General features: G+C 52.2%; 92 protein-coding genes and 1 riboswitch (1 of these 93 cut by a window edge). Of the genes, 20 read left to right on the plus strand and 72 right to left on the minus strand.

The window, feature by feature from the left end:
• Nucleotides 1-57: 57 nt before the first annotated feature.
• The 6 genes from BLR64_RS03885 to BLR64_RS03910 all read right to left on the minus strand — a co-directional run bounded on the left by BLR64_RS03885 (nucleotide 58) and on the right by BLR64_RS03910 (nucleotide 5508).
• The gene (locus tag BLR64_RS03885; RefSeq protein WP_244157603.1) at nucleotides 58-621 is read right to left on the minus strand and encodes a DNA-3-methyladenine glycosylase I; all 564 of its coding nucleotides are present in this window, start codon (nucleotides 619-621) and stop codon (nucleotides 58-60) included.
• Between the two features lie 90 nt (nucleotides 622-711).
• Nucleotides 712-3165, minus strand: coding sequence for an EAL domain-containing protein (locus BLR64_RS03890; RefSeq protein ID WP_090712366.1), 2454 nt, complete (start codon nucleotides 3163-3165; stop codon nucleotides 712-714).
• Nucleotides 3166-3384: 219 nt separating this feature from the next.
• Nucleotides 3385-4296: a methyl-accepting chemotaxis protein gene (locus BLR64_RS03895; protein ID WP_244157604.1), complete on the minus strand. Its 912-nt coding sequence runs from the start codon at nucleotides 4294-4296 to the stop codon at nucleotides 3385-3387.
• A gap of 142 nt (nucleotides 4297-4438) precedes the next feature.
• A complete protein-coding gene (locus BLR64_RS03900) occupies nucleotides 4439-4813 on the minus strand; it encodes a hypothetical protein (protein ID WP_090712370.1) in 375 nt (124 codons plus the stop codon).
• Between the two features lie 106 nt (nucleotides 4814-4919).
• On the minus strand, nucleotides 4920-5099 hold the full coding sequence (locus BLR64_RS03905; protein ID WP_090712372.1) for a YfhD family protein: 180 nt from the start codon (nucleotides 5097-5099) through the stop codon (nucleotides 4920-4922).
• A gap of 49 nt (nucleotides 5100-5148) precedes the next feature.
• Nucleotides 5149-5508, minus strand: a complete 360-nt coding sequence (locus tag BLR64_RS03910; protein ID WP_090712375.1) for a hypothetical protein — start codon at nucleotides 5506-5508, stop codon at nucleotides 5149-5151.
• Between the two features lie 593 nt (nucleotides 5509-6101).
• On the opposite strand from BLR64_RS03910, the gene BLR64_RS03915 reads away from it, so the two are divergent.
• The gene (locus BLR64_RS03915) at nucleotides 6102-10211 is read left to right on the plus strand and encodes a S8 family serine peptidase (protein WP_244157605.1); all 4110 of its coding nucleotides are present in this window, start codon (nucleotides 6102-6104) and stop codon (nucleotides 10209-10211) included.
• A gap of 173 nt (nucleotides 10212-10384) precedes the next feature.
• On the opposite strand, the gene dnaJ is transcribed toward BLR64_RS03915, so the two are convergent.
• The 4 genes from dnaJ to hrcA form a co-directional block, all read right to left on the minus strand.
• On the minus strand, nucleotides 10385-11509 hold the full coding sequence (gene dnaJ, locus BLR64_RS03920; protein WP_090712379.1) for a molecular chaperone DnaJ: 1125 nt from the start codon (nucleotides 11507-11509) through the stop codon (nucleotides 10385-10387).
• 218 nt (nucleotides 11510-11727) lie between these two features.
• Nucleotides 11728-13563 carry a molecular chaperone DnaK gene (gene dnaK, locus BLR64_RS03925; protein WP_090712381.1) on the minus strand — a complete coding sequence of 612 codons (1836 nt, stop codon included), beginning with the start codon at nucleotides 13561-13563 and terminating at the stop codon, nucleotides 11728-11730.
• A gap of 167 nt (nucleotides 13564-13730) precedes the next feature.
• A complete protein-coding gene (grpE, locus tag BLR64_RS03930; RefSeq protein ID WP_090712383.1) occupies nucleotides 13731-14306 on the minus strand; it encodes a nucleotide exchange factor GrpE in 576 nt (191 codons plus the stop codon).
• A 49-nt stretch (nucleotides 14307-14355) separates the two neighbouring features.
• On the minus strand, nucleotides 14356-15387 hold the full coding sequence (gene hrcA / locus BLR64_RS03935) for a heat-inducible transcriptional repressor HrcA (RefSeq protein ID WP_068724831.1): 1032 nt from the start codon (nucleotides 15385-15387) through the stop codon (nucleotides 14356-14358).
• Between the two features lie 228 nt (nucleotides 15388-15615).
• Between hrcA and BLR64_RS03940 the strand changes: the two genes are divergently transcribed.
• Nucleotides 15616-16341 carry a hypothetical protein gene (locus BLR64_RS03940; protein WP_090712385.1) on the plus strand — a complete coding sequence of 242 codons (726 nt, stop codon included), beginning with the start codon at nucleotides 15616-15618 and terminating at the stop codon, nucleotides 16339-16341.
• Between the two features lie 87 nt (nucleotides 16342-16428).
• On the opposite strand, the gene BLR64_RS03945 is transcribed toward BLR64_RS03940, so the two are convergent.
• The 6 genes from BLR64_RS03945 to gpr all read right to left on the minus strand — a co-directional run bounded on the left by BLR64_RS03945 (nucleotide 16429) and on the right by gpr (nucleotide 23353).
• Nucleotides 16429-16920: an N-acetyltransferase gene (locus BLR64_RS03945; protein WP_090712666.1), complete on the minus strand. Its 492-nt coding sequence runs from the start codon at nucleotides 16918-16920 to the stop codon at nucleotides 16429-16431.
• A 92-nt stretch (nucleotides 16921-17012) separates the two neighbouring features.
• Complete coding sequence (gene hemW / locus BLR64_RS03950; protein ID WP_090712387.1) at nucleotides 17013-18185, minus strand: radical SAM family heme chaperone HemW; 1173 nt, start codon at nucleotides 18183-18185, stop codon at nucleotides 17013-17015.
• Nucleotides 18186-18316: 131 nt separating this feature from the next.
• The gene (lepA, locus tag BLR64_RS03955; protein ID WP_090712390.1) at nucleotides 18317-20131 is read right to left on the minus strand and encodes a translation elongation factor 4; all 1815 of its coding nucleotides are present in this window, start codon (nucleotides 20129-20131) and stop codon (nucleotides 18317-18319) included.
• Between the two features lie 203 nt (nucleotides 20132-20334).
• Nucleotides 20335-20808: a hypothetical protein gene (locus BLR64_RS03960; RefSeq protein ID WP_090712392.1), complete on the minus strand. Its 474-nt coding sequence runs from the start codon at nucleotides 20806-20808 to the stop codon at nucleotides 20335-20337.
• Between the two features lie 17 nt (nucleotides 20809-20825).
• Entirely contained in the window at nucleotides 20826-22160 is a 1335-nt protein-coding gene (locus BLR64_RS03965; RefSeq protein ID WP_090712394.1) for a stage II sporulation protein P, read from the minus strand.
• A 182-nt stretch (nucleotides 22161-22342) separates the two neighbouring features.
• Nucleotides 22343-23353: a GPR endopeptidase gene (gene gpr, locus BLR64_RS03970; RefSeq protein WP_090712395.1), complete on the minus strand. Its 1011-nt coding sequence runs from the start codon at nucleotides 23351-23353 to the stop codon at nucleotides 22343-22345.
• A gap of 462 nt (nucleotides 23354-23815) precedes the next feature.
• Here gpr and rpsT point away from each other — a divergent pair, with 462 nt between their 5' ends.
• Nucleotides 23816-24088, plus strand: a complete 273-nt coding sequence (gene rpsT, locus BLR64_RS03975) for a 30S ribosomal protein S20 (RefSeq protein ID WP_068724824.1) — start codon at nucleotides 23816-23818, stop codon at nucleotides 24086-24088.
• A 158-nt stretch (nucleotides 24089-24246) separates the two neighbouring features.
• Here the strand turns inward: rpsT and holA are convergent, their stop codons facing one another.
• The 5 genes from holA to BLR64_RS04000 all read right to left on the minus strand — a co-directional run bounded on the left by holA (nucleotide 24247) and on the right by BLR64_RS04000 (nucleotide 28918).
• A complete protein-coding gene (gene holA / locus BLR64_RS03980; protein ID WP_090712397.1) occupies nucleotides 24247-25266 on the minus strand; it encodes a DNA polymerase III subunit delta in 1020 nt (339 codons plus the stop codon).
• A gap of 496 nt (nucleotides 25267-25762) precedes the next feature.
• Nucleotides 25763-27010, minus strand: coding sequence for an anti-sigma factor (locus BLR64_RS03985; protein WP_090712398.1), 1248 nt, complete (start codon nucleotides 27008-27010; stop codon nucleotides 25763-25765).
• Nucleotides 27007-27558 (minus strand): RNA polymerase sigma factor, encoded by a 552-nt coding sequence (locus BLR64_RS03990; protein ID WP_068724820.1) that lies wholly within the window; start codon nucleotides 27556-27558, stop codon nucleotides 27007-27009. The genes BLR64_RS03985 and BLR64_RS03990 overlap by 4 nt, the downstream gene beginning before the upstream one ends.
• A gap of 274 nt (nucleotides 27559-27832) precedes the next feature.
• Complete coding sequence (locus BLR64_RS03995) at nucleotides 27833-28072, minus strand: hypothetical protein (protein WP_090712400.1); 240 nt, start codon at nucleotides 28070-28072, stop codon at nucleotides 27833-27835.
• A gap of 204 nt (nucleotides 28073-28276) precedes the next feature.
• Nucleotides 28277-28918 (minus strand): bifunctional 2-keto-4-hydroxyglutarate aldolase/2-keto-3-deoxy-6-phosphogluconate aldolase, encoded by a 642-nt coding sequence (locus BLR64_RS04000; RefSeq protein WP_090712402.1) that lies wholly within the window; start codon nucleotides 28916-28918, stop codon nucleotides 28277-28279.
• 359 nt (nucleotides 28919-29277) lie between these two features.
• Here BLR64_RS04000 and BLR64_RS04005 point away from each other — a divergent pair, with 359 nt between their 5' ends.
• On the plus strand, nucleotides 29278-30231 hold the full coding sequence (locus tag BLR64_RS04005; protein WP_090712405.1) for a sugar kinase: 954 nt from the start codon (nucleotides 29278-29280) through the stop codon (nucleotides 30229-30231).
• A gap of 465 nt (nucleotides 30232-30696) precedes the next feature.
• Here BLR64_RS04005 and BLR64_RS04010 read toward each other — a convergent pair whose 3' ends face one another.
• The 3 genes from BLR64_RS04010 to BLR64_RS04020 all read right to left on the minus strand — a co-directional run bounded on the left by BLR64_RS04010 (nucleotide 30697) and on the right by BLR64_RS04020 (nucleotide 33516).
• Nucleotides 30697-31713 carry a LacI family DNA-binding transcriptional regulator gene (locus tag BLR64_RS04010; protein ID WP_090712407.1) on the minus strand — a complete coding sequence of 339 codons (1017 nt, stop codon included), beginning with the start codon at nucleotides 31711-31713 and terminating at the stop codon, nucleotides 30697-30699.
• Between the two features lie 118 nt (nucleotides 31714-31831).
• Nucleotides 31832-32983 (minus strand): hypothetical protein, encoded by a 1152-nt coding sequence (locus BLR64_RS04015; RefSeq protein ID WP_090712409.1) that lies wholly within the window; start codon nucleotides 32981-32983, stop codon nucleotides 31832-31834.
• Nucleotides 32980-33516 carry an RNA polymerase sigma factor gene (locus tag BLR64_RS04020; RefSeq protein WP_090712412.1) on the minus strand — a complete coding sequence of 179 codons (537 nt, stop codon included), beginning with the start codon at nucleotides 33514-33516 and terminating at the stop codon, nucleotides 32980-32982. The genes BLR64_RS04015 and BLR64_RS04020 overlap by 4 nt, the downstream gene beginning before the upstream one ends.
• Nucleotides 33517-33753: 237 nt before the next feature.
• On the opposite strand from BLR64_RS04020, the gene BLR64_RS04025 reads away from it, so the two are divergent.
• The 4 genes from BLR64_RS04025 (at nucleotide 33754) to dpsA (ending at nucleotide 39325) form a co-directional block, all read left to right on the plus strand.
• A complete protein-coding gene (locus BLR64_RS04025) occupies nucleotides 33754-34743 on the plus strand; it encodes a LacI family DNA-binding transcriptional regulator (protein WP_090712414.1) in 990 nt (329 codons plus the stop codon).
• 35 nt (nucleotides 34744-34778) lie between these two features.
• On the plus strand, nucleotides 34779-36509 hold the full coding sequence (locus tag BLR64_RS04030; protein ID WP_090712416.1) for an ABC transporter ATP-binding protein: 1731 nt from the start codon (nucleotides 34779-34781) through the stop codon (nucleotides 36507-36509).
• Entirely contained in the window at nucleotides 36472-38274 is a 1803-nt protein-coding gene (locus tag BLR64_RS04035; protein WP_208607127.1) for an ABC transporter ATP-binding protein, read from the plus strand. The genes BLR64_RS04030 and BLR64_RS04035 overlap by 38 nt, the downstream gene beginning before the upstream one ends.
• Nucleotides 38275-38437: 163 nt before the next feature.
• Nucleotides 38438-39325, plus strand: coding sequence for a dipicolinate synthase subunit DpsA (gene dpsA, locus BLR64_RS04040; protein WP_090712420.1), 888 nt, complete (start codon nucleotides 38438-38440; stop codon nucleotides 39323-39325).
• An 80-nt stretch (nucleotides 39326-39405) separates the two neighbouring features.
• Here the strand turns inward: dpsA and BLR64_RS04045 are convergent, their stop codons facing one another.
• The 6 genes from BLR64_RS04045 to BLR64_RS04070 form a co-directional block, all read right to left on the minus strand.
• The gene (locus BLR64_RS04045; RefSeq protein WP_090712422.1) at nucleotides 39406-42132 is read right to left on the minus strand and encodes a ComEC/Rec2 family competence protein; all 2727 of its coding nucleotides are present in this window, start codon (nucleotides 42130-42132) and stop codon (nucleotides 39406-39408) included.
• Between the two features lie 119 nt (nucleotides 42133-42251).
• Nucleotides 42252-42770, minus strand: coding sequence for a deoxycytidylate deaminase (locus tag BLR64_RS04050; protein ID WP_090712424.1), 519 nt, complete (start codon nucleotides 42768-42770; stop codon nucleotides 42252-42254).
• Between the two features lie 68 nt (nucleotides 42771-42838).
• Nucleotides 42839-43510 (minus strand): flavodoxin family protein, encoded by a 672-nt coding sequence (locus BLR64_RS04055; RefSeq protein WP_090712427.1) that lies wholly within the window; start codon nucleotides 43508-43510, stop codon nucleotides 42839-42841.
• Nucleotides 43510-44013 carry a flavoprotein gene (locus tag BLR64_RS04060; protein WP_090712429.1) on the minus strand — a complete coding sequence of 168 codons (504 nt, stop codon included), beginning with the start codon at nucleotides 44011-44013 and terminating at the stop codon, nucleotides 43510-43512. Before BLR64_RS04060 ends, BLR64_RS04055 begins: the two co-directional genes overlap by 1 nt.
• Nucleotides 43994-44599, minus strand: coding sequence for a TetR/AcrR family transcriptional regulator (locus tag BLR64_RS04065; protein ID WP_090712431.1), 606 nt, complete (start codon nucleotides 44597-44599; stop codon nucleotides 43994-43996). The genes BLR64_RS04060 and BLR64_RS04065 overlap by 20 nt, the downstream gene beginning before the upstream one ends.
• An 86-nt stretch (nucleotides 44600-44685) precedes the next feature.
• Nucleotides 44686-45222 (minus strand): ComEA family DNA-binding protein, encoded by a 537-nt coding sequence (locus BLR64_RS04070; protein ID WP_139171904.1) that lies wholly within the window; start codon nucleotides 45220-45222, stop codon nucleotides 44686-44688.
• Nucleotides 45223-45369: 147 nt separating this feature from the next.
• On the opposite strand from BLR64_RS04070, the gene comER reads away from it, so the two are divergent.
• On the plus strand, nucleotides 45370-46221 hold the full coding sequence (comER, locus tag BLR64_RS04075) for a late competence protein ComER (protein WP_090712433.1): 852 nt from the start codon (nucleotides 45370-45372) through the stop codon (nucleotides 46219-46221).
• A gap of 173 nt (nucleotides 46222-46394) precedes the next feature.
• Here comER and leuS read toward each other — a convergent pair whose 3' ends face one another.
• Entirely contained in the window at nucleotides 46395-48845 is a 2451-nt protein-coding gene (gene leuS / locus BLR64_RS04080; protein WP_090712435.1) for a leucine--tRNA ligase, read from the minus strand.
• Nucleotides 48846-49249: 404 nt separating this feature from the next.
• On the minus strand, nucleotides 49250-50317 hold the full coding sequence (locus tag BLR64_RS04085; protein WP_090712437.1) for an AI-2E family transporter: 1068 nt from the start codon (nucleotides 50315-50317) through the stop codon (nucleotides 49250-49252).
• A gap of 195 nt (nucleotides 50318-50512) precedes the next feature.
• Between BLR64_RS04085 and bglS (BLR64_RS04090) the strand changes: the two genes are divergently transcribed.
• Both bglS (BLR64_RS04090) and bglS (BLR64_RS04095) read left to right on the plus strand, forming a co-directional pair.
• Nucleotides 50513-51235 (plus strand): beta-glucanase, encoded by a 723-nt coding sequence (gene bglS / locus BLR64_RS04090; protein ID WP_090712439.1) that lies wholly within the window; start codon nucleotides 50513-50515, stop codon nucleotides 51233-51235.
• Between the two features lie 185 nt (nucleotides 51236-51420).
• A complete protein-coding gene (gene bglS / locus BLR64_RS04095; RefSeq protein ID WP_090712671.1) occupies nucleotides 51421-52158 on the plus strand; it encodes a beta-glucanase in 738 nt (245 codons plus the stop codon).
• A gap of 66 nt (nucleotides 52159-52224) precedes the next feature.
• On the opposite strand, the gene BLR64_RS04100 is transcribed toward bglS (BLR64_RS04095), so the two are convergent.
• On the minus strand, nucleotides 52225-53808 hold the full coding sequence (locus BLR64_RS04100) for an extracellular solute-binding protein (protein ID WP_090712442.1): 1584 nt from the start codon (nucleotides 53806-53808) through the stop codon (nucleotides 52225-52227).
• Nucleotides 53809-53927: 119 nt separating this feature from the next.
• On the opposite strand from BLR64_RS04100, the gene BLR64_RS04105 reads away from it, so the two are divergent.
• Both BLR64_RS04105 and BLR64_RS04110 read left to right on the plus strand, forming a co-directional pair.
• Nucleotides 53928-55673, plus strand: coding sequence for a sensor histidine kinase (locus tag BLR64_RS04105; protein ID WP_090712443.1), 1746 nt, complete (start codon nucleotides 53928-53930; stop codon nucleotides 55671-55673).
• A complete protein-coding gene (locus BLR64_RS04110) occupies nucleotides 55651-57258 on the plus strand; it encodes a response regulator (protein ID WP_090712445.1) in 1608 nt (535 codons plus the stop codon). The genes BLR64_RS04105 and BLR64_RS04110 overlap by 23 nt, the downstream gene beginning before the upstream one ends.
• Before the next feature lie 5 nt (nucleotides 57259-57263).
• Here BLR64_RS04110 and BLR64_RS04115 read toward each other — a convergent pair whose 3' ends face one another.
• The 8 genes from BLR64_RS04115 to BLR64_RS04150 form a co-directional block, all read right to left on the minus strand.
• Entirely contained in the window at nucleotides 57264-60236 is a 2973-nt protein-coding gene (locus BLR64_RS04115; RefSeq protein ID WP_090712446.1) for a GH36-type glycosyl hydrolase domain-containing protein, read from the minus strand.
• Nucleotides 60237-60267: 31 nt separating this feature from the next.
• On the minus strand, nucleotides 60268-61125 hold the full coding sequence (locus BLR64_RS04120; protein WP_090712448.1) for a carbohydrate ABC transporter permease: 858 nt from the start codon (nucleotides 61123-61125) through the stop codon (nucleotides 60268-60270).
• Entirely contained in the window at nucleotides 61122-62102 is a 981-nt protein-coding gene (locus BLR64_RS04125) for a carbohydrate ABC transporter permease (RefSeq protein ID WP_090712450.1), read from the minus strand. Before BLR64_RS04125 ends, BLR64_RS04120 begins: the two co-directional genes overlap by 4 nt.
• Nucleotides 62103-62177: 75 nt before the next feature.
• Complete coding sequence (locus tag BLR64_RS04130) at nucleotides 62178-63575, minus strand: sugar ABC transporter substrate-binding protein (RefSeq protein ID WP_244157607.1); 1398 nt, start codon at nucleotides 63573-63575, stop codon at nucleotides 62178-62180.
• 134 nt (nucleotides 63576-63709) lie between these two features.
• The gene (locus BLR64_RS04135) at nucleotides 63710-68224 is read right to left on the minus strand and encodes a carbohydrate binding domain-containing protein (RefSeq protein ID WP_090712452.1); all 4515 of its coding nucleotides are present in this window, start codon (nucleotides 68222-68224) and stop codon (nucleotides 63710-63712) included.
• A 235-nt stretch (nucleotides 68225-68459) separates the two neighbouring features.
• The gene (locus BLR64_RS04140) at nucleotides 68460-68669 is read right to left on the minus strand and encodes a hypothetical protein (protein ID WP_042179559.1); all 210 of its coding nucleotides are present in this window, start codon (nucleotides 68667-68669) and stop codon (nucleotides 68460-68462) included.
• A gap of 14 nt (nucleotides 68670-68683) precedes the next feature.
• A complete protein-coding gene (locus tag BLR64_RS04145; protein ID WP_090712454.1) occupies nucleotides 68684-69205 on the minus strand; it encodes a PRC-barrel domain-containing protein in 522 nt (173 codons plus the stop codon).
• 56 nt (nucleotides 69206-69261) lie between these two features.
• Nucleotides 69262-70407, minus strand: coding sequence for a cysteine desulfurase family protein (locus BLR64_RS04150; RefSeq protein ID WP_090712456.1), 1146 nt, complete (start codon nucleotides 70405-70407; stop codon nucleotides 69262-69264).
• A 328-nt stretch (nucleotides 70408-70735) separates the two neighbouring features.
• On the opposite strand from BLR64_RS04150, the gene BLR64_RS04155 reads away from it, so the two are divergent.
• Nucleotides 70736-71404 carry an SOS response-associated peptidase gene (locus BLR64_RS04155; RefSeq protein ID WP_090712458.1) on the plus strand — a complete coding sequence of 223 codons (669 nt, stop codon included), beginning with the start codon at nucleotides 70736-70738 and terminating at the stop codon, nucleotides 71402-71404.
• Between the two features lie 240 nt (nucleotides 71405-71644).
• Nucleotides 71645-71830: a hypothetical protein gene (locus tag BLR64_RS04160; RefSeq protein ID WP_090712460.1), complete on the plus strand. Its 186-nt coding sequence runs from the start codon at nucleotides 71645-71647 to the stop codon at nucleotides 71828-71830.
• 369 nt (nucleotides 71831-72199) lie between these two features.
• On the opposite strand, the gene BLR64_RS04165 is transcribed toward BLR64_RS04160, so the two are convergent.
• Nucleotides 72200-73525, minus strand: coding sequence for a voltage-gated chloride channel family protein (locus BLR64_RS04165; RefSeq protein ID WP_090712462.1), 1326 nt, complete (start codon nucleotides 73523-73525; stop codon nucleotides 72200-72202).
• A 62-nt stretch (nucleotides 73526-73587) separates the two neighbouring features.
• A riboswitch (Fluoride riboswitch) is annotated at nucleotides 73588-73648 on the minus strand.
• Between the two features lie 72 nt (nucleotides 73649-73720).
• Nucleotides 73721-74140, minus strand: coding sequence for a cysteine metabolism transcriptional regulator CymR (gene cymR, locus BLR64_RS04170; protein WP_068728759.1), 420 nt, complete (start codon nucleotides 74138-74140; stop codon nucleotides 73721-73723).
• 322 nt (nucleotides 74141-74462) lie between these two features.
• On the opposite strand from cymR, the gene mnmA reads away from it, so the two are divergent.
• Nucleotides 74463-75590, plus strand: a complete 1128-nt coding sequence (gene mnmA, locus BLR64_RS04175; protein WP_208607129.1) for a tRNA 2-thiouridine(34) synthase MnmA — start codon at nucleotides 74463-74465, stop codon at nucleotides 75588-75590.
• A 165-nt stretch (nucleotides 75591-75755) separates the two neighbouring features.
• On the opposite strand, the gene BLR64_RS04180 is transcribed toward mnmA, so the two are convergent.
• From BLR64_RS04180 to BLR64_RS04260, 17 genes are all read right to left on the minus strand, one after another.
• On the minus strand, nucleotides 75756-77603 hold the full coding sequence (locus BLR64_RS04180) for an oligopeptide ABC transporter substrate-binding protein (protein ID WP_090712467.1): 1848 nt from the start codon (nucleotides 77601-77603) through the stop codon (nucleotides 75756-75758).
• A 20-nt stretch (nucleotides 77604-77623) separates the two neighbouring features.
• Nucleotides 77624-78529, minus strand: coding sequence for an ABC transporter permease (locus BLR64_RS04185; protein ID WP_090712469.1), 906 nt, complete (start codon nucleotides 78527-78529; stop codon nucleotides 77624-77626).
• A gap of 28 nt (nucleotides 78530-78557) precedes the next feature.
• Entirely contained in the window at nucleotides 78558-79520 is a 963-nt protein-coding gene (gene opp4B, locus BLR64_RS04190; RefSeq protein WP_090712471.1) for an oligopeptide ABC transporter permease, read from the minus strand.
• 5 nt (nucleotides 79521-79525) lie between these two features.
• Nucleotides 79526-80461 (minus strand): ABC transporter ATP-binding protein, encoded by a 936-nt coding sequence (locus tag BLR64_RS04195; protein ID WP_090712473.1) that lies wholly within the window; start codon nucleotides 80459-80461, stop codon nucleotides 79526-79528.
• Nucleotides 80448-81464, minus strand: a complete 1017-nt coding sequence (locus tag BLR64_RS04200) for an ABC transporter ATP-binding protein (protein ID WP_090712675.1) — start codon at nucleotides 81462-81464, stop codon at nucleotides 80448-80450. The genes BLR64_RS04195 and BLR64_RS04200 overlap by 14 nt, the downstream gene beginning before the upstream one ends.
• A gap of 367 nt (nucleotides 81465-81831) precedes the next feature.
• Nucleotides 81832-83136 (minus strand): replication-associated recombination protein A, encoded by a 1305-nt coding sequence (locus BLR64_RS04205; RefSeq protein WP_090712474.1) that lies wholly within the window; start codon nucleotides 83134-83136, stop codon nucleotides 81832-81834.
• 132 nt (nucleotides 83137-83268) lie between these two features.
• Nucleotides 83269-83550 carry a CD3324 family protein gene (locus BLR64_RS04210; protein ID WP_039876272.1) on the minus strand — a complete coding sequence of 94 codons (282 nt, stop codon included), beginning with the start codon at nucleotides 83548-83550 and terminating at the stop codon, nucleotides 83269-83271.
• Between the two features lie 429 nt (nucleotides 83551-83979).
• Nucleotides 83980-86181 carry a HelD family protein gene (locus BLR64_RS04215; RefSeq protein ID WP_090712476.1) on the minus strand — a complete coding sequence of 734 codons (2202 nt, stop codon included), beginning with the start codon at nucleotides 86179-86181 and terminating at the stop codon, nucleotides 83980-83982.
• A 155-nt stretch (nucleotides 86182-86336) separates the two neighbouring features.
• Nucleotides 86337-87638: an NCS2 family permease gene (locus BLR64_RS04220; RefSeq protein ID WP_090712478.1), complete on the minus strand. Its 1302-nt coding sequence runs from the start codon at nucleotides 87636-87638 to the stop codon at nucleotides 86337-86339.
• A gap of 152 nt (nucleotides 87639-87790) precedes the next feature.
• Entirely contained in the window at nucleotides 87791-88546 is a 756-nt protein-coding gene (locus BLR64_RS04225) for a tRNA threonylcarbamoyladenosine dehydratase (RefSeq protein WP_090712480.1), read from the minus strand.
• A gap of 73 nt (nucleotides 88547-88619) precedes the next feature.
• The gene (aspS, locus tag BLR64_RS04230; RefSeq protein WP_090712481.1) at nucleotides 88620-90398 is read right to left on the minus strand and encodes an aspartate--tRNA ligase; all 1779 of its coding nucleotides are present in this window, start codon (nucleotides 90396-90398) and stop codon (nucleotides 88620-88622) included.
• 43 nt (nucleotides 90399-90441) lie between these two features.
• Nucleotides 90442-91695, minus strand: a complete 1254-nt coding sequence (gene hisS / locus BLR64_RS04235; protein WP_090712484.1) for a histidine--tRNA ligase — start codon at nucleotides 91693-91695, stop codon at nucleotides 90442-90444.
• Nucleotides 91696-92627: 932 nt separating this feature from the next.
• The gene (locus BLR64_RS04240; RefSeq protein WP_090712486.1) at nucleotides 92628-93077 is read right to left on the minus strand and encodes a hypothetical protein; all 450 of its coding nucleotides are present in this window, start codon (nucleotides 93075-93077) and stop codon (nucleotides 92628-92630) included.
• A 28-nt stretch (nucleotides 93078-93105) separates the two neighbouring features.
• The gene (locus BLR64_RS04245; protein WP_090712488.1) at nucleotides 93106-93612 is read right to left on the minus strand and encodes a type 1 glutamine amidotransferase domain-containing protein; all 507 of its coding nucleotides are present in this window, start codon (nucleotides 93610-93612) and stop codon (nucleotides 93106-93108) included.
• 134 nt (nucleotides 93613-93746) lie between these two features.
• On the minus strand, nucleotides 93747-93926 hold the full coding sequence (locus BLR64_RS04250) for a hypothetical protein (protein ID WP_090712491.1): 180 nt from the start codon (nucleotides 93924-93926) through the stop codon (nucleotides 93747-93749).
• Nucleotides 93927-94113: 187 nt separating this feature from the next.
• Nucleotides 94114-94557 carry a D-aminoacyl-tRNA deacylase gene (gene dtd / locus BLR64_RS04255; protein ID WP_090712492.1) on the minus strand — a complete coding sequence of 148 codons (444 nt, stop codon included), beginning with the start codon at nucleotides 94555-94557 and terminating at the stop codon, nucleotides 94114-94116.
• 22 nt (nucleotides 94558-94579) lie between these two features.
• A complete protein-coding gene (locus tag BLR64_RS04260) occupies nucleotides 94580-96760 on the minus strand; it encodes a RelA/SpoT family protein (protein WP_090712494.1) in 2181 nt (726 codons plus the stop codon).
• Between the two features lie 402 nt (nucleotides 96761-97162).
• Here BLR64_RS04260 and uraA point away from each other — a divergent pair, with 402 nt between their 5' ends.
• Complete coding sequence (gene uraA, locus BLR64_RS04265) at nucleotides 97163-98473, plus strand: uracil permease (protein WP_090712497.1); 1311 nt, start codon at nucleotides 97163-97165, stop codon at nucleotides 98471-98473.
• Nucleotides 98474-98823: 350 nt separating this feature from the next.
• On the opposite strand, the gene BLR64_RS04270 is transcribed toward uraA, so the two are convergent.
• From BLR64_RS04270 to BLR64_RS04295, 6 genes are all read right to left on the minus strand, one after another.
• A complete protein-coding gene (locus BLR64_RS04270) occupies nucleotides 98824-99342 on the minus strand; it encodes an adenine phosphoribosyltransferase (RefSeq protein ID WP_039876305.1) in 519 nt (172 codons plus the stop codon).
• A gap of 176 nt (nucleotides 99343-99518) precedes the next feature.
• Nucleotides 99519-101918, minus strand: a complete 2400-nt coding sequence (gene recJ / locus BLR64_RS04275; protein ID WP_090712499.1) for a single-stranded-DNA-specific exonuclease RecJ — start codon at nucleotides 101916-101918, stop codon at nucleotides 99519-99521.
• 29 nt (nucleotides 101919-101947) lie between these two features.
• Nucleotides 101948-102910, minus strand: coding sequence for a cation diffusion facilitator family transporter (locus tag BLR64_RS04280; RefSeq protein WP_090712501.1), 963 nt, complete (start codon nucleotides 102908-102910; stop codon nucleotides 101948-101950).
• 124 nt (nucleotides 102911-103034) lie between these two features.
• On the minus strand, nucleotides 103035-103931 hold the full coding sequence (secF, locus tag BLR64_RS04285; RefSeq protein WP_090712503.1) for a protein translocase subunit SecF: 897 nt from the start codon (nucleotides 103929-103931) through the stop codon (nucleotides 103035-103037).
• On the minus strand, nucleotides 103921-105174 hold the full coding sequence (secD, locus tag BLR64_RS04290; protein ID WP_090712504.1) for a protein translocase subunit SecD: 1254 nt from the start codon (nucleotides 105172-105174) through the stop codon (nucleotides 103921-103923). Before secD ends, secF begins: the two co-directional genes overlap by 11 nt.
• A gap of 219 nt (nucleotides 105175-105393) precedes the next feature.
• Nucleotides 105394-105645 (minus strand): post-transcriptional regulator, encoded by a 252-nt coding sequence (locus tag BLR64_RS04295; protein WP_090712506.1) that lies wholly within the window; start codon nucleotides 105643-105645, stop codon nucleotides 105394-105396.
• A gap of 216 nt (nucleotides 105646-105861) precedes the next feature.
• Between BLR64_RS04295 and spoVB the strand changes: the two genes are divergently transcribed.
• Entirely contained in the window at nucleotides 105862-107448 is a 1587-nt protein-coding gene (gene spoVB, locus BLR64_RS04300) for a stage V sporulation protein B (protein WP_279615454.1), read from the plus strand.
• Nucleotides 107449-107451: 3 nt separating this feature from the next.
• Here the strand turns inward: spoVB and BLR64_RS04305 are convergent, their stop codons facing one another.
• The gene (locus BLR64_RS04305; RefSeq protein ID WP_090712508.1) at nucleotides 107452-108246 is read right to left on the minus strand and encodes a YetF domain-containing protein; all 795 of its coding nucleotides are present in this window, start codon (nucleotides 108244-108246) and stop codon (nucleotides 107452-107454) included.
• A 273-nt stretch (nucleotides 108247-108519) separates the two neighbouring features.
• Here BLR64_RS04305 and BLR64_RS04310 point away from each other — a divergent pair, with 273 nt between their 5' ends.
• Entirely contained in the window at nucleotides 108520-108912 is a 393-nt protein-coding gene (locus tag BLR64_RS04310) for a TIGR04086 family membrane protein (protein WP_090712510.1), read from the plus strand.
• A 210-nt stretch (nucleotides 108913-109122) separates the two neighbouring features.
• On the plus strand, nucleotides 109123-109842 hold the full coding sequence (locus BLR64_RS04315) for a phosphatase PAP2 family protein (RefSeq protein ID WP_244157609.1): 720 nt from the start codon (nucleotides 109123-109125) through the stop codon (nucleotides 109840-109842).
• Between the two features lie 76 nt (nucleotides 109843-109918).
• Here the strand turns inward: BLR64_RS04315 and yajC are convergent, their stop codons facing one another.
• From yajC to ruvB, 5 genes are all read right to left on the minus strand, one after another.
• Nucleotides 109919-110227 carry a preprotein translocase subunit YajC gene (gene yajC, locus BLR64_RS04320; RefSeq protein WP_090712514.1) on the minus strand — a complete coding sequence of 103 codons (309 nt, stop codon included), beginning with the start codon at nucleotides 110225-110227 and terminating at the stop codon, nucleotides 109919-109921.
• A 120-nt stretch (nucleotides 110228-110347) separates the two neighbouring features.
• A complete protein-coding gene (gene tgt, locus BLR64_RS04325; protein WP_068726619.1) occupies nucleotides 110348-111484 on the minus strand; it encodes a tRNA guanosine(34) transglycosylase Tgt in 1137 nt (378 codons plus the stop codon).
• A 21-nt stretch (nucleotides 111485-111505) separates the two neighbouring features.
• A complete protein-coding gene (queA, locus tag BLR64_RS04330) occupies nucleotides 111506-112534 on the minus strand; it encodes a tRNA preQ1(34) S-adenosylmethionine ribosyltransferase-isomerase QueA (protein WP_090712516.1) in 1029 nt (342 codons plus the stop codon).
• 9 nt (nucleotides 112535-112543) lie between these two features.
• A complete protein-coding gene (locus BLR64_RS04335; protein WP_090712517.1) occupies nucleotides 112544-114622 on the minus strand; it encodes a SpoIID/LytB domain-containing protein in 2079 nt (692 codons plus the stop codon).
• 53 nt (nucleotides 114623-114675) lie between these two features.
• Nucleotides 114676-115343 carry the 3' portion of a Holliday junction branch migration DNA helicase RuvB gene (gene ruvB / locus BLR64_RS04340; RefSeq protein ID WP_068726625.1) on the minus strand. It continues 340 nt past the right edge of the window, so only the last 668 of its 1008 coding nucleotides appear in the window; the start codon falls outside the window, past its right edge; it ends in the stop codon at nucleotides 114676-114678.

A 115343-nucleotide genomic window follows, 5' to 3' on the forward strand; every position in this document is an offset into this window, starting at 1 on the left:
TACCATTTCTACCACAGGTAGCGCCAAACCTACGCCTGCAGTACAGATCACGGTTCATCATTTCCGGCAAAAACAGTCCATCGTATGATCATTCACCATACCGGAAGCCTGCATAAAAGCGTAACAGATCGTCGAGCCGACGAATGTCATGCCCTTCTTTTTCAGCGCCTTGCTCATAGAATCTGACTGCGCCGTCGTCGCCGGAACCTCAGCCCGCGTCTTCCACCCGTTAATGACTGGCCCGCCGCCGGCAAAGCTCCACACATAATCCGAAAAGCTGCCCTCCTCCCGGCAAATGTCCAGATAAACCTTCGCATTTTTCACAATGGCATTAATTTTTAGGCGGTTGCGGATGATTCCCGTGTCCTGCATCAGAGCTTCTATTTTGTTATCGTCATAATGCACAATGATGTGCGGATCAAATCCGTCGAATACCTTACGGTAATGCTCCCGCTTCTTCAGTACCGTGTACCAGCTGAGCCCGGCCTGCATGCCCTCCAGCATCAGCAGCTCAAACAGCTTGAGGTCATCGTACAGGGGATTTCCCCATTCTCTATCATGATAGTCAATATACAAAGGATCTTCGTTGACCCAGGCACAGCGTGTTATTTCCCTATTCAAATGATTCTCTCCTTTTGCCTGCCATAGACTCCCGGCTTTAATCCTTGCCTTCAAAATAAAAGCGCGGCCTCTTCGGACCGCGCTGCATGCTCAGACTATTTTGCCGACAGCCTCTGCTGGCCATAGATATTTCCGTTCCAGCTCCTCAGCAGCCAGCGGCTTGCTGTAATAATACCCTTGAATATCCCGACAGCCGCTTTCCACCAGGATGTCCAGCTGCTCCTTCGTTTCGATGCCTTCGGCAATCACCTGCATGCCGAGATGCTCTGCCATGGTCAGGATGGTCGCCACAATGGCCCGGTCATGGCTGCTGCCGGAAATGCCGCTGATGAACGAACGGTCGATCTTCACCTTGTGTATAGGATACAGCTTCAGATACCCCAGCGAGCTGTAGCCGGTCCCGAAGTCATCCAGGCTGATCCGGACCCCGCTTTTGACCAGATCATTCAGAATGGCACTGGCTCTGGAAGCATCCATCATCGTGCTCTCGGTAATCTCCAGCTCAAGATACTCCGGCGCCAGCCCCGTTTCCCGGAGAATATCCCGGATATCCTCCAGCAGATTATACTGAAGAAACTGCTGTGAGGATAGATTGACGGCAACCGGAATGCGCGGACCGCCTGCATCATGCCACTGCCGCATCTGCCGGCAGGCTTCGCGCAGCACAAAATTACCAAGCTCTACGATCCGCCCGGTCACTTCTGCCGCGGGAATGAACAGACCTGGACCGAGCAGTCCTTTTACCGGATGATTCCAGCGCACCAGCGCCTCTACCCCGATAATCCGCTCATTGTCCGCTGTCCGGATCTGCGGCTGATAATGCACCGTGAACTCGCCGCGTGCCAGCCCTTTGCGCAGATCCGATTCCAGCTCCAGCTGCTCCATAATCTGGCCGTTCAGATCGTCCGAGAAAAACTGGTAATCGTTTCTGCCGTTTTTCTTCACTTCATACATGGCCGTTCCGGCATTTTTGAGCAGCTCTTCCGGAGTCTGGCCGTGGGAAGGATAAAAGGAAATTCCGATGCTGGCCGTAACGTAGAGATCCCGCCCGTTGAGGTGAACCGGCTGCTTGATCGCAGCAAGCATCTGTTCCACAATATCCGTCACGTTCATTTTTTCCCTGGAGAACCGGCAGAGCAGTGCGAATTCATCGCCCTCCAGCCGTGCCAGCGCCATCTGCTCGTTAACCACGCTGTCTGTTATCCTGCTGCTCATCTCCTGCAGAAAGCGATCGCCGTGCAATTGTCCGAGTGTATCATTAATAAGCTTGAACCGGTCAACATTCATAACGAGGACGGCAAAAGGTTCCTGAGCATCATGATGTGCTTCAATGGTCCGGGAGAGCAGCTGACTGAACATCCGGCGGTTGGGAAGTCCGGTCAGCTCATCGTGAAAGGCCAGATAGCGGGTCTGCTCCTTGGCCTGCTTCTCCTCCGTGATATCCCGGGCAATGACATAAATGCCGGCCACCAGGCCATCGACCATAACCGGAGCGATGTTGATGCTGACATCCAGCTTTTTCCCGTTTTCGTGCATGATCGCCGTTTCATAGCAGACCTGCTCTCCGGCAAGGGACCTGATGAACATCTCCCGGATCAGCTCCTGATCCTCCGCTGTAATAATACCCAGGAGGGAGTCCAGGGATTGCTCTTTGAACTCCTTGCTGCTGATGCCGCTAATCGCCGTGGCTGCAGGATTGGAGCCGATAATACGTAAATTAAGATCAATGGAGATGATGGCATCCTGATTATTTTCATAGAGCGATCTGTACCATTTTTCACTGATTAGAAGCTCCGTATCCTTTCTGGAAAAACGGCTCGAAATATAAACTCCGGTAACAGACAGGCCCAGCGTGAACAGCGTCCCCCCGGCAATGACATAGGCCAGCCATTTCTGATCCAGCACCACTCCGGTATTCAGCCAGGAACGGCTCTCGGGCTCAAAGCTTGCCGCAAGCATTCCGGTATAATGCATGCCTACAACGGCGATGCCCATGACCAGTCCGCTAATCAGCTTCTTTCCCGGGCCCACTGCCGTGCGGTTCATGAGAAGCTGGGAAGACAGTCCCAGCGCAACAACGGATGCAGCCAGGGCAACAACAAACGACAGGACGACATAGTCTGCTCTATACGAAATTCCAATCTGCATCGCGGACATGCCTATGTAATGCATACCGAAAATACCAGAGGCAAGCAGCAGACCGCCCACCAGAAGCGAAACGGTTCCACGCCTGAAGTTGCTGATGACAATCAGGGCAACCAGCGAAGCAATGACTGCGACTGTCATAGACAGCAGTACAACCATCAGGTTATAAGCGACCGGTACAGGCAGCTTCAAGGCGAGCATGCCGACAAAATGCATAGACCATACGCCCATCCCCATGATGACAGCGCCGAATATAAGCCACAGCGTCCGCCGTCTGCCCTTGGATATCCCCAATATGCCTGCCAGCTCCAAGACCGTACAGGAAGCTGCAACAGCTATCAAATACGAAAAAAATACGAGCAGCTTGTCATGACTGCCATGCATATGCATGTGCTCCATGACCTCATCCCCCTTTAACCCACTCCAAACACGACTGGCAAAATTCTAAATTTTATCTAATTTAATATTATATCGGCTAATTCAACCGAAAATCTAATAACTTACCTGCAATTTAGCAATATGTAAAAACGGCTGCACCCCCCGCAAGACAGAAATATCCGATAAAAAACAGTATGGCCTCCAAGCTTCAGGAGCACCATACTGCCATATTGGATACAATCAGATAATATTCATAACCGCCCTGGCCTGGATATCCAGCTCACTGGCCGAGACCGCAATGCCTGTAAACTCCTCAAGGGCTACTTCAATCTGCTTTTGGCTCTCTTTGACGCTAGCCTGAACATGCTCGAGACCAGTCGACATGCTGCCGATTTCCTCCGTAATCGCCTTGACACTGTTCCTTACCTCGCCAATGGATTCCTGCACCATACCCGAGAGCTTCCGGACCTCCTTGGCCACCACATCGAACCCCCGCCCGTACTCCCCGGCATGCGCCGCTTCAATTGCAGCATTCAGGGCCAGCAGATGTGTCTGCGAAGCAATATCACGGATTGTCTGTACTACCCCTTGAATATCCACAGCCTTGTTTTGCAGATTCTTTATGATAAGTGAGTTCTCGTCCGATACACTGGCGATATTATTGATGCTGAGCAGCATTTCCCGGCTTCGTTCGATCCCCTGCTCTGCCCGACGGTTCAGGCTGTCAGCCATTCTCTGCATCTGCTCCACCACATGGTTTACCTCGGTCTGCCGGTGCGTAATATTGGTCGCTATCTTGCTTACGCCGATTACATGGCGGCCTGTTTCGTCAAAAATAGGCATATAGGTTGCTTCGAGCCACACCGTGTTCCCCTCTGAATCCATTCGTTCAATCTTATCCTGAAAGCTGGTTCCGGAAAGCAGATTTTGCCAGAAGTTTTCGTAGTCCGGACTGTTAACAAACGCAGGAAAGCATAACTCCCGGTGATGCATTCCGTACATATCCTCTGATTTATATTTCATTGAACCGGCAAACATTTCATTGACATAGGCCACTCTTCGGTCAAGATCAAAGCGAATCAGGGCAAGATTCTTTTCCATAGCTTTAACTACCAGCGCCTCTGTGACTGCTGGAACTGATCCATTCTCCATCATACTGTCTCCCTGTGCTGCTCAATTGAGGTTCTGCGGCTTTCATATAATCATAAGGTATATATTCTATATTAACGGCAGAAAAGCTACTATGGATTATAACAATTTAAAAGACTTGTTTCCATCGCCCTGCTTTTCGCGCTCACTTCTTGGACCCGTAGTCACCGAACTTCATGCCCCACACTGAATCCTTCCGGTGCCCTGCCGCCTCCTGCAAACCGGAAAGACGCGGATCATGCGGGTAATACTGCTCCAGATACAGAACGAATACCCCGCGCAATCCGATTTCAGAGTCCAGCTTGTTAAATTCATTCGGATGCTTATCCATCTCTTCCAGAGCGGTTTCCCATCTCTTCAGATCGGCAGGAGAAGCGCGCCCGTCCCGGACAGCTTCCGCAAGCCCTCGCAGTTCACGGTAGGCCCGTTTCACTTTGGACGAATAAATCTGCTTCTGATTCAAAAAAGTAAGCAAAGCGATCAGCAGCACCAGTCCGCCCCACATAATAAACGTATTCATCAACATCCCCCTTGCCATTGTCCATTTCCCTATTATACACGCCGGCACGCAAAAAACCCCACTTTCAGTGGGGCAAATGTCCTTAATTTTCAGTACTATAGGCCGGCTATTTCTTTTTCATAATCTCATTCAGCTGGCGCTTGTCAGCTTCCTGCACGCGGTCCAGCGCTTCCAGATCATCCTGGTCAGCTTCCGCAGCCGTAAATTGCACATCCTCCAGTTTAGCTTCGTAAAGCATCTTTTGCTTTTCCGTTTTGGAGAAAATGTCCGAGTTCTCTCTATCCATAACAGCTACCACCTTTCAGATTCCTGGTAAAAAAAACAAGTACATGCAGCTAGATCATACCGCCGGCTTCCTCAATGATGGACAAGGCCTGCTGGTAAGATTCCGGCTGTACAATTACGGTCAGCAGAATATTTCTGCCGGTAGGCCCTCCGTCACCGCCATGGCTCATCCCGCTTGAGCTGGTATGCGCAGCTGACAAAATACCTGAATGCGCGCTCACGGCGGTCATGGAATCCATACGGGCCAGACTGCCGGTCACCGGATTCACAGCATTTTGCAGGCCACCTCCGCTGAACCGGGTGAATCGGTCGATGGACAGCTCGGTTACGCGCAGAGCCTGAAGCTTCCGGGAGACGCCTTCAGCTTCTTCGGGAGATTTGAAATAGGCGAGGATGCTTTTTTCTGACAAGGATAATCCCTGCTTTCTGCCTGATATGCCAAACACAAACTGACCATTTTATTTTGTATTGATGCCGCATGGTTTATACGCAATTTTTATGTTTAATCTTTAACAACAGGAAAAACTTTCCTGGCACAAATCTGTCCATTTTTCCCGACTTCCTCTCTTGGGATAATATCTATATTTAGTTAACAATTCCATTAGATAACATGAAAATATATATTATTTCCATTACATAAATCAGTGTTTTTAATACTTTCGACTCATAAATACAGGATTTTTTGATTTATTGTGTTATATTACCTCACTCAAGCAATATTCATATTAACTTTTTCCTCGTAAAATAGTACTTTATGTCCATTTCATTCTTACTCTAACGCATATTTATGTTATCTTTCACTTCATTCACGATAACTCCCTGAAAAACAACATTACTTTTAACTGGATTTTACATTTTACCAATGGTAGAATCTTCTTAATATTTTTCCTACTAGCCGGGACGGAAATAAAAAGAGATTACTAGAAAGGAGAATCGGACTACTGTCTATAGCAGGAAAAATTCAGCTGTATCAGTACACATACTCATCTGGAGGGGATTACATTTGGAGTGGAATAAACTACCTCGCAAGCTGTCTGTCATCACCCTGTCACTTGGAGTGACAGCAGGCATGATTCCTGGAGCGGCTTTTGCCGCGGGCAGCCCGCAGACGCTATCATCGACTAAATCTTTAACCTCAATTACCCAGACATCCAATCAGACGTACATTTCACCACAGATTGATACCAAATCTTCAAAAGATGTCCGCGTCATTGTGCAATTGAGCGGCCAGCCTGCAGCAGTAGGCAAATATGCAGCCAAGCAAGGAATCTCCGCGCTCTCCACGACAGCTACGGAAGCTGCCGTCAAGAGCCAGCAGTCCGAGGTACTTGATAAAGCCGATGATCTCGGCATTGATCTGACCGTCAACTACCAGTATGACACGGTACTGAACGGCTTTGAAGTGTCCGTCCCGGCCAATGAAATTCCGAAGCTGGCCAAAATCTCCGGTGTTACCTCCATCTATCCGAACAGCACCTGGTACGCCCTTCCCGATGTAACTGTAACGGAGGCTACTTACAGAAATGATAATGCTCCGCTGGAACAGATTCATGCGGATTGGGCTGCGGATCAGGGCATTACAGGCGCGGGGCTCAAGGTCGGTGTTATTGATACCGGTGTGGATTACCTGCATCCGGACATTGCCCCTGTCTACAAGGGCGGTTACGACTCCTTCTATCAGGATGAAGATCCTTATGAAGAAAAACCTTTGACCAAGGAAGAAGATCCATACAAGACAGGCTATAACGGAACTTCCCACGGAACGCATGTCTCGGGTACGATTATCGGACAATATGCCGCAAAAGGTGATGTTGCCCAAAAAGGCGTAGCACCAGGTGCAGAGCTTTATGCATATAAGGTTCTGGGGCGAAATCTTGATGACCCGAGCACCTCTTCCGGTTCATCCGCCCAGGTTATTGACGGGATTGAGCATGCCGTTAAAGACGGCATGGATGTCATCAATCTGTCGCTCGGCTCTGACTCCGAAAAAGACGTGAATTCCCCTGACTCCATCGCCATCAATAACGCCGTGCTCTCAGGAGTTACAGCGGTTATTGCCAACGGTAACAACGGGGAAGCGGGCTATTTCTCCCTTGGCTCTCCTGCGGCTGCGCAGCTGGCCATTTCGGTTGGCGCTGTAACAAGCCCGATCAAAGCCTTCTCGGGTAATTTCAAAGCAGAAATCGCCGATTCTGTAACCACTGTCACTTATTCCGAGTACTTCGATTTTCATGTAATGGCATACAAGCTCGGACAGTATAACTTCTCAGATATTATCGGCACCGATCCGGTTGAAGTCGTATACGCCGACCTTGGTGCAGAAGAAGACTACCCGGATCGCGACATCGAAGGCTCGATTGTCCTGCTCTCCCGCGGGGATCTGGCATTTGTCGATAAAATTGCCATTGCCAAAGAACACGGGGCCAAAGCTGTCGTTATCTTTAACGGAAATGCCGCTAACTCCCAGGCTATTCTTACGGAGAGCATTAACGGACGCGACGGGTTCATCGGCAGCAATCTCGGGGACGGATATGACTACATTCCAACCTTCGACATTGAAGGCTCCAAAGGACGTGCACTGGCCAGAGCCATTCTTGCGAACGATGGTAAGCCAGTCTACTTCACCTTCGGAAATGAGTACAAGCAGACGATGACTGCAGGCGATGAAATAACTTATTTCTCCTCCATGGGTCCTAACGTGGACGGAAACCTCAGCATCAAGCCTGACATTGTCGCTCCTGGTGACGGGGTATTGTCCACGTATCCGGCATATGGCGGAGATTATACCGAAGCATACCACCGCAGCAGCGGTACTAGCATGGCTACTCCGCACGTGGCGGGCTTGTCACTCCTGATCAAACAGGCCCATCCGGAATACACCCCGTTTGATATCCGTGCCGCTCTTGCCAATACTGCAGATCAGCTCCTCTATAAGGGTGAGCCTGAAGATCTGTATATTCAAGGTCCTGGCCGGGCAAACGTAGAGAATGCCATTAAGACACCGGCGCTGCTACAGGCGATCGAACCGATTACTATACTTGACAAAAACTTTGCGGCACAGAACGTAATCAATTACAATCCATCTACCAGCTTCGGAACTCTTCTTCCGGGAGCTGTGGCTTCCAAAGAATTGCAGCTCAAAAATGTCAGCAGCAAAGAGCTGACTTATACCGCCTCAGTGGAATGGAACTATGGTGATCTGGAGAATGTAACAGCAACGCTGGATAAGACAACAGTAACAACCTCTGCTTATGGTACTTTTAACTTCAACTTGAACGTTAATGTGTCTGCACAAACCGAACCGCAGATGCTGCAAGGTAATGTCGTTCTTGAAGCCCCGGGACAGCCTACCCTGCATTTGCCGTTCGCAATTAACGTCGATGAATCCGTGGATCAGCCTGACTGGGGCACTGGTATCCAGGAAGCAGAGATCACAACACCAATTGTGTACAACAACTCAGGAGCTGTCCTTAACTACAAGCTGAAAGCAGATGACATCAATTATTATGAAGTAGATCTCGTAGGCCTGGACGATAAAACCAAGGGTTATTTCCAGGTTGCCGCTACAGATTCTCCGGATAAATATTTTGAGCCGGGAGATTACTCTACTGTAATCAGCGCCACTTATCATCCATATGACAGTGAAGGGGATCCGATTCTTGATGCAAACGGCAATCCCGCTGTTGCTTATCTGACAGACGGGGTTTATAAACTTCAGGTGCTAGGCATCAATGCTGAGGATAATTCCAAACTCCCTATCAAGATCGACCAATACGAAGATGAATTCTATACTACCTATACCTCATTCCGCTTCATTAATCAGCCGGCGCCAAACACAGGTACCGACGGCGGTTCAAATGGCGGAGGCGGCGGTGCAGTAACACCTGCGACTCCGGCAGTGCCTGCTGCTGCAGCCTCACTGATTGAGGAAGGAACGACCCGGGCCACCCTGACTCCGGCTACTGTGTCCAAGGATAAAGTGACTACCGTTACTGTAACCGACGACAACCTGAAGACTGCGCTGGCAAACGCTTCAGCTGCCAAGACCGCTGTCGTAATAGCGCTGCCTGCAACAACCGACACAGCAGTTGAACTGAACCTGACAGCAGCCCAGGTAACCCAGCTGGCAGGCATCCATGCCGACAGCAGTGTTGTTGTTACAGTCAATGGTTCTGCCGTCGCTCTGCCAGTGTCCTTGCTGAAATCTGCACCTGCAGGACAGAACTTCAAATTTGACATCAAGCAGGCGCCTGAAGCCGCGGGAAGATTGACTTCCAGCGTTGCCGGGTCCACGGTAATCGGAACTCCGGTTACATTTGAGGCTTCCTGGACTACCGCTACCGGCAGCACCTACTTGAACACACCGACTAACCTCTTTATTAAGAGATCCTTTACTGTACCAGGCGCTATCCAGCCGAATACAGCCGGTGTTCTCTTCGAGGATGACGGCGTTGTTACTCCGGTTGCATCTGTATTCAAACCGCAGGCAGACGGTTCAACCCTTGTTACCGTAAGCCGCCCGGGCTTCTCAACTTATGCTGCAGTAAGCAAGCCTGCCGCAGCATTCACAGATATCGCTGCCTCAGCTTCAGCTGAAGCCATACAGGCTCTGGCTAACAAGCTGATTATCCAAGGCACATCGGCTACGACCTTCTCACCGAAGAGCAGCCTGACCCGTGCAGAATTTACTGCGCTCCTGACCCGCGCACTCGGGCTTCGTACTGATGCCAGTGTTACCTTCACTGATGTCAGCTCTACTGCCTGGTATGCCCAGGATGTGGCCGCTGCTTCCAAGGCAGGACTGATTCTGGGTATCGGCAACGGCAAATTTGCACCAACCCAGAATGTAACCCGCCAGGAGCTGGCAGTGATTCTGGACAGAGCGCTCAAATTAACCGGAACTGAACTGAAGAGCACAAATCCTTCCTTTACAACGTATACGGACAGCGCGAAAGTGGCTCCTTACGCGAAGGATAGCCTGCAGACCCTGTCTGCAGCCGGCATCATCGGCAGCGATACAGGTTCCAGCTTCAATCCGGTTGCTCCGGCAACCCGTGAAGCAGCTGCTGCTGCTCTATACCAGCTGCTGAACAAAATCGGCTTGATCGAGTAGGGTTTAGTTAATACGCCTGCTGTTAACCTCAGCAGGCGGAAGAGCAAAAGGATCGTGCAACGGCCACCCGGCCCTGCACGATCCTTTTTTTATAACAACCGCCAACATCAAAAACCCCCCGCTTCGTGTTGTGACACGAAGCCGGGGGTTTAATTTAAGCCCATTTCCAAAACTTAATCACCGCGAAAGGCGCGCTTCACACGGTCAAAGAACGATTGCTCCTGCTCATGCGTGTTCTCGCCGTTGTAGGAAGCGAACTGGCGGAGCAAATCCTTCTGCTCTTCGCTCAGCTTGCTTGGCGTTACAACGACTACCCGCACATGCTGGTCGCCTGTGCCGCTGCCGCGCAGATGCGGAACCCCTTTGCCTCTGAGGCGGAAGAAGGTGCCGGTCTGGGTTCCGGCAGGAATCTTGAGCTTCACCTTTTCGGTCAGGGTAGGGATTTCAATCTCGTCACCCAGCGCCGCCTGAGCAAATGTCAGCGGAACCTCGCACATGATATCATCGTTCTCACGCACAAAGAACTCATGGTTCTTCACGCGGATGACAATGTACAGGTCACCCGCCGGGCCGCCGCGTGTACCGCCTTCGCCTTCACCGGTCATACGCAGCTGTGCGCCGTCATCTACGCCGGCTGGAATGCGTACATGGATCTTGCGCTGCTTCTTAACCTTGCCCTGGCCTGCGCAGGTCGGGCATTTCTCTTTGATGATTTTGCCTGTGCCGCTGCAATGGGAGCAGGGACGGCGGTTACGCATCTGTCCTAGCGGGGTATTCTGCACGAATTCCTGCTGCCCGCTGCCGTGGCAGACGGAACAGGTCTCCGGCTTCGTACCCGGTTTAGCTCCGGAGCCAAAGCAGGTATCGCAGGACTCTGTACGCGGAATCGTAATATCGGTCTCTTTGCCGAATACCGCTTCCTTGAACTCAATGGTCATTGTGTACTGCAAATCGCCGCCGCGCTGCGGGGCATTCGGATCACGGCGCCCGCCGCCTCCGCCGAAGAACATATCAAAGATATCGCCGAGTCCGCCGAAATCTCCGCCGCCGCCAAAGCCGCCGCCCATACCCTGATTAGGATCGATATGGCCGTACTGGTCATAACGGGCACGCTGCTGGCCGTCACTCAGCACGTCGTAAGCTTCCTTCACTTCCTTGAACTTGGCTTCGGCGTCGCTGGCTTTATTGACGTCCGGGTGATACTGGCGTGCCAGCTTACGGTAAGCCTTCTTTATTTCGTCGTCAGATGCATCTCTTCCGAGACCCAGCACCTCATAATAATCGCGTTTATCTGCCACTGCTTTCACCTCCGTACATCAATACTCAATTAGCCTGTAACATGTCAAGTAGAAACGACTTTACCGTCCTAAACAGGACGGTATCCATTTCTGCCAGAAATATAAGGATTATTTATAGTTTAAAACATATAAATTCTTATATTTTAAAAGGAAAGCCAAAACACGGGATGCCCCGGTCTTGACCTTCCCTTCGTACGAAATAGACTTATCGTTTAAGGTTACCCTTGATTCTTCTCGTCGTCAACAACCTCGTAGTCAGCGTCAACAACATTATCCTTCTTAGCACCCTCTGGAGCACCTTCAGCACCTTGCTGCTCTTGTGCAGCCTGCTCATACAGCTTCACGGACAGCTGCTGTACAATCTCGGTCAGCGCTTCTGTAGCTGCATTGATTTCTTCCAGGTTGTCAGTTTCCAGTGCTGCTTTTACTTTGTCCTTAGCCGCATTTGCTTTCTCGATCTCGGAAGCATCCGCTTTATCGCCAAGGTCCTTGATTACTTTATCTGTGGAATACACGAGCTGGTCAGCATTGTTCTTTGCTTCAACCAGTTCTTTACGCTTGCGGTCTTCCTCAGCGTGCAGCTCGGCATCCTTCATCATTTGTTCTACTTCAGCATCGCTCAGGCCGCTGGAAGAAGTGATCGTGATCTTCTGGCTCTTGTTCGTGCCTTTGTCCGTTGCCGATACATTAACGATACCGTTGGCGTCGATGTCAAAAGTAACCTCGATCTGCGGTACGCCGCGCGGTGCCGGCGGGATCTCGTTCAGCATGAAGCGTCCCAGCGTCTTGTTGCCGTTCGCCATTTGGCGTTCACCCTGCAGCACGTGGATTTCCACGCTTGGCTGGTTGTCGGCAAAGGTCGAGAAGACCTGCGATTTGCTTGTAGGAATTGTAGTGTTACGCTCAATCATCTTCGTGAACACGCCGCCTGCAGTTTCGATACCGAGGGACAGCGGAGTTACGTCGAGCAATACCACGTCTTTAACATCACCGGTCAGCACGCCTGCCTGGACAGCAGCACCAAGGGCTACCACTTCATCCGGGTTAACACCTTTGTGCGGCTCTTTGCCGGTAAGCTTCTTGATCGCTTCCTGTACGGCAGGAATACGGGTGGAACCGCCGACAAGCACGATTCTGTTCAGGTCAGCAGGAGTCATGCCGGCATCGCTAAGCGCCTGGCGTGTAGGTCCCAGTGTGCGTTCTACCAGACCTGCAGTCAGCTCATCGAATTTGGCGCGGGTCAGGTTAACTTCCAAGTGCTGAGGCACGCCGTCAACAACCGTGATGAACGGAAGGGATACGGTGGTGGTCAGTACGCCGGACAGTTCCTTTTTCGCTTTTTCGGCAGCATCCTTGAGACGTTGTACAGCGGCCTTGTCCTTGCTCAGGTCAATGCCCTGTTCCTTTTTGAATTCAGCTACGAGGAAGTCCATAACCACCTGGTCAAAATCGTCGCCGCCGAGACGGTTGTCACCGCTGGTAGCTTTAACTTCGAAGAAACCGTCGCCCAGCTCAAGGATCGATACGTCGAATGTACCGCCGCCGAGGTCATAGACGAGAATGGTCTGGTCTTCAGCCTTCTCAAGACCGTAAGCCAGTGCAGCTGCAGTAGGCTCGTTCACGATACGCAGCACTTCAAGGCCGGCAATTTTACCTGCATCCTTGGTTGCTTGACGCTGGCTGTCATTAAAGTAAGCCGGAACTGTAATAACGGCCTGGGTAACCGGCTGTCCAAGATAGGCTTCAGCATCGGATTTCAGCTTCTGAAGGATCATTGCGGAAATTTCCTGCGGAGAAAAATCTTTTCCATCAATGCTTTCTTTGTGGTTCGTACCCATATGACGCTTAATCGAAGCGATTGTGCGGTCAGGGTTGGTAATGGCCTGGCGTTTGGCTGTTTCGCCGACGATCCGTTCGCCGTCTTTCTTGAAGCCTACAACCGAAGGGGTTGTGCGCGCGCCTTCCGGATTCGGAATAACGACAGCTTCGCCGCCTTCCATAACGGCAACGCAAGAGTTGGTGGTTCCAAGGTCAATCCCGATAACTTTACTCACTGTAATGTGCCTCCTCAGAAATATTATGGAGCCCCGGCTCCTGTAATTGATAGTTAATTAAATAACGCTGATAATGATAGGGTTCTGCACATAACAATACGGCCGGAAGCTTCCGGCATAGTATCTTCTGTGACAGTCATTGGTGTTACCCAAGGTATATAGACAGACTACATGCTGACTTTGACCATGGCCGGACGAAGAACCTTATCCTTCAGGAGATAGCCCTTCTGGACCTCTTCCGTCACGATGCCTTCCTCGTGCTCCTCGCTCTCCACCTGCATAATCGCCTGATGATATTCAGGGTTAAATGGCTGTCCTACTGTTTCCATGGCCGCAAGGCCTTCAGACTTCAATACCCCTTCCAGCTGACGAAAAATCATGTTGATGCCTTTGGTAAAGGCCTCAGATTCAGCGTTGCCCGGAGCAGTTACCAGTGCACGCTCAAAATTGTCGAGTACCGGAAGCAATTCCGTAACGAGCTTTGATGTGGCATATTGCGCCAGCTCTTCCTTCTCCTTCTGGGTGCGGCGGCGGAAGTTATCAAAATCCGCCTGTACACGCAACGTACGGGCCTGAGCCTCCTCTGCAAGCTCCTGGAGGCGCTTGGCAGCTTCACCGCCGTCTGAAGCCTCCTCGATGTCCGCCGTGCTCTCTGCCGCGGCTTCAGCCTCATCGGCTGCCAGGGTTTCATTTACTGCTTCATCTTTCAATTCATTCGGATCCTGAACCTGTTCCTCTTTCAAGTTGTCTTCACCTCCTTCAATTCATTCACGCAAATCAATTACACTCTGTTCACTTATACCAGTGTGCCAGCATCGCTGTCAAATCCCGGGATAAAATTCCGAGGATGCCCATTACACGGGCGTATTCCATCCGGGTCGGACCCAGAATGCCGATACTGCCCAGTGCCTTGCCGTCCAGTGAATATGTTGCTGTAATCAGACTGCAGTTGGCAAAGGCCTCATGCTTATTCTCCGTCCCGATGCGGACCTGTATTCCGGTTCCGCCGGATGCGGGGGACAGCATCTTCAGCAAAGTCGGCGTCTCTTCCAGCAGATCAAGGATCGTCTTGACCTTGTCAACGTCTTTGAACTCCGGCTGGGTCAGCATATTGGCTGCCCCGCTCAGATAGATGCGCTGGTCATGATCGCTTTCGAGAGCCTGGTCAAGCACCTGCATCAATTCTTCGTAATGGGAGATGTGACGCTGCATTTCCTCGCCCAGCTCGGAATAGAGCTGGCTCTTCAGCTTATATAGCGGAACGTTTACCAGCTTGCTGTTAAGCAGATTTACGACCTTTTCCATTTCGGAAAGGGAAATTTCGGGCGGAATCTGAACCGTACGGTTCTCTACCTGCCCGGTGCTGGTAACAATAATCGCCACGGCATTATTGCCGTCAAGCGGAAGAAGCTGAAAATGGCGCAGTGAAGTATGAAAAACCTCCGGTCCCAAGAGGATGGAAGTGTAATTCGTCATATTGGAGAGAATCATTGCCGCATGCTGGATAACCTGCTCGGTAGCATTCAGCTTCTCGGCAAAAAAGGCGCGGATCGTGCCCATTTCTGCTGTTCCTGCGGAATTCCACGGCACCAGATGATCCACATAATAACGGTAGCCTTTATGTGAAGGAATTCTTCCAGCCGAAGTGTGCGGCTGTTCAAGATAACCTAATTCCTCCAGATCAGCCATTTCGTTGCGGATGGTTGCCGGGCTATAGCCCACATCACCCCGTTTGGAGATGCTGCGCGAGCCTACGGGCTCTGCGGAAGAAATATAATCATCCACGATAGCATTAAGGATCATTCTCTGGCGTTCAGTTAACATGTTATTCCCTCCTATCGGCTGTGGCTCCGATTCGTTAGCACTCTACTCAGATGAGTGCTAACCACTAATACAAAAATACCAAACTGACCTTGAGATTGTCAAGTCGGATTCAGTCCGGATTTGGATAACAGCTTTATCAATTTTTAATCCAGATACCGGAAATCCTCCGCAACCTCTGACCCGGGCTTTCGTCTGAATATAAAATATAGTAGAAATGGGGGAAGCTGCATGAAAAGCAAAAAATACCGGTGGATCATCCTGGCCGTCGGGCTGTTTCTGGCCGCTGCTGTTTTGTTGTATGTGAGAGAGACCGGCAGGCGGGACAGCTGCTTTTACGGTGATGTTGATTATGTCTCAGTGTTACAGTGGGATGGTGTTGTCTACCAGGAGGATAATCATAGTCCGCCCGGGGAGCTTAACAAAAAAGGCAAACTTCTAGGCGAGATCTCCTACCGCAAAGCAGACCACCAGTGTCCGCGAACTGAGATGCGTGATGGCGATTCCACACTGCTTGAAGTTGGCACAGAGCTGTATGAAGTGAGCGGATACAAGACATCTGCCCGGTTATGGGCGGGGGACAGGCTGTTCGTGGCCGATAGCAATCCTGATGCCAGGACGCTAAATGATCTGCTTGATATCTCAGGCAAAATAACAGCGGTCCGCTTTATCAGCGGAATGGACGGCACAACGCACCTTATGGACTTCACACCGGAGGCCGCTGAACTTTTTATTAAAGAGTTCCCCATGCTGAAATATATTCCGTTTGAACAGCTATATAAGGAAACCAAAGGCTGGGTAGGCGATCATTACTCACTCGAAATCGAGCTGCAGGACGGGACTGCCATGCCCATCGTATATAATACGCTGTCTCCCTCCTTTAATCCCCCTGCCTATGCTACTCCTGAGCTTGCACAGCTTATCGAGCAGCAGCGCAAGCTAATCTATGCCAAGTAACCTAAAAAAGGCCGCTGCTCCCGGGACTGGCTCCCTGGCGGACAGCGGCTTTTGTATGTTGTAACGCGGCAGCATGCGGCTGCCCGCTTAATCTAATCTCTTCATTACGGCAATTTCGTCACAGGCATGCTGCTTCTTGCAGTTTACGCAATCTGTCCATACCTTCTCGGGAAAAATCTCCTTCTCCACTACGGTGAACCCGTTTCTGAGGAAGAAATCGACTGCATACGTCAGTGCCATAATCTTCGGAATGCCCTGACGTCTTGCTTCCTCTGTCAGCTTCTCCAGAATCATGGAGCCGACACCCTTGCCCTTGCCTTCATCGCGCAGCCCAATGGACCGGACTTCAACGAGGTCATTCCCGAGTCTGAACAGCGAACCGCAGCCCACGAACATGCCGTCAATCTCAGCAATGACGAACTGGTCGATCTGGCGGGTCAGTGCCTGCCTGGAACGGGGGAGCATAATTCCGCGCTGGGCGTACTCCTCTATCATTAAGTACAGCGGCTCCACATCCTCCACCGTAGCATTTCTGCATATCACTTTAGATTCTCCCGCAGGAGCCGACTGGCGGATCATTTCCGTCTTGACAAGCACTTTAACTCACCCCTCGTTGTTAATATGAATAAATATACAACAGGGTGAATTACAATTCAAGGGGTATTTCAAAATTAAACCTCTGTCAAAAGTCCGACAAATTCCCCGAAAACATCATTGCCGAACAGGATTCCCTGTTTGCTAAGCCGGTAGGTGCCACCGTCCTGCTCCAGCAGCCCGGCATGCAGCAGTTTATGCAGCGGCGCGCCAAAAATTTCCTCCAGCGTCTTGCCGAACTGGGCCTGGAACGCACTGCCTGATACCCCGGCACGCATACGCAGGCCGACCATCATAAAGTCCTCCATTGCCTCCTGCTCCGAAATCTCAAAGGAATCCAGACGCGGCAGGCCGCTGCGCGAAGCTTCATTATAGGGATTAACGCCTTTGATATTGATATGCCGCTGACGTTTGACGTAGCCATGCGCCCCTGCACCAAGGCCATAATAATCTTCATTCCGCCAGTACGTTATATTATGACGGCTCTCCATGCCCGGCTTGGCAAAATTGCTGATCTCATATTGGATATAACCTGCCTTCTCCATTTCAGACATGAGCAGCAGATACATTTCCAGCTCATCCTCTTCACTCGGCAGCGGCAGCTTGTTCTTGTTGAACAAGGTGTGGAACAGCGTATTCTCCTCCACCTTCAGGCTGTAGATTGAATAATGCGGCAGATCCAGCTCAAGCGCCTTACGGACACTCTCTCTCAGCATATCCACCGTCTGGTTCGGCAGGCCGAACATCAGGTCGACCGACAGGTTATTCAGTCCCACACTGCGCGCATTCTCCAGGCTGCGGTAGACGTCATCGACGTTATGAATCCGGCCGATTCCGCTCAGCAGCTCATTCTGGAAGGCCTGAACGCCAAAGCTGACGCGGTTAACCCCGCCTTCCTTCATGACTTTCAGCTTCTCTATATCTGTGGTGCCGGGGTTGGCTTCCATAGAGAATTCGATATTGTCATCCCACTGCGGGAAATGCCGGCGGACCGAAGCCAGGAAATAAGCCATTTCATCCGGCTTCAGCACCGTCGGTGTTCCGCCGCCGACAAAGATGGTCTTGATCACACCCGGCGGAGTCTGCTGCACGGTCAGCTCCATCTCCCGGTCAAGCGCATGCAGATAATCCATTACCGGCTGATCCTTCAGCACATAGGAGTTGAAATCACAGTAAAAACATTTATTCGTGCAAAACGGAATATGAATATATACGGCCTCAGGGGGACGGCCATTGTTATGAGCGGTCATAGCTGTCTCCTTTAAATTTTATTTAGTAGTGCCAATCTATATAGCCAGAAAAGGGAAGCCGTCAGGCTTCCCTTCAGTGTCTCATTACTTAATTAAACGGCGCACTCCCCTGCAGGGAGTCCATTACCTCTTTACTCGTCGATCTTCAGAACCGCCATGAACGCTTCCTGCGGCACCTCTACGCTGCCGACCTGCTTCATGCGCTTCTTCCCTTCCTTCTGCTTCTCGAGCAGCTTCCGCTTACGCGAAATGTCACCGCCGTAGCATTTGGCCAGGACGTTCTTGCGCATCGCCTTAACGGTCTCACGGGCCACAACCTTGGTTCCGACCGATGCCTGGATCGGCACCTCGAACATCTGCCGCGGAATAATGCCGCGCAGCTTCTCACAGATAATGCGGCCTCGGTTGTAGGCACGGTCACGGTGGACGATGAACGACAGGGCGTCAACCTGCTCGCCGTTCAGGAGAATATCCATCTTCACCAGGTTGGACTGGCGGTAGCCGGAAATCTCATAGTCGAAGGAAGCATAGCCCTTCGTGCCTGATTTCAGCTGGTCAAAGAAATCATATACGATTTCCGAAAGCGGAATCTGATAAGTGATGGTTACCCGGTTGGAGTCGAGATACTCCATGTTCACGAATTCCCCGCGCTTGTTCTGGCACAGCTCCATTACTGTTCCCACGAAATCGTTCGGAACGATAACTGCAGCTTTGACATAAGGCTCTTCCACATAATCAATGGTTCCGATTTCCGGGTAGTTCGACGGATTGTCAATCTGCATCATTTCGCCGTTAGTCAGCATAATCCGGTAGATAACGCTTGGAGCAGTTGTAATCAGCGGCAGGTTGAACTCACGCTCAATCCGCTCCTGGATAATCTCCATATGCAGCAGTCCAAGGAAGCCGCAGCGGAAGCCGAAGCCGAGCGCGCTGGAGCTCTCCGGCTCAAAGCTGAGCGAGGCATCATTCAGCTGCAGCTTCTCAAGCGCTTCACGCAGATCGTTGTAATCCGAGGTTTCGATCGGATACAGACCGCAGTACACCATCGGGTTGATCTTGCGGTAGCCCGGCAGCGGCTCCGGTGTCGGATTCTTGGCATCCGTTACCGTATCCCCGACACGGGTATCGCCGACATGCTTGATACCGGCAACGATAAAGCCTACATCCCCGATGTTAAGCTCGTCTACAATAGTCATACGCGGCATAAAGGCGCCGACTTCAATAACCTCAAACGTCTTGTCGGTTGCCATCATCCTGATCTTTGAGCCGGCACGGATCTTGCCGTCCATTACGCGGACATAAACGATAACGCCTTTGTACGGATCGTAGTGGGAGTCAAAAATCAGTGCCTTCAGCGGATCTTCTGCATTACCGGTAGGAGCCGGAACCTGCTTAACCACCTGCTCCAGAATCTCTTTGATCCCGATACCCGCTTTGGCCGAAGCAAGCACAGCCTCACTGGCGTCGAGCCCGATGACATCCTCAATCTCCTGCTTCACCCGTTCAGGATCGGCGCTCGGCAGATCAATCTTGTTAATAACCGGCAAAATTTCGAGGTTGTTATCCAGTGCAAGGTATACGTTGGCAAGCGTCTGCGCTTCAATCCCCTGGGCTGCGTCCACTACCAGCAGTGCTCCTTCACAGGCAGCAAGACTGCGTGAGACCTCATAAGTGAAGTCGACATGCCCCGGAGTGTCAATCAGATTCAGCAGATACTCCTCACCGTCATCAGCCTTGTAAGTAAGGCGAACGGCCTGCAGCTTGATGGTGATTCCGCGTTCACGCTCCAAGTCCATCTGATCCAGCACCTGCTCCTGCATTTCACGCGAGCTGAGTGCGCCCGTATATTCAAGAATACGGTCGGCCAGAGTCGATTTACCATGGTCTATATGTGCAATAATCGAGAAATTGCGGATTTGTTGTTGTCTTTTCTGAACGTCAGTCATTCCTTACCCCCACAGACAGCCTTATGTTAATCCACTTATTATAACAGTACGCGCTTCCCCCATCAATCCCGTCAGCCGGGAAAGTAAAGAAAGCGGCGTGCAGAGCCTTTGAACAACTGAGGCGAGACAGGCAAAGATATAAAAAGGCCTCCGGGGAGGCCTTTTCTCGTCATAATGCAATTACGCCGTGCGCATACGGACGTTTATTCCGCCGAATCGAACAGGGAGACGATCCAGCGGATGCTTTTCTGGGAGGCCTGCTGGAGCAGGCCTGCCGTTTTGTCAGCCAGCACATCAATGCCAGGCTGCTGTTCTTCAGGGATCAGAATCTGCTCAGGCGTCAACGTGCTGTAGTCCTGCACCTCCTGCTGCGGCAGACTGCCGCTGCCGGCAGGAGTCTGGACTGCTGCCGGCGGCTGGGCTGCAGGAAGTGCCGTATACGCGCCGGTCACAGGATCAACGACAACCGGCACATATACATAGGCAGGGCTGCTCTGCACAGTACCGGTTGCAGCAGCAGCGGCTTGCCCCGTCTGCTGCATTACAGCTGCTCCGTTCCAGCCGGGAGCGACCGGTGCTGTCCTCGCTGCGCCGCTGCCGCCAAACTGCATGCCAACCAATATGCCGATACCGGCCCATAGGCCGATCACAACCAGTTTTTTGCCGAAACGGGACATCCCGGTTCACTCCTTTATCAGTTCTCAGATTCTGTACTTTTTTCCGGAGCAGCCGCCTTTTCCGCATCATGGCTGTCCCAGTATACATCGGCAATCGCATCAGCCAGCACATCCGCTGTCCGCTTAAGCTCCTCGGCACTGTTGTCGATTCCGCCTACTTCTATTAATACACTGTTGGGAGAAAGAGACTGATTATACTCCCCGTTATTCCCGTTCCCGGAGGATTTACCCCAGATGCCGCGAGAGAGTCCGGGATAATTTTTTTCCAGCAGCTGATGAATGGAATTGGCAAAGGCTTCGTTCTTCTTCCAGTCCTTGTTGGCGTGGCCAAGAATGAAGTACACCTGCGCATAGCTTTTTCCGTTAATGACGGCTGTCGTTTTGCCATGCCGCTGCGAATCACGGTGGATATCAATCAGCTCGGTCATTTCCTGGTTGGCGGCCAGAGCCGCCTTGATGGTGATCCGTGAATATTTATAGGAAAAGTTCCAGTTGTAATCAGGCACTTCTGTTGCATAATCATCCTTGGCATGAACCGTACCGATTCCGCGCTGCTCCAGTCTGTCGGTAATGTAGGAGCCTACCAGCAGCACGTTTTTGGAGGGGGATGCAGAGCTCGGATTGTCACTTTCTGCTCCCAGCAGCGGATTATACGCTTCGCGGGGATGAGAGTGGTAGACCAGTACTCTTTTAATAGAGGTATCTCCTGCTGCACCGTTATCCCGGCCAGCTCCGCTGGTGCCTCCCTGCTCTGCGGAGTTCCCCTTATCCGGCTCTGCAGTCGGCTGAGGCTGCACTTCAGGATCATCCTCAGGCTTATCCGTATCCGGATTAACCGCTGCTCCAGGGTCCGGCTCTGCAGCTCCCGGATCCGGCTGATCCTCCGCGCCGGCCAGCTCGTCCGTCCCCGGATGATAGTCTGCAGGTGCGCCGCCTGTACCGCCCGAGCCTTCACGCAGTAGGAAGGGATCATCGGCTGCAAGTCCGGGCACTTCACGGGACAGAAGGCTCTTGGGGTTGCCGGGGTCTACACTGGTCAGCATGCGGAACACGAATGACGTAACTTTTGGCGTAGAGAAAGCCGACGGCTCTTCGCCTTTCGGCAGATGCGGCACCTCCATGCCCAGCAGCTCCATAAAGAACCCGCTGGACAGGGATGCCGCCAGACCTTTCATGGAAGGAACAGGTGAAGAGTTCAGCTTCGTTCCGGCCAGTCCGCCGGCGCCAAGCAGCATGAAAAAAACAAGGGAACCTCCGGCCAGCAGCAGCATCGTCTTCCCCAGCGACAGAACGTCCAGCAGTTTTCCCCGCAGCCTGCCGATATTCCATAGCTGAAACCATTTTCTGTTCATTATTGTTATGTCCTCCTCCAGCCCTCTGTAATCTCTTATACTTCAAATCTATGAGCGTGGAAGGAGTAGTAGAACCAAGGTAGAGACAAATTAATAGAGCAAAAAACCGCATAAGCGCTGCCGCTCGGGCTTTGCTCATACGGATAATCCGGGCTAGACATCATTTTCATATTAAAAACAGCTCAATGGGTGTATGCGCCGACATTTCCCGGGTCTACCGCATCATGAAGTGCAGCATTCAGGCCGCTGGCTACAATGTTAGCGATCTCTTCAATAAACTCATCAATTTCCTTGGGCGTCACAATGAGGTCGTGCCCGAGCGGTTCCAGCACCTCTTTTACCAGCTGAAGCCGTTCCTGCTCCGAAATATCGTCCAGCATCCCCATAATCTCTTTGGTGTGCGCCCTGCCGTCTCTCATCTGGCCAAAATGATTGCTCATCATCTCCAGCACGTTGTTGACAATTGTTGATGCGTAGCACACTGTAGGCACACCGATGGCAATGCATGGGACACCAAGTATTTCCTTGGTCAGCCCGCGGCGTTTGTTGCCGATACCCGAGCCTGGATGGATGCCGATATCGGCAATCTGGATTGTCGTGTTGATCCGCTCAAGCGAACGGGAGGCCAGCGCATCGATGGCGATGATCAGGTCCGGCTTCGTGCGGTCCACGATTCCCTGAACAACCTCACTGGATTCAATACCGGTTAGTCCAAGCACCCCTGGAGCAATTGCGCTGACGTTGCGGTATCCCGGAGAGACCTGGTCAGGCACAAGCTCATAAAATTGCCGGGTGATCAGCGCATTCTCCACTACCAGCGGTCCCAGCGAATCGGGAGTCACATTCCAGTTGCCCAGACCGACAATCAGCACCGAGGAATCCTTGCCGATCCCGATCCGGCTCAGAAACTGTTCAAATTCACGCGCAAACACGACTGACACCTTCTGCTGGAGCCCCGTATCCCCGCCGCGCAGCGCCGGAACCTCCAGTGTCACGTAGTTACCAAGCGCTCTTCCGATCGCCTGTGAGCCTGCAGCCGTGGCAACGCCAAGCCGTGTAACCTTGATCCCGTCCGCTTCCTCCACTTCTTCATTAACACCGGGAATCGGTGTTTTTTGCAGACCCTGGGCAAGCTCCTTCGCCTCCACCGCCAGGTCTGTGCGTACCGAATACAGCTGAAGATCCAGTTCCATCCTGTTCAGCCTCCTTAAAGTTTTGTGAGCATTCGCTTCCTTTGAGTATCTTCGTACAAAACTCGCTCCGGAAGCATACGCCTAAGTTTTGTGAGCATAAGCTTCCTGGAGTTCCTTCGTACAAAACTCGCTTCGGAAGCATACGCCTAAGTTTTGTGAGCATAAGCTTCCTAGAGTTCCTTCGTACAAAACTCTTTACGGAAGATTATCTTGGTGTCGGTAGTGTGCGAGAGATGCGCTGTGTTTATGCAGGATGACATGGATAAATCGCACAGCCAGGCAAAGTCTGTTCCATTATCGCCGGCAAAACCAGCTGCACAGCTTTTTCATCCGGCCGGTTCCGGGGATCATCCGACGGTTTTCTCTACGCTTTTAGTGTTGCATTTTGCCCCCGGGCGTGCTAAGATATTTTAAGTTGTGAATCATTTGATGATTTCGAATGTCTTCCAGGAGGTGAATGCAATGCCAAATATCAAATCCGCGGTTAAACGCGTCAAGACGATCGAGAAACGTCGTGCTCTGAACGCTTCCCAGAAATCCGCGCTTCGTACAGCTGTGAAAACTGCTGATGTAGCACTGGCTGGATCGGAAGTTGAAACTGCTCAAGCTGCTTTCCAAGCTGCTTCCAAAAAGCTGGACAAGGCCGTAACTAAAGGTCTGGTTCATAAAAATGCGGCTGCCCGCAAAAAATCCCGCTTGGCGAAGAAATTGAACGCTCTTAAGGCTCAGGCCTAATTAGCGACTTTCATAATGAGCACTATAAGAACCTGACCGTTATCCTGCATACGGTTAGGTTTTTTTGTTATATTCCCATAAAAGAGCCTGCCTTATCCGCTGCTTCAGCGTAAAGGCAGGCTCTTTGGGACGGACAGAGGCGGCGCCACCGCCGGGAGCTACGCTCCCAGGCGCAGCATAAACATTTCCAGACCTAGCACCTTGTCAATGGCTCCGGTCTTCATCTGGTAATCCAGATCAGCCAGGCCGCTCAGAATCTGACGCAGCCGCCGGCTGTCGAATTTGCGGGCCTGCTCTCCGGCCAGCTTCACGGCATACGGATGCACACCGATCTGCGAAGCGATCTGGGCCTGGGAGTAGCTGAGGGCTGACAGGTCCTTCACCTGCAGGATGATCCGGAACTGCCGGGCAATCAGCGCGGCAATCTTGATCGGCTCCTCGCGCTGCTTCAGCAGCTCGTAGAGCGTACCCAGCGCCTTGTCGAGGCGCAGGTTCGCAATATCCTCCACCAGCGTGAATACATTCTGCTCCGTACCGCGGTGTACCAGGCTCTCTACCGCTGCTGCATCCACTGTACCGCCGGCTCCGGCGAACAGGGACAGCTTGTCCATCTCTGCAGACAGGCCCTGCAGGCCGGTGCCTGCACTGGCTACCAGTGCCTCGGCAGTCCCCGGCGCTACGGCACAACCGCGGTCCTTGAATCCTTTCTCTACCCAGCGGAGCAGCTCTTCTGCTCCCAGCGGATTAAAGGCCAGCACCGTTCCGGCTGCCTTGGCCGCTTTGACGATCTTTTTGCGCTCATCCAGCTTGTCGTTATTAACCAGAAACACAATTACGCTAAAATCAGCGGGAGCCTGCATATAATCACTTAACAGCTCAACGCGGTGTTCGATCTTGGCATTATCTTTACCCGCAGTAAACAGCGAGTTATCCCTCACCAGCAGCAGCTTGCGCTCCACCATGAACGGAACGGTCTCCGCTTCCTCCACCACCGCTTGGACAGGCGTCTCTGAAAGATCGAAGGGAATTACTGCGAAATCACGGTCCTCTTTGGCGATCAGATGATCCTCCAGGAAGGCCGCAAATTCATTCATCCGGAACTTTTCACTGCCGTAGAGCACATAGAGCGGTGAAATTTTTCCTTGTCTGATGTCCTTGGCCGCCGTTTTGGCATCCATCCTGCCACTTCCTTTTCCATTTCAATTCGGGTGAACCCTCAAATACGTGTACGTAAACGTAAACATTTACGTAACATATACGTCTCTTTAGTTTAACAGAAAACCCGCCCTGTAGGTTGCGCTTAATACATTTTGTACTTACTTGCTTTGTAGAAAATAATAGCAATTTTGTGAATCAGCTATGGCTGCGACTTCGGGGAAAGCTTATACTTCAATCCATTGTTGACTGCTGACTTCTAGATTGTTACCGCCACTCTTGCAACAGCTGCAAAATTCCAGTGCCGGCATCCAGTGTGAAAATGCAAAAACGGAGCAACCTCGGCAGCCAGGGCCAAAGTTGCTCCGTTTCAGCGGCGCATCTATATAAACGGCGGAAGCAAAAGGCTCTAGAAACCCCGCTTCCGTCGGTCATACCGATGGAACTCGCAAATCGTGTAATTCCTGTCCTCTCACCATAGCATATTCGGGGTACCCTCAAAACGTTCCACCGAAGTAATTATTTATTGGCCGGAGCCGTGCTTGCCGGTGCCGGGGTTACAGTCGCCGGACTGCCAGGTGATGCAGACGGCGCCGGAGTAGCCTGACTTGCAGGCGCTGTATATACCTCTGTAACTTCAACACCATCCTGCATTGTTATATAAGTAAATTGCAGGCTGTCCCCTGACCAGGAACCGGATACCCAGGTCCCCTCCAGCGGAAGTGAGGTTACCGCTGTCCTTTCTTCCGGCTGTCCGTCAGCCGGCAGGCTATAGATTACCAGCTGCTGGCCGGCAAGCTCGGCTGCATAACGCCCGTCGGGAGAGCTCCACGAGCCGTGAGACGATACAAGCGCCGGCAGAAGCCCCATAATACCGGCCTCTTGACTTGCCGGAGGCTGCTGCGGCTCCTTCGCTGATGTGTCAGCCGTACCGGCAGGCATATCTGCCGCACTGCTGTTGAAAATCTGGGCATCTGACGCGCTGTTGGTATTGCCGCTTCCGGCTCTGGCATTATCCCTTGGAGCCGGCGTTGCCGCTTGTGTGCTGCGCGCAGCAGGCGTATTCCGCTTGGCGGAAGATGGCTCTGTTGCTGCAGGGGCCGCCGCACCCGATTGTGCTGTAGGCGCAGCTTCCACCGCAGACGGAGCAGCAGTATCCGCCGCCGCACCATCGCTTGCGGCATCTGCACCTTCAGAAGGCTGAATCTCCATCTGATACAGGGATGCATCGCCTGCCTCATCTCCGGCGGCCCCGGTATCCGTATTTTCCGTTGCCATCTTGCTCATTGCTTCATTGCTTCCAGCTGTCTCAGCCGCCTGGTTCAGCGACATTTCCACATCTGCTGAAGGTAAGCGCTCCGGCATATTAAATACGGCAAACAGCAGGATAACCGCAGCAGCAACTGCGCCAATGCCTGTCCGCGTTGCCATGGAAGCTGCTCTTGAGGTTCCTTTGGCCTCTTTGCCGTGAGTACCTTTACGTGTCATCGGTACAACCTTGCTGTCTTGCTCCGGAACTTCTGCATCTGAACCCCGGATACCGGAATCGATCTGCTCAAGCTGCGGCAGGATCGAGTCAACCAGACTAAAAGGAGGCTTAACATCCGGCAGCTGCTCCAGTTGCTCGGAGAGCATGGTCAACCGGTCAAAGACTTCCGCGCAGGAAGGACAATTATCGATATGGCGGTACATCTCCACAGTCTCTTCGGGACTGAGATCATGATCCAAATAGCGGTGCATCCATTCTGTCACCTCCGTACACTTCATCCTGATACACCACCTTTCTGATACTCCTGAAGTCTATTTTGCAGCTGCTGCCTGGCCCGGAACAGGTAAGATTTCACTGTGTTGAGCGGCAGGTCGAGACAGTCTGCAATCTCGTTGTAAGAAAAATCCTGCAAATATCGCAGTACAATCACCGTCCGGTGATGCTCAGGAAGCTGGTCGATGGCCTCGCGGATATCCTCCGCCAGATAACCCGACATCACCTCACGCTCTACATTATGTTTATTATCCTGGAACACCATTTCGTGCTCGTCGATAGACACTGTAGGCTTCGTTCTCCTGAATTTGTCAATACAGATGTTGGTCACGATCCGCTGAACCCATGTTTTGAACTGGGCCTTCTCCTCATAGGAACCGATTTTGGTATACACCCTGATGAGCGCTTCCTGTGATGCATCCAGAGCATCCTGTTCATTATGCAAAATGTAGAAGGCCGTCTTATATACATGTCCTTCAATTTCCCGCAATAGGGTGATTAGAGCGTCGCGATCGCCCGCTTGAGCGGCTCTGATGAGTCCCTGCTCCACCACGAAGGTTCCCCCTCTCTATGCAATCTTACTGACGCGCAAGACTGCGAATTTGTTGCAAGCCTGTAATCAATATTTTAAGGATACCAAACTTTCCATAATACGTCTTGGGCCGCCACCGGTTCCGCTCCGGCGCACGGCCATGACCGTCCATAATCCTTACTAAGCATACAAGGGAAGCGCATATTCTTCAAATACTCTTTTGCAAGAGGTTTATGACAAAAATGAAATCAAACAGGCTGCCCCGTCAGGTGTTATACCCGTAAGACAGCCTGCATCACTTAAACATGATAGTAGCGCACAGCATCAGCACAGCGTAATTGTCTTTGCCATCATCGTCCACTACATACATTTCACCCTGTTCAAAAAGCTGCGGATGGTTATGATTTCTATGCAGTGCATACAGTTTACCGGCAGTTACTCTACAGCCTCTGGCGGATGAAATAATCTGCACGTATTCCGCTTCTTCTTCATTTAAAGTCCGGTACAGCGTCCTATACTTGTCATTCCCGGGCATGACGGGTCCCTCCATCTTCAGGGGCATTCTCAGAGCATCAGCAGACTGGCAGCTGCTTTTTCTGTAAGTATTGCCCGGAAGCCGGGGAAACCATCACGATTTTCATTTAGATGTAGGAAAAATAAAAAAAACTGCCTCACCGTATAAAACGGAGGGCAGTCAATGGGTTATCCTTATATATTCACGGGTGCTGCCATCTAACCTTTAAAGGCCTTTAACCTCTTTGTACTTAGCCACATACTGTGCAGCCAGCTCGGTAATCTGGTCGTAGCGGCCTTCCTTGGCCGGAGCGGTGAGGTTGCCGCCGATACCGACAGCGATACAGCCGTTCGCAATCCATTTACCCATGTTGTTCAGATCCACGCCGCCGGTAGGCATAATGTTGACATGCGGCATAGGGCCTTTGACAGCCTTCACATAATCCGGTCCGAAGGCGCTGCCCGGGAACAGCTTCAGCACATCTACGCCCAGCTTCAGCGCTTCCTTCATTTCATTCAGAGTCATGCAGCCCGGCATGTAAGGAATGCCGTAAAGATTACACATTTTGGCTGTGTCTTCCTCAAATGAAGGACTCACTACAAATTCTGATCCTGCCAGAATGGCAATCCGGGCTGTTAGCGGGTCAAGCACGGTACCGGCACCGATAACCGCGCGGCTGCCGTATTCAGCCACCAGACGCTTGATCGCTACATCCGCATCCGGAGTTGTAAAAGTAACCTCAATATTGGTCAGTCCGCCCTCGATACAGGCAGCCGACATCTTGAATGCATCATCAGCGTTGTCAGCACGGATAACTGCCACTACACCGACAGAGGTAAGGTTTTGCAATACTTTTATTTTCTTCATGATTTACTTCCTCTCACTATAACGTAGTATGAAAACAGGACATAATAAAAAAAAAGAATATTAATTTAGATAAACTTTTTTATCCCATTTACTAACCTTCTTACGAAACCTTCTATGGAAATAGTAATAATAATCGTGCTAACAGTCAATACGTTTTTTTACCGCAAGAGAAAACTCTGTCTTTTAAATGCAAAAACCCTTGATTTATCAAGGTTTTTTATTCGGACACATTTTTGTGCTGAAAATTCACGCAACAGGATGAGCATTGTCTTATTGTACAAAACCGATTTATGTGATAATTTCAAATTACTAATCATTATACAGGGAGTCTCCGGATTACCCTGGGGAGGAATTTAACGATGAGCAAACAACTTAGTGCTGTCACTTTTGGCGAGCCGATGGCAATGTTTTATGCAAATGAAGCAGGGCCGCTGCATGAGGTTACCTCATTCTCGAAGGCGCTGGCCGGAGCAGAAAGCAATGTGGCAACCGGACTGTCACGTCTCGAACACACAACCGGTTATGTAACCAAGCTCGGTGAAGACAACTTCGGGCAGTTCATAGCGATGGCCCTGAACAAAGAAAATATTGATACAGACAGCATTACTTATACCAAGGAAGCTCCTACCGGAATGCTGATCAAGTCCAAGGTGCTTACCGGAGATCCCAAGGTTGAATATTTCCGCAAAAATTCCGCAGCCTCCAAACTGAGCCTTGCTGACTTTGATGAAGCCTATTTCGCTTCCGCCGGCCATCTGCATGTGACCAGCATCTCTTCAGCGCTATCGAAGACCTGTCATGAGTTCTCACTGCACGCCATGGAATTTATGAAAAAGAGCGGCAAAACCGTCTCCCTCGATCCGAACCTGCGCCCGACCCTCTGGCCTGACAAGGAGACAATGGTAGCTACAATCAATGATCTTGCTACCCGCTGCGACTGGTTCCTGCCGGGCCTTGGCGAAGGTAAAATTTTGACCGGCCTTGAAACTCCGGAGGAAATTGCTGCTTACTATCTGGAACGCGGCGTATCCCTCGTTGTAATCAAGCTGGGTCCCGAAGGCGCTTACTACAAAACCGCTGCCGGAGAAGAAGGCTACGTAAACGGCTTTAAGGTAGAAGAGGTAGTAGATACAGTAGGTGCCGGAGACGGATTCGCCGTCGGCGTAATCAGCGCCATGCTGGAAAAGCTCCCCGTAGCCGAAGCCGTACGCCGCGGTAATGCCATCGGCGCACTGGCCGTTATGTCTCCAGGAGACATGGACGGCCTGCCGACCCGCGATAAGCTGGAGAGCTTCATGAGCGCCGGCGTGTAAAGGTTACTGCCGGCTGTACGCAGAGTATCAAATATACAGCAATCATTCTTCTACCAAAAGAGGAGTGCCCCTCGGCTTATGCCGGGAGCACTCCTCTTTTTTCTTACAGCTTATGCAGCAGTACTTTGGTGGCAGGACGGCCGCAGTTAGTGGGATTTTCCCCTTTATTCACCCGCCAACTGACCATATACAGCTCAGTTAGTGGGATTTTTCCTTTAATCCAGCTAAACTACTCGGCCTCTGCACTCCCGCAGAGTTCTCCAGGCATGTAACCCATTCAAGCTACTCTAATCCAGCAAACTTCCGAATCGCAATCGACATAAACTCAAATAAGAGGGAAGCCGAGCTTCCCTCCATAAGCAACTTCTAAACTTGTCCAAAACAAACTTCGGCACAGGCAGTACAGCTGGAAAATTCAGGCCCAAGCAGGCACTAAGAGAATAAACCGTTTTACTCCAAACTCCGTTACACCGGAGGCCGTACAGACTGCCCCTGCTGGAGCGCAGGCGGAAAGCGGTATGTAATCGGAACCGCAGCATCCTGATCCTCGATCAGAGAGAGCATAATCTTCGCCGCCTGCATACCCATCTCATAGGCCGGCTGGCGGATCGTCGTGATCGCCGGGTTGTAGATCAGTGCAAACTCGGCATCGTCGATCCCGATAACGGACAGGCGGCCGGGAATATCAACCGAATGGCGGTTCGCATATTTCAGGATTTCGCCCAGCACAAGGTCGTTGGCAGCTACCAGCGCCGTCGGCGGCTGCGGCCCGTTCAGCAGCTCATCCAGCGCAGCAGAGATCTGCTCTCTGGGCACGCTGCACATATAACGCTCATTCAGCGGCAGGCCCGCCTCCTCCATCGCCTTCTTGTAGCCGCTCATCCGCTCCTTGCGCGGGGTAATCGCGTTCTCCCCAAGCGGCAGCGACAGGATGGCAATGGCCTCATGACCGTTGCGGGTAAGCTCCTTCACCGCTGTCTTGACGGCCATTTCATTGTCCAGCAGCAGGCTCTGGGTCGTTACCCCCTCAACCAGCCGGTCCATGAATACCAGCGGATACTCCGCCTCAATCAGCCGGGTATACGCCGAGGACTGGTGCCCGGTCGGGAAAATAATCAGCCCGTCCACCTGCCGAGCCACCAGCGTCTCCACATACGTATTTTCCTTATCCGCGTTCTCGTCGGCATTGCAGATGATAACCTGAATGCCGCGGCGCTGCAGCTCATTTTCAATTGCCCGGATACACTGGATCGATAGCGAGTAGTCAATATTGGCGACAATGATCCCGACCATATGCGTGCGGTTCTGCTTCAGGCTGCGGGCCAGGCCGTTCGGCTGATAATTCAGCTCCTCGATTACGTCGGCAATCCGGTTCTTGGTCGCTTCACTCATGTATTTAAACCGTTTATTCAAAAATTGTGAGACTGTGCTTTTAGAAACTCCCGCCTTCTGGGCCACATCCTCAATCGTCAGTTTTTTCATCTCTTCCGCTCCACTCCGCATTAAAAAAGCCATACCTTTGATATTATCAAAAGTATAGCTTTTTTTTAGTAAATTATCCAGATGAAATGAACTAAATTTATTGATTACTGTAGAGGAACTAACTCCCCGTTTGGTATTCCTGGGGCTGATAGTCGAGATACCACTGCTGGCCAGTTAAGAGTACAACTTCCGCTGCATATTTCTTTCCATTGAACTCATAATGGGCAACTCCAGCCCCCTGCCGAACAGTATAAACATTTTGGCTAAAAAGAATGACAGACGGTTTTTCTTTATTCTCTATTAATACTTCCTTCTTGAGGAGCTGGCTTTTTCCGCCGGCAATATCATAGAGCTTGCTCTTCTGTATATACCCGCCTTTTCCATCCCCCGTATAATTAACTACCAATAACTCCTCCCTGTCCGGATTAATAGCCATAAAGGATCTGTAAACAGTAAACGAAGCATCTAAATTCAATATCTCCTCCGGAGCAGATACCTTGCCTGCAGCCGCTTCTTTAAGATTTATTTTGGAAAGTTTCCACTTCCGAAGCTCCAGTTCGTCTCCGAGCCTGTGGGAATAGTGTGCTACTAGAAGATAATCTCCTGCACTATAAAATTGCCCCAGACCAAAATAAGTCTGTGCACTCCCTACATACAATGGAAAAGTATATATTCTTTTTGCGGAATCCGCCGAGAGTTCCACATGTCCCTTAGGAGTCAGGTACAGTGAATAGGGTTCCGTATTGCGTGTGTATTTCGGCTTGAGGTAATCCGTCATCTGCGGCGGCGGTGACCAGACAATCCCCAGCGGTGTTTCCAGTACCTGCGCGTAAGTCTTATCCACGTTGGACGGCAGCGGCATATAATATTTCAAACCGCCCAGCTCAAATTCGGCTGATCCCTGTGGCGGATTGTAAGCCTCGGCTGCGGTGGCCGGCGTTGCAGAAGGAGAGGCAGACGGCGGTACCGCTGCAGCATTCTTTTCGCCAAAAAAGGAGCTTATCTGGGCTGTGTAACCCTCTCTCCCCCCGTCCGCCAGCGGCCACAGCAGCACACCAAGCAGCAGCACTGCCGTCACTCCAGCAATACCTATACGTCTGCGCAAAACAAATCTTCCTGCCCCGTTACGGCGCTCAGCAGCAAGCTCGATCCGGGCCATCAGCTGCGGGGTGAACCCGTCTTCCGCGAACGGGCCGCGTCCGGCCTCACGGTACCATTCAGGCTTCTCTGTCCCTGCTTTTCCCGCATTTTCCACCTGTCTGTGTTTCATCGCTCATCCTCCTCCAGCGCTTTTCTCATCTTCTCCCTGGCCCGGGACAGCCGGGATTTAACGGTTCCTTCCGCTACTCCGAGCAGGGCCGCCATTTCCGCGGTGGACAATCCCTGCTGAATCTCCAGCACCAGCACCTCCCGGTGCTTATCGGGCAGCTCCATAATCAGCTCCCAAATGCGGTTAACATACTGCTTGCTCAGCGCTTCTTTTTCGGCAGACCACGCTTGTCCTGGAGCCTGGCCTTTCCCCAGCGGAATGAACCGGTGCCAGAAGCTGTTCCGTCTCCAGCTGAACGCAGTGTTACGGGTAATCGTCAGCAGCCAGGTCTTCAAGGTGGCGCTTCCCCGGTATTTGGCGATATTGCGGTGTGCCTTCAGGAATACCTCCTGGCTGATGTCATTCGCCTGCTCCCGGCTGCCGGTCAAAAAATACGCATAATTCCATACATCCCGCCCGTAAGTCTCCATCATTTCCCGCAGCGTCATGGACGGTGCATAGGCTACGGCATACGGTAATTCTTCACTGTGCATATTCTCTCTCACCTCTTTGGTCAATAAGACTCTGCAGACTGCAATTGGTTCCCTCAATCTTCCAAAAATGAGTTTCAGCTCTTAAACGACGAAAAAATGATGTATTTTAACTTAAAATAATCTATTTTTTACGTGAATTTTATCGTTTCCTTGCGTTGTATCCCGTGTAATACAGGAATATAATAACAGTAATCAGGCATAAGCTGCTGTGTTGTACAGCAACAACGGGGGATTATTATGAAAAGCAAAAAGGTAACACTGACCCAGATCGCCACAGCACTCGGGCTGTCTCCGGTATCAGTCAGCAGAGCGCTGGCGGATCAGGGCGGCATCAGCGATGAAATGAAAGCCAAAATTGTGGAAAAAGCAGCGGAGATGGGCTATATCCGGCCCCGCAAGGCAGCTCCTCCCAAAATCCTGGTGCTGCACCAGAAGCCCTATCAGCATGACAACAGTAACTTCAGCTATAAGGTCCAGGGCATTGAAAAGGCACTGCAGCAGGCCGACACGGATTACAGCATTGAATTTGTCGATAAGGAGCACCAGAACAGACTGGCCCTGCCCTACCGTTTAAGTAAAGGCTACAAGTTCGACGGGGTTATTTTTATCGGCAGATTTAACAGTGACTATATTTCCTTTATTCATGAGCAGATTCCGGTGCTGATTCTGTATGTCGGGTACTCACCGGCCTATGATTACGACAGTGTCTGGTTCAGCTTCCTGCATGCCGGCTACAAGCAGTGCCAATATCTGATCGGACGCGGACACCGCGCAATCGGCTTCGCAGGGAATCTTAGCGCTTACCGCAACAAGGAAAAGAAAACAGGCATCACCTCCGCGCTGGAGGAGCATGGCCTGCCGGCTGACGGGGCGCTTTTTATGGAGCGTGATGAGGCACTTGGGAGCAGGCTGTCCGGACTGATTGCCGGCGGAGGACTTCCGACCGCTTTTATCTGTGAACATGACTTCACGGCTGTAGAGCTGATCCGTCTCTTGCAGGAGCGCGGAATTAAGGTTCCGCAGGACGTGTCCATTCTCAGCAGCGGCAACACGGAAATATCTGCCCTTTCCACACCTCCGCTTACTACGATGGATCTGAATATCGACTATTCCTGCCAGAGAGTGGTAGCCACGCTGCTCAGCCGGATTGCCGATCCGCAGAAGCCTGCGGAAAATATTGCTGTACTTAGCACTTTTGTGGAAAGAGAATCCGTAAGGAGCATCTGAGACAGGCAGGTGTATTTTCAAAAGGTGGGATGTCAATGAAATCCTCTATATTGCTGCGTTTTTTCAAAGCCCGCAGGACGGATTATCTGATCGGTTTTTCTTTTATGTTCGCCGCCTCCTTTATTCAGACGCTTTTTCCTAAAGTGCTGGGCCACGCAGTCGATTTAATGAAGGTCAGCGGCTTTGACACCCGGCAGGTGCAGCTTCAGGTGCTGTGGATGGTGCTGATTGCCGCCGGCGTATTCACCTGCACTTTTTTATGGAGAAATATCATTATCAAGAGCGCGCGCAACCTCGAATGTTACCTGCGTGAAGAGCTGGTCCGGCACTACCTGAAGCTCTCCCCCTCTTTTTATAACAGCCGCAAGACAGGCGACCTGATCGCTTATGCCATCAATGACATCTCTGCGGTACGGATGACGTTCGGTCCGGCTACGGCGATGTCATTCAACGGCATTGTGATCTGCTGCTCCTCCATTTACTTCATGTTCGCTACGGTCGATCCCCGTCTTACCCTGGCTACGCTTGCCCCTTTGCCTTTTATCATTGTGATTATGCTGTTCAGCAGCCGTAAGGTTCAGACCCGGTTCAGAATTGTCCAGCAGCAGTTCGGCGCAGTGTCCGGCAAGGTTCAGGAAAATATCTCCGGTATCCGTGTTATCAAAGCCTATGTGCAGGAGCGTTCGGAAATGGAGCGCTTCAGCGGGCTGAGCAGCAGGATGAAACAGGCCAATCTGGATCTGATCCGTGTCTCTGCTGCGCTTCCGGCGATGATCGAATTCGGGTTTGCGGTCTGTTTTGTCATTAATCTGGTGTACGGCAGCCGGCTGGTCATGCGCGGGGTTATCAGTGTCGGGGATTTCGTCGCTTTTAACGGGTATTTGAGCCTGATCATCAGCCCCATTGTGTCCATCGGTAAAATCGTTACTACCATTCAGCGCGGCATTGCCTCTCTGGGCAGATTGTATGAGGTACTGCGGGTGGAGCCTGATATTAAGGATACACCGCAGGCGGTAGAGGTTCAGCCTGAAGGAGAAGTCCGGCTTCGTAATCTGACCTTCTGTTACGATGGCTCGGATACGCCTGCCCTGCGCAACCTTTCGCTCAGCCTTCCCAAGGGACACAGCCTGGGCATCATCGGCCGCACCGGCTCCGGCAAAAGTACACTCGCCTCGCTGCTCTTCCGCTTCTATAATGTAGAGCCCGGGCAGATCAGCCTGGACGGCAGGGATATCAACGATTACAGGGTTGAGACGCTGCGCGGAGGAATGGGGTATGTGCCGCAGGACAGCTTTGTTTTTGCCGCTACAGTTAAGGATAATATCGCCTTTTTCAAAGACGGCTACAGTGAGGCTGAGGTCCGGCAGGCGGCTGAGTCTGCACTGATCGCTGACAGCATCAGCGAATTTCCGGACGGCTATGATACGCTTCTAGGGGAACGCGGCGTCAATCTGTCAGGCGGACAAAAGCAGCGGCTGGCCATCGCCCGCGCCCTGATCAGTGATCCGGCCATTCTGATTCTGGATGATGCATTGTCCGCGGTGGATAGCGTTACGGAAGGACAGATTCTGGCGAACCTCCGGCAGGTCCGTGCAGGCAAAACCAATATTCTAATCTCGCACCGCATCTCGTCGATTAAAGAAGCAGATGAGATTATCGTGCTCGATAAAGGGGTTATCGCCGAACGCGGGACGCATGAACAGCTGCTTACGAAAGGAGGCCTGTACTTTGATATCTACACGGAACAGCATGAAGACGGCCATTAGTCCGCGCCCCAAAAAATCTGGGTCCGGCGCAGTAAAGCTGCTGCTGCGGTTATCCGCCCCTTATACCTTTCAGCTTATCCTGGCCTGCGTCTGCGTCGTTATTGTTAATGCCGCGTTTCTGGTCCAGCCGCTGCTGCTGCAGCGGGTCATTGACCATTTTCTGATCGGCGGTGCGGCAGAGCATGGACTTGACTCTATTCTTGGTCTGGCCTTGCTGTATCTGCTTGTGACGGCGGCGGGCTCCGGCTTTGCCTACCTGCAGGCGCTGATTGTCGGTAAGGTCGGCCAGAGCCTGATCCATGATCTGCGGGTCCGGGTGTTCGGGATTATCGAGCGGCTGCCGCTGTCGTTTCTGGACCGGACCTCGTCCGGCCGGCTCATTACCCGGGCGACGAATGACACCGCTGAGGTCAGCGACCTGTATACCGATGTCATCATTTCACTGGTCAAGGATGTCCTGCTCCTGATCGGCATTATCTACGCCATGCTGATGCTTAGCCCGCAGCTTACGCTAGTTTCTTTTACCGTTATTCCGGTGATCGTGTTCCTGGTCTGGTTTATCAAAAACAAAATCAAAAAGAACTTTTTCCATATGAAGCATTACATCGGCCAGATCAACGGCTTTATCGCCGAGAGCGTTGCCGGGATGCGGGTCATTCAGATCTTCCGCGCGGAAAAAGAGAAGGAGGAGCAGTTCCTTAAGCTGAACGGGGATTACTTCCGGACCACGCTGATCCAGGTGCGGCTCAACAGTATTCTGAAGCCGGCATCGGATATGTTCCAGAGTCTGGCGATCGCCATTCTCGTCTGGTTCAGCATCGGCCAGATCTCCGGCGGCATGCTGCAGATCGGTGTGCTGTATGCGTTCACGACCTATATCCGGCAGTTTTTTGCCCCTATCTCTGATCTGGCAGACAAATATACCTCCATTCAATCTGCGCTGGTATCTACGGAGCGCATTGATGAGCTGATCCGCGAGGAGGAACGGCTGGAGCAGCCGGAGAGCGGCATCGCTGTGGAGCGGCTGGACGGTACCATAGAGTTCCGCCATGTCTGGTTTGCCTACAAGGATACTGACTGGGTGCTTAAGGACGTGAGCTTTGTGATCCGCAAAGGGCAGACGGCAGCCTTTATCGGCGAGACCGGCGCGGGCAAAACGACCATTATCAGTCTGATCAACGGCTTTTACCAGGTGCAAAAGGGAGAAATTCTTATCGACGGCGTCAATGTGAACGATATCCGGCTGGATGATCTGCGGCGGAACATTTCGGTCGTGCTGCAGGATGTCTTCCTGTTTTCCGGCACGATCCGCGAGAACATCACCTTGGGTGATGAGATTACCGAAGGTACAGTGCAGGAAGCGCTCCGGGCCTCCTGTGCCATCGAGTTCGTACAGGATTATCCCGCCGGAATCAACGAACCGGTCACGGAGCGGGGTGCAACCTTGTCTGCAGGCCAGCGGCAGCTGATCTCCTTCGCCCGGGCGATTGCCCATGATCCGGCGATCTTCGTGCTGGATGAAGCTACCGCGAACATCGATACCCGCACGGAAAAGCTGATCCAGCAGGCCATCGACAATGTGGCCCGCGGGCGCACCACGCTGATCATCGCCCACCGGCTGTCCACCATCGCCGGAGCCGACCTGATTATCGCGATGAAGAACGGGCGGGTGGCCGAGTCCGGCCCGCCCCGCAGGCTGCTCGAGCGGGAGGGCTATTATGCCCGGCTGCTGAGGGAGAGCCGGGCGCATGTGGCGGGTTCTTAATTCCCCGAGCAGCGAAAGTAACTTATGTTGTCGAATTGTTGCTATTAAAATAAAAGACTTGCTATCTGCATAATAAGAATTTATTATTTTTTCCATAAAAGGTATAAAAGAGGCTTATTCTATAAAGTGGTTTCTATTATTTACTCGACTGGACGTGATATTTGTGCTATCTGACAAAAAAATAATTGTAATTGGAGGTGACGGGCGTCAGAAGGAGGTCATCCGTATATTAACTGAACAAAATGCAAACCTTACACTGGTTGGATTTGATTCTTATGACAAAGTGCATCATACGGTAAAATCAAAGCTAACCCCCCCTATTTTTAATAATGCTGATGCGGTAATTCTGCCTGTAAACGGAACGAATAACGGTGGTTTGATCGAATCCAGCTACACTTCTGAAACACTTGTATTACTTGAAGAACACATTCAAGGTGTTCGAGACTCCTGCAAAATTTTCACGGGAACGGCGACAGAATACCTGAAGTCTCTGTGCTATAAACATCATATCGAGCTAGTAGAACTATTATCGAAAGACGAAATTGCCATTTATAATTCGATTTCTACAGCTGAAGGCGCTATTATGTTAGCCATCCAAAACACTGAAATTACTATTCATAATTCCGTATGTATGGTCCTTGGATTGGGAAGGGTAGGAACAACTTTAGCCAATAAACTGAAAAATCTAGGAGCAAAGGTGAAGATTGGTGTACGGGAATCCAGTCTTTTTGCGCGCGCTTGGGAAATGGGTTTAGAGCCTTTTTATATACCGGACTTATACTCCCAAGTGTCCGATACTAATGTAATTTTCAACACAATTGAATACGAGTTATTAACTAAATCTATTCTTTCAAATCTTAAGGCTGATACGCTTATTATTGATTTGGCATCTAAACCAGGCGGTACTGATTTTATTCTTGCTGAAAAGCTTGGTATAAAAGCGCTTCTTGCGTCTGGTTTGCCTGGAAGGGTTGCCCCAAAAACCTCTGGTCAAATAATTGCCCAGGCTATCCTCAAGGAATGCTCTCCCTTGAAGAACGGCTCCATTTGACGTATCCCATTCCATTTGCAGGTAGCGCTCAATAGCCGCACCATGTCAGCTTAACAGGCTGCTGTCACTCGTATGCTTCATTAATCAGGTTTCTGATGACTTTTAACTTCATTTGTATTTATCCTATACCGTATACTGATCTCCTCCTTCACCCTAAGTTGAATCTCCCCGTGCAGATCCGTCCGGTATATTGCCGCCCCCGCTTCCTCCAGCCGTTCCAGCACGCCGGCATTTGGATGACCGTACAGATTGTTGACTCCGGCGGAGATTACTGCGGAAGCGGGCTTCCAGAACTCCAGCCAGGCTGCACCTGTCGACGTCTTGCTTCCGTGATGAGCAACTTTTAATACGTCTAAAGGCCCGGCTTCCCGGATTCCGTCCTCCTCCGCAGCCTTAATAATCTCCTCCTCAGCGTCTTCATCCATATCTCCCGTAAAAAGAAAGCTGCGGCCGTTCATCTCCAGCCGGAACACCACCGATTCATGGTTCTGCTCCTCCACCTCCGGAAGCAGCGGCTGCGCTGCCGCCAATGGCTCCGGCCAGAGAAAATGCAACGCCGTCGCTTTATCCGGGGCCAGCACCATTCCCTGCTGCACGGCATACAGCCGGACATCTCTGGCAAGCGCAGTGTTCATCAGCTTGGCGTAAGGCTCCGTACCGGCCAGCGTACCGTTGAACATCAGCGCCGAGACCGGCATCCCCTCAAGTACGGCCTGAAGTCCGCCCATATGGTCCTGATCCCCATGAGTCAATATCACCGCATCCAGCCGGTGAATCCCCCTCCGCTTCAGGAGCGGCATCAGAGTCTTGGCTCCCACCTCAAACGGGCTGCGGCGGATGCGCCATTCCTCTCTGCTCCCGAAATTTACCGTTCCGCCGCCGTCGACCAGAATGTGAGCCCCCTCGGGTGTCGTAATCAGAATGCTGTCGCCCTGGCCCACATCCAGAAAGCTTATGGCTCCTGTGCCGTTCAGCTGTTCCGTGTAGTAACCCTTGTACAGCAGTAAACCCAGTGCCGCAGCGCATAGTATGGCTACATAACCACTGCCCCGCAGCCCGGATTGAACGCCCGTATAAGACGGATACGGGAATGTATCACGGACTTCCCCTGCTCCCGGTTGCGCAAGCCCAGCCAGCGGCCTGGTCTCATCCTCCATATACTGCGGGGCTAATTCCGTATCCCTCCTTCGCTTCAATGCATACAGCAGGCCGTAGAGCAGTGCGTAATAAAGGCATATCCATAGCAAGGACGGGGAGGCCCAGATCAGCACGCCTGCTGTAAACCCGTTTACCCATTCCACTGCCGCAAACGTCCAGTTATTCAGCAGCTCTGCTGTACCTGCAACCGCAGAAGCTCCGGCATCCCAGATTCGTCCAAGCAGCAGGGCAAGGGTGCCCAGCGGCAGTACCAGAAAAGTAATAAAGGGAACGAGCAGCAGATTAGCGATAAAAGACAGCAATGAAAACTGGTTAAAGTAATACACCGTTAGCGGAAAAGACACCAGCTGTGCGATCAGCGTTACCGTTATGGAACTGCCAAGCCACTTGGGGAGCCTGCCGAACAGTGGGGTTGCCAGCGGTGTATACACCATTAATCCGGCCGTTACCAGAAAAGACAGCTGGAAGCTGACACTGAGCAGAAAATAAGGATTCCAGACCAGCATCATCAGCGCTGAAGCGCCGAGAATATTCATGCCGTCCTTTAGCAGCCCTAGCCTTGCAGCCAGCAGGGCGATCATGCTCATCAGTCCGGCACGCAGAATCGACGGCCCGGCGCCGGACAGCAGCACATACACCGGAACCAGCAGCAGCGTTATGGTTAGTGCCGTTTCACGGGTAAACCGCAGTCGCCGCAGCAGAAACAGGATTACTCCAACATAGACCGCCACATGCATTCCCGAGATCGCCAAAATATGTGTCAGACCCAGCTGCGAGAACTGCTTGAAGGTCTCAGGATCAAGGTCATCCTGTATGCCAATGACGAGCCCCTTCATATAACCTGCATGCGGCTCCTTAAACAGGCGGTCCATCTCGGCACCGAGCGTTGCACGGGCTGCATCATTCCAGCGCAGAACGCTGGTCAACTGCCAGGATACCGGAGGCACAGCTGTTACACTCACTGCACCTTCCCCTTTGAGCAGCCAGTGAATCCGCTGTGTCTGCAGGTACGCACGATAGTCAAACCCGCCAAAGTTCCGCGCCACCGGCGGCAGCGCAAGCTCTCCCCTGACGGTCACCCTGTCCCCCCGCTGCCACTGCGCCGCCACCATGATTTCACTCTCTGCCTGCAGCTTGATCTGCACAGCGATCGGTTCGCCTACCGGACCGGCAGCTGCTGTTGAACCTTCTGCTATCGGCTTCCCCGCCGCAGACCCTTTTACAGACTCCGCTGCCTGCAGCTTTGCCGCCGGTGCTTCCGCATCCTGCCCTTCCTGTCCATCTCCTATAATCCTTATCAGCTTCAGCGTAAAATCCACCCGGTCCCCGTCCCGCTCCACCGGGGAAGCAACCACACCTTCGGCTGTTATGTATGTCTCATTCAGTCCGGCTTCCGGCTTGCCCAGCGCCTCCGGCAGCAGGCTGACATTGCGTGCCTCTGTCCACTCCCAATACAGCGCTGCCGCAGTCAGTCCGAGCACAAACACAGCGGCCGTTTTCCACCTTATTCCCCCGCCGGCAGCCCAGAGAACAAGCAGCAGCAGACAGACTGCGATACTTGCCAGCAGCCTGTAGCCGTCAAACAAGCAGCCCGCAGCGCTGCCGGCAACCCAGCAGATGGTGAAGCTTAGTAGCGGTCTCCTGTTCATATTCCATCCCCCTTTGCACAAATAAAAAAAGAACCCCTGCCTACGCAATACTTGCGTGTGCAGAGGTTCTTCCCCCAGTTGCCTGCTGTATTCAGTTCCCGCTTCCGGTAAAATCCCGTTTATTCCGACACCGTAATCATCGTTTCCTTCGGCGGCTCGTAATTCTCCAGCTGACGGAATATGATGCCCTTTGAGCCCAGCATAGCCTCTACCTTCTTCATATCCTTGCGGTAAGGCCGCAGGTAGACAATCTCGACAATACCGCTGTTGGCCAGCATATTGGCACAGGTCCAGCACGGCTCATCCGTTACATAAACGGTACTGCCTTCACGGTCGCTCCGGTCGGTGAACAGCAGCAGATTCTGCTCGGCATGAATGGTGCGGATGCAGCGCTGCTTCATCACCATCGTTTCCGTGCCGTCCACAATTTCCCGCTCATATTGCTCGGAAACCATACACCCGGCCTCAGAGCAATCCGGTACGCCCATCGGCGCTCCGTTATATGCCGTTCCCAGCAGCTTTTTGCCTTGTACCAGTACAGCACCGACATGCCGGCGCGGGCAGCGCGAACGGGTGGAGACCATGCAGGCAATGTCCATGAAGTACGTATCCCAGTTTTTGCGGTAGGCCACAGTCATCAGTAATCTCCACTTTCTCTTAATAGTTGTTCACTATTGTAACATACTGTGGCACTGTTTCAATATGATTAACCTTGGTTCCCATTCCTGCTCACCTGAAAAGGCTGTCTCCTAAGATCCTTTGGCCGAAGCCCGTTCTTCTTCGCCTGGGCATGCCAGAAAGAATGGGTGGCCGCCAGCCGCCAGGCAATGCGCGGGAAATTCGGCTGAATGAACAGCGAACCCGCACTGCTCCGGGTGAGAATTGCAGCTGAGAGCTGATCCATCGCCTTGCCGAGATTCTTTAGCGGGCCTTTCCCCAGCGGCACCCGGCTCAGAGATTTAAACATTTCTCCAGCCCCGTGCCCGATTGCCATACCGAAGCGGAACCCGCAGCGGCTGCACCAATTGCTCACAATGTCGGCTGCTATTTTACACTGATGGCCCTCATAGAATCCGTTATTAATCAGCGCATACACAATAAGCTCCCGGTTGCCCGGCTCCTGCTGCCGGAATTTTTCCATTTCGACCATCGCCCGCAGCAAATGCGAAGGAATGGCATCAAAGTATAGCGGAAAAGCCAGCACCAGTACGTCTGCTTCGTTCAGCTCCCGGTATTGCTCAGGCTTCAGCGGCTTCACGTTAACCCGGTATGCGTTCAGCTCGTTGCCTTCGGCGATCAGCGGCTTAAGCTTTTCCAGCAGAATTCCGGAATTGCTTGCCCCGCCCTTGGGACTGCCGTTAACCAGCGCAATTCTCATCACTGCACCTCCTTGAGGCTGTTAAGCGTATCGTGAAAAGAAACCTTGTAACCGGAAGCATCCAGATTGAGCGCATTGGCCCGCACCAGTGACCTTGCCGTTTCACGTTCCGCCTCGCTCATGCCTTCCCCGTAAAAATGAACCGTGAATCTGATCTGGCGCTCATAGCGCTGCTGATGATGGGTCTCTCCGTTTTTGGTTAGAAAATAAGGCAGCACATAGGGCAGCGTCCGGTTCAAAACATTGCTGACAAACGGGCTGTAGCCCCCGTACACGTTACGGGTGATAAATACGTATTCCTCATAGGCGGCAAGCCGTTCGCCCATATGCTTATAAGAATCGTTCAGCACACAGGTACCCGGAGTGCGGACCCAGCAGCCGAAGCAGCCTACGCAATGACGGATGGTTTCCTGCTCCCCTATTATTTCGTCGGTATCCCTGCTGAAGCCGCCGAGCCAGGTATTGAAATCCTGCTCAGCCAGATCATGCACGATCAGTCTCATTCTCTGTTCCTCCCGATTGAAGAATGACTTGCCATACCTCCTGCCAATTTCCCGAATAACGGACACCGCTGCTGGACAAAAGAGAAGCTACCCCGTGGACCAGCGACCAGTAAGCCATAAGCATGGTGCCATCCCTTTCAGGCGGGAGTCCCAGACTGCGGAACAGCCGGTAGGCTGTCGTCCGGAATACCGCAAACGGCGGGTAAGCCGGAACACCCTCCTCTACCCCGTCCACCTGAATCGTAATGCCCGACTGAAAGAACAGAAACGGCAGATAGGCCGGATGCTGCTCAAAAAAAGCAATATAAGCCGTGCCCAGCTCCCCCATTGCTGACATCGGGTCTTCCTGTCCTTCGACAGAAGCCTGCAGGGAAACCGTAAACTGTTCGGTAACATGATCCGCCATTGCCGCAAGCAGCTGCTGGACATCCTTGAAATGACTGTACGGAGCGGCGTGGCTAACCCCGCATTTGGCCGCAACCTTACGAAGGGAGAACCCGCCCAACCCGTCCTCATTAATCAGCTCAATTCCGGTTTCAATCAATGTGTTGCGTAGATCGCCATGATGGTAAGGTTTCTGATTCAAAAGATTACTGTCCCTTCTCTCAAACTTTACAGTGTAAATATAACCCCCGAACTTGACAGTGTCAAGATTTAAAATTACACTTTTTACTAATTAAAAATAACCTGCCCCTCCAGCTTTTCCAGCATTTTGGGACCGATTCCCTTTACTTTGCCCAGATCGGCCAGGCTGCGGAAATCCCCCTTGCTGCTGCGGTAATCAATAATTGCCTGGGCCTTCTTCTCTCCGATCCCCGGCAGGTCCATCAGTGCAGCAGCATCAGCTGTATTCACGTTAACCCTCCCGTCCGCCGCTGCATCACTACCTTTCACCGCTTCAGCATTAGCTTCGGCTCCCGGTGAATCACTGCCCGCAGTTGCTGCCTTCCCGCTGTTTACGGCTTCGCTGCTCACCGCAGCTGCTGCCACGCCTTCATTTCCGCCTGCCCCAGCCGGGTCCGCACTGCCTTTCGCCTTACCTGCAGATGCCGCATCTGCTCCTTCCTCTACCCCCAGCGCCTGCGCCATTCCGGAATTCAGTGTCTCCCAGCCCTCTATCCCCGCCGCTGTCCTGTGATCTGCAGCCCAGACCAGCCAGCCGCCGAGCAGCACGGCAGCAATTGCACACCAGAGCATTTTTTTGTTCATCAGCTAATTCCCCTTAATTTGAATGGAATATTATTCAAAAACTTGTTTAAACCATGTCATTTGTCCAAGACTCACCGGCATACATTGAAGGAAGAGTATTCCGTTTTGCTGTAGGCCCAGTAACATAAGAAAGGAGGTTACCACAGGATGAAAGTGGGATTTATCGGAACAGGCAGCATGGGCGGTCTGCTCATCGACACCTTTCTTAGTTCGGGAGCGCTTGATCCAAGCAATATACTGGCCAGCAACCGCAGCCCGGGCAAGCTGCTGGAGCTTCAGAAGCTTCACCCCGGACTGACTGTGTGTGCAAGCAACATTGAGACTGCGTCAGGCAGCGATATTGTTTTTCTGTGTGTTAAGCCTCTGCAGTTCAAGGCGCTGACTGATGAAATCGCTCCTTACCTGCGCAGTGAGCAGATTGTCGTATCCATTACAAGCCCTGTCCAGCTCCATCACCTGGAATCCGTTCTGCCGTCCAAAATTGCCAAGATTATTCCCAGCATTACCCATTCTGTCAAGAGCGGGACTTCTCTTTGCATCTTCGGAAGCAGGTTAAATAAAAAAGACAGGCAGTCTCTGCTTCAGCTGTTCTCCTTCATTGGCGTGCCTGCAGAAATCCCCGAGAGCCATACCCGGATCGCTTCGGACTTCTCCAGCTGCGGCCCGGCGTTTCTCAGTTATTTTCTGGAACGCTGGATCGAAGCGGCTGTTTCCGCAACCGGCATTGATGAGGCGCTGGTCAGCCGGCTGGCCGGTGAAATGCTGCTCGGCACAGGCAAGCTGCTGACGGAAGGCTCCTTCACGCCCCAGGAGCTGCAGGAACGGGTTGCTGTCCGCGGGGGGATTACAGCTGAAGCGCTGAATCACCTGCGTACCAGCCTGGAAGGGGTATTCGAGCGGCTGATTACAACCACACATGATAAATACGACGAGGACGTGCAGCAGCTTGATGCTTCCTTCGGCCGTGACGGAATCGCCCAGGGTCCGCTGGACCGTTAGGCAAACTTATCTTTCTAACAAGTTGAAACGGTCACGCCGTCCTTAAAAGGACGGTATCCGTTTCTGCGCGGAATAGAAGGATTATTTATGCCGTGCAACCTATAAATTCTTATAATTCAAAAAACCCGCAGCACGGATTCCTCCGTAGCTGCGGGTAGAGTTGCGTTCTTCGCTTAACCCACTACAATATTTACGAGCTTGCCGGGTACTGCAATGATTTTACGGACGGTTTTGCCGTCAACAGCGGCTTTAACATTCGGCAGGGCCAGAGCATGCTCTTCCATTTCCTGCTTGCCCATATCCGCTGCCACCAGTGCACGCTGTACAATTTTGCCGTTCACCTGTACAACAATTTCCACTTCGGCATCCACAGTCCATGCTTCATCGTAAGCCGGCCATGGAACATAGCTGATACTTCCTTCATGTCCAAGCAGCTGCCACAGCTCTTCGGCCAGATGCGGTGCCAGCGGCGACAGCATCTGCACGAAGTGCTCTGCCGCTTCCTTGGACAAGGTTTCCTGCTTGTAGGCATCGTTGATGAAAATCATCAGCTGGCTGATTGCCGTATTGAAGCGCAGGCCTTCGAAGTCCTCGCCGACTTTTTTCAGCGTCTTGTGCCAGGTGCGTTTGAACTCATCGGTTCCGCCGTCTGCCGTAATCTTGGTGCTCAGGCTGCCGTCCTCGTTCACGAACAGGCGCCATACACGGGAGAGGAAGCGGTGAACGCCTTCCACGCCTTTTTCGTTCCAAGGCTTGGTTGCTTCCAGCGGCCCCATGAACATTTCATAGACACGCAGGGTATCTGCACCGTAAGCCTCCACGATTTCGTCCGGATTGATCACATTGCCGCGTGACTTGCTCATCTTCTCGTTGTTGTTACCCAGGATCATGCCCTGGTTCACCAGCTTGTGGAACGGCTCCTTCGTATCCACTACGCCGATATCGTACAGTACCTTGTGCCAGAAGCGGGCATACAGCAGGTGAAGCACCGCATGCTCGGCACCGCCGATGTACAGGTCAACCGGCAGCCACTGCTTCTGCTTCTCCGGTGAACACAGCTCTTTATCATTGTGCGGATCGATATAACGCAGGTAGTACCAGCAGCTGCCGGCCCATTGCGGCATCGTGTTGGTCTCGCGGCGCGCCTTCATGCCGGTCTCCGGATCTACGGTTTCCACCCACTCGGTTACGTTAGCCAGCGGGGATTCACCGGTGCCCGAAGGCTTGATGGCGTCCACATCCGGCAGCATCAGCGGCAGCTGATCCACAGGGACCGTCTTCATTGTGCCGTCTTCCAGATGCAGAATCGGAATTGGCTCACCCCAGTAGCGCTGGCGGCTGAACAGCCAGTCACGCAGACGGTAGGTCACTTTGCCCTGGCCGCTGCCCTGCTCTTCCAGCCAGGCAATCATCTTCGCCATAGCTTCCTTGTTGTCCAGACCGTTCAGGAAATCAGAGTTAACATGCGGGCCGTCGCCGCTGTATGCCTCTTCCTGAACATTGCCGCCCTGTACAACTTCAATGATATCCAGGCCGAACTGCTTGGCGAATTCCCAGTCACGGGTATCATGGCCAGGAACAGCCATAATCGCCCCGGTTCCGTAGCCGGCGAGTACATAATCGGCAATCCAGATTGGCACTTTAGCGCCGTTGACCGGATTAATGGCATACGCCCCGGTGAATACGCCGCTTTTTTCTTTTGCCAGATCCGTACGCTCCAGATCGCTCTTGCGGGCTGCCTTGTCACGGTATTCCGCTACGGCAGCTGCCTGTGCTTCCGTTGTAATCACGTCCACCAGCTTGTGCTCCGGTGCCAGCACACAGTAGCTTGCACCGAACAGTGTGTCCGGACGGGTTGTGAATACTTCCAGGCTTGCATCATGGCCGTCGATCGCAAAGTTGACTTCCGCACCGGTCGATTTGCCGATCCAGTTGCGCTGCATATCCTTGATGCTCTCTTCCCAGTCAAGTTCATCCAGATCCTCGAGCAGGCGTTCCGCGTACTCGGTAATTTTCAGAATCCACTGGCGCATCGGTCTGCGTACAACCGGGTGGCCGCCGCGTTCGCTTTTGCCGTCGATGACTTCTTCATTCGCAAGTACCGTTCCCAGCGCTTCACACCAGTTCACTGACACTTCGGCAACATAAGCCAGACCGCGGTTATACAGCTGAATAAAAATCCACTGGGTCCATTTGTAATATTCCGGATCCGTTGTACTGATCTCGCGGTCCCAGTCATAGGAGAAGCCCAGCGATTTGATCTGGCGGCGGAAATTGTCGATGTTCTTGACGGTAATGTCACGCGGATGCTGTCCGGTATCCATTGCATACTGCTCTGCAGGAAGACCGAAGGCGTCCCAGCCCATCGGATGAAGCACATTGTAGCCGCGCATCCGCTTGTAGCGGGAGATAATATCTGTCGCCGTGTAACCTTCCGGATGGCCTACGTGCAGTCCTGCACCCGAAGGATACGGGAACATATCCAGCGCATAAAATTTCGGTCTTTCCGCATCTTCGCCTGTCTTGAAGGTTTTGTTCTCATCCCAGAACTTCTGCCATTTCGGCTCGATGGTCTGGGCACGGTAGCCGGCTCCGGCTGCTGTGCTTGTTTGGTTTTCGCTCATCTCTAATTTTCCTCCTTGGAGTCCTGCTGACTGTAACAAAAAAACCTCCCATCCCCAGCGTATAAACGCTAGGGACGAGAGGTCTGAATTCCCGTGGTACCACCCTAGTTAGCAGCCGGACATGCTATGTCTGGCGCTCACTTTGACACCCTCTATCGGGGGTGAGCCGACGGCGGTTCACACACTGGCCTGCAATCGGAAAATTACAGAACCCGCAGCTTGCGCCATTACTCCGAGGTGAGTTCATCCGCTCCGTTAACCGGCTTGCACCTGTACACCGGCTCTCTGAGCTAACGTCCAGCGAACTAATACTCCTCATCATCGACAACTATTTTGTGAAGCAATCGTAATATTACACAATATTATATACAAATTATTTGCCGATAGTCAACGTTTTTGCCGCCCTAAACCGGCTTGCGCCGGATATAGTAGGTAAACAGGTGCTGAATCACGACTTTTCCGGCGGCAAAGACCGGCACTGCGAGAATTAAACCGATCATTCCGGCAACTTCGCCGCCGACCAGCAGGGCAAAAATAATCAGCAGCGGATGCAGATGCAGCCTCCGTCCTACAACCTGGGGAGAGATGACATTGCTCTCCAGCATCTGGCACAGCGTATTTACAACCGCCACCAGCAGCACCAGCCGCATAGAGATTGTCGTGGCCATCACGATCGCCGGGGCAGCCCCGAGAAACGGGCCCATATAGGGGACAATGTTAAATACAGCCACCACGCAGGCAAACAGCAAAGCATAAGGCATCCCCACAATCACGTAGCCGATATAAGCGAGCACGCCGATAATGAGGCAGACCAGAAACTGTCCGCGGATGTAATTGCCCAGCGCATCATCAATGTCCTTTAATAGCTTGACAATCGATCTGCGGCGGGAGCGGGGAAGGCAGGATACCACAGTCCGTTCAAATACATCGAAATCCTTCAGGATATAGAACACCAGAAACGGCACGATAAACGCATTGAACAGAACCCCGATCGTAGATCCGATATTATCGAGAAAATGGGAGATGCCACCGGCCAGCCGGTTCTCCAGCTGATAAAACCAGTTGTTCATCCCTGTCTCCACCCCCGGCGGGATCAGTCTGGTATTCATGCTGCGCATCAGCCCCTGGGCGTGCAGGGTCATTTCCGGCAGATGCTCATTCAGCTCCTCAAGCTGCTCAATAAACATCGGAATCAGGTTGATGGCGATCACGGCAAGCGTGGTCAGGAACACCGTATAAATCAGCAGCACCGCCACACTGCGCGGCATCTTCCGGCCGGCCAGCATGCTGACCACCGGATTCAGAACGTAAGATATAATCATGGCAGCCAGGAATGGCGCCAGAATGGCTTTTAAGAATATAAAAATCCCCTGCAGCATCGGGCGGAGCAGCCAGACAAAGTATAGAATAATCAGGGTCAGCAGCACTCCGATCATCCAGCGGAACCATTTACTTTTAGACCATTGCTCCATGTTACCCCTCCTATCCGTTTACTCTAAGCAAGCAGGCAATATCAGTATGTGTGGGAGAGCGGCGAAATACTCTTGTCCCGCTGCAAAAGGTTGCTTTTTTGTTATTCCCGGCCAAAAGTTGGTATAGCTGGATGAAGGGCCATTAGCTAAAATACATATTGTAAAACGCTTTCATTCCAAGGAGGAATGTTTTTAATGAAAAGGGTATTCAAAAGTTGTGTCGCTTGTCTCGTTCTGCTGCTCACCGGAATTCTCGCAGGATCACCGGCCGTTTCCGCAGCCACCGTCTTTTATGAGCCCCTGACCTACTTTAATTCCGCAACCTGGCAAAAAGCAGACGGCTACTCCAATGGCGGAATGTTTAACTGCACCTGGCGAGCCGGAAATATCTCCTTTACAAGCGGCGGACAGCTTCGTCTGGCACTGACCAGCCCCAGCACCAACAAGTTTGACGGCGCAGAACTGCGCTCCGTATACAAATACGGGTACGGTAAGTATGAGGTTAGCATGAAACCGGCAAAAAACAGCGGAATTGTCTCGTCCTTTTTCACCTATACCGGTCCCTCCGACGGGAATCCATGGGATGAAATTGATATCGAGTTTCTAGGTAAAGATACAACCAAGGTTCAATTCAATTATTACACCAACGGGGTGGGAGGACATGAAAAAATCGTAGATCTTGGCTTTGATGCATCCCAAGGCTATCATACTTATGCTTTCGACTGGCAGCCGGGGTACATTAAATGGTATGTGGACGGTGTATTGAAGCATACGGCGACAAGCAATATCCCGTCACATGCCGGCAAAATCATGATGAACCTCTGGAACGGAACAGGTGTAGACTCCTGGCTGGGTTCATATAACGGGGCTAATCCGCTATACGCCTATTATGATTGGTTAAAGTATACCGGTAACTAACATAAACAGGACCCCGGCGGCTCCGCGGAGCATCTGCCGGGGTCTTTTGCTTCTGGCACAGAGCCCCTTATCTTTAGAAATTGTTATTCAGATTGACACATTGGTATGGCGGCTGTACCCGTCATTAAGTACGATAGTAGCAAGAAAAGAATACAGGAGGAACCGCATTGATACGCAGGAAATACATGAAAACGCTGGCAGCAGTCGTGGCTCTGACATCGCTAGTTGTTGGCATTAAAGCCATCACTTCATCTTCATCCAAATCCGCTGCAGGGAGCTTGGAGGACGATTTCACAATGTTTAACGAAGACTTCTGGAAAAAGACGGATGGGTACTCCAACGGCTCCATGTTCAACTGCACCTGGAGCGAAAAAAACATAACCTTCAGCGAAGACGGTCAGATGATTCTTTCACTCACAAGCCCTGCTTCCGGTGAATTTTATGGAGCGGAGTACCGTTCACTTGAGAAGTACGGTTATGGATTGTATGAAATCCGGATGAAGCCGGCCGTTAATCCCGGAATCGTCTCCTCCTTTTTCACCTATACCGGCCCCTCGGAGGGTGAGCCGTGGGATGAAATTGATATTGAATTTCTGGGCAAGAACACGCGGCAGGTGCAGTTCAATTATTTCACTGACGGTGTCGGCGAGCATGAGCAGGTCATTGAGCTTGACTTTGATGCCGCAGAAGAATTTCACTGGTACGGCTTTGAGTGGAAAAAGGATGCGATCACCTGGTATATCGACGGACGCCCTGTTCACACGGCAACCGAGAATATCCCCTCTACTCCCGGCCGGATCATGATGAATCTCTGGAACGGAACAGGTGTAGATTCCTGGCTTGAGCCATATGACGGTAAAGCCCCGCTCCATGCTTACTATGACCAGTTCCGCTATACTCCGGATAAATCGTCGGACAAATAATCAATCCGGTGCTTTTCCGACAAGAAGAAACCGCCTTATTCAAGGCGGTTTCTTGTCCTGCGGGGCTCATGGTCTGCTCCGGTCCCAGGCATTAATTTCCGAGGTTTCGGCCAAACCTCCGTATGCCTGCCATTTTTCAACGAATTCATCGAACTCCCCGATGCCGCTGTCCGCAAAGATCATTTTTTGAAAGCTTTTTTGTTCCAGCTTTTTCAGCAGCTCCCCGCTGCTCTTCATGGTCCTGGTCGGGGGGCCCGTAAACTGTTCTTTGCGGGAGGCCTCCTTCTGGGCCAGCAGCACAGGGGCGATATCCACCGGAATTTCCTTAACGACCTCAGAAGGAATTCTCGCGCCGTCGAAGGTCAGCGTATAGGAGGCGACCCGGATGCCCCCCAGCGGCAGGGCGGAGGGATCTATGGTCGGCTTACCGTCAACCAGAGTCCAGTCATAGCCTTCAGCAAGACCGTTGGCAAACTCGCCGGTTGAGGTAGCGTAATAATCAAACAAATAATTCTGATAGGTGAAAAAGATCTCGGGGTGTTTCATTTTCTTGTTGATCAGAATAGCGCCATTGACAGGCAGGGTGCCTCTTCGCATTACGGTTCCGCCCGGGCCTGAAGGGATGGCAACCGCCCTTATTCTTGCCTCCGGGTCTGCATCGGTCAGGGAGGACAGCGGCCAGCCGCGCATCCAGTAAGGTCCGGCTATTATTCCTGCCTTGCCGGAGACGAACAAATTGGCAGCGCCTTCTTCATCAAGCCAGGCACTGTCGCCGGATAAATATCCTTGCTGCACCCAGTGCTTCATCAGTGAGACTGCTTGCTGGGCGCCGGGCTGTACAGAGCCATATTGCAATGTTCCGTCGCTCATGCGGTTCCATTGCTCCGGAACTGTACCGAATGCACCGAAAATCCAGCTGCTGTCCCCCATCCAGGTGTTGGGGCCGTTACGGAAAGCCACAGATAAACCGTAAGTATCCTTTGCCCCGTTACCATCAGGATCGCGGTTAACAAAGGCATCCATGACCTTTTCCAGTTCCTCCAGTGTGCGCGGGGCTGCCATATGAAGCTTGTCCAGCCAATCCTGCCGGATCCAGAGCAGCGGATCGGAATTATATTCATAATCCATAATGGGAATTGCATACTTGGAGCCGTTGCGCATAAAGGCATTCCACACCGAACTGTCCTCGGCTACAGCCTTCTTCCAGGTATCGGAGGCATACCGTTCAAATAAGCTGCCTACCTCCATGAATTGCCCGGAATCGATCAGCTCCTGAATAATGTCGGCATCCCTTGTTGTTACCACATCAGGCATATTTCCCTTTGCCAGTTCAAGCCTCAGCTTATTGGCATAGGTCTCAGAAGTACCTGAGATGGTCCACAAATAGCGGATGCGGATGCCCAGACGGTTCTCAGCCCAGATGGTATGCACGTTATGCTCCAGGCTCTCCCCTTTTTTAAAAATCAGATTGGGATTAACGGAGCCTACTGTATAGAGGTCTACTGGAGGATCATATTTGCCTAGCTTGAGGTCGAATTTAGGCGCTTGGCCATCCGGGGAAACCGGAGGGACGCTCTGCCTTGAGGAGCCGGTAAAGGAACAGCCCGACAATGCCAGCAGTGCCGCCAGCAGTAATACATTCATTTTCATGAAAACACCTGCTTCTCGAAAATTACGTGCGGGTCGAACAGATTGTAACACAACCTGTTAAACACCGTGTGTGATACAATTCTTTTGATTACAGCAAAGTCTCGGAAAAGGATGATTGTATGGTCAGGCGAGCGAATCTATTTGTCAAAATGGTTGCGATTCTGTTCTCTCTCATTTTAGTAACACTCTTATTCTACGGCTTATCCTACCGCAAGGATATCGGAGTCATTACAGACCAGATCAAAACAACCGATTTGAATCATCTGGAGTTTCTGACTCAGCAGATGGACAACAATATCAACCAGCTGGCAGGCAGCATGTATGCCCTTCAAAGAGATCCGACTATCCGTGACTATGAGCAGATTCAGCAGCTGGGCCACCTCATTGATCCCGCCCAGACCGTTATGACCGTCTTGGAGAAGCTTTCCCTGCAGACCAGCTCCAGCACGTGGGAGAACCGGATCGTCCTGTACAAGCCCCACACCGGTGAGACACTGGGATCGGATTCCTCACTCTCATTCGATTCCTCCATTCTGGAGAAGCCGCTGCAGCCGGGCTGGGAATATATTCCTGAAGACAAGGGCAGCAATGAGGCCGGCTTCCGTCTGCTGTTGTCGGATCCGGTGGAGGATAAAGGCAATCTCCGGCAGGCGGAGCTGCTGATGTCCATGTATTTTCCCGTATCCAATATTGAGCGGATGTTCGATACGTACCAGTCGCAAAACAAAGGTGACACCTTCCTGTATCATCCGGCCTACGGGGTCATTCTCTCCCGTCATACCGACAGGGAAATGGCCCGGCAGATCATTACGGCCATGGAGCCTCTGACAGGTCAGGAGACTTCGGATATTTTCAGCCTCAGGGAAGGCAGCTTCCTCGTCAGTTCAGTCCCGTCCTCGGCTGTTACCTGGCAGGTCATTCATTATTCGCCTCTAAAACAGATCTTACAGCCTATCCAGAGCAGCCGTTTTACTTTTCTGACAGGCTCGGTCATCCTTTTGGTCATGAGTCTGCTGTTTTCCCTTCAGCTCTACCGCCAGGTGCAGCGTCCTGTAAGCCTCCTGCTGCGTTCGCTCAACAGAATGAAGGAAGGACGCTGGTCTACCCGGATTCATGCCAGGACCAATCCTGAGTTCACGATGCTTAATGAAGAGTTCAATGAAATGGCGGAGAAGATACAAGCTCTGATTGAACAGGTCTATCTGGAGCAGCTCCAGGCCAAAGATGCCCACCTGAAGCAGCTTCAATCACAGATCAATCCGCATTTTCTCTATAATTGCCTGTTCTTTATCAAGAGCAAGGCCGTTATCGGGGATACAGCTTCAGTAGAAGCCATGGCTCTTAATCTTGGAGAATATTACCGTTATATCACCAGAGTCGACCATTCTCTCACAACGCTTGAGGATGAGCTGAAGCTGTTGGAGAATTACCTGGAGATTCAGAATCTAAGGAAACAGCGGATCGGTTATACGATGGATATCGCCGGTGAATTGCTGGGCATGCAGATCCCCCGGCTGCTGATTCAGCCCTTGGTTGAGAACAGCATTATTCACGGAATTGAGAAAAAGATCGGACAGGGCTTCATCCGGATCACGGCCAGCCAAACGTCTTCCGCAGTTATGGTCACTGTAGAGGACAACGGAGCCGGTATGACCAGTGAGGCCATTGCCTCATTGCAGGCCAGATTGTCCGGACAGACACGTGACGAAGGAGGATGCGGCCTCTGGAACATCCAGCAGCGCCTTAAATATCACTACGGCAATTCCTCCGGCCTTCTGATCTCCTCCTCCCCTGAAGGAGGACTAATAATCACTCTCTGTATGGAGAAGAAAGAGGAACACAATGCACCAAATTCTACTGGTTGATGACGAGCCGTATGTTGTCGATGATCTGTCCATCTCCCTTCCCTGGACAGAGATGGGTTTCGGGCTGGTTCACAAAGCCTACTCCGGGTACGAGGCTCTTGACCTGCTTCAGCGTTATCCGATTGACATTGTCGTAACGGATATTAATATGCCGGAAATCTCAGGCATTGAACTGATTGCTTCGATCCGCAGCCGCTGGAAGCATATCCGGGTCGTTATGCTGACCGGCTATGCCGAATTCGAATACGCCCGCAAAGCGATAGAGGAGCAGGCCAGCGCTTATCTGCTGAAGCCGATTGCCAATGACCAGCTGGTTGCCGTCATCACCAAGCTCCAGAATGAGCTGCGCGGCGAATGGGAGGCATGGTCCTCCTACCAGCGGACGATGCAGACATTCCGCGAGCACCTTCCGCTGCTCCGCGACCGCCTGCTCGGCGATCTGCTGCAGGGCCGTAAGCTTTCCGGGCCGCAGCTGCAGGAGCGGCTGGCACAGTTCGATCTGCCGCTCTCCACCAGCCAGCCGGTATGCCTTGCGGTTGTCAGACCCGAGGAGTTTTTCCGGCGCCAGGACATGCGCAGCATGCTGCTGTTTGAATATGCGATCATTAATATTGCGCAGGAGCTGTTTCAAGACCGTTTCCGCATCTGGTCCTGCAAGGATGTCCATGATTATCTTGTATTTCTGCTTCAGCCAAGGGAAGACATCGAATCCGGCAGCAATCCGGGCGATGAGGTAGCCCAGAGCGCTTACCAGCTGCAGAATCATGTCAGCACGCTGATTGGAGGCGGTCTGTCCGTTGTCACTACTGGCTGGGGAGGGTTCCCGGATCAGGTCTATTCTCTCTACCAGTCCGCTATTTCTGCCATCCGCCAGCATATCGGCAGCGAAACCGGCATTTATCTGGATGCCACTGACACAAGCGTTGCCCAGTCAGTTGAGATTCTCCAGCCGCTCTATGAGCCCCCGCTGCTCTCACATATGTTTGAGGCAAATAATTGGCAGGGGATTGAAGACAAGCTGAATGCCATTACAACAGAGCTGGGCCGCAATCCGGACCGCTCACTGGAGCATATCCACGAAGCCCGCCTGCATCTGGAAACGGCATTCTACTATTTTGCCCACAAGAACAATAAAATGCTGAGCGAGATTGTAGGCAATCCGCTGCTGGAGCAGCCCCCCTTCCAGACACCGGACAAGCTGCGGGAATGGGCGCTCCACGTCATTCTCCTCCTGAGAGAGCATTTTGAATCAGAGCGCCGGGACAGCCGTACTGTGCTGATCCAAAGCGTCCATGAATATATCAACAGCAATCTGCACTATGTCTCACTCCAGGCCATTGCCGATCATGTACAGATGCACCCGGTCTATCTGTCCAAAATGTACAAGCTGGAGACAGGCAAGCGAATCAGCGACTATATCGGTCAGGCCAAGATGGAAAAAGCGGCGTATCTGCTGATTCATACGCCGCTCAAAATATATGAGGTTTCCGCTGAGCTTGGTTATTCCAATGCCCATTATTTCATCAAGCTGTTTAAAGAATATACCGGAATGACCCCTCAGGAATACCGTGATCGGGCATTGTAACGGACCTAGCCTTCAAATCGCAGCTCTACCTCATGGTCAAGACCGTCGTCAGCAGCCGGCACAAGCCCTGCCTCAAGCATACGGCCATCGAGCGTCAGACGGGCAGTGCTGTCCTGCATCCGGCTGAAGCCCTCAGGTTTGCTGATCCGAATCCGGTACGAAGAGCCTCCAAGCTTCAAGGTGTAAGTCAATTCTGTCTGCTCCTCCCGCAGAATCGGATTGAGTGCGATTCCCTGGGACATGTACTCTATACCGAGCGCCTCCATCAGCGAGAGGGTGAGCCAGGTCGAGGTGCCGCTAAGCATCGGGCCAATGTTCTCACCGGTCTCGCTGTTGTTGTATTGCGTGCAGAATCTTGGATTTCCGCAGACTGCAAACGGATCATCCATCGTCTTGAACGGCAGGATCCGGTCCAGCAGCCAATATCCGAGGCGTCCCAGTTCAGCGGCAAGTTCTGCATCAGCCACCTCCTTGGCTCCCTTGAACATTGCTGCAGCAGCCATCATGCAGGCATGCTTGAATACGCCCCCGTTCTCACGGTCTCCCGGAAAATACTCGTCAGATGCTGTATGGGAGGATACCCGCCCCAGTGCAACAGGTGAAACCAGCTTCAAGCCGTAAGGGGTCATAAGGTGTGACTTCATTGTGTTCAGCATTACAGTGATCTGCGCTTCATCCGCACAGCCGGACAGGATGCTCCAGGTGAAGGAGTTCAGGAAATAAGAGCCGTCAGTGGCCGGATCGGCTGAGAGGCCGTCCCCGCCGGCACCCAAGTAGGTATATTCGCCGTCTGCATAGCGGTTGAACAGCACGCGCGCGAAAAAATCGCCCTTCCAGGCATGCTCTTGAATACGTCCCCGCAGCTCTTCCCCGAAACGGTCAAGCTCTGCAGCATAATCCGTTTCTCCCTTCCGGACAGCCAGGACAGACAGCTCATCTACAGCCACCTTGAGCAGAAAAGCATTCATGACACTCTCGGAATAATCACTGTCCAGTGGATCGCCAAATACTCCGCCTGCCTGCAGCTGCTTACGGTAACGCTCTTCCTTGGCCGGGCCGTTCAGATACGTATCATCCAGCTTCAGACAGTCATTCCAGTCGGCGTAGTCCAGCAGCGGAAGCCCATGACGGCCCACCGAAATCCGGCCTGAGTAGACAATAATCGCCTTCAAAGTCTCGAAAACCGGCCGGCTGGAGTCTTGTCCCGCCACCGGGCAGGTTTCGTCCAGGAATTCGAGATCGCCTGTCAGCATTACGTAACGGTAGACCGCCTGAACAAGCCATAAGGCATCATCGGACCATTTACCGGGCTCCTTGCCGTTCCAGAAGAAATTGTGATAGGCATAGCCCAGCCCGAATACCATGCTGGTCCATTCCTTCAGGAGACTCTTCACCAGACCGCTTCTTCCCATACTGGTAAAATAGTACATCGAGGCGTACAAATCCTGGATCTCACGGAAGCCTATTTCCCTATAACCTTTTTGTGTCTGGCAAAAGGAGCGTGAGACAAAGGACTGGTAGAGCACCTGAAAAGGCAGATTGCGGTTGACGAATACATCGAAATTTTCATCACCGGAAGCTACCTGCAGGAACTTGCCGTACTCACGCACGAAGCCTGCCGATTCGGCCAGCGCCATTTCTGCCGCACTGCGGGCAGAGAACCGGTTAATCAGCGCCCCTACCTCGTCAGCAAGCACTGTATCGTTCCAGGGCGCACCGCTCTTGTCGGAGACAAGTCCGGTCAACTGGTCGACAGCTGAGGTACCTCCTGCCGGAATAGAAACCTCACCAGCTACAGCGAAGAAGCCGGGTCCCTTGCGCTGCAGAATGCTGCTTAGCCTGAGTGCACCAGCCGGACGGTGCAGAGAGCCCGTACCGACAAATTCATTGTAGCTGAGGCAGTATTCGCGCGGCAGCACAGCCCCGTCATTCCCGTGAATGATCATGGTGTGAAAGCGCAGGTCATGCCTGCCGCCTTCCGGATAATAATCGGGGCTGACAGCCGCCACCGCTCCGGCGGAATCCTGGAGCACGCCGCCCTGCATAATGATATTGCTGTACAGCACATCCTCAAACAGTGCTCCTGGAGCAGCGGAGCCAAACATTCCGGTATAGACAATCCGCAGGCGGCGTTCAGCTTCTCCGAGGTTTACAAGCTCAATCCGCTGTGCTTCTGTTGCCAGAGGCATACCCTCGGAGTGGGGAAGAATAAAGATCGTACGGGTAATTTCCAGACCGCAGCGGGTCCGGTAAGTAATAACCGTTGCATTCTGCGAATGCCGGCAGACCGCCGATTCAATGCGTTCGTCTCCGGGGTCAGCAGAATAAAAGATCTGCTTCCCTTCCTCGAACAAATAAAATTGCCGGTTAGCCGGGAACCCGTTCTCCTCCTGGCGCATATCCCAGCGTGTCGCCAGTACCTGGGTTGCGGCGTGTGAGCGGAAGCTGCCGCCCCCGAAGCGGTCAACAACGCTCTTGGGAGTGGTCTGCAGCGGATGAGGGAAGCTTAGGCGGTTGCCCAAGAGCAGATTAACCGCAAAGTGCGGTCCCGGCACCGGTGAACGCAGGTCGATTACATGCTCTCCCTCGGCATTTAGCTCCCCTGCCCAGCCTGGCGCAGCTTGCAGCAGCACCAGCGCCTCCGATTCAGCAGCCTCCGGGATGTTTATGGTCTGCTCCTCATTCCCCGCATCCCGGATATATAAAGACAGCTTGGTTCCTTGACTGTTCATGGCGAACAGAGCGGACGCGCCGGCTTCAGCCGGTAGCAATGCAGCTATGGCCGGAAGCTTGAGCAGCTCCTGGATGGCAGGCAGCCTAAACGGCAAGCCTGCTATCCCTACAGCCCCCCGGCGTTCAGAATCGGTAAAAAGTGCGCTGACGTTCTCTACGGTACCGATCCGGCCGGCAAACACTTGTCTCAGAATATCCTCGGCCGAGGCCTTGGTTTCTCTTGCAGTATTCCAATTTAGCAACATCAATTTCACCCTTCCTGGCATAACTGGCGGATCAGCCCTTGACGGCGCCCGCGGTCATACCGCTGATAAAGTACTTCTGCGTCATGAAGAATACCACCATAACGGGTACCGTTACGACAGTCGAAGCCGCCATCAGCAGATCATAGCGGGTATTGTACTGTCCGACAAACAAGCGGATACCGACCGGAATCGTCTGTACATCCGAACTGGTGGTAAGCACCCAGGCGAACAAAAGCTCATCCCACGCCGTAAGGAAGATAAAGATGCCGGTCGCAATGATGCCGGGTACGGACAGCGGCAGAATGATTTTGTAAAAAGCCTGAAATTTGGAGCAGCCGTCAATGGCCGCCGACTCCTCCAGATCTCTTGGGATAGAGACAAAGAACCCGCGCATGATCCAGATACTGATCGGAGTATAAAACGCCGTATAGACAAGAATCATTCCCCAGTACGTGTTGATCATCGGTAAGCCGAACGTATTCTTAATCCACAGGAACATCAGGTAAATCGGGAACAGGAACATAATACCCGGAATAAGCTGCGTGGATATGATACTCATACTGAACGCCTTCGATCCCGGAAAATCAAACCGGGCCAGCGCATATCCGGCCAGAACGGCAAAGGTGCCGGCCAGCAGGGTTGTTGCACCGCAGATCAGCAGGCTGTTCCGGAAATAGATGGCGAAATTAACGGTGTCCCACATGTTGATGTAATTGACCCACTGCGGCTTCGTCAGACTGAAGCTTGTGATGCCGTTCAGAATCTGGTCGTTGGAGTGCAATGAGGTAAAGATCATCCAAATAATCGGGAAGATCGTCACGATGACAATCATCCAGGTCAGTGAAGTCAGCAGAAATGAAGAGACAGAACGTTTTCTATGTGTACTCATTGGGCATTCAACTCCGATCTAAAGACGCGGTACCATACACCGACGACCATCAGCATTACGAACATCAGCATCATTGAAGCGGCCGAGCCGGAACCAAACGCCCAATAGCCGAAGGATTGGCGGGTTAAGGCGGTCATCAGAAGGTCTCCCCATTCTCCCGGATATCCGGCACCGTTACCGAACATGGTGGAAACGATATTGTAGGAGTAGACATTGTTAATGATCTGGAACAAGAGCTGTACCGCAATAACCGGCTTGAGCATAGGCAGCGTGATATTCCAGAACTGGCGGAGCTTATTGGCACCGTCAATTGTAGCCGCCTCATAGATATCCTCAGGAATGGTCTGCAGTCCGGCCAGGAAAATGACCATCAGGAACGGCCAGCCGCGCCAGATCGTCGGAATAATAATCGCCCAGATGGTATTGGGCCCAAGCAGCCAGAATGGCTTGTCGTTGAAGAGGTGCAGCACATCAACCAGAAAATAGTTGATAATGCCGTTTTGCTGCCACATGAAGCCCCAGAGCACACCGACAACATAAGACGGGATGACCCAGGGCAGCAGCATAGCGGTACGGGCAATGCCGCGGCCGGGAAAATCCCGGTTCAGCAGCATGGCCATCATCAGGCCCATAATCATTACACCAATAGTTACAATAACCGCATAGATGGCCGTGTTGCGAATTGCAAAATTCAGCCCCTGACGGACCGGATTATCGGAGTTAAACAGCAGGCCGATATAGTTGTCCATCCCAACAAACGGGGCTTTCAAATATTTCACCAGCGTAAATTGATTCAGCTTCAAAAATGACATCCAGATTCCCTGCAGCATCGGGAGCAAATGCACCAGCATCATGAAGATGATGGTCGGCACCATCAGCATGTAGGCGAACTTATTATCTTTGACCCGCTTTCGCCACAGCCCGCGCTTGCCGGAAGGGGCATTTGCCGGAAGTTTATTTTCAGTATGGAGTCCCATCTCTTATCCCTCGCTTTGTTAATGAAAGAAACCGCCGTGCCCTAATAGCGCGGCGGCCTCTCAAAATTCAAGTCGTTATTGATTAATAATGGCTTTGACTTCAGACGCCGCGGAGTCCAGCTCCTCCTTGATGCTCTCTTTGCTGTATTTGCCCTTTACGCCGGCCACAATATCCCAAACGTTGGCAAAGTGCTTCTGCAGTGCTGTTTCTGTTGGTCCCCATTGCGGAATGGCCGGATATGTTCTTCCGTATTTGGTTGCTTCCGAGAATGCTTTCATATTGGCATCAAGATCCGGTGATTCCAGAAGAGACAACTTGGCAGGAAGCTGCCCGGATACCTGAGCATAGGCTTTCTGCGCCTCATCCGAGGTCAGGTATTTAATAACCTCCCAGGTGGCTTCCTTGTTCTTGGAGCCGCTGAACACGGTCAGCTCGCTGCCGCCGACAAAGGTAGCCTGTCCGCCGGGACCGGCAGGAAGCGGAGCTACCGCAAAGTTCTTGGCCGCCTTCTTGTCATCCATACCGCCGTTAGCTTTTGGTGTGGCAAAGTTTTTGGCGAGCCATGGTCCGGAGATAATGACCGCTGACTTGCCGTCGCCGAAATCACTCTCAATCTGTGAAGAGTTCTTTTCAAGTGAGGACTTTTCGACAAGACCTTCATTCGCAAGCCCTGTATAGAACATAACACCTTCCAGACCCTTCTCTTCATTGAAGACTACATTCTTGTTGTCCTCAGACAGAACGTCGCCGCCTGCTGCCCAGATCCAAGGGAAAATATTATGCACAACGTTCCAGTCGTTTTTGCCCGGAAGTCCAAGTGCAGCGATCTTCTTGCCGTCAACCGTTTGTCCGTTCACTGCTTCCAGCGCACTCTTGAAGGAGTCCCAATCCTTGAACGCAGTTTCCGTATTTACCCCGGCCTGCTTAAACACATCGGTCCGGTAGTAGATGGCCCGCGCATCAACAAACCAAGGTATGCCGTATACCTCGCTGTCACCTGCGATGGAGGTTGTATTCCAGATGGCCGGCAGGAAGGCTTCGGCACCGCCAACATCGGCCACCTTGTCGGTCACCTTGTCAATGCCGCCCATGCTGGCAATTGCCGGCACCCAGGTCGATCCAAGCTGAAGAATATCGGGGCCTTCACCGCTTGTAGCCGCGGTTGTAATCTTGGTCCAGGCGGAGCCCCAGTCCAGGACGGTTACTTTTACAGTGACATTCGGATGCTCTTTCAGATAAGGATCAAGGGTCTGCAGGAAGTCGGCATCCGGCTTGGGACTGTTCGGCATTACCCAGGCATTCAAGGTAACCGGTTTTGTACTCGGGGCGGCAGTTGCCGTAGTCGCATTGGAACCTTTCTGCTCTCCTCCGTTGTTAGAAGAATTTGAAGAATTGTTATTGCCTCCGCAACCGCTGACGGCCAATGAAAATGCCATAAGCAGTGCACTGATGGATACTGCTGTCTTTTTCACAATAAATCTCCCCCATTGTCATTTGAAGATCAGGGAGAACGGCTGCCCGCCCCCCCCATACTCTGATTATAAGAGCGTTTCTGGCCGCTCTAAATACCAAATCCCAAGCCTGTATAACAAATTATTAAGCTTGCTCAGGGTGCAGCTGCGTATCCGTTGTTCGTCAGCACAATATCATCAACCTCTACCGCAAGATGACCCGTGCCCCCGTCCGCAATATTCCCCAATTCGAATGAAATCCGGCCGATGGATGTGCTGTCTCCTGTAACGTCAAATTCAAGGGTGTACTCCGTATAGTCCGTACCAAGATCAACGATTTTACTTGCATACCCGTGCCAGGTGTAGTTGTTCGCCACATCCAGCCAGCCGATACTGATGTTCATTTTGCGCGATGCATCCGACTTTGCTTTAAAAGTGAGGGTATAATGATTCCCTTCGTTGTAGGCCACACCCTCGTAATACACCTGCCGGTCCCAGCTGTTCGCTCCTGTAGAGCCGACCTGCATCCGCAGCGCCCCGTTGACATTGTCAATCGATAACTCTCCGCTGTCGGAGGAATAGGAGCTCCAGCCCTGGATCGGAGCTGAGAAATCTCCATTCGGGATCAGATTTTCGCCATATGCTTCTCCGGCGATCACCGGATTTACCTGAAGGAGGGAAATATTGCTCAGCGAGACAGTATGTGCACCAAGGAGCTCTGTTATCTTGCCAAGACTGAATTGAAGCACGGCGGCGGCATCGCTTTCCGGAGCGGTGAAATAATATTCGAAGTGTCCGCCAGCCTCAGTCAGACTGGCTGTCTCATTCGCATACGCCGTCCAATTATTGTCCGAAGAGCCGTCATGCTGGACCAGTACCCGGATCAGCCTTGCCATTGAAGCTTCCGCATCGAAGCGGAGCAGGTACTTTTTGCCCTTTTCCACCGGAATTGCGCCTTGTTTGACCTGTACATTCCATTCCTCGTCGCCGCTGCCGCCAAGCGCCACCTGAAGTACGCCATTCCCGGCAGTCATTGCCGTATTCTTCACAGGATCATTATCTACCCAGTCTTTCTTGAACAGTGTCCAGCCTTCGGTCGAATCGTCCTTGAAGCCGCCATTCACCACCATCTCACGGGAAAGATCCAGCCAGGCCAGATTGTAGCCGCTGCCGCCGAGACGGAAATAATAGGTTCCGGCAGGCAAATCCAGCGGTGCCCCGATGACTGCGCGGTAGCTTTGAAGTCCGCCTGTATCCCCGACTGCAGTCTTGTAGACGTCTGCCGTCACCACACTGCGCTTGGCCGCATCCAGTACGGTCAGTTCAAGTTCGGAATCCGCCTGTACACTGGAAACGCGGGCTACCGGAACAATGCTTGCCCCCTGAGGAAGCATCACTTTGTATTCTGCGTAATCGCCTTTGTCCATACTGGTGACATCCTTGCCGCCCTCACCGCTTGGCAGCAAAAGGATTCCCGATGCGCCGGAATACTGGTCTCCCCGGAGATGCAGATAGCCGTTCAATACAGGCGGGTCAGCCATACGGACCAGACGCACATTATCAATCTCCGGCTGACCGATGGACTTGCCTAGAAGAAACGATAGTGTACCTTCAGAGGCAGCTGAACCGGATAGTGATATTTCTGCTGTATAGTGCTTCCATTCCGGCGTCAGCGCGAATGTTGATCCGTCAGGGTAGGTGCTGTCTCCCCCGCCAGCCTCAAGCTTTATGCCAAGGGTGTCAGACTGATCAGACCTGGCATCAAAGCTCAGCTGATAGACTCCGCCTGCAGACAGTGGCAGACCTGCCTGAGTGAGTGTCACATCATCCGCCGATTCTCCCGGGTGCTGGACCACCGCCTGGAAAATCCGTTTCATAAGCGGCAGCTCCAGTGTGCTGGTCACCTTGGCTTCAGCCGCAGCTTCCGATTCCGGCTTAACCGTAAAGCTCCAATAGCCCAGCCTGTCTTTCCCCAGCTCAAACCCTCCATTGTACACGAGGTTTCCGTCTGTAAGCGGAGTGCGGACTACAGGCAGAGGCTCTGTCTCGGCAACCCGGACGTTGGCAAAATAGGCCGTTGTATCATTCAGACCGAGATTGAACTCAAACCGGACATTGTTGTCAGTGGCCTGCATCATATTAAAGCTGTATTCGAATGACTGCCAATCCGGGGTAAGCTGGAAGTTCCTCTCCTTGGAGTACGCTGTCCATCCCCCGCCGAATTCAGTCAGCTTACTCATCACCGGGCGGACCGCATCCGCTTTGGCGTCGAAGGTTACCTTATAGGCTTTTCCCTTCTCCAGAATAAGCGGCATTTGGGTGAGCTGAACGGAATAATTCTGGGTTCCGGCCTCATTCAAGGAGACCTTTACAGCCTTACCCTTATCCTTGTCATCAATGACGGCGGTTGTTCCGGCCCCCCCGGCATTCGTAATAAGCTGCCAAAATTCCGGCAGACCCTGGGCTGCACCGCCCTTGAAATCTCCGTTGTAAATCTGGTTGCCGTCAGCAAGCGCAGGACGCTGCGGAGCCGCACCTTCAGATTTTTCCGGCCGCTGGCCTGTTACATCAGGCCATTGATCCAGATTTTTATACTTATAGACCCGTACATAATCGACATACATCGTATCCGAACGGAAGTCAGCGGCCGGGTCGCCCGGCCAATCGCCGCCGACTGCCAGATTGAGAATCATGTAGAACGGACGGTCAAACGGTGCTGGATACGTATAGTAATCCGGTTGGCCTTCTGCCTTGGTCCCCCAGTCGCTCGTTTCAAAATACAGGTTGCCGTCCACATAATAGCGGATCAGACCCGGGAGCCATTCAAGTGTAAAGTCATGATAATCGTCAGCAAATGTTGTACCTTCCGGCAAAACATAGGTCTTGGATTGGGAGATATGCGGAATGTCGTAATGAAGAGAACCATGTACAGTTCTCGGATACAGATCCGCTTTTTCCGTATCTCCGGCCACCGGCCCTGTCAGCTCCATAATGTCCATCTCGCCGCTTCCCGGCCAAGGACCGTATTGCTTCTCTTCGTCCGTCGGCATCATCCAGATCGCCGGCCACATCCCCTGCTGAATCGGCAGCTTAGCGCGCACGGTAAATTTACCGTAAGTCCAGTCCCCCTTCATCTTTGAGGTCAGCTTGCCGGAAGTATACTCTTTCCCGCCGTAAGCTTCCTTCCGGGCTTCGAGTGCCAGTACGCTATTGCCGCTCTCGGTTTCGAGCGAAACGTTATCCGGATGATAATATTCCAGTTCATTGTTATATACAGTACCTGTATCCTGGATATTCCACTTAGCCTCGTCAATCTGCTTTCCTTCGAACTCGTCATTCCAGACCATTTCCCACTGCTCCTCATCCGTAGACGGCGCAGATGTCGCTGTCGCAGATGGGGCAGGGGTAGACGAAGCCGCCGGTGTCGGGCCGGGTGAAGCTGCAGGCGTTGGCGTTGGTATTGGTGCCGCTCCAGCTCCGTCCGCTGCTTGGGTTGCCGGAGCACTGGCCTGTGCAGAGGCTCCACCCCCGCTCAGGTTCCGCAGCGTCTCTCCGGATTTCAGCTCCGTCCCGTTCATAAGCACCTTGCCGGCGCTTATCTCCAGCAAGCCAATTTGTCCCAGATTTATAATGGTTGAACCGGCAGCTCCGGCATCAACGATGAGAACCTCGGCCCGTGACCCGGCATCAATCTCTACCCGACTCTGCTTGGCCAATTCGATCCTGGCAGCCGTGCTTCCGTCTTCCAGCCGGAGCCGTACCGCTGTTTGGGGCTTGTCAACTACCGTCCGGTTCAGGGCGGATTGACGGAAGACCACCGAATGTTCACCGCCTCCGGAAATAAAAGTGTTGCCCTTCACTTTCATCCCGGTGAATGAAGCTTCCCCTTCTCCTGTTCCGGCGGTCACATAGAGATTTCCGTTAACAGCTCCACCCTGGATGTGCACATCCGGCCGGTTCACAATAACATTGCCAGACACAGTACCCAGTGGATAATCCCCCCGCGCCGGACTGATCCATCCGATCATCCGGCTCAGCAGAACGGTCAGTTCGCCCCGTGTCATGAGAGACTCAGGCTTCAGCTTTCCGGCCAGATCGCCTTGTACGTAGCCGGAGACAAGCATTGCACTTACAGCTTCCCGTGCATAGCCGCTGACAGCTGCCCCGTCTGCCTGCGCATTCAGCGCATCTTGAGAAGTACTTTCCAGCCGGAAAGCACGGGCCAGCATGGTCATTGCATCCTCACGCCGGACTGCTGCACCCGGCTGAAACTGCCCGTTCCCGTAGCCTTTGATAACACCAGCTTCATTTACCTTGCTTACATCGCTGGCATACCAGGAAGAAGCGCTTACATCATTGAAATTGACAATGCCTGGTGCAGTGTAACGGAATACCCGGCTGAGAATGACTGCCAGCTCGGCCCGGGAGACTGCGCGGTCCGGTTCAAATCTGCCGGTTGCTTCCCCCTGCAGAATCCCTGCAGCTGCCAGTCTCTCCGCTGCTGACGCTGCCCAATGCTGGTTCATATCAGTGAAAGTCGGCATTTGGGCTGCTTCTGATACAGGCGATTCCGGAACGGCCGCGTTTGCCAGGCCCGTATTTCCCGGAAGCTGAACGCCTGACAGCAGCATAACAGCAACCAATACCCTGTTTAGTACTTTGCGGTACATTTAAAATTCCTCCCATATGTAGAATTTTGCAAAATCCCGGCATACCCTCCGGTCGATTTCAGTATAGAGTCCTCATCCGGCATCGAACATACCAATTCCTTAACGGGGATAACAAAGTTTCAACTTTAAAAAAACAAAAAGACCCTATTTCCGTATGGCTGTAAAAAGCCATACGGAAATAGGGTCCGGTAAATCTATTCAACTATTCCAAAACGTACGTTATGCAGCTAAATGATCAAGAGGATGCGTGGATTTGCGGGAAATCCTGAGCAATTTCTTCGCCTGAGAACAGATCGTCAAGCGAGCTGAGCGTGCCGTCTTCTTCAACCTGATAAACCGACATTTTTTCACCATTGACCGTTAATTCAATAAAACAGCCCCAGCAATAGAACTGGTGTGAACCGATCTTGCCGATATCCTTGGAGTTGCAGTTTGGACACTTCATATAATACATTCCACCTATCCGTTAACAATATTAATGGCTTTCTGTAGCCGTTCTTCGCTCATCGCGGGAACCAGTACGGCATTCTCCCCGATGGACATCTCTTCAGAACAAGGCAGCCATTTGCGGCCTTCTATCAAATCCGTTACAAGCCCGTCACTGATTTCCAGCGCTACTATTGTGTTTCCCAACTTTTGGTCAAAATAAACATCCGATATTCGTCCCAGGTTACTCCCTGATGTAGTCAGCACCTGAAGATCCTTCAGTTTGTTCTTTCCCAAAAGAAAAGTATATGGTATATGGTCAGTGTCGGCCTTAACAATCGACTCTTTATTGCGAATCATGATAGCATCTTCGCCATATGCGACAATATCTTCCCATGCCACAACTTTCACATGACTGGAAAAAAAAGTTTTGCTTTCCAGTTCAATACCCGTAATATTCCATTTTGAATCGAGAACACAATCGACAAGCTTGCCAACCTCGTTCCCCTCTTCAACTTCATATACAGTGAGGCCAATCAAATCCTGAAGTTTCACTGCCAAGGCCTCCTTTTATGTACCAAAACAGCGTAGAGCTAAAGCAGACCCTAGCCCTATTTACGCAGCCGTTTCAGAATGGTTTCAACTTTTTGGGCAACGTACTCCATTTCTTCCTTAGTATTACCCAAACCAGTGCTAAATCGAATCGCTGAGCGCAAAAGTTCTGACGGAAGCTTCATAGCCTGCAGCACATGTGAGATTTCCAGTGATCCGGACGTGCAGGCCGAGCCGCTGGCGGCGGCGATCCGTTCCATATCAAGATTCATCAGCATCACATCTGTGTCCGCTCCGGGGAAGCTGACGTTCAGAATGCCCGGCAAAAAATGCTGCGGGTTGCCGTTGACGGCATATCCGCCTTGTCCCACACGCTTTTCAAGCTCTGTCAGCAGTGTGCCACGCAGCTCCAGGGCATGTTCCCGCCGCTGCTCCAGCCCCTTGGCTGCCAGTTCTACCGCCTTGGCAAAGCCGGCTGCACCTGCCAGGCTCTCTGTTCCGGCACGTCTGCCCCGTTCCTGCAGCCCGCCGTGCTGCCTTGGATGCAGAGGAGCACCACGCCGGACATAGAGTCCGCCGATGCCCTGCGGCCCGTTGATTTTATGTGCGCTAAAGCTCATATAATCCACCGGCAGCTCGCGCAGCGTAATCGGTACCATACCAAGGGCTTGTACAGCATCAACGTGGAACAGGACTCCCCGTTCAGCTGCCAGCCTGCCGATTTCCTCAATCGGCTGAACCGTTCCAACCTCATTATTGGCAAACATCACACTAATTAGTACCGTGTCATCCCTCAGGGCTGCCTCAACATCAGAAACAGACACCCTTCCTGTGGGATCTGACGGGAGATAGGTGATGGAATAGCCCTGCCGCTCCAGTTCCTCGCAGGTATGCAGGACAGCATGATGTTCAATCGCAGTAGTAATGATATGTTTACCTTTGTGCACAGTGGCGGCAGCAGCACCCAGCAGCGCCAGGTTGTCGCTTTCTGTGCCGCCGCTGGTAAATACCCATTCATCCGGCGCACAGCCCAAAAAGCCCGCGATCGTATCGCGCGCGCCGTTAACAATTCTTTTGGCGGACCGTCCGGAATGATGCACGCTGGACGCGTTGCCGTATTCTTCAGTCAGCATATGGTATATGACCTTGGCCACCTCCGGATGAACCGGGGTTGAGGCGGCATGGTCCAAATAGATGGATTTCATATTTGTTTCTCCGCTTCTTGAGATTAAAATTCAGGATTTCCTAAGGCTTCTCGATTATACTGCTGAATGCGGTCTTTTACCACCCGCCAAAGAACACAATGTTGTAACATATACAGCAGCGGTCAGCCATGCTTCATGCTATTGCATCTGCAGTCCCTCTCTGCTGAATAGAATTGCGCTGTTTCGTCCATTTTATGATGTAAAAGACTGTACGGGCAGGAGCTTACCAGAATCATAGGACGTATTCCCTCCCTTAACTTCACGTATGTCCGCAGCATGAATTATAATAACAAATAGTTTCGTCGTAAATACAGGAGGTGCTTTGAGCATGTGCGGAAGATATACGATTACTGTAAGCCTGGACGAATTAATGCTGAGGTATTTTATAGAGGGTACACCGCTGGTCAACTACACCCCCAAGTATAATGCCGCTCCGGTGCAGCAGATTCCGGCAGTCATCCATGACGGGACCCGCAACCGGCTGGGTGAGCTGCGCTGGGGCCTGGTCCCCTCCTGGTCCAGGGATGACAAAGGCGGCAGCACAAGGATCAATGCCCGCGCTGAAACGCTGCTTGAGAAGGCCTCCTTTAAGGGGCTCATCCGTTCGCGGCGCTGTATCATTCCTGCAGACGGCTTTTATGAATGGAAGCAGGGTCCGGACGGTAAGCGCCCTATGCGGATCGTGCTGCCGGAACGCCGGATATTTTCACTGGCCGGATTGTATGATATCCGGGTTGATGAGGAAGGAAACAGGCTGAGCACTTGCACAATCATTACCACAGAACCCAACAGCCTGATGGCAGACATTCATAACCGGATGCCCGTGATCCTTACCCCTGAAGCCGAGACACAGTGGCTCGACCGCAGCAACGAGGATATCCCGTCTCTGCTCCGGCTGCTCCAGCCTTATGATAGCTCACAGATGCGCGCTTATCCGGTATCAGCAGCTGTAGGCAATGTACGAAATGACTATCCGGAGCTTATTAAGGAAGCCTGAAACCTTTAAATTTTAATGGTGCTCTTCTGGAGAGTTTCCCTTTTTTCGCATTATGCCCTACACTACATAAGAAGGAGGTATGACTTCCGGGTCATACGCCAGTACTGATGCCTGCAAATTCTCTCCGTAGAGAAATATTACAACTTTGTCAAATATCATATTTTGCGTGTAAACTGCAGGCCGTTGGTTTAATAAAGCACATAGTATTTTAAACAGCACACAGTAAGAGGAGACCATATTTTGCAAACTTCAAAACTTCAACAAGCGATCGCTGAGGGTGCTCTGCTCGAGATCCATCTGATCAGCGGTGAAACGTATAGAGGCACAGGTGAAAAAGGCTATTCGGCAGACTCCTTTGAGTTCAAAACAGACAAGGGCTTATTAACCCTGCCGTTCTGGACCGTTAAGCGCTACAAAAGATTATAATCCGCATCCATCCCTGCAATCCTCCCGCTCCCCCACCATCATCTTTCTCCATCCGAAATCCGGTATCTCCCAACCTTCAGCGGACCCAAGTAGAAACGGCTTCGCCGTTCTTAAAAAGGCGGCAACCGTTTCTGCGGGAAATATCAGACCTGTATAGATCTGCAAGTTTATACTTTCTGATATTTAAAAAAAGACCCCGCCGGCAACCGGCAGGGTTTCAAGAGGGACATGAACAAACATTACATACTTTTGGGGATAGGCTAACTTTACCACCGGTTTGTTCACTGAGTGTCAGGCCCAGGTAAGAAGAACGTAAACTCTATCAGGCAAAACTAGCTTAACTCTGATGAAATAATGCTGAGGCTCTGCTTAATGTGCGCCGTCTTTTTTCTTTGTGGGCTGCCTCGCCGTGCCCAGTGTCGTTCCCTGCGGAAAAGCTCTGAACCGACTCTTGGGGATGCCGATCTGCTGTGAGGTATAAATCCCGCTGTGTCCGGAAAATAAATAGCTTACCAGACAGGCGATAAAGAAGTACACCGCCCCTTCTCCACCGAATAATTCTATCCCCATCAAGAAACAGGCGACCGGCGTATTGGCGGCACCGCAGAACACGGCAATAAAGCCGAGTCCGGCCAGGAAAGGAGCGTATAGATGCAGCATTTCTGCTAAGGCATGCCCTAAAGTAGCGCCAATGGCAAACAAAGGAGTAACCTCCCCGCCCTGAAAGCCGGCTCCAAGCGTAAGCGAAGTGAACACCAGCTTACCCAGAAAGGCAAATGGTGCGACCTCTCCGGTAAAGGAAGACTCTATCAGAGGCAGCCCAAGTCCAAGGTAATCCCTCGTTCCCAGTACATATACAAGAATGATGACCACTACACCGCCCACGGCGGTTTTAAGCACCGGATTACGGAACAGACGGGTATACCCGCGTTTCAGAGCATGAGTCAGCTCACTAAACAGTGTACTGGTCAGCCCGAACAGCACCGAAGCCAGCACAACCTTGAGCAGCACAGGCATAGTGAGTGCAGGAATCTCCCCTATCGGATAATGCACATGGGTAATGCCCCAGAAGGAAGCTGCAGTAAGGTTGCCGACAAAGCTGGCTATAAAAGCGGGAATAAGCGCTTCATGGCTGATCAGCCCGATGGCAAGCACCTCCAGTCCGAACACGGTTCCGGCCAAAGGCGTTCCAAAAATGGAGCCGAATCCCCCGCTGATCCCGCATATAAGCAGAATTCTCCGGTCAACGGGCTTTACTCTTAGCATCCGTCCAAACCACTCCGCCAGGCTTCCCCCCATTTGTACGGCCGTTCCCTCACGGCCTGCCGATCCGCCGAACAGATGGGTAATCAATGTTCCGAATAATACCAGAGGCGCCATTCTGAGCGGTACGGCTTCACTGTCTGTCTGAATCTGTTCCAGAATCAGATTATTCCCTTTTGAACTGCTGCCCCCATACCTGGAATAAAGATAGCTGACCAGTGCCCCTCCCAGCGGAAGCAGAAACAGCAGCCACGAATTGGCCACCCTGACCCCGGTCACGTAGTCCAGGCTTTTCAGAAAAAAAGCGGATGCAGTGCCGGCAAGCACCCCCACTCCGCTGCCGAGCACAATCCATTTCAGCAGGGTGCCCCAAGCTGCGGCAAACCACCATTTTTCAATAATATCAGTTCCTTTTTGTCTCCACGGTGCCATCGTCGTTCTTCCCTTCACATATGAAGTTGTACATAAAAAATAGACTCCTACCAGGAACACGCTCACTGGTAGGAGTCATTAGCCTTTCGGCAGTTAATGGCGAACTCCATCGCCCTTATTATCGTATCTTATTCTAATGTTTTGGTGGAGAAACGTCAATGCAAAGAGCTACGGGTTCCTTCCAAAGGCCGGTTCCTAGATGTAAAACATGTAGTTATCGGCTTTACTCTCTTCTTTATAATTAATCAGATCGGACAAGGTAGTGGAGTCCAGCACATCGGCGATGCTGTCGCGGATGCGCAGCCAGAGATCGCGCTTGGCCGGGTCGTCCTCTTCGGTGAAATCAACCGGCGAGATCGGGCCTTCCAGTACACGGATGATATCGCCGGCAGTAATGGTAGAAGAATCACGGGACAGAATATATCCGCCGTAAGCTCCGCGGATGCTCTTTACGAGTCCGGCATTGCGCAGCGGGGCAATCAGCTGCTCCAGATAATGCTCGGACAATCCGTTTTTTTCGGCAATGCTTTTCAGGGAGGTTGGACCCTCGCCGAATTTCAGGGCAAGCTCCATCATAATAGTTAATCCGTAACGTCCTTTTGTAGATATTTTCAAAGGGGCACCTCTTTCGGTTTAATTGCTGCAGTTGTAGTTCACAATAAGCTAAGTAGACATTATGAGAAATGTCATATCAACGTATTCCGATGTTTGCTCTATGCTTATGTTATCATATCTGCGGACACATTTGCAGCGTTTAAGTCATTTTTTTGGTGAAATGTTCGCCGGTGGTGGACAAATTGTCAAAATCTCCGCTGGTTCTGTAGCAAATTCCCTAGTCCACAGGCAGTTTACAGTAGACAGGTATGTTATAATACGAAATGAGCCGGGTGTTCAGTTCAGATAACCGGTATTTTGTGCATAGAAAATGGTGATGGGAATGACAAAGGCAAAACAGGATACCCGCGTCGTCGTCGGCATGTCCGGGGGAGTCGATTCCTCCGTTACGGCGCTTCTGCTCAAGCAGCAGGGTTACGATGTCATCGGTATCTTTATGAAGAACTGGGACGATACAGACGAATTCGGAGTGTGTACTGCCGAGACCGACGCCGAGGATGTGCGCCGCGTTTGTGAGCAGATTGATATTCCTTACTATACCGTTAATTTCGAAAAGGAATACTTTGATAAAGTCTTTTCCTATTTCCTCGATGAATATAAGGCAGGCCGTACACCTAATCCGGATGTCATGTGCAACCGGGAGATCAAGTTCGGGGAATTCCTGAACAAGGCGCTTCAGCTCGGGGCAGATTATGTTGCCACCGGCCATTATGCCCGTGTGGTTGAAGAAGACGGGGTGTTCAAGCTGCTGCGCGGCGTGGACAACAACAAGGATCAGACCTACTTCCTGAATGCCCTGAATCAGAGCCAGCTGTCGAAGGCCATGTTCCCGATCGGCCATCTGCCTAAGCCGGAAGTGCGGAGAATTGCTGAAGAGGCCGGCCTGTATACCGCGAAGAAAAAAGACAGCACCGGCGTATGCTTCATCGGCGAACGTAACTTCCGTGAATTCCTCAGCCAGTACCTGCCGGCACAGTCCGGGGATATGGTTGATATTTCCACCGGCGAAGTGAAGGGCCGGCATGACGGCCTGATGTACTACACGCTGGGACAGCGTCAGGGTCTGGGAATCGGCGGCTCCGGTAACGGTGAACCCTGGTTCGTTGCCGAAAAGGATCTGGAGAAGAATATTCTCTATGTTGTACAGGGGGACAAGCACCATAGCCTGTATTCCAACAGCCTGATTGCCTCCGGCGTGAACTGGATTGACGGCCGGACGCTTGCGCCTGGCGATGCACCGCTGAAATGTACCGCCAAGTTCCGCTACCGCCAGCCTGACCAGGGCGTTACGCTTACTGCCCTTGAAGACGGCAGCCTGAATGTCCTGTTCGATATGCCGCAGAAGGCCATCACACCGGGACAGGCCGTAGTCTTCTACCAGGGCGAGCAATGCCTGGGCGGCGGAACCATCGAAGCGGCGCAGAAGGTTGTGCCGCAGCCGCAGGGATAACAAGAGCGCGGGTTAAGCCTTATTGAAAAGCTTGGCCGCCCCGCTCAGCACCAGCTACACTCCCAATTCTTACTCTCTGCCCTATCAAAAAACACCCTTCGGCTGATGAAGCCGAAGGGTGTTTTGCTGTTAAATCTTCTTTACGAAGCTTATTAAAGCAATTGCTTATTGTGCCGCAATTCCTTTATCAGCGGACAAAGCCAGCTCGTTCAGATATATTCCTGATCCATCATTGATTGCATAGTTCAGGACACGGTTATTAACCGGCACAACAATCGCACGGTACAGGGTAGGGAATACAGGGATTTCTTCAACCATCAGCTGCTGCCACTCATTGTAGATTTCTTTACGTTTCTCTACATCAAAGGCTTCCGCAGAAATGCCTGCTTCCATCAGACGGTCATTCTCATCACTCTGGTAACGAGGGAAGTTATAAATGGCATCATGTCCGTACAAGCCTTGCGGATTAACGTCGATACCTACAGACCATGCACCCTGGTAGACGTCAACGCTCGGATCATCCTCACCGTTGGAGCCAACACGGTCATAGAAGGTGTTGAATTCAACCATCTCCAGTGTTACGTTAAGGCCAATTGCTTTCCAGGACTGTACATAGTATTGAGCCAGCGGTTCAGCCACATCCGAACCAGTCATCGAGATAAAGTTGATGGTCAGCGGTGTGCCGTCCGGGTTTGTACGGAATTCGCCGTTCATCTTGAAGCCCGCATCCTCCAGCGTCTTTTTCGCTGCTTCCGGATCATAAGCTACGCCCGGATTGCTGTCATCATGGAATTCGGGATGGGATGGAGGAATTAGTGTAGTAGCGTTCCAACGCAGACCATGGTAGAATTTTTGCCCCACTGCATTATTATCTACTGCCTGCCACATGGCTTTGCGTAAAGCTACATTTGCCATTTTTGCCTTAGGATCCGGAACAACGACAGCATTTGTCGCATCCCATTTCCCGAGCTTGAAGCCGATATAAGTATAAGCCTGATCTACCATGCCCAAGTATTCAACGTTCGACAGGCCGGAGTTATCCGGGAACTGATCAATCGGGAAGCTGTCTACCATGTCAATATTGCCCGCTTTAAGCTCCTGTACCACTGTAGTTGGGGCAACTACCTTCAGCACTACACCATCCAGCTTCGGTGCTCCGCGCCAGTAGTCTTCGTTCTTCACGAATACAACCGATTCACCAGGTACGATGCTTTGCACTTTGAATGGGCCGAAACCAATTGGATTCTGGCGGACTTCAGGGGAAGCCGAAATCTTGGCAACATCCATGCCGCCAAAGATATGCTTAGCCAGCGGATAGATCCAGATACCGCCTGTCAACAGGGACGGGGTGGACTTAATATAAGTAACCTGCAGTTGTTTTTCGCTCAGCACTTTGATACCGGAAATGGTCTTAGCAGTGCCGGCATGGTATGCCTCCATCCCTTCAACATTCGTGAAGTCAGAACCATAACGCGGGCCGTCATAAGCCGGATTACCGATAACTTCGTAAGCAAACGCCCAGTCTTCAGCCGTTACAGGCTTGCCGTCATGCCAGTTTACATTATCACGGATCGTGAAAGTGAAGGTACGTCCATCTTCGGAAACTTCATACGTGGCAGCACCGTCATTAGTAAATACATAGTCTTTGTCCCAAGTTAACAAACCTTCGTCGAACCATTGCAGAACTTTAGAATCGGGATTGCCGGAATAGAAGGTATAGTTGAGTGTACCTTCAAAAGGAGTATCTGAAACAAGTCCGTAATTGAGCGTGCCGCCTTCAATGGCTTCACCCTGGTTTGTCTTCTGCGGGCTGAAGTCTTCGATTGAATAAAGTCCGTCTTCTGCTGCAGGAGCTGTTGTTGGAGCAGCAGTAGCAGCAGCAGCATCCGTAGCTGCGGCTGTGGCTGAAGGCTCAGCCGCTTCATTGTTGCCTGATCCGCAGGCAGTAACGGCAAGTGACAGCACAAGCAGCAGACTGACTAGCATTGTCTTTCCGGTTTTTCTTTTTCTCATACTTGTTTCTTCCTCCCTTATTATCCTCTTCTTTGTCTTGCGTCCGTCGCACGCTTCAGCGCCTGACCGACATTATTTATACTCAACATCAACACCAAAATCAGCAGTGATGCGGGTAACCATATCCACCATCTGGACTCCAGAGTCTGCGGGTTTCGGGCATAGCTGACCAGTGTACCCAGACTCGGCGTACTTTCAGGAAATCCGAAACCAAGGAAGGACAAACCTGACTCAAGTCCAATGTTAGCTGCAAGGTTCAGGGTCATTGTTACGATGATGATCGAACTCAGGTTCGGCATCACCTGCTTGAAGATAATCTTGAGATGAGAGGAGCCGAGTGTCCGGGATGCCTGGACATATTCCAGCTCTTTTTCCTGCAGTGTCTTGGAGCGGATCAGCCTGGCGATCCCCATCCACAGGAAGGCTGTCATGATAAGTGAAAAGGTCAAGGTATTGTATTTCGGAACCGCCGTTACAAAAGCAATGACCATCATCAGCATCGGCAGAATCATAAAGAAGTCAACCAGACGCATAAACAGGTTATCAATGACACCGCCGAAGTAACCTGACACCAGTCCAACCAGAATTCCGATGGCCCCCGTCATAACGGTGACCATGATACCAATGCTCAGCGAGTTCCGGGTGCCGATGATGAGCTGACCGAATACATCCCGGCCGCCGTAATCGGTACCCAGCCAGAATCTGGCTGAAGGCTTTTCATAGAGTGCAAATAAATCAACAGTTACAATCTCCTTCTGATCAAGGAATAAAGCAGTGCCGAATACTCCAAGGATGACGACTGCCAGGAAGATCAGGGAGATTAAGGCAAGCTTGTCTTTAATAATTTCCTGCCAGAGAATACTCCAGCCGGAGGGGCTCTTATCAATATTGTGCGGGAGCGGCAGCTCAGTGCCTGATTTTGCCATTACATTCACCTCAATAAAGTTCTGGTCATTATTTAATCCGGATACGGGGATCAACAATGCTTAATATTATGTCGGACAGCAGGGAGCCGATGATGGTGGCAATCCCATACAGCAGCACCAGTGCTGTCACCACGGTGAAATCGCGGATCACAATCGAGCCCAGAAACAGCTGGCCCATGCCGGGGTAACTGAAGATGCTCTCTACAAAGATGGTTCCTCCGATGAGGCCTGTCAGCTCATACCCGAAAAAGGCGGCAATCGGCAGCAGGGAGTTGCGCAGAATATGACGGTTATAAACCCGTGATTCTGAGGCTCCTTTTGCTCTGGCGGTAAGAATAAAGTCCTTCTGCTTCATATCGATAATCTCATTACGCAGATACTGGACTGTACCTACGGTTGTAATTAAGGCGATGGATAAAGCCGGCAGCAGCATATGATAGAGCTTGCTGAGCAAATAGCTGAAGGTTCCAGGAACTTCACCCGGCGCAACACTGCCTCCGGTCGGAAACCAGGAAAAGTAGAAGCCGAACATCCAGAGCATCAGCAGTGCTACAATAAACAGCGGAGCAGCAAAACCGACGTAGGTGTAACCGGTAATCAGCCGGTCGCCCCATGTATCATTGAAGCGCCCGCTGATAATACCAAGCGGAATGGCTATTAGATAGGTAAGCACCAGTGTGACAAGCGACAGCCAGACTGTATTCATCAGGCGCTGGCCGATCAGCTCGGTCACTGGCATCTTGAAATTGAAGGATTGGCCCAGATCTCCCTGTACGGCATTGCTGATCCAGTTCCAGTACTGTATATACCACGGGTCATTCAGCCCCAGTCTTTCCCTCATTGCTTCAATAGCCGCAGGATCGATGTTCGGATCAAGCATACCTGTGAGCGCATCTCCCGGCATCGCTTTGGCCATCAGAAATACCAGTATACTTAACAGGAATACCTGCGGAATCATAATTAATAATCGTCGTACAATAATCTTCCACATACGTCTCAACCTTTCTCGGGCATAGCCACCCTATGGGTATCGGAAATGGATCGTAACGGGTAAGCCAGGCCGTCACCGTCGAAATAGCTCCGGTAGGCATGTTCGTAATCCTCACTTACGGACCGGCGGAAATTGCTCCGCTCCTCACGCTGCAAGGGATCAATATCCGGGATCGCTGCAATGAGCCGCTTGGTATAAATGTGCTGAGGATTGTCAAAAATATCCTTGGGAACCCCTTCTTCAACATGCCTTCCCTTGTACATAATGCCGATACGGTCACACATATGCCGGATAATTCCGAGATCATGGCTGATAAACAGATACGTCAGATTCAATTCCTTCTGGATATCCCGCAAAAAATTGAGGACCTGCGCCTGGACCGATACATCCAGTGCAGAGACCGGCTCATCGGCAATGATCAGCTTGGGCTTCAGGGCAATCGCCCGGGCAATTCCGATCCGCTGGCGCTGGCCGCCGGAAAATTCATGCGGGTATTTATAAATATTGTCCGGACTCAGGCCAACCTGCTCCAGCAGTTCCTGAACCCTCCGTTTCTCCTCCTGCGGAGACTGCTTTTCAAAATTCCGCAGCGGCTCGGATATGATATCCAGTACACGTTTTTTGGGATTGAGCGAGGAATAGGGATCCTGAAAAATCATCTGAACTTCACGGCGGACACTATTCTGCTTGCGTGCCCCTCTTGAAGCCAGGTCGATCCCCTCGAAAAGAACGTTTCCCCCCGTTATTTGATTCAGGCCGATAATAGCCCGGCCGGTTGTGGTTTTGCCGGAACCGGATTCACCGACAAGACCATAGGTCTGGCCGGCCTCTATGGTAAGGTTGACACGGTCAACCGCCTTAACCTCGCCAACCTGGCGGCTGAACAGCCCGCCCCTGATCGGAAAGTGAACCTGCAGATCTCTAACCTCAAGCAATGCCATCGGTGCCAGCCTCCTCCGCGCTCTCCGGGAAATGAAAATGTTTGTAGCAGGTGCAGCGGACAAAGTGGCCCGGAGCAATTTCGTGAAGCTGCGGATTGTCCTCATGTGCGGAGGCATCAATCCAGGGCGTTCTTGCAGCAAACCGGCAGCCAGTGCGCGGCAGGTTTTTGAGCGAAGGCACAATCCCCTGAATAACGTGCAGCCTTGACTTCACTTCTTTTACAGTAGGAATGGAATTAAACAAGGATCTTGTGTACGGATGCTGCGGATTAGAGGTCAGGGTGTAAATATCGGCAATTTCGACAATTTGGCCTGCATACATAACGGCTACACGGTCTGCCATTTCGCTGACAACCCCGAGATCGTGGGTAATCAGAATAATGCCTGCCCGCATATCATTTTTCAGCTTTCTGAGCAGTTCCAGAATCTGCAGCTGAATCGTCACGTCAAGTGCTGTCGTCGGTTCATCTGCAAGGAGCAGCTGCGGTCCGTTCGCAATGGCAATTGCAATAATAACCCGCTGGCGCATGCCGCCGGATAATTCGTACGGATATTGATGGTATGTATGTTCAGGGCGGGGGATGCCCACTTTTGCCAACAGATCAAGAACTTTTTCTTTTCTTTGTTTTTTGGAGAGGGTGGTATCATGAAGGAGCAGTACTTCTTCGATCTGACTGCCTATAATCATCAGCGGATTTAGTGCAGCTAAAGGGTCCTGAAAAATCATCGACATTTCTTTGCCGCGGACCTTATTCAGCATGCCGGGGGACATTTGGACAATATCCTGGCCTTTGTAATTCACTTTACCTTCGATCCTTGCTTTGGTGTGCAGTCCCATAATGGAGAAGGCGAGCGCACTCTTGCCTGAACCTGATTCTCCGACGATAGCCAGAATCTCATTTTTCTTTACGGTGAGCGTCACATCATCAACTGCAGCATAGTACTGCCCTGCAATTTTGAAGGATGTCGTTAAATTCTCGATTTGCAGTAAGTCTTCACTCAAATTCATCACCCTAACACCAGGATTTTTTAGAAAGGGTATCCGTGTCATATACAGTAACCCTACCAACGAACTACACTTTAAATTTTAGGATTATTATGGAAGTAATCCCTGAATGTTAGAGTTTATTCTAATTGACTCATGGTAAATTATCAATGATTTTTCTATAAAAAAAGTTTTTCATGTCAATTAACATGACAAATACGACATTTTCCGACTATAATCGCCTATATTCTATTACCTTCTACGTAATACTTCGCAATTTCCATAGGTCTGTATATCAAAAAAAGCCGCTGCGTACAGCAGGAAAATGACTTCCTGCTGCACGCAGCGGCTCATATTTTTATAGGGAATCCTTACCTTGAGGCTACTATAATCCCCGGCGCAGCCCCTGATTATACCGGATCTTGGCTTCGTTGCCCTGCTCGGTTGCCTCATAAAACACCTTGCCGGCAATCTGCTTGGGCAGATATTCCTGCCGCACGTAGTGGCCCGGGTAATTATGAGGGTATTGGTACCCCTCATGTCCCAGCTTCACTGCACCCTTATAATGCGTATCACGCAAATGCAGCGGTACCTCTGCGGACTTCAGCTCTTCGATGGTATTCATGACGTTAGCGATTGCTACAACCACCGCATCGGATTTCGGACTTTCCACGGCGAACAGGATCGCCTGGGTCACATTCAGTCTCGCCTCCGGCCAGCCGTTGTTGCGGTACGCGTCCAGCGCACTGACCGCCTGGACCATGGCCTGCGGATTCGCCAGGCCGATATCCTCACTGCAGGCGGCGATCAGCCGGCGGATGAAGGTCATCGGGTCCATGCCGAGCTTCTCGACGGCATAGAGGAACCAGAACAGCGCGGCGTCACTGGAGCCGCGGATGCTCTTGTGGAAGGCCGACAGCACATCGTACTGGGTCGACTCGTCCGCCTTTACAATCGGCCGGCGGATGGATTCCTCCGCCACAGCCAGTGTAATGTGCACGCTGCCGTCCGGCTCCGGCGCTGTAGTCATTGCCGCCAGCTCCAGCGCATTGAGCGCCCGCCGAATGTCGCCGTTGGCCATCGCCGCAATGTGCAGCAGCGCGTCTTCATCAGCATGCAGCCGCATGAAGCCAAGCCCGCGCTCTTCATCGGCCAGTGCCCGCCGCATCGCTTCCATGCTGTGCCCGCTGGTCAAGGATTCCAGCTGGAACAGCGTGGAACGGCTCATAAGGGCCCCGTTCACATAGTGGAACGGGTTCTCTGTCGTTGCGCCGATAAAGATAATCGTGCCCTTCTCAACGGCGGGCAGCAGCGCATCCTGCCGGGAGCTGTTGAAACGGTGCACCTCATCCAGAAACAGAATCGTCTTCGTGCCGTACAGCGCCTTGTTGCTCTGGGCGCGGTCGATTACCTCCCGCACATCTTTGACAGAGGCTTCAACCGCATTCAGCCGCACGAATTCGCCTTGCGTATGATGGGAAATAATATGGGCCAGCGTTGTCTTGCCGCAGCCCGGAGGGCCATACAGCAGAATCGAGGAGACCTGATCCGCCTCGATCGCCCTGCGCAGCAGCTTGCCCGGCCCGACAATATGCTCCTGGCCGATATATTCATCAAGACTTTGCGGACGCATGCGGTCTGCGAGCAGACGGCCGCCTCCGGTATTGTCCCCGAGTGAGAATAAGTCCATAAGTCCACTTCCTTGCTCTTAACTTTCAGGCAAGACGCACCTGAATTCCTCTCCCTATCATACCACAAAACATAGAAAGAGCATGACCTCGCTACGTTAAGCGGGCGCCATGCTCTTAGTTCAAATTCCAGGCTAGCGGTTCATCGCAAGCCGCATTTTTGAAATAATCTTGCGGATGCTTTCCTCTGAGAGGTGGTATCTCTTCTGCAGCTCGTTCACCGAGCAGCCGCTGCTGTGACTGCAGAAAATCTCCTTGTTGCGGCTGGCAATCTCCTGCCGGGAGCCGCTGTTCTCACCCCATCTTACACGTTGCTCCGTCTTCTTCGGGATGTAGAGCAATTCACCTTGAATGTATCCCTGAAGCTCTTCGAGCAGGCCCGGGGGGAGCACATCCTTTCCATTTACATAACTCACGTTGTGTTTCCTCCTTCAACAGGTGTGTCCCTTTGCGTCCGTCAATTGCAGCATCTAAAGTAATAATCATTGCACCTGCCTCCTTTCTTCAGCTCATATTTGGTAAATACCGTAAGTTCATTATATAAAACCCTATGGTTAGCGTCTACATTCGTTCTCATTTTTATTTCCATCTCCCCTCTGAGGGGCGGACCTGCTGTCAGGTGTTTGTAAGAAGGAGGCCTCGCGGCCTCCCCGTAAACAGGATTTCCGTCTTAGACGGAAACCACCTCGTATACTGAAATCATTTCAATCAGCCTCCTTCCAGAAGTAATCTTGCCCGGCCGGACACTTATTATTAAGCCATAGCAGGTACCGGGTTACAAGTTCAAGAACAGTTATAATCGTTCTTCACCAGAAGCGGAAAAGGTTTTTTGCCGAGCTGCAGGATTATTGTTCAGCGGCTTCCGGCCAGCCGGAAACCGTTTCTTCCCCTGCTGTCTGCACATAGGCAGGCAGTTCACCGCTGTGCAGCAGCCACAATTCGTGCAGCGCACGGGTACAGCCGACATACATAAGCTTGGCATTCCAGGCGGCTGCTCCATAATGGCTGGTATCGGCATCCGCCAGGATGACTGCATCGAACTCCAGCCCCTTGGACAGATAGACCGGAAGTACCGACAGCCCGCCGTGATATTGTGTCATGCTGCCGTCAATGAGATGGAGATCCTCGAACCCGGCAGCCAGCGCTGCATACAGCTCCTCCGCTTCACGAAGGCTACGGGTCAGGACAGCCACGGTCCGGTATTCACGCCCGGAGAGCGCCTTAAGCGCTACACTGACTGCCTGAAGGCGCTGATCCGCTCCTGGAGCCGCCTCAGCGGCCTCGCCGCCGTAAGCGATCAGGCGGACCGGATTACCGCTGCGGAACACCGGTACGGCCAGCAGCGGGCTCTGAACGCCTGCTGAGAGAATGCCGTTAGCAAATTCAATGATCTCCATAGTTGAGCGGTAGCTTCGCGTCAGCGCGTGGTAGGCTGTATGCTCAGGCGCGAACAGAGCCTGCATCTCCGCCCAGCCGTGCACGCCTTTATAGGCATGGATACCCTGTGACAGATCCCCCAGGATCGTGAAGGAGTGGCCCTTCACATACAAATCCAGCACCGCGATCTGGAAAGGCGAGAAATCCTGGGCTTCATCGATCACGATATGGTCAAAGCGCTCCGTGCCCTCATTGCCGCTCAGCAGATAGTGGATATAGAGCAAGGGAGGCAGATCTTCCTCGCGCAGGATGCCTTTTTTGAGATCCTTCGCCGTTTCCTTCAGCACCCCCTGAGGGATGAGCTCCGGTGCTTCTGCCGGCCAGTCCCCAGGCACCTTGGCCGCGCGGAATATCTGCTTATAGATCATCAGAGGCTCATACTTCGGCCATTTGCCGCCGTATGTCTTCTCCTTGGCTGCTGCCTTCTTCTTACGTTCCTTCAGCGCAGCCGCGGACGGGCTTTTCTTCAGCTCCATTTCAATCCAGCGGTGAATCCGCGCCATGACCCGCTCTTTGCGCTTCAGCGGCGGATAAGGGGCGTATTCCTCGTTATGCCAGCGCAGGATCATGGAACGCCGCAGCACTGCGCCTTCCCACGGGCTGAAATCCCCTTCGGGAACCGCTCCCGTCTCCAGCAGCTTAACGGCTGACTCAATGACTTCCATCAGCACCGTAGAGCCCTTGAAACGCCCCGGTGTTTCTTCTGTAATGTCCGGCATGCCGCCCTCTGCTTCAAACCAGCGGTTCAATGTCTCCGTCGTATTCTGCTCCGGCAGCTCCAGATTGAGTACATTAGCCGCCCAGTCCGGGAACGTGCTCTGGGCAATGTTACCGACCCCGAGCTCCGGCAGCACATCGGAGATATAATCGAGGAACATCCGGTTCGGAGCAAAGATTATCATTTTCTCCGCCGATACCTGCTCCTTGTATTGGTACAGCAGGAAGGCCAGCCGGTGCAGGGCAACTGTGGTCTTGCCGCTCCCCGCTACGCCCTGGATAATCAGTGCCGTATTCTTCACCGCACGGATAATCTTGTCCTGTTCCTCCTGAATCGTCGAGACGATATCGCGGAGCCGGTTATCCTTGTTCTCACCCAGCCGGTAGACGAGAAATTCGTCCGATACCGCCGGTGCATCGCTGTCCCGGTTGTAGGTATCCGCAACCCGTTCCAGGATCTGCTTGCGGATCACCACGTTGCGTTTCAGATACACAAGCCCTTCAATCAGCCCCTCCGGAGCTTCATATGAGGCCGGTTCCGTCCCTCCGGTAAAAGAATAAAACAGGCTTGCTACCGGTGCACGCCAGTCGATGACCAGCGGACGGTCGCTTACCTGCTCACGGTCTACGCCGATTTTGCCGATATACAGGGGCTGGGGCGCTCCATCACCGCTGCCCTGGAAATCCAGCCGCCCGAAGTAGGGCTCCGGCCGGAGCCTGGCCAAATCCTTGCGCCGCTGCTCCCTGGAATCCTCCAGCACCTGCTCCGTATAATCATGTCCGGTATACACCGGGGTGTTGCGCAGTCTAGCCAGAATCGAATCAATTTCGGTAAGCGTACTGTTCAGCCTGTCTTCTTCCTCTTGATAGGCACTTTGAAAGTTGTCCTCCAATTTCAGTTACCTCCTAAAAGTTTATGAGCATAGCCATCTGTGCAAGGCTGATATCACTTACACAAAAAGGATACTCATCATAGCACAACAGATTCACAAAATCCAGAATTATCTATTCAACTAAACGCAGCACTTCCCACAGCAATCCTGCGCCGTTATCCCATAAAAGCATGGAGCACAAAGTTCGCTACAAACAGCCCGGCAATCCCGTACAGCGCCGGAGGGACATCCTTGCCTTTTCCCATTGCCAGTTTAACAATCGGGTAGGTGATGAAGCCGAAAGCCATACCGTCTACGATGCTGTAGGTAAATGGAATCATAACCATTACCAGAAAAGCGGGGAACAGCTCCGTCATGTCGCTAAGATCCATCTCCCGCACACTCTGGACCATCAGGCCGCCGATGACAATCAGGATGGGTGCGATGGCACTGTCCGGCACATAGGCCAGCAGAGGGATAAACAGGAAGGTCGCCCCGAACAGCAGCCCGGTGACCAGCGAGGTCAGGCCGGATTTGCCGCCTGCCGCGATGCCTGCAGTGGATTCTGCAGCCGCAACGACCGGACTGCTGCCGAACAGGCCAGCTGCAATGTTGGCGACTGAGAGCGCCCGCAGGCTGCTCTTGAACCGTTCCGGCCGCCCGGCCATCAGCGTCTGTGAGGAGATCAGCCCGATATTCTCAAATACGACGATCAGAAGCAGCAGGAACACGGCAATCCAGAACACCAGGCTGATCACTCCGTTCCAGTCCATGCCGGCAAAAACATCACCATAGCCGGTAAATACATGGCCTGATTCTGTCGTCTCCGGCTTATGTGCTGCCCCGAGCAGATAAGCCAGCCCCGTGCCGGCAAGCATGCTGATCAGCAGCCCGCCGCGCGTTCCGCGGATGAACAGCACCAGCGCCAGAATCAGCGTTACACAGGAAGTGATAACTGCCGGATCGCTAAAATGCCCGATAGCCACAAAGGTAGTCCGGTGGGCAATGACGATCCCGCTTTTCTGCAGGCCGATAAAGGTCAGGAACAGCCCGATTCCGACCGTGATGGCATGCTGCAGGTTATGCGGGATGGCTTCGCTGAGAATCCGGTACAGCGATGTGAACGCAACGACTGCGAACAGTACCCCGGTTACCACAACCACCGCAAGCGCTTCGCGCCAGTCCAGCTTCATGGAATGGACCAGCGTATAGGTGAAGAAGGCATTGATCCCCATGCCGGGCACCACAATAATCGGCGTTTTGCCGCCGAAGGCCATCAGCAGGCAGCCTGTAACCGCAGTCAGCAGTGTAGCGACCATCCCCGCTCTGAGCGGCATGCCTGCGTCATGCAGAATGGCCGCATTGACCATCACAATATATACAGAGGCAAAATACGACAGGATTCCTGCAGCCCATTCCCGTTTCCAGTTATCGCCCGGCTCCAGACCCACGCTCTTCCGCCAAAAATTCGAATTCATTGTACAACCTCCACTGATTGTTAAGTTCCGCAGGCTATTACCCGGTTTTTACGGCCCATAACCGGCAAACCGCAATAAAAGGGCGCGCAGCCGGCTATCCGGCTGCTTACGCCCTTCGTCCACCATTCATTTATTTGTTGCCGGGGCCGGTTTTATACACTTACGCCGCCGGCCTTCAGAAGATCATTAACCGCAACACTTACCATAATCAGACCGACAACCGGCGGTACGAACGAATTGCTCGCCGGCGGCTGCTTGGCCTTGCGCCGGTCCGGCGCATCGGCAGGAACGATCTGTTCCGTTACATCTACACGCGGCTTCACCGGCACCTCAGTCGAGAAGACAACCTTGACGCCTTTTTTGATGCCGTCCTTGCGCAGCTTTTGACGGATAACGCGGGCAATCGGGTCCATCTCCGTTTTGGAGATGTCAGCCACCTTAAAGCGCGTCGGGTCCATCTTGTTGGCTGCGCCCATACTGGAGATCATCGGGATTCCCCGGGACAGGCATTCCTTGATCAGATGGATTTTGTAGATAATCGTGTCCGATGCATCAATGACAAAATCCGGCTTTAGCTTGAACAGCTCCTCATACGTTTCCTCCGTATAGAACATGTTCAGGGCGATCGCTTCGATCTCCGGGTTGATCAGCTTGACGCGTTCCACCATCAGATCCGCCTTTTTCTGGCCGATTGTGGTTGTGAGCGCATGAATCTGGCGGTTGATATTGGTGATATCCACCGCATCCTTGTCAATCAGGATAATCCGGCCAACACCGGTGCGGGCCAGCGCTTCAACGGACATCGCTCCGACGCCGCCGATTCCCAGCACCGCTACGGTGCTGTTCTTCAGAATTTCCAGACCCTCCGGCCCGATGGCCAGCTCTGTACGCGAGAACTGATGCAGCATAAGGTTCACGCCTCCTTTATTATGCGGCCTGTGGAGCCGCTTCTTACCGCTGCTCCACAGGCATTAATTGTAGTTAGTTTTTCACTTTTTCCGGCTTTGGCGCCAGCTTGATATGGAGCTGTTCCAGCTGTGCTGCATCTACCGGGGACGGTGCATCCATCAGCAGGTCGGTTGCACTTGCCGTTTTCGGGAAGGCAATCGTTTCACGCAGGTTCGTGCGTCCGGCCAGCAGCATAACCAGACGGTCAAAGCCGAAGGCAATTCCGCCGTGCGGAGGCGTGCCGTATTCGAAGGCATCCATCAGATAGCCGAACTTCTCATAAGCCACTTCAGGTGTGAAGCCCAGGGCTTCGAACATCTTCTCCTGTACATCGCGTTTGTAGATACGCTGGGAGCCTCCGCCCACTTCATAGCCGTTAAGCACGATATCGTAAGCCTGCGCACGGATCTTGCCCGGGTCGGTATCGAACAGGTGCAGGTCTTCGTCCATTGGACGGGTGAACGGATGATGCTCGGCCACATAACGCTTCTGGTCTTCGTCATAGCTGAGCAGCGGGAATTCGGTAACCCAGGCGAATTTGAACACACTGTCATCAATCAGGCCCAGCTGGCGGCCGATCTTCAGACGCAGGGCACCCAGTACATCGGCAACCACTTTTTTGTTATCAGCGGAGAAGAGCAGAAGGTCGCCTTCTTCAGCGCCGGTGCGTTCTTTTACAGCAGCGATTTCTTCTTCAGTGAAGAATTTAACGATTGGTCCCTTAAACTCGCCGTCTTTCACCTGAATCCAGGCCAGACCCTTCGCGCCGTAACGGGCAGCATATGGTCCGAGATCGTCGATTTCCTTACGAGTCCAAGTACCGCAGCCTTTGGCATTGAGGCATTTCACTTCTCCGCCTTTTTCGATCACGGAAGCAAATACCTTCACACCGCTGCTGGCAACGATGTCATTCATTTCAACAAGCTCAAGGCCAAAGCGCAGGTCCGGCTTATCGGAGCCGTATTTGCCGATGGCTTCGGCGTAGGTCAGGCGCTGGAACGGAACGGCAACCTCAACCCCTACCGTTTCCTTCAGCAGGCGCTGCATCAGGGTTTCCATCATGCCGAGCAGCTCATCCTGCGGCACGAAGGAAGTCTCGATGTCGACCTGGGTGAATTCCGGCTGGCGGTCAGCGCGCAGATCCTCGTCACGGAAGCATCGGGCAATCTGGTAGTAACGCTCGATGCCGCCGACCATCAGCAACTGCTTGTAAATCTGCGGCGATTGCGGCAGCGCAAAGAATTCCCCTTCATGCACCCGGCTAGGCACCAGATAATCACGTGCGCCTTCAGGGGAGCTTTTGGTCAGAATGGGAGTTTCAACATCAATGAAGCCTTCACCGTCAAGGAAGTCGCGGAAAATCTTCGCCGCCTTCGAGCGCAGCAGCAGCGTCTTGTGCATCTCAGGACGGCGCAGGTCGAGGTAACGGTATTTCATCCGCAGGGACTCATCCACTTCCACACCGTCTTCGATGAAGAACGGAGGCGTTTTGGCGGCATTCAGCACTTCGATTTCCGTAATTTGCACTTCAATCTCGCCTGTAGGCAGGTTGCGGTTAACCGTTTCTTCATCTCTCTTAACCACTTTACCCGTAACGGAGAGCACGTATTCACTGCGCACCTTATCGGCAATCTGCAGTGCTTCACCGGAGTAATCCGGATTAAACACGATTTGTACAATACCTGTACGGTCGCGCAGGTCAATGAACAGGACGCCTCCAAGGTCACGGCGAGTCTGTACCCACCCGTTCAGTGTTACAGTCTGGCCGATCTGCTCCGGCGTTAATTGTCCGCAATGATGACTTCTACTCATAATTTATCCTACCCTTTCATGGTTAAAATACGTTATCCGGTCCTTAGACCAGCGCCTGCGCCAGCTCTTCCAGCTTGACTGTCTTCTGTTCTCCGGTCTCCATTGATTTCAGGGCGATGACTCCGCTGTTCAGTTCGTCTTCGCCAAGAATCGCCGTATACCGCGCTGACATGCGGTCGGCTGACTTCATCTGTGCCTTCATTTTGCGGCCGAGATAATCACGTTCTGCAGAGAAGCCCTGGCTGCGCAGCAGGAACAGCTGCTTTGTGATTTCCTGATCTGCCGCTTCGCCAAGCGCTACGAAATATACATCGAGCGGCTTCACTGCCGGAAGCTCCACACCCTGATTCTCCAGAATCAGCAGGATACGCTCCAGCCCGATTCCGAAGCCGATGCCCGGCTGATCCGGCCCGCCGATTTCCTCAACCAGCCCGTTATAGCGGCCGCCGCCGCCGACGGTATCGATGGAGCCGATGCCGGCTGCTTTATACTCAAACGCAGTATGCGTGTAATAATCCAGTCCGCGGACCAGACGGGGATTGATGCTGTACTCAACGCCCATGGTATCGAGATGCTGCTTAACCTTCTCGAAATGGGTCGTGCATTCTTCATCAAGACTGTCCAGAATGGACGGCGCACCGCCGAACTTATCCTGATCAACCTTGCAGTCGAGCACCCGCAGCGGATTGCGTTCCATGCGGCGCTGGCAGTCACTGCACAGCGTATCGCGCATCGGTCTCAGGAAATTCAGCAGCTTCTCGCGGTAAGCGGCGCGGCTTGGCGCATTGCCCACGGAGTTCAGTTCAACCCGGACTTCCCTCAGTCCGAGATCTTTGTAGAACTGATATCCCAGCGAGATCACCTCGGCATCAATCGCCGGATCTACTGCACCAAACGCCTCAATGCCGAACTGGTGGAACTGGCGGTATCTTCCCGCCTGCGGACGTTCATAACGGAACATCTGGCCGATGTAATACAGCTTGCTGACATCCGGCTCGCCGTACAGCTTGTTCTGCACATAAGCACGCACAACACCAGCCGTTCCTTCCGGACGGAGCGCCAGGTCACGGTCGCCTTTGTCCTTGAAGGTGTACATTTCGCCCTCCACAATATCTGTTGTTTCACCGACGCCCCGCTCGAACAGCCCGGTGTGCTCAAACATCGGTGTGCGGATCTCCCGGTAATTGAACCGGCGGCAGAGATCTCTGGCCTTGCCTTCAACGTACTGCCATTTCTCTACGGCACCTGGAAGCACATCCTGTGTACCTGTAGGTTTCTCGAATCTTTCTTTAGCCACAGCCTATCCCTCCTGAAAATAACCCCTCTTGCCTAACATTGCTTGTACCTTAGCTTGCACAATTTCAAGTAGAAACGGCTTTGCCGTCCTTCAGGGAAGGCGGCAACCGTTTCTTCGAGAAAGATCAGACCTGTATAAGTCCTTAGACTTATACGTTCTGATATTTCACGAAAAAGCAAAAAATCCCTCGCCTCTGTTTGTAACAAACAGGGACGAGGGATTATCATAAACGATTATTCACCCGTGGTACCACCCACATTCCGGACTCATTCACCTACACTGAATCCGCTCAAAGCGGTTAACGCCCGCCTACGCGCAGCGGCTACTGACCCCAGGCAGGTAAGCTGCCTCGCGTTCGCCGTGCGTTCTCGGGGAAGTCATTCATCCGGTCATCAACAGAATCCTTACAGCCGTGCCGAAACGGATATGGCTCCTAATGAAGAGCAATAGCCGGTTCTGCGGGGATTCCTCTCTGGGGTCATGGATCTCGGATTACTTGGTCCCGTCATCAAAGCATTATAAACATTTCGTATATTGTTAGATTCTACTGAACCACTGCGCTAAAGTCAAGGAAGGAAATGAAATTCCCATGTAAATTTTGCAGATTGGGTGCACATAAAAAAAGTGACCTGCAGCCGATTGCTGCAGGTCCATAATCATATATTATAAAAAAGGGGGTCATGCTTCTATTATAGACACCCTATATTAAGGATTCATGTATGCAATATTACAGTTGTATTACAGAAAAGAAAGCGTTTTATTTACTGGGACATTCTCTGTCCGCCTTAGCACAAAACTACTTTACACTACGCTGCCCGAGCTGTCCAGTGAATTTTTGCTCTGCTGCACAAGGCAGCCCCGGCGGTCCATGCGGACCGGCCGGGGCTGCCTGCAGACTGCGTTCTGATGAACAGCCAGCAGTCATACTAATATTATTCAAAAACCTCTACATACGCATGCTTGCCTCGCAATGTCTCTACAACTTCATTATAGTGCTCCTCTGAAGTCTTCAGGGACATTACAATATGCACATCGCTCAGGTCGATGTCCTCGTTAACATCTGTGTCACGCAGAATGTCATTGTCTGCGTCAACATCGGAGCGTCTCAGCCCCTCATCGTCGCCGTCTGCTACCGCCGGAACCACCGCAGCTCCGCTCAAGGCTCCCGCTGTTCCTGCCACGCCCATTGTCCCGCCGGTAATCACTGAATTGTTGTACGGAACTAGCGGCAAAAGAAGATTCGGTCTGCGGTCCCTGCCGGAATCCAAGGGGTCTGTCAGCGGGGAAATTTCCAGCGCCTCCACACTGAATGGAATCAATGCCGTTTTAGCGCCTTCTGCTTCACTTTCCGTTCTGAAATAAGCCTGAATTCTTCTGGTCATGATTGTTCCCTCCTTCAATATTGGTTGATTACAGGACCTTCAGCAGCTCGCGCACAAAGGCAGGTTCATCTTTCGGCGTACGCGATGTTATATAATTGCCGTCAACGACGACCTCTTCATCCTTAAACTCCGCTCCTGCGTTAACGATATCATCCTTGAGCGGCGGGTAGGAAGTAATGGTGCGTCCTTGAAGCAGGTCTGCACTAATCAGAATCTGCGGTCCATGACAGATGGATGCAATCGGAATACCGGAAGCATCCGCTTCCTTCACGAAGGCAATAATGTCTTCATCCAGCCGCAGATTTTCGGGTGACGAGCCGCCCGGAATCACGATTGCGTCATAGTCACCGGCCTTTACCTCGCTGATGGCTTTATCTGCAGCATAGGAAACGTTTCCCTTTTTGCCCAGCAGCGTCTCATTCTTTTTCAGACCTATAATTTCAGCCTGATGTCCTGCCTGTATAACTTCATCGTAAGGTACCTTCATTTCGGAATCTTCAAAACCGCTGGCGAGCAGAAATGCTACTTTACTCATTGGATCAATTCTCCTCTCCGCTATTTTGTTCTCGTTTTCTTATTACCCGCAATATCCGGATTTCTAACGACACAACGCGGCTCAAACCAAAACTTGGCGGATTTTATCCCTGCAGCTTATACGCCATGCAAATCTCAGGTACGCGGCAGCAGCCCCCGGCTTCTGCCCTTCATGAGCGCAGGATCTTCCTCCCGCCTTGCTTCTTTCGCTGCCGCGGCTGCTTCCACAGTACTGCCTGCCGTGTTGACCGGAACGCTGGTCCATGCCCATGATTTTGGAGAATATCTCATCTTCGGATTACCTGCCCCTGACAAAATTTCAATCCTCCCTAGTTTATCCTGCACAAGCTGGCTCTATCCCCGTGCAGACGCTGCCATCAGGCCTTGCAGAGCAATCTCCCCGCCCCCGGCAATCTATAAATGCTGTAATATAAAAAAGCCGCAGGCTGCTCCTATACGGAACAACCTGCGGCATGCGGATATTCAAATTTCGTACGCTTCTCTAGTCCCGGCTGTCCAGGATCAGCGTAACCGGTCCCCAATTAGTAAATGATACATCCATCATGGCCCCGAACACGCCGGTCTCCACCTGAAGTCCGCCAGCTCTCAGCTCCTGATTAAAGTAATCATAGAGCTGCTTAGCCTCGGCAGGTGCCGCTGCAGCCATGAAATTCGGGCGCCGTCCCTTGCGGCAGTCCCCGTATAGCGTAAACTGCGATACGGACAAAATCGCTCCGCCCGTATCCGTAACACTATAGTTCATTTTGCCGGCTTCATCCTCGAAGATGCGTAGTCCGGCTATTTTGTCAGCCAGATATTTGGCATCCTTCTCGGTATCCCCGTGCGTTACGCCGATCAGCAGCATCAAGCCTTCATTAATGGCTCCCGTTACCGTCCCGTCCGCCGTAACCTTCGCTTCCTTGCAGCGCTGTACGACTGCTCTCATCTTAGTCTTTCAGCTCCTTGCCTTATTGCATAATCCGGTTAACCGTATATACATCCTTCACACGCTTCACCCGGTCGACAACCGACTGCAGATGATCCGTATTGCGGATGAGGATCGTCATATGAATCATCGCCATCTTGTTCTTGTCGGAGCGTCCGGTGACTGCGGAAATGTTCGTTTTGCTCTCGGACACCGCCTGCAGCACTTCATTCAGCAGACCGTTACGGTCATGGCCTGTAATCTCGATATCAACGCTGTAATTGGCTTCCATGCTGCCTTCCCACTCCACTTCAATCACCCGTGCCGATTCTTCCCCGTCACCGTCGGTCGGAATATTCGGACAGTCCTCACGGTGCACAGACACGCCGCGCCCGCGAGTTACATATCCGACAATATCGTCTCCCGGTACGGGGTTGCAACATCGCGCGAAGCGGACCAGCAGGTTATCAATGCCTTTGACACGCACACCGTTGGTAGGCTGGTTGCGGTTGCCGCCGCTGGATTTGATCTCCTTCATCTCGGTAGACAATTCCAGATGGTTGGCTGCTTCCTCCTGCTCCCTGCGGAGCTTCTCGGTCAGCTTATTCGCGATCTGCGAGGCGGTAATCCCCCCGAACCCGACTGCGGAGAGCATATCTTCGACGTCACCGAAGGCGAACTTCTTGGCCACATCGCTCAGCTTATCCTCGGTCAGGAAATCGGATACCTCCATGCTCAGCCGCTTCAGCTCGCGTTCGACTGCTTCACGGCCTTTTTCGACATTTTCCTCGCGCTTCTCTTTCTTGAACCACTGCTTGATCTTGCTGCGCGCATGGGAAGATTGGGCAATCTTCAGCCAGTCGCGGCTTGGGCCGTAAGAATTCTTGGACGTGAGAATCTCTACAATATCTCCGGTCTTCAGCTTATGGTCAAGCGGCACAATCCGCCCGTTCACCTTGGAGCCGATGGTCCGGTTACCGACCTCTGTATGAATACGGAAAGCAAAATCAAGCGGAACAGAGCCCGCTGGCAATTCCACAACCTCGCCCTTTGGCGTAAAAACAAAAACAAGGTCAGAGAAAAAGTCCATCTTAAGCGATTCTACGAACTCCTCGGCATCCTTGGCTTCATGCTGGAGCTCGAGAATTTCCCGGAAAAACGGCATGCGGTTCTCCGGATTTCCGGTGGTGCTTGTACCTTCTTTATATGCCCAGTGAGCGGCAATCCCGAATTCCGCCGTCCGGTGCATTTCCCAGGTACGGATCTGCACTTCAGTCGGCTCTCCGCCGGGACCTACCACAGTTGTATGCAGGGACTGGTACATGTTCGCTTTGGGCATGGCGATATAATCCTTGAACCGGCCGGGCATCGGCTTCCAAAGAGTATGAATAATCCCTAAAGTAGCGTAACAGTCCTTAATATTATCAACAATAATCCTGATCGCCAGCAGATCGTAAATCTCATTGAACTGCTTGTTTTTAGTGCTCATTTTGTTATAAACGCTGTAAATATGCTTGGGACGTCCGGACAGATCCCCTTCAATCCCCATTTCATCAAGCTTGGCGCGGATGCGGCCGATAACGCTGTCGATGAACTGCTCACGCTCTGCCCGCTTCTTATGCATCAGGTTCGCAATACGGTAGTATTGCTGAGGGTTCAGGTAACGGAGGGCAATATCCTCCATCTCCCATTTAATTGCCGAGATACCCAGACGGTCGGCTATCGGACAAAAAATCTCCAGCGTCTCGTAGGAAATCCGCCGCTGGCTCTCCTCTGACTGATATTTAAGCGTCCGCATGTTGTGCAGCCGGTCCGCCAGCTTGATCACAATGACCCGGATATCCTGAGCCATGGCGATAAACATTTTGCGGTAGTTCTCGTTCTGCTGCTCTTCCTTGGAGCGGAAGCGGATGCGTTCCAGCTTGGTCAGACCATCCACGAGCATGGCACAGGTATCTCCGAACTTTTCGCGGATCTGCTCCAGCGACACTGTTGTATCTTCAACGACATCATGCAGAAGTGCTGCAATAATGGAAATAACATCCATCTGCATATTGACGACAATATCTGCAACCGCCAGCGGATGCAGGATATAGGGCTCCCCCGATTTGCGAACCTGGCCGTGATGAGCCTGGTCGGCAAACTCATACGCTTCCCGGATGCGGAGAAGATCTTTTTCTTTTATATAGGCGCCGGCCTTTTCAATTAATTGCTCTATGCCCATTCTCGTCGTATCCGTTTCCTTTCTATAAGAAAACTCCATGACAGGAGTTTCTCGAAGATGTTGTTAAATCCATGCGTTTAGATAAATTCCGGAACCTGCATAATAAAATAAACCCGCAAGTGAAACCCTATTTGCAGGTCTTCAGCTCCTTTGAGCTGCACTACACGCAGTTTAAAGTTGTTTATAATTATGACGCTTAGGATGCATTACGTCAACACTTCCCATCGCCTGGCATACTGCTGCTTTTACCGAAAATTAAAGAATAATTTATGACAAAAACAAATAAAGTCTTACATTATTCAAAAAATGTTGTTGTCAAACGGCTTCGTACTATTTAATCTAGTAAAGGCGGTTTTCGCCAGGTTAAGACAAAACTACATAGAGAAAGAGAAGTGAACTCCATTGCAACGCGAAATTCAAGTTAACGAGAAACTCCCGTGGGGCCCGGGCTTTCTGCTGAGTCTGCAGCATCTGTTCGCCATGTTCGGCAGCACCGTGCTCGTCCCTAACCTGTTCGGGGTAGATCCCGGCATGATCCTGCTGATGAACGGTATCGGCACACTGCTCTATATTCTGATCTGCCGCGGCAAAATCCCGGCCTACCTTGGGTCAAGCTTCGCTTTTATCTCACCGGTGCTGAGTGTGCTTGGTAAATATGAGGGAGATCATCAGCGTGGATATTCGCTTGCACTGGGAGCGTTTATTATTACCGGTGTTATCTTTATTCTTGTCGCATTAATCATCCGTTATGCCGGAACCGGCTGGATTGATGTTGTATTCCCTCCCGCTGCCATGGGTGCTATCGTAGCTACGATCGGACTTGAGCTGGTACCGGTTGCCGCACGCATGTCCGGACTAATTGCTCCTGAAGGCGTTGCGGTTGCAGACTGGACTCCCGACGGTAAGGCTATTACCTTGTCATTGGTTACACTGGGAGTTACCGTTATCGGTTCGGTTATGTTCCGCGGCTTCCCCAAAATCATCCATATCCTCATCGGTATCGTTACCGGTTATGTGCTGGCCTATATTATGGGACAGGTCAATACCGGAGCTATTGCTGACGCCAGCTTCCTATCCCATCCGACAATCACTACTCCATCCTTCGATTTGCAGGTTATTTTGACTATTATTCCTGTATCGCTAGTTGTTATTGTTGAGCATATCGGCCATCTGCTGGTAACCAGCAACATCGTCGGCAAAGACTTGACCAAAGATCCCGGACTTGACCGCTCCCTGTTCAGTAACGGGATATCAACCGTTCTTTCAGGTTTTGTAGGCTCTACACCTAACACCACTTACGGTGAAAACATCGGCGTTATGGCATTGACCAAGGTATACTCGGTATTCGTAATCGGCGGAGCGGCTATCATCGCCATTCTGCTCTCGTTCTCCGGTACCTTCTCCTCCATTATCGCGAATATCCCGCAGCCGGTTATGGGCGGTGTATCCCTGCTGCTGTTCGGCGTTATTGCCGCATCGGGTTTGCGTATTTTCGTAGAACAAAAGGTTGATTTCTCCAAAGCAAGCAATATGATTCTGGCCACTTTGGTGCTTGTTGTCGGCATCAGCGGCATCTCGCTTAACATCGCCGGCGTACAGCTCAAAGGTATGGCACTGGCTACTATTGTTGGTATCGTGCTGTCCCTGTTCTTCAAGCTGATTGATGTGCTGGGCTTGTCCAACGAACAGGATCCGGAGAAATCTGCACACTAGACCTTTAACATAATACAGACTATAAGAGCAAATAAGAGCTGCCCCAAATGCTGAAAAGCTGCCGGGCAGCTCTTGCTGCTTTACAGGGAAGGAATTGAGGTAATTTATTGGGGATTAACCTTTCATTTGGGTGTTTCACCTCGCTGTTGGCTTATTTAATGGGATCCCCCCCTTATTCCAACTTTTATATATATTCTCTCCTGTGCGTATTACCTGTTTGCTACAGAGCCTGTTATAGATGAACCAGCGGTAATATCCATAAAATAGAAAAAGCGGACGGCAGTCGATATTCGACAACGGTCCACTTTTTATTTCCCGGGAAAAGATCAACGGAATATCTTACAATTCGTTTAGTCTTCGTAAGTCAGCAGGGATACAACCTCGATGTCCGAAAGCTTGTTACGGCCGGCCAGCTGTACCAGCTCAATCAGAAATGCTGCTCCGACAACCTTACCGCCGAGCTGTTCCACCAGGCTGACAGAAGTAGCGATAGTTCCGCCAGTTGCCAGCAGGTCATCAGCAATCAGCACATTTTGCCCCGGCTTGATGGCATCGGTGTGAACAGCAAGTGTGTCTTTACCGTATTCCAGATCATAGCCAACTTCGATCGTTTCGTACGGGAGCTTGCCGCTTTTACGGATAGGAACAAAGCCGACTCCCAGTGCGTAAGCCAGTGGAGCGCCAACTACAAAGCCGCGCGCTTCCGGTCCGGCAATGACATCAATGTTCAGATGGGATACCAGCGCCTTAAGCTCGTCAATCGCTGCGCGGTAAGCTTCCCCGTCCTTAAGCAAAGTAGTAATATCTTTAAAGCTGATTCCCGGCTGCGGGAAATCTTCAATTACGCGAATATTGTTTTTGAAATCCAATAGTATCATCTCCTGAAAGTTTTGTGAGCATCCGCCCACATTAATTGCTTCGTACAAAACTTACTTCGGAAGCATCTGCTTAGTTTTGTGAGCATCCGCCCACATTAATTGCTTCGTATAAAACTTACTTCGGAAGCATTTGTTTGTTTGGTTTTGTGAACTTAAGCTGCCCCAGCCTACGACACACCCTGACGGCGGGCCTGCATCCAGTTCTCCAGCTCGCGGGGGCTGCTTTCCATGAAATACTGCTCCATCTCGGCAGTCTGTCCTAAACGGACAAAATGGCGCGAAGCAGACAGATTTTTGGCTGCAGGCTGGGACACGAATGAGATCATTCCGCCGGTACGTTCGATAAAATCAAGCTCCTCGAACACATCCAGCATCCGGCCCAGCATCCGTACACTCAGTGAAGACTGGCGGCTAAGACGCAGCAGCACCTCATGCTCGGGTACTGCTGTAGCGGCAATGGAAGCCAGCAATTTATACAATACCTTAAAATGATCACGTGTTGGAACCTGCAGGCGGTCATGCCCGTCACGCCGGGCGTGAAGCAGGGCAATATTCTCGGCCTGAGGGAAAGCGGTAAGCAGGGCATCCAGCTGCTCCGGTGTTTCCGGCATGTCCAGCAGACACAGCAGCGACACTTTCCCGTCTGCCTCAGCTTGTCCATGATGAAGGACGTTAATTCCGGCTTCTTCATCATAAACCCACAGCGACATGCCCTTCAGGTCGTTGAGCGGCGAGAGGCGGCTGTTCTTAAAAACAGCCGCTGCGGTAAAAGGCGTGCTGCCGCTGTACGGCTGCAGCACCTCTTTGAGGCGGACAGCCTGCCGTACGGCATCTGCTGTTCCCCGCAGATCAAACAGCTGCGCCTCGGGCACGGCCAGATCCTGCAGCATGAGCTGCGGCTTACGGGAGCCGTTCCACTCATTGACGGACAGCTCGGCCAGGACGTCAATCATAGTCCCGCCGGGCAGAAGATCAGCCAGTTCGCCTTTGCCGAAGGCTACGGCTTCGATTGTGTGCCGCCCCTGCTGCAGGACAAGCTTCAGGTGTTTGCCCTCCTGCCCCATCTTGCGGGTCTCCTTCACGGCCGCTCCGCGCACAATGAATTTGGGCAGAGGATTGGACATACCGAACGGCGCCAGCCGGTCGAGTTCAAGCGCAGCCTGCAGCGTCAAATCGGAAATCGGGATATCCCCGTCTGCAGCGGTTACCGGGATCAGATGCTCGGGTGTAAGCACCGCTGCGGCATATTCATTCAGGGCTGCGGCGAAAGCATCCAGATTGTCGCGGTGCAGGCTCATTCCGGCAGCAGCCGGATGGCCGCCGTAATGGTCCATTAATCCGGCGCAGGAGGTAAGCGCCTCGTAAATATCCAGACCCGGAATAGAGCGGGCAGAGCCCTTGCACATGCCGGTCTCCGGATGAATATCAAGGATAATGACCGGACGGTAATACCGTTCAAGCAGCTTGGAAGCGACGATCCCGACAACCCCGACATTCCAGCCCTGATCGGCAAGCACGATAATATCCGGCGGCCGTCCGTCTCCGATCTGCCGGATGAGCTTATCAGTTGCTTCACCCACAATGCGTTCAACTACCATCTGACGTTCCTTGTTAAGCAGATCAAGCTCGCTGGCCAGCTGCCCGGCTTCATCGCTATCTGCAGTGGTCAGCAGGGCAACCGCACGGCCTGCATGATCGAGACGGCCGCTGGCGTTGATCCGCGGGGCTAAACCGAATGCTATATTGACTGCACTAACGGTATTCATCGTTATACCGCTGACCTCAAGCAGCGCGCGTACTCCGGGAAACGGGGATTTCCGCATGCTGGCAAGCCCTTTGCGGACCAGGCTGCGGTTCTCGCCCAGCAGCGGCATCAGATCCGCCACCGTGCCGATCGCGGCAATTTCACTCCACTCCTCGGGCACCTTGCCGTCAAGCAGTGCTTCAGCAAGCTTGTAAGCCACTCCTACTCCTGCCAGCCCTTTAAACGGATAAGGGCAGTCCGGCAGCTTGGGGTTAATCAAAGCAAACGCTTCCGGCAAAAGCTCCGGCGGCTCGTGATGATCTGTTACAATAACATCAATTCCCAGCTCAGCCGCGTACGCAATCTGATGCACGGCACTGATACCGGTATCTACTGTAATGACAAGTGAAACACCCTGCTGGACCGCCCAGTCCAGAGCATGATTATGCAGCCCGTAGCCTTCATTGGAGCGGTGCGGGATATAGATATCAAAGGAAGCGCCCAGATAGCGCAGCAGATAGATCATCAGCGATGTGCTGGATACGCCGTCAGCATCATAATCGCCGTATACCAGAATATGTTCCTCTTCTTGCAATGCCTTTCTGATCCGCGGTACAGCCTCGGCCATTCCTTTGAGCAGGAATGGATCATGGCTGTCATCCACCCCTCCGTCCATGAACAGCAATGCCTCGTCCGGGGCAGTAAACCCTCTGGTCACAAGCAAAGAGGACAGGAGCGGAGAAACAGAAAGGCTCCGGGCCAATTCCCGCACTTTATCGGGATCGGCTGCCGGAGATTGCCATCTAGTTTTTGAATGAAGCAATTGAGCTCACCTTTCTCTCGCCATGCGGCCTACTGTAGCAGCGTTGGAATATCATTGTCCGCAAGCTGGTGATTGGTTTTGTAAGGATAACCCGGATCGTACGGCACAACATCCATATGAACCTCACCGACATGGACAAAGCGGTGCTGTAACAGCTTTCTGGCACATTCCGAGATATCCTGGGCTTCCATTACTGTGATCCGCGGATTCACGCTGATTTTGACCTGGAGATTCACATACCGGCCTTGTTCTACCGCCTGAAGATGCTCGACGCGGATGACTCCGTGTACCCGCCCGACGGTTTCAATGAAATTGGCGGCTTCCGCCGAAGGCAGCTCCTGGCTTGTTTTGCCGTAGACCGAAGCGGTAATCATGGTGTAGCCTTTACGGAGAATCAGGCAGCTTGTCAGCAGGCCTGCAACCGGGTCCATGTAGAACAGCGGGCTCCAGCCAATATATCCTCCGACCATAGACAACGTTATTCCGATTAAAGCAGCTATCGAGCTATACAGGCTGAAACGGTGACTGTCCGCATATGCGGCATGGCTGCCGTCACCGATTTTTTTGAAGTAACGGTATTGATACTGGAAAATGCCCTCTTTTACTATAATGGAAATAAGAACCGTAACAAGTGCAGCAGGCGGAACTGTCGATAAATGTCCTCTGGTTAAATCCCGGATGGCTGAAAAAGCGATTTGCAGTCCGGCCATCAGAATCAGCGCGGAGAAAAGCATGGTAATAATGGGTTCCTTACTGCTCTTGCCATTCCCTGCCCGGCGGGCGGATTTAGGCTTCTGTGCCTGTTCTGAACGCCATGGGAGAACTTCCGCCAGCCTTGCTGCCGCGTCCGCTCCGGAATATAAGGCATCGCCCAGCAATGCCTTGCTGCCCGTGAAATAACCGATACCGCCTTTAGCCAGAGCCAGTACAGCATCACTGACGATCCCGTTCCAAGCGACCGTCTCACTTTGCGGTGATTGTTTGTCATTCATAACGAGCCCTCCTTACCTGGTAGCAAGTAATCTCATGTTGCAGCATACGCCTGTCAGCCAGTTCCAAAGATTCCGAAAAGCCGCGTCGTCTTTGACGCGGCTTTTCGGGCAATAAAGCTGAGACTTAGGCCGGATTGTTCTTCACGGCAGGCTTCTGGCGCTTCTTGAGCAGCAGCCAGAGCGGGCTTGCGATAAAGATGGAGGAATAGGCTCCGAACAGCAGCCCGATAACCATAGCCAGCGAGAACATTTTGATGGATTCGCCGCCCATTACAAGCAGGAAGAACGCGGCAATAAATACCGTAAATGCTGTGTAAAGGGACCGCATAAGCGTCTGGGATATACTCTTGTTGACCAGAAGCTTAAGGTCTTCATAGGTTTTCTGTTTACCGAAGCGCAGGTTCTCACGGATCCGGTCAAAAATAACAATGGTATCATTAATGGAATAACCGATAATCGTAAGCACCGCGACAATGAAGGTTATGTCCACTTCAAGACGGAAGATGGAGAATATTGCAACCACCATAAAGGCGTCATGGAGCAGTGCGACAATTGCCGCCAGGGCAAAGCGCCACTCAAACCGGATGCTTACATAAATAATAATCCCTAAACTGGACAATAGGACGGAGTATATTGCATTACGTGCAAGCTCCTTGGCCATTTCCGGGTCAACCGTATTGATCTCATAGGAAGCCTGATCATCGAGCTTGCTGATTGCAGTCTTCAGTGCTTCACTCTGCGTATTATCAAGTTCTTCGTCATAACGGATATTTACGCGCTGGTCACCGATGGTAATGCTTGGCTCATGGGCAAAGCCCAGACTCTCCAAGGCCGGTTTAAGCTCAGCCTGTGTAAGATTCTTCGACAACGATACATCCACGTTAGAACCTGCTCTGAAATCTACGCTGTAGTTCAAACCCAGGAACCCGAGAAAACCTACACCCAGTACAGTAAGTACAATAGAGAAAATAAAGAAGTATTTACTCCAATGCACGAAATCCATCTCTTTATTAAAGCGCACGGATGTCACTCTCCTTTACCCCAAATTGCTTAGGTTTCTTCAGGGCGCCAGCTTTGACCAGCACCGAAAGCAGCCAGTGGGCAAAATAGAGGTTGGTCACGATACTGAGTACAATTTCTACAATCAGTATCAAGGCAAAGCCTTTAACCGCACCGGTACCGAATGCGAACATAACAGCCGCCACGATAATGGTCGTCACGTTGGCGTCCATAACAGTCCGGAAGGAGGTTTTATTACCCGCTTTGACAGAGGACATAATGCTCTTGCCGCTGCGCATCTCTTCTCTTATCCGTTCATTGGTAATGATATTGGCATCAACGGCCATCCCTATACCAAGGATAAACGCGGCAATACCCGGTAGGGTCAGGGTAAAGTCAGCAATGACAAATACCAGAATCAGCAGCCAGGTGTGCAGAATCAGCGCGAAGCTGGCCAGAACACCGGGAAGCCGGTACATACCAATCATGAAAATCAAAATAATCAGGGAACCCACAAGACCTGCTCTGATCGTCTGTTCAAGAGACTGTTTACCAAGGGTTGCGCCGACGCTTTGCGAGTATTTCTCGGTCAGCTTCAGCGGCAGTGCGCCGAGGTTAATGGTATCAGCCAGTTCACGTGCTTCATCTAAAGTATAATTACCGGAGATGGATGCTTTACCGTCAGTCAATACCGCTCTAACGACCGGCGGATTGCCCAGTAGCTGATCGTCGAGATAGATAGCCAATGGTTGACCCAGCAGCCTCTCAGTGATCTCCGCGAATTTATCCTTGTCCTTAATGCTGATGCTGATCTCAGGCTGGTTCAGGTTATTACGCTGAACCTCGGCAGCATTCTCAACAAAATCACTACCCACGAGCTCTATCTTGCTGTATACACCTTCTGCATCACCTTCGGCGGCACTGCGGAATGTCAATACGGCAGGTTCTTTCATCTTCTCGCGGACTTCAGCCTCGTCGGTAACACCGGCAATCTTAAGACGAATGCGGTCTGTTCCCTCCGTTGTCACTTCCGGCTCGCTTGTGCCGAGTGCGTTAGCGCGTTTCTCCAGGCTCTTTGCAGTTTGCTGCAGCGAAGCTCTGGTCAGTTCACCGCCAGTATCCATAGGCGAAGCTTGATACAGAATCTCAAAGCCGCCTTTCAGGTCAAGACCCAGACGGACCTTGTCCAGCAGACCGGGTGTAGTGAACGCCATGACGCCGGTTAAAACGAGCACGGTAATGATAAAGCTCAACAGTCTCTTCATGCTCTTGCTAGTTCCCCTTTCATTACTCAATATTCCTATTATAGCTACGTGCGAAATCACCGTCAATTGAGCGCAGAATGACGGTGCCTAGATCACACAAAGAAACGGCGGGCTGTGCTCTGCTCAGCAAGCCTTCCGTTTGGATAGGTAGTGCCTGGTTATCCTCTCTTACTTTACTGCTTCCTCAGGCGGTTTGCAAAAGAAATTCGTTCCTGCAGGTCAGGTAATCCCCCTATAGGCCGCGAGCATCAGGTAATTCATATACGTTGTAGCTTTAAGCGAATAAATATCATTTACCAGCTTATACAGCGGAGGTTGGCCCTCCTTGGCATATTTGCTGCTCACGCACTCCCAGATATCCTTGCCAGTTACATATTCATAGCCCAGGAGCCGGAATTCCTCCGCTTTACTAGTGCACATAGCTTCGATTACATCACTAAGCTCCTCGTACTTCCACGGTTCCGATTCCAAGTAGTTACACCTCCCAAGGTCTGCACTGAAGCAGGCTACCGGATATATATTCGACCTTACCGGCCGACTATCCTTCTTCCCGCAAAAAAGATGTCGTATCCAAAGCTTGTCATGGATGGGCCGGGGTCAAGCATATCAATATACAAGCCCCGCAGCATCAGCGGAACGGCTCACCCGCGTCTCATTTTATTTCATTTCAGGAAGAAGGAGTGTCCCTTGAAGAAACAAAGGAAACAGACCTTTATACAGGGAACGATGATTCTGCTGGCTGCAGGCATTATTAACCGGATGCTGGGGTTTATACCCAGAATCGCACTGCCGCGGATTATCGGTGCTGAGGGCGTCGGCTTATACCAGCTCGGATACCCTTTTTTCATCGTGCTAATTACAGTTATTACCGGGGGATTACCGCTTGCTATTGCCAAAATGGTGGCCGAGGCGGAAGGGGACAATCAGCCCGGACAATCACGCCGCATTCTGCGGACAGGACTTACACTCAGCTTGGCGCTCGGCCTGCTGTTTACGCTGATAGCGCTGCTTAGCGCTTCATGGGTTACCCGCTTTATTTTGACGGACAGCCGGGTTTATTATACCTTTGTCAGCATGACACCGATGATTTCAATTGTGGCTGTATCCGCCATATTCCGCGGGTATTTTCAGGGCAGGCAGAACATGATTCCTTCGGCTCTTTCCTCGGTGCTGGAGTCGGTAGTCCGGATCTTTTTCATGCTGTGGTTCTCGTATCTGCTTCTGCCCAAGGGAATGGCCTATGCGGCAGCCGGTGCAATGCTGGGAGTAACGGTAGGGGAGATTGTGGGGATGCTGGCCCTGCTGGCCCAATACTATTTTATTGTAAAAAAAGATGAACAGCACAGCTCGGCACCCGATCTGGCCCCTGAGCCACTAAATGAGGCAGAAAAACCAGGCGGTACGCTGCTCAGCCGCATGCTCGGTATTGCCGTGCCTGTCACGGCGGGCCGGCTCGTCGGCTCCTTTTCTTATCTGCTGGAGTCGATAATTACCGCCCGCAGTCTGGCGCTTGCCGGAATTGCGGCTGCGGCGGCCACTGCCCAATACGGCTCCCTCCAGGGCATGGTGATTCCGCTGCTGCTGCTGCCGGGAGTTCTAAGCTCTTCCCTGGCGGTTTCACTCGTACCCTCTCTGTCGGAAGCGGCAGCCCGCCGCGATTTGCCGGCAATCCATAAACGGATGCACCAGGCGCTTAGGCTTGCTTTGGTTACAGGCGCTCCCTTTGCGGCCATTATGTATGTGCTCGCCGTACCGCTATGCACACTGATGTACGGGAACGCGGACACCGCTCCTATGCTGAAGCTGATGGCTCCCTTCGCCCTATTTCTGTATGTACAGGCACCGCTGCAGGCAGCCCTTCAGGCCATGGACCGGCCCGGACGGGCGCTAATTAACACACTGGCCGGAGCTGTGGTTAAAATCCTGCTGATTCTCATGCTGGCCTCCCGGCCGGAGTACGGGATTTACGGTGCCATTATCGCCATTATCGTTAACAGTATCCTGGTGACGCTGCTGCATGGGGCCAGTGTCGTGAAGCTGATCCAATTCTCAATCCGGATTACCGATCCGCTAAAAACTGTTACAGCCATGATAATTATGGCTGCCGGGACCTCTTATGTGTATACTTCCGTGCCGCTCTCCGGCACCATGTGGCTGCAGTTCCTGTTCGCCTCCGCAAGCGGGATGGCCCTGTATCTGGGCATCTGCCTGCTGTCCGGCCTGATCTCTGTCCGGGATCTGGACCGGGTACCTTTTTTCAGACGACGGCGTTAAAGGTTAGCGGCTTCGCTGCCGGTCTACATAAATTTTACCGGTATGATCAATTGAGCATAAAAAGACATCCCGGAAATCGGATACACCCTTCTGGCGGATCTGCGTCCGCAGCCAGAACCGGTTTTTACCGATCATCTCCAGATTATCGTCCTGTACCTTTCCGTCCATTATCAGCGGCACCGGCAGGCCTTCGTACCTGATTTTGCTCTTGGAAATATTGACTCCTGACGCGTTTCCTGACTTCCCGGAGCCGCCTGTGCTGCTAGAGCCGGTGCCAGAACTCTGGTCCTGATTCTCGGCGGTATCGCTGCTGTTGCCGGACTGGTTGGATGACGAGACATTTTTGTTCTTCTCAATGACCGTCAGCTGGCCGCTCGTCTCCAGAATCGCAAATTCCACATCGGCCGGGCTGACAATATTCTGCCCGCGCAGCTGCAGCAGCAGATCATCCATATTGTAGCGCTGCCTGCGCATTTCACTCCGGTGCAGCTTCCCGTTTGAGATCAGCACGCTTGGCCTTCCGTCAATCAGCAGCCGCAGCTTTCTGCTTTTGAGACTGAGCTGGGCAACAATAATCTGGATTACAACCAGAGTTACCATCGGGGTTATACCGTCATAGATAGGGCGTTTAATATCATCAATGACAAAAACAGCAATCTCCGCGATCATAATGGAAATCGTCAGATCAAACACTGACAGCTTGCCAATTTCCCGTTTCCCCATAACCCGCATACACAGGAAAATGAAGAAATACATCAGCACGGTCAGAAAGATATGACTGGTAATATGCTGAAACATATTCTCTCCGCTCCCCTTTCCGTATCTCACCCGCAGCCGGTGGTGCCGGGGTGGATGAATGTAACCCTATTCTGGCCTCACTGCCAAGGGAACATTCGGAAGCTGCCTTATAAATTACTGGTAAATGAACTGCCTTTGCCAAACTTGTACTATTGGGGCAAGCCCTCCCATACAATATGTAGTAACGGTACAGCATCATTTAAAATGTCTTTGTATTTTATACGCGGCTACTTCAATGGAAGGTTTGCTAAAAAAAATTTAGGGGGTTCTATCATGTATTTATTCCGGCGTCTGTTCTCGTGGAGAATATCCAGTCCTGTGCTTTCAGGGTTATCCCGCTCCTTTATGTGGATGCTGCTGGGAGCCATCGTCCTCTCACTTTTGCTGTGGGGCAGCGGAATGAAGGAACAGGATCTCGCGATGTACACCTACATAGTCCACGGGATTGCCGCCGCCTTCGGGGGGTTGACCGCAGGACGGAGAGCCTCAAGCAAGGGCTGGTATCAAGGCGCGCTGACAGGGGTATTTTATGGCGTGATTGTACTGCTGGTCGGATTTCTTGCACTGGACAGCTCGCCAGCCGGTATAGACGGCTTATGGGTGCTTGCAGCAGCGGCAATTGGCGCACTCGGCGGTATATTTGGCGTCAATTTACAAAAAAACTAACAAATTTAATTAGGAGAACCTGAAATCTTTGATTAAAATTATGGTACACTGGGTTCATCTGATCTGTTTTTGCTCGAGGAGGCTTTGACTATCTTGCTTTACCAATCCATGAATCATGTAGTGCTGTTTACGATAGTAATTGTTGTCCTGTTAATCTGGCTCGGCTCTAGGCGCAATCCCTTATCAGCATTCTTAGAGCTAGGGAGGGAGTTGCTCCGATCCTATAAGTTTTTATTAATTGTCGCCGGTATGATCAGCGTCCTGACCCTTAATAAATATGAACTTCAGATTGAGAAAAAAATGCATCTCGGCTCTGACTTCACCTCATTGATATTCGGGCTTGAGGGACACTTCGTCCAGCATGTCCAGCAGCTCTTTTATGCACCTTGGCTGACACCGGTGATTGTGTTCTTCTATATTTTTATGCTCCAGTCTGTGCTTGGCGCTTCGCTGGGTGTGTATTTGCTGGATAAGAACCGTGTCATGCTATATGCGACCTGCTATACGATCATGCTGGTCTATGCCGCTGCGATACCGTTCTATCTCTACTTTCCGGTTAATGAGGTCTGGGCCTATGCCCCGGCTGGCGTGCGGTTTACAATGCTGGATGTGTTTCCGCGATTTGAACAGGAATACCGGCCGCTTTCCGGCCTTAACAACTGCTTCCCGAGCCTGCATACGGCCATTTCTGTCTCCACTGCGATTCTGGCTTACCGCTCCGGCAACCGGCGCTGGATGGCGATTACGACCGTTTCAGCCGCTCTGATTGTATTCGGAATTTTCTATCTTGGCATCCACTGGCTTACCGATATGATCGGGGGCACTGTACTGGCCGTGGTCTCCACTTCTGTAGCTGTCCAGCTGGCTAAGCTTACTCTTCGCAGCGGCCAGGAGACCCTTACCGTTCCTAGCCGGGTTACCAATTCATAACCTTTCATCTGCACAATAAAAAAGCGGCGTTCCTCCATAAGAGAGGACGCCGCTTTTATGTACGTAATAAACGGAATTATTCTTTATCTTCCGCAATTGTAACTGCATGGCTGATTGACCCGCGGTCAAACGTCAGCTTGGTTACATCATTTACCCGCAGGACAACGATATCGTCGGACAGCTCAACAATCGTACCGTGCAGGCCGCCGATCGTAACGATCTTGTCGCCTTTCTTCAGCGCTTTGAGCATGGCGTTGCGCGTCTTGGTCTTCTTCTGCTGCGGACGGATCAGCAGGAAATAGAATACCACGAACATGAGCACAAACGGGCCTACCAGCCCCAGAATGCTTCCGCCGCCTCCAGTACTTGATGCTAATTGAAACATATTTCTCCCCCCTTTCAATATGCATGGAAGCACAATCTAGTTCTCTAGTACGCTTTTACTGCAAGTTAAGTCATTACTGTTCATGCTGCAATAAGACCATATGGTAAACACACAGTTGTACTAGAAGCCTTTAAGATTATCATACAATCCGTATTGTGCAAAAAACTCATCGCGGAAATCAAGCAGCCGGTCTTCTCTGATGGCTTCACGCACCTTGCGCATCAAATCCAGCAGGAACTGCAGATTATGATAGGTCGTTAAACGCAGGCCAAAGGTTTCATCGGCTTTGATCAGATGACGTAAGTAAGCACGGGAATAATTCCGGCAGGTATAGCAGTTGCACTCCGGATCAAGCGGCCCGAAATCACGGGCATACTGCGCATTGCGCACAACAAGTCTTCCCTGGCTGGTCATCGTTGTTCCGTTGCGGGCGATACGGGTAGGCAGGACGCAGTCGAACATGTCCACTCCGCGGATTGCCCCCTCAAGCAGCGCATCCGGTGAACCGACGCCCATCAGATAACGCGGTTTATTCTGCGGCAGGAGCGGAACGGTATAATCCAGCACATCATACATAATCTGCTTGGACTCACCGACGCTGAGCCCCCCAATAGCATACCCCGGGAAATCCATGGAAGTCAAATCAGCAGCACTCTGGCGGCGAAGGTCTTCATACATGCCCCCCTGCACGATTGCAAACAGGCCCTGATCCTCCGGACGGGCGTGTGCCTTGAGGCATCTTTCCGCCCAGCGCGTTGTGCGCTCCAGCGATTTTTTGACGTAATCATATTCCGCCGGGTAAGGCGGACACTCGTCGAACGCCATCATAATATCGGAACCGAGTGCATTCTGTACCTCCATCGCTACTTCCGGCGACAGGAACTTCTTGTCTCCGTTAAGGTGAGAGCGGAAATGAACGCCTTCCTCGGTAATTTTGCGCATGTCACTGAGCGAGAACACCTGAAAACCGCCGCTGTCCGTCAGAATCGGACGATCCCAGTTCATGAATTTATGCAGTCCGCCGGCTTCGCGGACAATATCGTGGCCCGGACGCAAAAACAGATGATAGGTGTTGCTAAGGATAATCTGGGCATCCATCTGCTTGAGCTCTTCAGGGGCCATTGTTTTGACAGTGGCCTGTGTGCCCACCGGCATAAAGGTAGGCGTCTCAATGATTCCGTGCGGTGTGTGGACTCTGCCGAGCCGGGCTCCGGACTGCTTACAGGTCTTAATGTGTTCATACGTAATTGCTGCCATATCGTTAACCCTTTCTCTTGCTTAATAAATAAACATTGCATCACCGAAGCTGAAGAAACGGTAATGCTCTTTGATTGCCTCCTCATAAGCGGCGAGGATATGCTCACGACCTGCTAAAGCGCTGACCAGCATAACAAGTGTGGATTTCGGCAGGTGGAAATTCGTAATCAGCGCATTGACCACTGTAAACTGATAGCCGGGATAAATGAAAATATCCGTCCAGCCGCTGCAGGCTGTAAGCGGTCCGCCAGCCGCCTGTCTTCCGACCGTTTCAAGTGTCCGGCAGGAGGTGGTGCCGACAGCAATAATCCGTCCGCCCCTTGATCTCGCTTCATTGAGCAGGTCCGCTGTCTCCTGGGACAGCATATAATATTCGGCATGCATAACATGCTCTTCAACCTTATCTACCGACATCGGCCGGAAGGTGCCCAGTCCAACATGAAGGGTAATATACGCGATATTTACGCCTTTAGCGGCGATCTGCTCCAGCAGTTCCTTCGTAAAATGCAGCCCTGCCGTAGGTGCAGCCGCTGATCCCTCGTGGCGGGCATATACCGTCTGATACCGTTCACGGTCATCCAGTGTCTCCTTAATATAAGGAGGCAGCGGCATTGAACCCAGCCGGTCGAGAATTTCCTGAAAAATCCCCTTATAGATGAAGCGGAGTGTCCGTCCGCCCATATCGGCCTCTTCTTCAATAACAGCCTTGAGTTCATCGCTGAACACAATAACTGCACCGTTCTTCAGCTTCTTGCCCGGCTTCACCAGCGCTTCCCAGCGGTCTTCGCCCAGGCTCTTCAGAAGCAGCACCTCAGCCTTGGCACCGGTATCTTCCTTGACACCGAACAGTCTGGCCGGAATGACCCTGGTGTCATTCAGCACCAAGGTATCTCCCGGCTGAAACTGCTCCAGTATATCTGTGAAATGCCGGTGTTGAATCTGCCCGTTCTCCTTGTCCACCATCAGCAGTCTTGAAGCACTGCGGTCAAGCAGCGGAGTCTGGGCAATCAGCTCCTCCGGCAGATGAAAGTCATAATCTTCTACGTTCATACTCTGTCTTCATTCCTTAACTATAGTAACGTTATTAAAATAGTGTTGCAATATTTGCTTATAATCATACCCTTTGTCCGCCATCCCCTTCACGCCCCATTGGGACATGCCGAGTCCATGCCCGTTGCCCCAGCCGATGAAATAAAATCCGCTGGTCCCGGTTACGACTCTTGCGGCAGCATCCGCGCCCATGACAACCGTTCCGCTGGTATTCGCAGACACCTTGCCGGTAGCGGACAACACACCCGCAGTCTGCGAGCCGCTGACTGTAGCGGTTTTGCCGTCAGCGCCTAATACAGTATAACTGCCGGAAGGTACAATATCAAACAAGGTGCTGGGCAATCCGCCAAAGGCAGACCGGAACAAATCCGGGTATTTCACCTGCAGGATTTCGCCGTTTGCCTTCACCTGCGTTGCTCTGCCCGAAGGCCCGCGCTGCGTTACCTGCAGGCTGATAATGGAAGAAGGCAGAGCATTGCTGGTCTTGCCGCTCAGGCTCTTGAGCAGCTCGGCTGAAGTATACGGCCCTTTGATCCAGCTGTAGCTGCCGTTTTCGTAGACCTGGTCCAGCACAACGGCGTTGTCACCCGGATTCAGCTTCCCTACGGGGCTGGAACTGCTCTCAATAACCGGCAGCGGCCGGACATTCACATCCTTGGTTGTTGCCGTCGCAATGCTGAGTCCGGCCGCATTCCTGCTTCCGGTCAGCTTGATATTATCCTCACGGGCATAACCGGCCACACCGCTTGGCAGCAGGAGATAATACCATTTCTTTGAGGTTCCCACCGCGGCCGCATCCTCTGCGCTGAGTACGCTGACGAAGGTATTCCCTCCGTTATTCCATACCTCGGAAGGGTCGGCTGTCCTGCCGCCGCTATTGGAGGAAAAGACCGCTTCGACCACCTTCCCGCTGCTCATCAGCACCTCGCCGGCAGTGTCATCAACAGCCTTGGAGATTACCGGGGCTTCAGCGCCGATTCCGTTATAGACCTGGCTAAGTGTCGTATCGACCACATTCGCCACCTCAAATTTGTTGCCCTGGGCCCGCGCATAGCTTCTTGCAGCCACCGCCTGTGCCTTCAGCGCTTCGGCCGGCCAGCCCGAGGAAACTTCTCCGCCCACTACAGCATACAGATACTGTTCCATGGGAACCACATTAATAACAGCCAGTGATCCGGCAAGTCCGCTCAGCTCCAGATCCCCGCGGTAGGTCCGTTTGGATCTTTCGGTGATCTGGATTCCGGATGCGTTGCCGGCCGCAGTAAACTTCGCTCCGCTGCCGGAGACAACATAATGAAACGCCTGCCCCTGGCTCGTCCAGTCCATTCCTGCATCTGTGCGGATGATCAAACCCGGGGTGCTCACAGCAGTTGTACCCCAGGACAGCTGCGGCAGAGCTGCCGCTGCCTGTACCTGCAGAGCAGCCAGCTCACTGTCGTTCACCGCTTCTCCGGCCCATACCTGGAACCGGGCGCTGCCGTCAGCACCTGCCGCCAGCACCTTCCAGGCATCCATTCCGGCATCTGTGATACTCACAAGCACGGTCTCTGCTTCCTGTGAGGTGGCAAAATCACCGGCCAGCAGATGCTTATTGCCCTTCACGGCTGCAGCCTGACCGTCCGGAATGGACAGGCCGGCCTTATTGACGCGGGCAAACCCGTCCTTGGCAGCAGCTTCACTGGCATAAGGAGCCGTGTACAACTGGTATACACTGGCGCCGCCGCGTGTTGTCACGAACAGCTGCGGCTTATCGGAAGTGGCCTGCAGCTTCTTCGCGGCATCGGCTGCAGTCTGCCAGGAGGAGGTCTCCATTACTTTGACCTTGTAGAGATCCAGACTCGCGCGGATTTTGTTATTGCCGGGAACCGGAAGCAGCGTTGTTCCGCCGGCCATCAGATTGAAGGCTTCTGCAGACTGCAGTGTAACGAACGGGACAGTCGATTTATATTTGCTGCCGATATCGGCATATAGGGCAACCCTGATCGGTGCGGATTCGGCATAAGTGCCGCCTGCAGGAACAAGCAAACTTCCGGCGGTCAGCGCTGCCGCAAGCAGCGCCCGGCTTAGCTGCCTGGCAAACTTCATCATGTCATCCCCCTTGGAGTTAGTTGTAGGCTAAAGATTACTGTCAGGACATATCCTTAATTCGGCTGCGGCGGAAGCGGCAGGCCCAAATGATGATATGCGGCAGGAGTTACGATTCTGCCTCTTGGCGTCCGCTGCAGAAAGCCGATCTGCAGCAGGTACGGTTCATATACATCTTCAATCGTCTGACTCTCTTCACCGATCGTAGCAGCAATCGTATCCAGCCCGACTGGCCCGCCGCGGAACGAGGTGATCATGGCATTCAGCATTTTATGGTCTATGCTGTCCAGCCCGCGCGGGTCAACCTGCAGCATCTTCAGTGATTCGGCGGCAATCTCCGGGGTGATAATTCCATCCCCGCGCACCTGCGCGAAGTCACGGACCCGCTTCAGCAGGCGGTTGGCAATACGCGGTGTCCCCCGGGATCGCAGGGCAACCGCCTCTGCGGCATCACCGACAATCTCAATGCCGAGCATTTCGGCACTGCGCGAGACAATGAAGCTGAGCTCGTCGATGGTGTAGTATTCCAGACGGCTAACCACACCAAAGCGGTCGCGCAGCGGCGCAGACAGCAGACCGGCGCGGGTCGTGGCCCCGATCAGCGTAAACGGCGGCAGATCCAGCCGGACGGAGCGGGCACTTGGCCCTTTGCCGATCATAATATCCAGGGCAAAGTCCTCCATAGCCGGATACATGACCTCCTCCACCGTGCGGTGCAGCCGGT

It is taken from the genome of Paenibacillus typhae, assembly GCF_900099765.1.
Classification (GTDB): domain Bacteria; phylum Bacillota; class Bacilli; order Paenibacillales; family Paenibacillaceae; genus Paenibacillus_AQ; species Paenibacillus_AQ typhae.

Excerpts from the sequence above, each read along its gene's own strand:
- aspS (WP_090712481.1), bottom strand. The coding sequence starts at position 90,398 with ATGAGTAGAAGTCATCATTGCGGACAATTAACGCCGGAGCAGATCGGC.
- holA (WP_090712397.1), bottom strand. The coding sequence starts at position 25,266 with ATGGATGCCAAAACGGCGGCCAAGGACATCAGACAAGGAAAAATTTCA.
- gpr (WP_090712395.1), bottom strand. The coding sequence starts at position 23,353 with ATGGAACTGGATCTTCAGCTGTATTCGGTACGCACAGACCTGGCGGTG.
- BLR64_RS04310 (WP_090712510.1), top strand. The coding sequence starts at position 108,520 with ATGTATTTATTCCGGCGTCTGTTCTCGTGGAGAATATCCAGTCCTGTG.
- BLR64_RS04050 (WP_090712424.1), bottom strand. The coding sequence starts at position 42,770 with ATGACTGTGGCCTACCGCAAAAACTGGGATACGTACTTCATGGACATT.
- BLR64_RS04135 (WP_090712452.1), bottom strand. The coding sequence starts at position 68,224 with ATGTACCGCAAAGTACTAAACAGGGTATTGGTTGCTGTTATGCTGCTG.
- lepA (WP_090712390.1), bottom strand. The coding sequence starts at position 20,131 with ATGACTGACGTTCAGAAAAGACAACAACAAATCCGCAATTTCTCGATT.
- BLR64_RS03945 (WP_090712666.1), bottom strand. The coding sequence starts at position 16,920 with ATGATCCGCCAGTCGGCTCCTGCGGGAGAATCTAAAGTGATATGCAGA.
- BLR64_RS03905 (WP_090712372.1), bottom strand. The coding sequence starts at position 5,099 with ATGGATAGAGAGAACTCGGACATTTTCTCCAAAACGGAAAAGCAAAAG.
- BLR64_RS04165 (WP_090712462.1), bottom strand. The coding sequence starts at position 73,525 with ATGGCACCGTGGAGACAAAAAGGAACTGATATTATTGAAAAATGGTGG.
- BLR64_RS04085 (WP_090712437.1), bottom strand. The coding sequence starts at position 50,317 with ATGGAGCAATGGTCTAAAAGTAAATGGTTCCGCTGGATGATCGGAGTG.
- BLR64_RS04305 (WP_090712508.1), bottom strand. The coding sequence starts at position 108,246 with ATGTTTCAGCATATTACCAGTCATATCTTTCTGACCGTGCTGATGTAT.
- BLR64_RS04045 (WP_090712422.1), bottom strand. The coding sequence starts at position 42,132 with ATGAACAGGAGACCGCTACTAAGCTTCACCATCTGCTGGGTTGCCGGC.
- mnmA (WP_208607129.1), top strand. The coding sequence starts at position 74,463 with ATGACAAAGGCAAAACAGGATACCCGCGTCGTCGTCGGCATGTCCGGG.
- BLR64_RS04105 (WP_090712443.1), top strand. The coding sequence starts at position 53,928 with ATGGTCAGGCGAGCGAATCTATTTGTCAAAATGGTTGCGATTCTGTTC.
- BLR64_RS03940 (WP_090712385.1), top strand. The coding sequence starts at position 15,616 with ATGAAAAGCAAAAAATACCGGTGGATCATCCTGGCCGTCGGGCTGTTT.
- BLR64_RS04115 (WP_090712446.1), bottom strand. The coding sequence starts at position 60,236 with ATGTTGCTAAATTGGAATACTGCAAGAGAAACCAAGGCCTCGGCCGAG.
- BLR64_RS04280 (WP_090712501.1), bottom strand. The coding sequence starts at position 102,910 with ATGAATGACAAACAATCACCGCAAAGTGAGACGGTCGCTTGGAACGGG.
- BLR64_RS04010 (WP_090712407.1), bottom strand. The coding sequence starts at position 31,713 with ATGAAAAAACTGACGATTGAGGATGTGGCCCAGAAGGCGGGAGTTTCT.
- bglS (WP_090712671.1), top strand. The coding sequence starts at position 51,421 with ATGAAAACGCTGGCAGCAGTCGTGGCTCTGACATCGCTAGTTGTTGGC.
- hemW (WP_090712387.1), bottom strand. The coding sequence starts at position 18,185 with ATGACCGCTCATAACAATGGCCGTCCCCCTGAGGCCGTATATATTCAT.
- BLR64_RS04025 (WP_090712414.1), top strand. The coding sequence starts at position 33,754 with ATGAAAAGCAAAAAGGTAACACTGACCCAGATCGCCACAGCACTCGGG.
- BLR64_RS04245 (WP_090712488.1), bottom strand. The coding sequence starts at position 93,612 with ATGAGTAAAGTAGCATTTCTGCTCGCCAGCGGTTTTGAAGATTCCGAA.
- BLR64_RS04260 (WP_090712494.1), bottom strand. The coding sequence starts at position 96,760 with ATGGGCATAGAGCAATTAATTGAAAAGGCCGGCGCCTATATAAAAGAA.
- BLR64_RS03995 (WP_090712400.1), bottom strand. The coding sequence starts at position 28,072 with ATGCCCGGGAATGACAAGTATAGGACGCTGTACCGGACTTTAAATGAA.
- opp4B (WP_090712471.1), bottom strand. The coding sequence starts at position 79,520 with ATGTGGAAGATTATTGTACGACGATTATTAATTATGATTCCGCAGGTA.
- BLR64_RS03890 (WP_090712366.1), bottom strand. The coding sequence starts at position 3,165 with ATGGAGCACATGCATATGCATGGCAGTCATGACAAGCTGCTCGTATTT.
- BLR64_RS04055 (WP_090712427.1), bottom strand. The coding sequence starts at position 43,510 with ATGAGAATTGCGCTGGTTAACGGCAGTCCCAAGGGCGGGGCAAGCAAT.
- BLR64_RS04100 (WP_090712442.1), bottom strand. The coding sequence starts at position 53,808 with ATGAAAATGAATGTATTACTGCTGGCGGCACTGCTGGCATTGTCGGGC.
- BLR64_RS03985 (WP_090712398.1), bottom strand. The coding sequence starts at position 27,010 with ATGAAGTGTACGGAGGTGACAGAATGGATGCACCGCTATTTGGATCAT.
- tgt (WP_068726619.1), bottom strand. The coding sequence starts at position 111,484 with ATGGCAGCAATTACGTATGAACACATTAAGACCTGTAAGCAGTCCGGA.
- BLR64_RS03960 (WP_090712392.1), bottom strand. The coding sequence starts at position 20,808 with ATGTCCCGTTTCGGCAAAAAACTGGTTGTGATCGGCCTATGGGCCGGT.
- BLR64_RS04005 (WP_090712405.1), top strand. The coding sequence starts at position 29,278 with ATGAGCAAACAACTTAGTGCTGTCACTTTTGGCGAGCCGATGGCAATG.
- comER (WP_090712433.1), top strand. The coding sequence starts at position 45,370 with ATGAAAGTGGGATTTATCGGAACAGGCAGCATGGGCGGTCTGCTCATC.
- yajC (WP_090712514.1), bottom strand. The coding sequence starts at position 110,227 with ATGTTTCAATTAGCATCAAGTACTGGAGGCGGCGGAAGCATTCTGGGG.
- BLR64_RS04240 (WP_090712486.1), bottom strand. The coding sequence starts at position 93,077 with ATGACCAGAAGAATTCAGGCTTATTTCAGAACGGAAAGTGAAGCAGAA.
- BLR64_RS04020 (WP_090712412.1), bottom strand. The coding sequence starts at position 33,516 with ATGCACAGTGAAGAATTACCGTATGCCGTAGCCTATGCACCGTCCATG.
- BLR64_RS04015 (WP_090712409.1), bottom strand. The coding sequence starts at position 32,983 with ATGAAACACAGACAGGTGGAAAATGCGGGAAAAGCAGGGACAGAGAAG.
- BLR64_RS04000 (WP_090712402.1), bottom strand. The coding sequence starts at position 28,918 with ATGAAGAAAATAAAAGTATTGCAAAACCTTACCTCTGTCGGTGTAGTG.
- BLR64_RS04180 (WP_090712467.1), bottom strand. The coding sequence starts at position 77,603 with ATGAGAAAAAGAAAAACCGGAAAGACAATGCTAGTCAGTCTGCTGCTT.
- BLR64_RS04185 (WP_090712469.1), bottom strand. The coding sequence starts at position 78,529 with ATGGCAAAATCAGGCACTGAGCTGCCGCTCCCGCACAATATTGATAAG.
- BLR64_RS04225 (WP_090712480.1), bottom strand. The coding sequence starts at position 88,546 with ATGCTGCATCAGTTCTCGCGTACAGAGCTGGCCATCGGGCCGGAGGGT.
- BLR64_RS04030 (WP_090712416.1), top strand. The coding sequence starts at position 34,779 with ATGAAATCCTCTATATTGCTGCGTTTTTTCAAAGCCCGCAGGACGGAT.
- secD (WP_090712504.1), bottom strand. The coding sequence starts at position 105,174 with ATGAAGAGACTGTTGAGCTTTATCATTACCGTGCTCGTTTTAACCGGC.
- BLR64_RS04195 (WP_090712473.1), bottom strand. The coding sequence starts at position 80,461 with ATGGCATTGCTTGAGGTTAGAGATCTGCAGGTTCACTTTCCGATCAGG.
- hrcA (WP_068724831.1), bottom strand. The coding sequence starts at position 15,387 with ATGTTAACTGAACGCCAGAGAATGATCCTTAATGCTATCGTGGATGAT.
- leuS (WP_090712435.1), bottom strand. The coding sequence starts at position 48,845 with ATGAGCGAAAACCAAACAAGCACAGCAGCCGGAGCCGGCTACCGTGCC.
- BLR64_RS04155 (WP_090712458.1), top strand. The coding sequence starts at position 70,736 with ATGTGCGGAAGATATACGATTACTGTAAGCCTGGACGAATTAATGCTG.
- BLR64_RS03895 (WP_244157604.1), bottom strand. The coding sequence starts at position 4,296 with ATGGAGAATGGATCAGTTCCAGCAGTCACAGAGGCGCTGGTAGTTAAA.
- queA (WP_090712516.1), bottom strand. The coding sequence starts at position 112,534 with ATGAACGTAGAAGATTATGACTTTCATCTGCCGGAGGAGCTGATTGCC.
- BLR64_RS04150 (WP_090712456.1), bottom strand. The coding sequence starts at position 70,407 with ATGAAATCCATCTATTTGGACCATGCCGCCTCAACCCCGGTTCATCCG.
- BLR64_RS04070 (WP_139171904.1), bottom strand. The coding sequence starts at position 45,222 with ATGAACAAAAAAATGCTCTGGTGTGCAATTGCTGCCGTGCTGCTCGGC.
- BLR64_RS04335 (WP_090712517.1), bottom strand. The coding sequence starts at position 114,622 with ATGATGAAGTTTGCCAGGCAGCTAAGCCGGGCGCTGCTTGCGGCAGCG.
- dtd (WP_090712492.1), bottom strand. The coding sequence starts at position 94,557 with ATGAGAGCAGTCGTACAGCGCTGCAAGGAAGCGAAGGTTACGGCGGAC.
- BLR64_RS04220 (WP_090712478.1), bottom strand. The coding sequence starts at position 87,638 with ATGAATTCGAATTTTTGGCGGAAGAGCGTGGGTCTGGAGCCGGGCGAT.
- BLR64_RS03965 (WP_090712394.1), bottom strand. The coding sequence starts at position 22,160 with ATGAACAGAAAATGGTTTCAGCTATGGAATATCGGCAGGCTGCGGGGA.
- bglS (WP_090712439.1), top strand. The coding sequence starts at position 50,513 with ATGAAAAGGGTATTCAAAAGTTGTGTCGCTTGTCTCGTTCTGCTGCTC.
- BLR64_RS04140 (WP_042179559.1), bottom strand. The coding sequence starts at position 68,669 with ATGAAGTGTCCAAACTGCAACTCCAAGGATATCGGCAAGATCGGTTCA.
- BLR64_RS04120 (WP_090712448.1), bottom strand. The coding sequence starts at position 61,125 with ATGAGTACACATAGAAAACGTTCTGTCTCTTCATTTCTGCTGACTTCA.
- BLR64_RS03900 (WP_090712370.1), bottom strand. The coding sequence starts at position 4,813 with ATGAATACGTTTATTATGTGGGGCGGACTGGTGCTGCTGATCGCTTTG.
- rpsT (WP_068724824.1), top strand. The coding sequence starts at position 23,816 with ATGCCAAATATCAAATCCGCGGTTAAACGCGTCAAGACGATCGAGAAA.
- BLR64_RS04110 (WP_090712445.1), top strand. The coding sequence starts at position 55,651 with ATGCACCAAATTCTACTGGTTGATGACGAGCCGTATGTTGTCGATGAT.
- BLR64_RS04125 (WP_090712450.1), bottom strand. The coding sequence starts at position 62,102 with ATGGGACTCCATACTGAAAATAAACTTCCGGCAAATGCCCCTTCCGGC.
- BLR64_RS04060 (WP_090712429.1), bottom strand. The coding sequence starts at position 44,013 with ATGAGACTGATCGTGCATGATCTGGCTGAGCAGGATTTCAATACCTGG.
- BLR64_RS04205 (WP_090712474.1), bottom strand. The coding sequence starts at position 83,136 with ATGGACTTATTCTCACTCGGGGACAATACCGGAGGCGGCCGTCTGCTC.